Origin of the sequence: Methylomonas sp. EFPC1 (assembly GCF_016925515.1) — a bacterium.
GTDB lineage: Bacteria > Pseudomonadota > Gammaproteobacteria > Methylococcales > Methylomonadaceae > Methylomonas > Methylomonas defluvii.
Window position 1 is genome coordinate 1,489,414 of record NZ_CP070494.1, and the last position, 115,343, is coordinate 1,604,756.

The 115,343-nt window shown below is 51.2% G+C and carries 101 protein-coding genes and 2 tRNA genes (2 of these 103 only partly in view); 70 read left to right on the forward strand and 33 right to left on the reverse strand.

Annotation, left to right across the window (positions count from 1 at the left end; all coding sequences use genetic code 11):
* Both JWZ98_RS07065 and putA read right to left on the reverse strand, forming a co-directional pair.
* On the reverse strand, window positions 1–72 hold the 5' end (the start) of the coding sequence (locus JWZ98_RS07065) for a hypothetical protein (protein ID WP_205453776.1). Its footprint begins 3,009 nt before the window's first position; only the first 72 of its 3,081 coding nucleotides appear in the window; it begins with the start codon at window positions 70–72; the stop codon falls past the left edge of the window.
* Between the two features lie 177 nt (window positions 73–249).
* Window positions 250–3,330, reverse strand: coding sequence for a bifunctional proline dehydrogenase/L-glutamate gamma-semialdehyde dehydrogenase PutA (putA, locus tag JWZ98_RS07070; RefSeq protein ID WP_205453777.1), 3,081 nt, complete (start codon window positions 3,328–3,330; stop codon window positions 250–252).
* 123 nt (window positions 3,331–3,453) lie between these two features.
* Here putA and JWZ98_RS07075 point away from each other — a divergent pair, with 123 nt between their 5' ends.
* Entirely contained in the window at window positions 3,454–4,809 is a 1,356-nt protein-coding gene (locus tag JWZ98_RS07075; protein WP_205453778.1) for a type VI secretion system contractile sheath large subunit, read from the forward strand.
* Here JWZ98_RS07075 and dctA read toward each other — a convergent pair.
* From dctA to JWZ98_RS07090, 3 genes are all read right to left on the reverse strand, one after another.
* Entirely contained in the window at window positions 4,792–6,102 is a 1,311-nt protein-coding gene (dctA, locus tag JWZ98_RS07080; RefSeq protein WP_205453779.1) for a C4-dicarboxylate transporter DctA, read from the reverse strand. The two genes, JWZ98_RS07075 and dctA, sit on opposite strands and share 18 nt — an antisense overlap.
* 226 nt (window positions 6,103–6,328) lie before the next feature.
* Window positions 6,329–6,910, reverse strand: coding sequence for a hypothetical protein (locus JWZ98_RS07085; protein WP_205453780.1), 582 nt, complete (start codon window positions 6,908–6,910; stop codon window positions 6,329–6,331).
* 187 nt (window positions 6,911–7,097) lie between these two features.
* Window positions 7,098–8,195 (reverse strand): IS5 family transposase, encoded by a 1,098-nt coding sequence (locus JWZ98_RS07090; protein WP_205453486.1) that lies wholly within the window; start codon window positions 8,193–8,195, stop codon window positions 7,098–7,100.
* 454 nt (window positions 8,196–8,649) lie between these two features.
* Here JWZ98_RS07090 and JWZ98_RS07095 point away from each other — a divergent pair, with 454 nt between their 5' ends.
* From JWZ98_RS07095 to JWZ98_RS07140, 10 genes are all read left to right on the forward strand, one after another.
* Entirely contained in the window at window positions 8,650–9,933 is a 1,284-nt protein-coding gene (locus tag JWZ98_RS07095; protein WP_205453781.1) for an ankyrin repeat domain-containing protein, read from the forward strand.
* 181 nt (window positions 9,934–10,114) lie between these two features.
* Window positions 10,115–11,479 carry a S8 family serine peptidase gene (locus tag JWZ98_RS07100; RefSeq protein WP_205453782.1) on the forward strand — a complete coding sequence of 455 codons (1,365 nt, stop codon included), beginning with the start codon at window positions 10,115–10,117 and terminating at the stop codon, window positions 11,477–11,479.
* 51 nt (window positions 11,480–11,530) lie between these two features.
* Complete coding sequence (locus JWZ98_RS07105) at window positions 11,531–12,583, forward strand: hypothetical protein (protein WP_205453783.1); 1,053 nt, start codon at window positions 11,531–11,533, stop codon at window positions 12,581–12,583.
* A gap of 238 nt (window positions 12,584–12,821) precedes the next feature.
* Window positions 12,822–14,285: an NAD(P)H-hydrate dehydratase gene (locus tag JWZ98_RS07110; protein ID WP_205453784.1), complete on the forward strand. Its 1,464-nt coding sequence runs from the start codon at window positions 12,822–12,824 to the stop codon at window positions 14,283–14,285.
* The gene (gene tsaE / locus JWZ98_RS07115) at window positions 14,285–14,755 is read left to right on the forward strand and encodes a tRNA (adenosine(37)-N6)-threonylcarbamoyltransferase complex ATPase subunit type 1 TsaE (protein ID WP_205453785.1); all 471 of its coding nucleotides are present in this window, start codon (window positions 14,285–14,287) and stop codon (window positions 14,753–14,755) included. The genes JWZ98_RS07110 and tsaE overlap by 1 nt, the downstream gene beginning before the upstream one ends.
* Window positions 14,756–14,799: 44 nt before the next feature.
* A complete protein-coding gene (locus tag JWZ98_RS07120; RefSeq protein ID WP_240348249.1) occupies window positions 14,800–16,350 on the forward strand; it encodes an N-acetylmuramoyl-L-alanine amidase in 1,551 nt (516 codons plus the stop codon).
* Window positions 16,351–16,435: 85 nt separating this feature from the next.
* Window positions 16,436–18,316, forward strand: coding sequence for a DNA mismatch repair endonuclease MutL (gene mutL / locus JWZ98_RS07125; RefSeq protein WP_205453787.1), 1,881 nt, complete (start codon window positions 16,436–16,438; stop codon window positions 18,314–18,316).
* Entirely contained in the window at window positions 18,317–19,255 is a 939-nt protein-coding gene (gene miaA / locus JWZ98_RS07130) for a tRNA (adenosine(37)-N6)-dimethylallyltransferase MiaA (RefSeq protein WP_205453788.1), read from the forward strand.
* Window positions 19,248–19,847, forward strand: a complete 600-nt coding sequence (locus tag JWZ98_RS07135) for a 5-formyltetrahydrofolate cyclo-ligase (RefSeq protein ID WP_205453789.1) — start codon at window positions 19,248–19,250, stop codon at window positions 19,845–19,847. The genes miaA and JWZ98_RS07135 overlap by 8 nt, the downstream gene beginning before the upstream one ends.
* Entirely contained in the window at window positions 19,844–20,983 is a 1,140-nt protein-coding gene (locus JWZ98_RS07140; RefSeq protein ID WP_205453790.1) for a carboxynorspermidine decarboxylase, read from the forward strand. The genes JWZ98_RS07135 and JWZ98_RS07140 overlap by 4 nt, the downstream gene beginning before the upstream one ends.
* Window positions 20,984–21,005: 22 nt before the next feature.
* Here JWZ98_RS07140 and JWZ98_RS07145 read toward each other — a convergent pair whose 3' ends face one another.
* Genes JWZ98_RS07145 through JWZ98_RS07165 form a run of 5 tightly spaced genes read right to left on the reverse strand, consistent with a single transcriptional unit; the run spans window position 21,006 to window position 24,239 of the window.
* Window positions 21,006–21,416, reverse strand: a complete 411-nt coding sequence (locus JWZ98_RS07145) for a hypothetical protein (protein WP_205453791.1) — start codon at window positions 21,414–21,416, stop codon at window positions 21,006–21,008.
* A gap of 5 nt (window positions 21,417–21,421) precedes the next feature.
* Window positions 21,422–22,339: a methyltransferase domain-containing protein gene (locus tag JWZ98_RS07150; protein WP_205453792.1), complete on the reverse strand. Its 918-nt coding sequence runs from the start codon at window positions 22,337–22,339 to the stop codon at window positions 21,422–21,424.
* Between the two features lie 56 nt (window positions 22,340–22,395).
* Window positions 22,396–22,797, reverse strand: coding sequence for a hypothetical protein (locus JWZ98_RS07155; protein ID WP_205453793.1), 402 nt, complete (start codon window positions 22,795–22,797; stop codon window positions 22,396–22,398).
* A complete protein-coding gene (locus JWZ98_RS07160) occupies window positions 22,790–23,545 on the reverse strand; it encodes a tRNA threonylcarbamoyladenosine dehydratase (RefSeq protein ID WP_205453794.1) in 756 nt (251 codons plus the stop codon). The genes JWZ98_RS07155 and JWZ98_RS07160 overlap by 8 nt, the downstream gene beginning before the upstream one ends.
* Window positions 23,538–24,239, reverse strand: coding sequence for a TatD family hydrolase (locus tag JWZ98_RS07165; RefSeq protein ID WP_205453795.1), 702 nt, complete (start codon window positions 24,237–24,239; stop codon window positions 23,538–23,540). Before JWZ98_RS07165 ends, JWZ98_RS07160 begins: the two co-directional genes overlap by 8 nt.
* A 93-nt stretch (window positions 24,240–24,332) precedes the next feature.
* On the opposite strand from JWZ98_RS07165, the gene ettA reads away from it, so the two are divergent.
* From ettA to JWZ98_RS07200, 7 genes are all read left to right on the forward strand, one after another.
* Window positions 24,333–25,997 (forward strand): energy-dependent translational throttle protein EttA, encoded by a 1,665-nt coding sequence (gene ettA, locus JWZ98_RS07170; RefSeq protein WP_205453796.1) that lies wholly within the window; start codon window positions 24,333–24,335, stop codon window positions 25,995–25,997.
* Between the two features lie 191 nt (window positions 25,998–26,188).
* Window positions 26,189–26,431, forward strand: a complete 243-nt coding sequence (hfq, locus tag JWZ98_RS07175; protein WP_020482487.1) for an RNA chaperone Hfq — start codon at window positions 26,189–26,191, stop codon at window positions 26,429–26,431.
* A gap of 11 nt (window positions 26,432–26,442) precedes the next feature.
* Window positions 26,443–27,720, forward strand: coding sequence for a ribosome rescue GTPase HflX (hflX, locus tag JWZ98_RS07180; RefSeq protein WP_205453797.1), 1,278 nt, complete (start codon window positions 26,443–26,445; stop codon window positions 27,718–27,720).
* 153 nt (window positions 27,721–27,873) lie between these two features.
* Window positions 27,874–29,067: an FtsH protease activity modulator HflK gene (gene hflK, locus JWZ98_RS07185; RefSeq protein ID WP_033157324.1), complete on the forward strand. Its 1,194-nt coding sequence runs from the start codon at window positions 27,874–27,876 to the stop codon at window positions 29,065–29,067.
* 1 nt (window position 29,068) lies between these two features.
* Window positions 29,069–29,923, forward strand: a complete 855-nt coding sequence (hflC, locus tag JWZ98_RS07190) for a protease modulator HflC (protein WP_033157325.1) — start codon at window positions 29,069–29,071, stop codon at window positions 29,921–29,923.
* Window positions 29,924–29,993: 70 nt separating this feature from the next.
* Window positions 29,994–31,190 (forward strand): ATP phosphoribosyltransferase regulatory subunit, encoded by a 1,197-nt coding sequence (locus JWZ98_RS07195; RefSeq protein WP_205453798.1) that lies wholly within the window; start codon window positions 29,994–29,996, stop codon window positions 31,188–31,190.
* 42 nt (window positions 31,191–31,232) lie between these two features.
* Window positions 31,233–32,528, forward strand: a complete 1,296-nt coding sequence (locus JWZ98_RS07200; protein ID WP_205453799.1) for an adenylosuccinate synthase — start codon at window positions 31,233–31,235, stop codon at window positions 32,526–32,528.
* 104 nt (window positions 32,529–32,632) lie between these two features.
* Here the strand turns inward: JWZ98_RS07200 and JWZ98_RS07205 are convergent, their stop codons facing one another.
* Together JWZ98_RS07205 and JWZ98_RS07210 are read right to left on the reverse strand one after the other, a co-directional pair.
* The gene (locus JWZ98_RS07205) at window positions 32,633–33,478 is read right to left on the reverse strand and encodes a sulfurtransferase (RefSeq protein WP_205453800.1); all 846 of its coding nucleotides are present in this window, start codon (window positions 33,476–33,478) and stop codon (window positions 32,633–32,635) included.
* A 2-nt stretch (window positions 33,479–33,480) separates the two neighbouring features.
* A complete protein-coding gene (locus tag JWZ98_RS07210) occupies window positions 33,481–34,458 on the reverse strand; it encodes an NAD(P)H-quinone oxidoreductase (RefSeq protein WP_205453801.1) in 978 nt (325 codons plus the stop codon).
* A gap of 78 nt (window positions 34,459–34,536) precedes the next feature.
* Between JWZ98_RS07210 and argC the strand changes: the two genes are divergently transcribed.
* A complete protein-coding gene (gene argC / locus JWZ98_RS07215) occupies window positions 34,537–35,565 on the forward strand; it encodes an N-acetyl-gamma-glutamyl-phosphate reductase (protein ID WP_205453802.1) in 1,029 nt (342 codons plus the stop codon).
* 57 nt (window positions 35,566–35,622) lie between these two features.
* Here argC and JWZ98_RS07220 read toward each other — a convergent pair whose 3' ends face one another.
* The 3 genes from JWZ98_RS07220 to prsT all read right to left on the reverse strand — a co-directional run bounded on the left by JWZ98_RS07220 (window position 35,623) and on the right by prsT (window position 40,725).
* Window positions 35,623–36,663 (reverse strand): IS481 family transposase, encoded by a 1,041-nt coding sequence (locus JWZ98_RS07220; protein WP_205450216.1) that lies wholly within the window; start codon window positions 36,661–36,663, stop codon window positions 35,623–35,625.
* Window positions 36,664–36,855: 192 nt separating this feature from the next.
* A complete protein-coding gene (gene xdp1, locus JWZ98_RS07225) occupies window positions 36,856–37,704 on the reverse strand; it encodes an exosortase-dependent surface protein XDP1 (RefSeq protein WP_205453803.1) in 849 nt (282 codons plus the stop codon).
* 219 nt (window positions 37,705–37,923) lie between these two features.
* On the reverse strand, window positions 37,924–40,725 hold the full coding sequence (prsT, locus tag JWZ98_RS07230) for an XrtA/PEP-CTERM system TPR-repeat protein PrsT (protein ID WP_205453804.1): 2,802 nt from the start codon (window positions 40,723–40,725) through the stop codon (window positions 37,924–37,926).
* A gap of 208 nt (window positions 40,726–40,933) precedes the next feature.
* Here prsT and JWZ98_RS07235 point away from each other — a divergent pair, with 208 nt between their 5' ends.
* The 25 genes from JWZ98_RS07235 to JWZ98_RS07355 all read left to right on the forward strand — a co-directional run bounded on the left by JWZ98_RS07235 (window position 40,934) and on the right by JWZ98_RS07355 (window position 69,112).
* Window positions 40,934–42,139 (forward strand): ATP-binding protein, encoded by a 1,206-nt coding sequence (locus JWZ98_RS07235; RefSeq protein WP_205453805.1) that lies wholly within the window; start codon window positions 40,934–40,936, stop codon window positions 42,137–42,139.
* A complete protein-coding gene (locus JWZ98_RS07240) occupies window positions 42,123–43,508 on the forward strand; it encodes a sigma-54 dependent transcriptional regulator (RefSeq protein WP_275899192.1) in 1,386 nt (461 codons plus the stop codon). Before JWZ98_RS07235 ends, JWZ98_RS07240 begins: the two co-directional genes overlap by 17 nt.
* A 55-nt stretch (window positions 43,509–43,563) precedes the next feature.
* Window positions 43,564–43,875 (forward strand): flagellar hook-basal body complex protein FliE, encoded by a 312-nt coding sequence (fliE, locus tag JWZ98_RS07245; protein WP_033157335.1) that lies wholly within the window; start codon window positions 43,564–43,566, stop codon window positions 43,873–43,875.
* Between the two features lie 17 nt (window positions 43,876–43,892).
* Complete coding sequence (gene fliF, locus JWZ98_RS07250; RefSeq protein WP_205453806.1) at window positions 43,893–45,644, forward strand: flagellar basal-body MS-ring/collar protein FliF; 1,752 nt, start codon at window positions 43,893–43,895, stop codon at window positions 45,642–45,644.
* Window positions 45,637–46,647, forward strand: coding sequence for a flagellar motor switch protein FliG (gene fliG, locus JWZ98_RS07255; RefSeq protein ID WP_033157336.1), 1,011 nt, complete (start codon window positions 45,637–45,639; stop codon window positions 46,645–46,647). The genes fliF and fliG overlap by 8 nt, the downstream gene beginning before the upstream one ends.
* A complete protein-coding gene (locus JWZ98_RS07260) occupies window positions 46,634–47,338 on the forward strand; it encodes a flagellar assembly protein FliH (protein ID WP_205453807.1) in 705 nt (234 codons plus the stop codon). Before fliG ends, JWZ98_RS07260 begins: the two co-directional genes overlap by 14 nt.
* On the forward strand, window positions 47,335–48,684 hold the full coding sequence (fliI, locus tag JWZ98_RS07265) for a flagellar protein export ATPase FliI (protein WP_033157338.1): 1,350 nt from the start codon (window positions 47,335–47,337) through the stop codon (window positions 48,682–48,684). Before JWZ98_RS07260 ends, fliI begins: the two co-directional genes overlap by 4 nt.
* The gene (gene fliJ / locus JWZ98_RS07270; protein ID WP_101051562.1) at window positions 48,684–49,136 is read left to right on the forward strand and encodes a flagellar export protein FliJ; all 453 of its coding nucleotides are present in this window, start codon (window positions 48,684–48,686) and stop codon (window positions 49,134–49,136) included. The genes fliI and fliJ overlap by 1 nt, the downstream gene beginning before the upstream one ends.
* 27 nt (window positions 49,137–49,163) lie before the next feature.
* Complete coding sequence (locus JWZ98_RS07275) at window positions 49,164–50,534, forward strand: flagellar hook-length control protein FliK (RefSeq protein WP_205453808.1); 1,371 nt, start codon at window positions 49,164–49,166, stop codon at window positions 50,532–50,534.
* A gap of 141 nt (window positions 50,535–50,675) precedes the next feature.
* Window positions 50,676–51,101: a 30S ribosomal protein S6 gene (rpsF, locus tag JWZ98_RS07280; RefSeq protein ID WP_033157341.1), complete on the forward strand. Its 426-nt coding sequence runs from the start codon at window positions 50,676–50,678 to the stop codon at window positions 51,099–51,101.
* 25 nt (window positions 51,102–51,126) lie between these two features.
* A complete protein-coding gene (gene rpsR / locus JWZ98_RS07285; protein WP_020482464.1) occupies window positions 51,127–51,357 on the forward strand; it encodes a 30S ribosomal protein S18 in 231 nt (76 codons plus the stop codon).
* A gap of 67 nt (window positions 51,358–51,424) precedes the next feature.
* Window positions 51,425–52,288 carry a hypothetical protein gene (locus JWZ98_RS07290; protein ID WP_240348250.1) on the forward strand — a complete coding sequence of 288 codons (864 nt, stop codon included), beginning with the start codon at window positions 51,425–51,427 and terminating at the stop codon, window positions 52,286–52,288.
* A 46-nt stretch (window positions 52,289–52,334) separates the two neighbouring features.
* The gene (rplI, locus tag JWZ98_RS07295) at window positions 52,335–52,781 is read left to right on the forward strand and encodes a 50S ribosomal protein L9 (RefSeq protein WP_033157343.1); all 447 of its coding nucleotides are present in this window, start codon (window positions 52,335–52,337) and stop codon (window positions 52,779–52,781) included.
* A gap of 4 nt (window positions 52,782–52,785) precedes the next feature.
* Window positions 52,786–53,727 carry an ADP-glyceromanno-heptose 6-epimerase gene (gene rfaD, locus JWZ98_RS07300; RefSeq protein ID WP_101051564.1) on the forward strand — a complete coding sequence of 314 codons (942 nt, stop codon included), beginning with the start codon at window positions 52,786–52,788 and terminating at the stop codon, window positions 53,725–53,727.
* 137 nt (window positions 53,728–53,864) lie between these two features.
* Entirely contained in the window at window positions 53,865–55,025 is a 1,161-nt protein-coding gene (gene nosP, locus JWZ98_RS07305) for a nitric oxide-sensing protein NosP (protein ID WP_101051565.1), read from the forward strand.
* Entirely contained in the window at window positions 55,018–56,154 is a 1,137-nt protein-coding gene (locus JWZ98_RS07310) for a sensor domain-containing diguanylate cyclase (RefSeq protein WP_205453810.1), read from the forward strand. Before nosP ends, JWZ98_RS07310 begins: the two co-directional genes overlap by 8 nt.
* Before the next feature lie 436 nt (window positions 56,155–56,590).
* Complete coding sequence (locus JWZ98_RS07315; RefSeq protein ID WP_205453811.1) at window positions 56,591–57,145, forward strand: sigma-70 family RNA polymerase sigma factor; 555 nt, start codon at window positions 56,591–56,593, stop codon at window positions 57,143–57,145.
* Window positions 57,146–57,230: 85 nt separating this feature from the next.
* On the forward strand, window positions 57,231–58,196 hold the full coding sequence (locus JWZ98_RS07320) for a FecR family protein (protein WP_240348252.1): 966 nt from the start codon (window positions 57,231–57,233) through the stop codon (window positions 58,194–58,196).
* Between the two features lie 95 nt (window positions 58,197–58,291).
* Window positions 58,292–60,733 carry a TonB-dependent receptor gene (locus JWZ98_RS07325; protein WP_205453812.1) on the forward strand — a complete coding sequence of 814 codons (2,442 nt, stop codon included), beginning with the start codon at window positions 58,292–58,294 and terminating at the stop codon, window positions 60,731–60,733.
* A gap of 448 nt (window positions 60,734–61,181) precedes the next feature.
* The gene (locus JWZ98_RS07330) at window positions 61,182–61,391 is read left to right on the forward strand and encodes a CopG family transcriptional regulator (RefSeq protein ID WP_205453813.1); all 210 of its coding nucleotides are present in this window, start codon (window positions 61,182–61,184) and stop codon (window positions 61,389–61,391) included.
* A gap of 447 nt (window positions 61,392–61,838) precedes the next feature.
* On the forward strand, window positions 61,839–64,232 hold the full coding sequence (gene ppsA, locus JWZ98_RS07335) for a phosphoenolpyruvate synthase (RefSeq protein ID WP_205453814.1): 2,394 nt from the start codon (window positions 61,839–61,841) through the stop codon (window positions 64,230–64,232).
* 342 nt (window positions 64,233–64,574) lie between these two features.
* The gene (locus tag JWZ98_RS07340) at window positions 64,575–65,483 is read left to right on the forward strand and encodes a hypothetical protein (protein ID WP_205453815.1); all 909 of its coding nucleotides are present in this window, start codon (window positions 64,575–64,577) and stop codon (window positions 65,481–65,483) included.
* A 303-nt stretch (window positions 65,484–65,786) separates the two neighbouring features.
* Window positions 65,787–67,046 (forward strand): lipid IV(A) 3-deoxy-D-manno-octulosonic acid transferase, encoded by a 1,260-nt coding sequence (gene waaA / locus JWZ98_RS07345; protein ID WP_101051571.1) that lies wholly within the window; start codon window positions 65,787–65,789, stop codon window positions 67,044–67,046.
* A 97-nt stretch (window positions 67,047–67,143) separates the two neighbouring features.
* Window positions 67,144–68,355 (forward strand): argininosuccinate synthase, encoded by a 1,212-nt coding sequence (locus JWZ98_RS07350; protein WP_033157351.1) that lies wholly within the window; start codon window positions 67,144–67,146, stop codon window positions 68,353–68,355.
* A gap of 142 nt (window positions 68,356–68,497) precedes the next feature.
* A complete protein-coding gene (locus JWZ98_RS07355; RefSeq protein ID WP_205453816.1) occupies window positions 68,498–69,112 on the forward strand; it encodes a hypothetical protein in 615 nt (204 codons plus the stop codon).
* Window positions 69,113–69,188: 76 nt separating this feature from the next.
* Here the strand turns inward: JWZ98_RS07355 and JWZ98_RS07360 are convergent, their stop codons facing one another.
* Together JWZ98_RS07360 and cysG are read right to left on the reverse strand one after the other, a co-directional pair.
* Complete coding sequence (locus tag JWZ98_RS07360; RefSeq protein ID WP_033157353.1) at window positions 69,189–69,524, reverse strand: c-type cytochrome; 336 nt, start codon at window positions 69,522–69,524, stop codon at window positions 69,189–69,191.
* Between the two features lie 207 nt (window positions 69,525–69,731).
* Window positions 69,732–71,123, reverse strand: a complete 1,392-nt coding sequence (cysG, locus tag JWZ98_RS07365) for a siroheme synthase CysG (protein ID WP_033157354.1) — start codon at window positions 71,121–71,123, stop codon at window positions 69,732–69,734.
* Window positions 71,124–71,197: 74 nt separating this feature from the next.
* Between cysG and JWZ98_RS07370 the strand changes: the two genes are divergently transcribed.
* A complete protein-coding gene (locus tag JWZ98_RS07370) occupies window positions 71,198–71,428 on the forward strand; it encodes a sulfurtransferase TusA family protein (RefSeq protein ID WP_020482444.1) in 231 nt (76 codons plus the stop codon).
* Window positions 71,429–71,488: 60 nt separating this feature from the next.
* Here the strand turns inward: JWZ98_RS07370 and JWZ98_RS07375 are convergent, their stop codons facing one another.
* A complete protein-coding gene (locus JWZ98_RS07375) occupies window positions 71,489–72,145 on the reverse strand; it encodes an HAD family hydrolase (protein WP_033157355.1) in 657 nt (218 codons plus the stop codon).
* Window positions 72,146–72,298: 153 nt separating this feature from the next.
* Here JWZ98_RS07375 and JWZ98_RS07380 point away from each other — a divergent pair, with 153 nt between their 5' ends.
* On the forward strand, window positions 72,299–72,826 hold the full coding sequence (locus JWZ98_RS07380; RefSeq protein WP_033157356.1) for an RNA pyrophosphohydrolase: 528 nt from the start codon (window positions 72,299–72,301) through the stop codon (window positions 72,824–72,826).
* Here JWZ98_RS07380 and cpdA read toward each other — a convergent pair.
* The 8 genes from cpdA to JWZ98_RS07420 form a co-directional block, all read right to left on the reverse strand.
* Window positions 72,823–73,611, reverse strand: coding sequence for a 3',5'-cyclic-AMP phosphodiesterase (gene cpdA / locus JWZ98_RS07385; protein ID WP_205453817.1), 789 nt, complete (start codon window positions 73,609–73,611; stop codon window positions 72,823–72,825). The genes JWZ98_RS07380 and cpdA overlap by 4 nt on opposite strands.
* Before the next feature lie 3 nt (window positions 73,612–73,614).
* Window positions 73,615–74,067 carry a GDP-mannose mannosyl hydrolase gene (locus JWZ98_RS07390; protein WP_033157358.1) on the reverse strand — a complete coding sequence of 151 codons (453 nt, stop codon included), beginning with the start codon at window positions 74,065–74,067 and terminating at the stop codon, window positions 73,615–73,617.
* A 36-nt stretch (window positions 74,068–74,103) separates the two neighbouring features.
* Entirely contained in the window at window positions 74,104–75,417 is a 1,314-nt protein-coding gene (gene argA, locus JWZ98_RS07395) for an amino-acid N-acetyltransferase (protein ID WP_101051573.1), read from the reverse strand.
* Between the two features lie 78 nt (window positions 75,418–75,495).
* Window positions 75,496–76,323 (reverse strand): ATP-binding protein, encoded by an 828-nt coding sequence (locus JWZ98_RS07400; protein WP_165786251.1) that lies wholly within the window; start codon window positions 76,321–76,323, stop codon window positions 75,496–75,498.
* A gap of 288 nt (window positions 76,324–76,611) precedes the next feature.
* Window positions 76,612–78,462: a dihydroxy-acid dehydratase gene (gene ilvD / locus JWZ98_RS07405; RefSeq protein WP_205453818.1), complete on the reverse strand. Its 1,851-nt coding sequence runs from the start codon at window positions 78,460–78,462 to the stop codon at window positions 76,612–76,614.
* A 94-nt stretch (window positions 78,463–78,556) separates the two neighbouring features.
* Window positions 78,557–79,195, reverse strand: a complete 639-nt coding sequence (locus JWZ98_RS07410) for a TIGR04211 family SH3 domain-containing protein (RefSeq protein ID WP_084153328.1) — start codon at window positions 79,193–79,195, stop codon at window positions 78,557–78,559.
* 47 nt (window positions 79,196–79,242) lie between these two features.
* Window positions 79,243–80,142 (reverse strand): ornithine carbamoyltransferase, encoded by a 900-nt coding sequence (argF, locus tag JWZ98_RS07415; RefSeq protein ID WP_033157364.1) that lies wholly within the window; start codon window positions 80,140–80,142, stop codon window positions 79,243–79,245.
* A 2-nt stretch (window positions 80,143–80,144) separates the two neighbouring features.
* Window positions 80,145–81,320, reverse strand: a complete 1,176-nt coding sequence (locus JWZ98_RS07420) for an acetylornithine transaminase (protein WP_033157365.1) — start codon at window positions 81,318–81,320, stop codon at window positions 80,145–80,147.
* Window positions 81,321–81,592: 272 nt separating this feature from the next.
* Here JWZ98_RS07420 and JWZ98_RS07425 point away from each other — a divergent pair, with 272 nt between their 5' ends.
* Together JWZ98_RS07425 and dhaL are read left to right on the forward strand one after the other, a co-directional pair.
* Window positions 81,593–82,105, forward strand: a complete 513-nt coding sequence (locus tag JWZ98_RS07425; RefSeq protein WP_225893059.1) for a hypothetical protein — start codon at window positions 81,593–81,595, stop codon at window positions 82,103–82,105.
* A gap of 163 nt (window positions 82,106–82,268) precedes the next feature.
* A complete protein-coding gene (dhaL, locus tag JWZ98_RS07430; protein WP_033157470.1) occupies window positions 82,269–82,916 on the forward strand; it encodes a dihydroxyacetone kinase subunit DhaL in 648 nt (215 codons plus the stop codon).
* 13 nt (window positions 82,917–82,929) lie between these two features.
* Here dhaL and dhaK read toward each other — a convergent pair whose 3' ends face one another.
* Both dhaK and JWZ98_RS07440 read right to left on the reverse strand, forming a co-directional pair.
* Window positions 82,930–83,916, reverse strand: a complete 987-nt coding sequence (dhaK, locus tag JWZ98_RS07435; protein ID WP_033157367.1) for a dihydroxyacetone kinase subunit DhaK — start codon at window positions 83,914–83,916, stop codon at window positions 82,930–82,932.
* A gap of 33 nt (window positions 83,917–83,949) precedes the next feature.
* Complete coding sequence (locus JWZ98_RS07440) at window positions 83,950–84,771, reverse strand: HAD-IIA family hydrolase (RefSeq protein WP_033157368.1); 822 nt, start codon at window positions 84,769–84,771, stop codon at window positions 83,950–83,952.
* Between the two features lie 192 nt (window positions 84,772–84,963).
* On the opposite strand from JWZ98_RS07440, the gene JWZ98_RS07445 reads away from it, so the two are divergent.
* The 11 genes from JWZ98_RS07445 to JWZ98_RS07495 all read left to right on the forward strand — a co-directional run bounded on the left by JWZ98_RS07445 (window position 84,964) and on the right by JWZ98_RS07495 (window position 97,249).
* Window positions 84,964–85,039 (forward strand) — tRNA-Phe (locus JWZ98_RS07445).
* Between the two features lie 23 nt (window positions 85,040–85,062).
* Window positions 85,063–85,138: transfer RNA gene (locus JWZ98_RS07450), tRNA-Phe, on the forward strand.
* Between the two features lie 542 nt (window positions 85,139–85,680).
* Window positions 85,681–86,166, forward strand: coding sequence for a ribosome maturation factor RimP (gene rimP, locus JWZ98_RS07455; protein WP_033157369.1), 486 nt, complete (start codon window positions 85,681–85,683; stop codon window positions 86,164–86,166).
* Window positions 86,156–87,667, forward strand: coding sequence for a transcription termination factor NusA (gene nusA, locus JWZ98_RS07460; RefSeq protein ID WP_033157370.1), 1,512 nt, complete (start codon window positions 86,156–86,158; stop codon window positions 87,665–87,667). The genes rimP and nusA overlap by 11 nt, the downstream gene beginning before the upstream one ends.
* A gap of 14 nt (window positions 87,668–87,681) precedes the next feature.
* The gene (gene infB, locus JWZ98_RS07465; RefSeq protein ID WP_205453819.1) at window positions 87,682–90,393 is read left to right on the forward strand and encodes a translation initiation factor IF-2; all 2,712 of its coding nucleotides are present in this window, start codon (window positions 87,682–87,684) and stop codon (window positions 90,391–90,393) included.
* The gene (gene rbfA / locus JWZ98_RS07470) at window positions 90,393–90,809 is read left to right on the forward strand and encodes a 30S ribosome-binding factor RbfA (RefSeq protein WP_101051576.1); all 417 of its coding nucleotides are present in this window, start codon (window positions 90,393–90,395) and stop codon (window positions 90,807–90,809) included. The genes infB and rbfA overlap by 1 nt, the downstream gene beginning before the upstream one ends.
* Window positions 90,809–91,726: a tRNA pseudouridine(55) synthase TruB gene (gene truB / locus JWZ98_RS07475; protein ID WP_101051577.1), complete on the forward strand. Its 918-nt coding sequence runs from the start codon at window positions 90,809–90,811 to the stop codon at window positions 91,724–91,726. Before rbfA ends, truB begins: the two co-directional genes overlap by 1 nt.
* A 109-nt stretch (window positions 91,727–91,835) precedes the next feature.
* A complete protein-coding gene (gene rpsO / locus JWZ98_RS07480; protein ID WP_033157374.1) occupies window positions 91,836–92,105 on the forward strand; it encodes a 30S ribosomal protein S15 in 270 nt (89 codons plus the stop codon).
* 80 nt (window positions 92,106–92,185) lie between these two features.
* Window positions 92,186–94,267, forward strand: coding sequence for a polyribonucleotide nucleotidyltransferase (pnp, locus tag JWZ98_RS07485; protein ID WP_205454405.1), 2,082 nt, complete (start codon window positions 92,186–92,188; stop codon window positions 94,265–94,267).
* A 247-nt stretch (window positions 94,268–94,514) separates the two neighbouring features.
* Window positions 94,515–96,167 (forward strand): thiamine pyrophosphate-binding protein, encoded by a 1,653-nt coding sequence (locus JWZ98_RS07490; protein WP_205453820.1) that lies wholly within the window; start codon window positions 94,515–94,517, stop codon window positions 96,165–96,167.
* Window positions 96,168–96,355: 188 nt separating this feature from the next.
* A complete protein-coding gene (locus tag JWZ98_RS07495; RefSeq protein ID WP_240348254.1) occupies window positions 96,356–97,249 on the forward strand; it encodes a GNAT family N-acetyltransferase in 894 nt (297 codons plus the stop codon).
* A gap of 86 nt (window positions 97,250–97,335) precedes the next feature.
* On the opposite strand, the gene JWZ98_RS07500 is transcribed toward JWZ98_RS07495, so the two are convergent.
* The gene (locus JWZ98_RS07500) at window positions 97,336–98,403 is read right to left on the reverse strand and encodes an OmpA family protein (protein ID WP_101051579.1); all 1,068 of its coding nucleotides are present in this window, start codon (window positions 98,401–98,403) and stop codon (window positions 97,336–97,338) included.
* 408 nt (window positions 98,404–98,811) lie between these two features.
* Here JWZ98_RS07500 and JWZ98_RS07505 point away from each other — a divergent pair, with 408 nt between their 5' ends.
* The 6 genes from JWZ98_RS07505 to JWZ98_RS07530 all read left to right on the forward strand — a co-directional run bounded on the left by JWZ98_RS07505 (window position 98,812) and on the right by JWZ98_RS07530 (window position 104,833).
* On the forward strand, window positions 98,812–99,459 hold the full coding sequence (locus JWZ98_RS07505) for a uracil-DNA glycosylase (RefSeq protein ID WP_205453822.1): 648 nt from the start codon (window positions 98,812–98,814) through the stop codon (window positions 99,457–99,459).
* Window positions 99,452–101,290, forward strand: coding sequence for an excinuclease ABC subunit UvrC (gene uvrC, locus JWZ98_RS07510; protein WP_205453823.1), 1,839 nt, complete (start codon window positions 99,452–99,454; stop codon window positions 101,288–101,290). Before JWZ98_RS07505 ends, uvrC begins: the two co-directional genes overlap by 8 nt.
* Window positions 101,280–101,840: a CDP-diacylglycerol--glycerol-3-phosphate 3-phosphatidyltransferase gene (gene pgsA, locus JWZ98_RS07515; RefSeq protein WP_033157381.1), complete on the forward strand. Its 561-nt coding sequence runs from the start codon at window positions 101,280–101,282 to the stop codon at window positions 101,838–101,840. Before uvrC ends, pgsA begins: the two co-directional genes overlap by 11 nt.
* Window positions 101,841–101,903: 63 nt before the next feature.
* Entirely contained in the window at window positions 101,904–102,509 is a 606-nt protein-coding gene (locus JWZ98_RS07520; protein WP_101051582.1) for a TetR/AcrR family transcriptional regulator, read from the forward strand.
* Between the two features lie 45 nt (window positions 102,510–102,554).
* Window positions 102,555–103,826 carry a Vi polysaccharide biosynthesis UDP-N-acetylglucosamine C-6 dehydrogenase TviB gene (gene tviB, locus JWZ98_RS07525; protein ID WP_033157383.1) on the forward strand — a complete coding sequence of 424 codons (1,272 nt, stop codon included), beginning with the start codon at window positions 102,555–102,557 and terminating at the stop codon, window positions 103,824–103,826.
* Window positions 103,827–103,828: 2 nt separating this feature from the next.
* Window positions 103,829–104,833 carry an NAD-dependent epimerase gene (locus JWZ98_RS07530; protein ID WP_205453824.1) on the forward strand — a complete coding sequence of 335 codons (1,005 nt, stop codon included), beginning with the start codon at window positions 103,829–103,831 and terminating at the stop codon, window positions 104,831–104,833.
* 54 nt (window positions 104,834–104,887) lie between these two features.
* Here the strand turns inward: JWZ98_RS07530 and JWZ98_RS07535 are convergent, their stop codons facing one another.
* The 4 genes from JWZ98_RS07535 to JWZ98_RS07550 all read right to left on the reverse strand — a co-directional run bounded on the left by JWZ98_RS07535 (window position 104,888) and on the right by JWZ98_RS07550 (window position 110,133).
* Window positions 104,888–106,963 carry a sulfatase-like hydrolase/transferase gene (locus JWZ98_RS07535; RefSeq protein WP_205453825.1) on the reverse strand — a complete coding sequence of 692 codons (2,076 nt, stop codon included), beginning with the start codon at window positions 106,961–106,963 and terminating at the stop codon, window positions 104,888–104,890.
* A 36-nt stretch (window positions 106,964–106,999) separates the two neighbouring features.
* On the reverse strand, window positions 107,000–108,262 hold the full coding sequence (locus tag JWZ98_RS07540) for a putative O-glycosylation ligase, exosortase A system-associated (protein WP_205453826.1): 1,263 nt from the start codon (window positions 108,260–108,262) through the stop codon (window positions 107,000–107,002).
* Window positions 108,263–108,320: 58 nt separating this feature from the next.
* Window positions 108,321–109,280, reverse strand: coding sequence for a glycosyltransferase (locus tag JWZ98_RS07545; RefSeq protein WP_205453827.1), 960 nt, complete (start codon window positions 109,278–109,280; stop codon window positions 108,321–108,323).
* 172 nt (window positions 109,281–109,452) lie between these two features.
* A complete protein-coding gene (locus JWZ98_RS07550) occupies window positions 109,453–110,133 on the reverse strand; it encodes a polysaccharide deacetylase family protein (protein WP_240348256.1) in 681 nt (226 codons plus the stop codon).
* A 320-nt stretch (window positions 110,134–110,453) separates the two neighbouring features.
* Between JWZ98_RS07550 and JWZ98_RS07555 the strand changes: the two genes are divergently transcribed.
* The 5 genes from JWZ98_RS07555 to sufD form a co-directional block, all read left to right on the forward strand.
* Window positions 110,454–110,903, forward strand: a complete 450-nt coding sequence (locus JWZ98_RS07555) for an SUF system Fe-S cluster assembly regulator (protein ID WP_205453828.1) — start codon at window positions 110,454–110,456, stop codon at window positions 110,901–110,903.
* Between the two features lie 15 nt (window positions 110,904–110,918).
* Window positions 110,919–112,367: a Fe-S cluster assembly protein SufB gene (sufB, locus tag JWZ98_RS07560; RefSeq protein ID WP_205453829.1), complete on the forward strand. Its 1,449-nt coding sequence runs from the start codon at window positions 110,919–110,921 to the stop codon at window positions 112,365–112,367.
* Between the two features lie 481 nt (window positions 112,368–112,848).
* The gene (locus tag JWZ98_RS07565; RefSeq protein WP_205453830.1) at window positions 112,849–113,628 is read left to right on the forward strand and encodes a hypothetical protein; all 780 of its coding nucleotides are present in this window, start codon (window positions 112,849–112,851) and stop codon (window positions 113,626–113,628) included.
* Window positions 113,629–114,236: 608 nt separating this feature from the next.
* Window positions 114,237–114,986, forward strand: coding sequence for a Fe-S cluster assembly ATPase SufC (gene sufC, locus JWZ98_RS07570; protein ID WP_205453831.1), 750 nt, complete (start codon window positions 114,237–114,239; stop codon window positions 114,984–114,986).
* Window positions 114,983–115,343: the beginning of a Fe-S cluster assembly protein SufD gene (gene sufD / locus JWZ98_RS07575; RefSeq protein ID WP_205453832.1), read on the forward strand. Its footprint extends 929 nt past the window's final position; 361 of the gene's 1,290 nt are visible here — the first part of the coding sequence; the start codon lies at window positions 114,983–114,985; its stop codon lies off the right edge, out of view. The genes sufC and sufD overlap by 4 nt, the downstream gene beginning before the upstream one ends.

The window sequence follows — 115,343 nt, forward strand, 5'->3', positions numbered from 1 at the left end:
GCCACCCAGAATAATCAAGAGCAAACTTAATACGTTTGGAGAAATCAGCGAGGATTTGTTTTCTTTGGACATAAGCGCCAAGCTCTGATTGATATGGAGAGATAGTGGGACATACCCGGTTGTGCTACTAGACTAACACTAGAAGTTTTCGGCTTCAAAGGCAGAAACTAACAACGATTTTTGTAAAATTACACTATCTAGCAGGGTGCGGAATCCAAATTTCGCGAACCGAGGCCATAAAATCCACGTTTATTTCCGTAACAACCAAGGATTGCCGCCGATGGCGGTGAGGTTGGTGGTGACGGTTTGTTCGTTGGCGAAGCGTTGCAAGTAGTGGGGGCCGCCGGCTTTCGGGCCGGTGCCGGATAAACCCATACCGCCGAAAGGCTGCACGCCGACTACCGCGCCTATCATGTTGCGGTTGATGTAAATGTTGCCGACCCGCGCGTGTTGCTGGATGTAACGCATATTGGCGTTGATGCGGCTGTGAATACCCAGCGTCAAGCCGTAGCCGCTGGCATTGATGGCTTCGACCACTTTTGCCAGCTCGTTGGCTTGGTAACGGACAATATGCAGGATGGGGCCGAACACTTCGTGGTCAAGGAAGGATAGTGCCGGTATTTCCGCCAACGTGGGTGGAAAAAAGCAGCCGTCTGCCAGATTGGGAGGGATGGGCAATTGATATAACAGCTTGGCTTCGCGTTTAAACTTTTCGATGTGGTTCAGTAGTTTGGCTAAGGCGTGTCTATCAATGATAGGGCCGACGTCTGTGGCTATAGCCATTGGCGAGCCAAGCCGCAGCAAGCGCATCGCACCAATCAAACGAGCGACGACGCTGTCGGCGATAGCCTCCGGCAGAAACAACACCCGCAACGCCGAGCAACGTTGGCCGGCGCTGTTAAACGCCGATAGCAAGGCGTCCGCGACCAGTTGTTCCTGATGCGCGGAGCTATCGGCGATCATCACGTTTTGCCCACCGGTTTCGGCAATCAGAGTGGCGATGGCGCCGTGTCGATCAGCCAGTCGCCGGTTGATCAGCTGTGCGGTAGCGCCAGAGCCGGTAAACGCGACGCCGGAGACGCGTTCGTCACTCAGTAAATGTCGGCCAATCTCGGCGCCGTCGCCGGGTAAAAACTGCAATACCTGTTCCGGGACCCCGGCGCTATGTAACAGGCGGACGCAAGCCATGCCTGTTAACGAAGTCTGCAAAGCCGGTTTGGCGATCACGGTATTGCCGGTCGCCAGCGCAGCAGCGATTTGACCGATGAAAATCGCAATCGGAAAATTCCATGGGCTGATGCAGACAAACACGCCGCGCCCAAAATGAAACAACTGATTATCTTCGCCGGTGGGACCGGGCAATCGCACTGGTTGAGCGAATTGCTCGACCGCGCAGGCCGCGTAATACCGGCATAGATCGACCGCTTCCCGTACTTCCGACAACGCGTCTCGCAAGGTTCTGCCGCCTTCACGGATGCACAGCGCCGTCATTTCCAGGCGCTGCTGTTCCAATAAATCCGCTGCGTTACGCAGATACCCAGCGCGGGTTTCGACTGGGCATAAGCGCCAGGCATTGAACGCGCTGGCGGCCTGTTGCAAGGCTTGTTCTATATCGCTTGGGGAGCTGAATACTACCTCACCAACCAAGCTATGTCGGTCATACGGACTATAAACCGGATGCCGTTCGCCCCAAACTTGCCGTCCGGCGACCAGTGGTGCGGCTTGCCAATTGTGGTCGGACATTGCGGCCAAGTCCCGTTGCAACTGCTCCAATACCTCAGGATTACTTAAACTCAGCCCCTGCGAATTTCGGCGTTGCGCGCCAAATAACTTGCTGGGTACAGTCAGCGGTTCAGAATCGACTTGATTTAACTGAGCCGACGGATCGCCGGACAGCATAGCCGCGCTAAGTGCCGGATTTTCGATCTGATTGATGAACGAGGTATTCGCGCCGTTCTCTAGTAAGCGTCTGACCAGGTAAGGCAACAAATCCCGGTAATTACCGACCGGTGCGTACACTCGGCAATTGATGGGCCGCTGGTTCAACAATTTATCATACAAAGCGCTACCCATGCCGTGCAGGCGCTGGAATTCAAATCCCGGATGGCCTTTGCCAAACTCGCAAATCGCCGCTACGCTGTAGGCGTTATGCGTGGCAAATTGCGGATAAAAAGCCTGCGGCTTTGACAGGATCAGTCTGGCGCAAGCCAGATAAGACAAGTCGGTGGCGGCCTTGCGACTAAATACCGGGTAGTCGTCCCAGCCGTTCTCCTGAGCGCGTTTGATCTCGCTATCCCAGTACGCGCCTTTCACCAAACGGATGGGAATGAGGCGTTGCTGCAATTCGGCCACAGTCGCCAGCCATTCGATCACTGCCACAGCGCGTTTTTGGTAAGCCTGTACCGCTAGACCGAAACTCGGCCATCCGGCCAGTGCAGTATCGTTAAGCACTGCCGCAAAAATATCCAAGGACATGTCCAGCCGTTCGGCTTCTTCCGCATCCACGGTCACGGAAATATTCGCGGCGCGGGCCAGCTTGACCAAGGCTAACAGCTTGCTGCTGATTGCCGGCACCGCGTAGCGATGCTGCGAGGGTTCATACCGCGGATAAAGTGCCGAGAGCTTGATGGAAATGCCGGGGTTGGCAAATAAATCCGCGTTAGCAGATTCGGCAAGCGTTTCAATGGCATGGCGATAGGCCGCGAAATAGCGCTCCGCATCCTCTTCAGTCAAGGCCGCTTCGCCGAGCATATCGAAGGAATAGCGGTAGGCAGGGTTGCGACCAGCTTGTGCTATAGCGCTTGTTATATCTTCTGCGATCACGAAATGCTCGGCCATTTGCTGCATGGCTTGCTTGATGGCTGTGCGGATCAGCGGCTCGCCCAGCCGGCTTAACAAGCCGGCGAAAACCTGCTGCCGAATCAGACCTTCCATTTTGCCGCTCACCCACAAGCCGCCGCTAGCTAGATTAACAGCCGCAGAATCGCTATGCAGCCAGTGGCTATGCCAGTCGGCATCTGCCAATTTGTCGCGCAAGAACAGGTTTTGCGTGTCGCTATCCGGTATCCGCAGCAAGGCCTCGGCGATGCTCATCAACACGATGCCTTCATCGCTGTTCAGGCTGTATTCGTGCAAGAAGGCTTCGAAAATGCCCGGCTGTTTGTGCTTGGCGCGCACCGCTTCTATCAATGCCTGCGAACACGCGCCGATGGCCTGACTATCGTAATCTCCCAGCGTAGCGATTAGGCCGGAGATGGCTTGCGGTTCTGCTTGCGTAAAGACTTGATTGATATGCTGGCGCAGTTCGGCTAAACGGTTGGCGTGGCTCATGGTTATCACCTGTTGGGCGGACACTGATAAGCATACCGCTATCCGGAAAAACCGGTTGGCTTGTTGGACGGGGCTTGCTCTGCTACTGTTGATGGTAAAGCGTTGAACGCGCGAGGAGAAAACATGTCAGGCAGAATTGATTTTACGATGGGTTTTAACGCGGGAAAAACCGCCAAGGCCGGCGGCGACAGTAGCTATCGGGTTTATGTGTTCGGAAATTTTTCCGGTGCCTCCGCGCCCTGGGAGCAAAGTAAAATCCGCAAAATCGATGTCGATAACTTCGAGCAAGTGATGGCGCAAATCCTGCCAGCGCTGGAAGTCAGCCCCGGTATCAGCTTGCAATTTGCGACGTTGGAGGATTTTAACCCCGATGCCTGGTTAGGAAAAATAAAACTGTTGGCCGATTTGCGGACTTTAAAATCCGAACTGGGCAATCCCAATACCGCCGCACAGGCAGCTGCAAAAATTCAGGCCTTTTTCCCAGCGGTAGCCGCCAGCGAGCCAGTAACGCCTGCACTGGAAACGGAAAGTCAGGACGATATGCTGGAACGTCTGCTAGGGAAAAAGCCGGAAGGTACCGTCACAGCGTCCGATTCTTTGGATAGTTTGTTGAAACAGATTGTGGAACCGCATGTCGCCAGGGACGCCAACCCGCAACACCAGGCTTTAATCGATTTGATCGATGCCGCGACGGCGCAGTTTGTGAAAGCCTTATTACACCGCCAGGACTTCCAAGCACTGGAAGCCTTGTGGCTCGCGACCGATGGCTTGGTGCATGAAGAAGCCGCCGACGCGCAACAGCTTTATTTGCTGGATATTAGCCAAGCCCAGTTGCTGGCAGAGTTGGAAAAAGGCGGCGAGAGCGTGGTCCAGCGTTTGCAACAGCATATGCAAACCGGCGACGGCGAGCAGGATGTGTTGTTCGTGGCTGATTATCTGTTTTCCGATAATGCGGAGGACAAGACCTTATTGGGTTTTTGTGCCGATTTAGCTGCAAAATGCGGGGCGGGTTTTCTGGCGGGCGCGGGGAACGGTTTGGTGGTCGAGGCGTTGCAGAATGCCGCGGATTGGTTGGCATATCGCCAACAGATCCAGGCCGACAGCGTGATCTTAACCTATCCGCGTGTGCTGATGCGTTTGCCTTACGGCAGCAAACGCGAGCCTCTGGAAACCTTTGCGTTTGAAGAATGCGACGCTGTTCCGCAGACCGATGAATTGCTATGGGGGAACCCGGCCTTTTTGGCCGCGCGCGTGTTGCTGAGGGCTGCTCAAGATAATGCCGTAGCGGAGCAATTCTTTTTTGCCGATGCGCCGGCGTTTAGCTACGAACTGGACGGCGAACAGCTAATGCAGCCGGCTACCGAAGTGGTGTTGAACGAAGCGCAAGCCAACAATTTATTAGCGCAAAACATCATGCCGGTGATTGGCTATCGGCAGCGTCAAGGGCTACGCCTGCTGGGTTTAGACACGCTGAGTTGACCGGTCCGGCCGCAATTGCGCCTGCATCTTTTCCCGGTCCAGTTCGCCTTCGGAATGCGATACCACTATCGTCGCCACTGCATTGCCGACGATGTTGGTTAAGGCCCGTGCTTCGGACATAAAGCGGTCTATCCCCAGGATGAGCGAAAGAGCCGCGACCGGTACCGCAGGCACTACCGCCAGCGTGGCTGCCAAAGTGATAAAGCCCGCGCCGGTGACGCCTGACGCGCCTTTGCTGGTCAGCATCGCCACCAACAACAGCGTCAATTGCTGGGTCAAGCTTAAGTCGACATTCAAGGCCTGAGCGACGAACAGCGCAGCCATGGTCAGATAGATATTGGTGCCGTCCAGATTGAAGGAGTAGCCGGACGGTATCACCAAACCCACCACCGATCGCGAACAGCCCAGTTTTTCCAGCTTATTCATTAACGGCACCAACGCCGATTCCGACGACGAGGTGCCGAGCACCAGCAGCATTTCTTCCTTGATATAGCGCAGCAAGCGAAAAATATTAAAGCCGGTCAGCGCGGCTATGCTGCCCAGTATCAAGACGATGAACAAAGCGCAGGTCAGATAAAAACTGCCCATCAGCGCAGCCAGCGGTTTTAATGCGGCGACGCCGTATTTGCCGATGGTAAACGCCATCGCCGCGCCGGCGCCGAACGGCGCCAGTTTCATGATCACATTCATCATTGCAAAAAAGATATGTGAGCATTCCTCTATAAACGCGTATACCGATCTGCCGGCGCTACCCATTTGTTGCGAGGCAAAGCCGAAAAGTACCGCTACCAGCAATACTTGCAGCAAATCGCCGGAACCAGTGAAGGCGTCGGTGAAGGTTTTGGGGATGATATGCAGCAGAAAATCGGCGGTACTTTGCTGGTTGGCTTGTTTCACGTAGCCGGACACCGCCTGCGCATCCAGCGTGGCAGGATCGACGTTAAAGCCTTGGCCAGGCTTGAGCAGATTGGCGACCAGCACGCCCAGCGCCAGCGCGAAAGTCGAGACAATTTCGAAATACAGTAGGGCTTTTGCGCCGACGCGTCCGGCTTTTTTCATATCATCGGCGCCGGCGATGCCCAACACGATTGTACAAAACACCACTGGGCCAATCAGCATCTTTATCAGGCTGATAAAGCCGTCGCCGATGGGTTTTAGCGTCACGGCATGTTCGGCGTCCAGATAACCGAACAAGCCGCCGGCAACAATAGCCAACAATACCCACAGATAAAGCCGGGCGGAGGGACTCGCAGGTTTTGGCGATAGCGGGGTACTGAGATTTTCCGGGTTCATGGTTTAGCGCGTGGCTCTTAGAATGTAGCGCGGGTGTTGAGCGCACTATCGGTTAAAAGCTGCGCGTATGGCAAGGATAAGTTACGAGGCCAACAGCCCGTCTTACGATGGCAGCGAATCGTTCGTCGCCAACTTAAACCACAAGGCTATGGTGGATTCAATTAATGCAGTAAAAGGCTGCTGGAATCTTTTTGACTTAGACAAAGCGGCTGTTAGCGCCTTCCAGTTATTTGTCTTCCTTCTTGTCAAACACGCCGCTGAAGCTAAAGCCAATATCGATTTTGCCGATTTCCTCGATCACTTTCTGGTTCAATTCATCTACCGGCTTATCGGAAAACACCGCGTAGCGCATCAGATTTTCCGTGTAGGTTTGCTTGTCTTTGTATTGGCTGTAAAACGCGAACATCAATGCGGCGATGCCTGTCACCGTGGTTTGCACTATCGCCGACTTATACCATTCGCGCTCGCCCAGCCGGTCTTTCAACAACACCCCCAGCGAAGGCCACAAAAATACCGCCACCGCCGAAATCAGCGACAGCCAGAAAAACACTTTATTTAAAATCGCATAACTCCTGGCTTTGACATACAAATCGTAAATCAACACCAGCTTGCGCTCTTCGTCTACAGTTGTAGGGTTTGCCGTGCTCGTTGAATCTGTCTTACAGACGGCGGTTTTGGCGTAATCCATCAGCAACTTCGCGCTGGTTTGATTGGGGTTGAGGATGCCGACGACATTTTTCTCGCAGGATTCCGACGCGCAGCCGCTCAGCGCAAGCAGTGTCATGATGATTAACAGAAATTGGTGCATGGTTTTGCTCCGTATCGATTTAGCAGGCTGGTGAAAAACCCGCCGATATTTCCCCTTACCCACGATGTAAGTGATTTTTTCGAGTTGAAATCGGTCATGACATCGAGTTTCAAGCGTTTTGCCCCGGTTTCAAGGGCTTTTTATTCGCCTGAAGCCGTCTGTGGACGGTTTTCAGGCGAACTTCGCCCTAGGTGGGCGCACTCCACGCCGGTTTCGGCGTGAACACCAATAGGTTGAGCATGCGCGTCAGGTTGTAGGCGGCAAAGCAAAACAAGGCCTGACCCGCGACTTTGGCTAAGCCGATGTGACGGGTTTTGCGCAGGCCGCCGACCGTTTTGACCCAGCCAAAGGCTTCTTCGACGATTTTGCGGCGCTTGAGACTTTGGGCGTAACCTTTGCCGCGAGCGGTCCGGCCATCGACGACACTGCCGGTCTTTTTGCGGGCCACATGGGCTTTGATGTCACGGGACTCGAGTCCGTTGACGAACGCCGCTTGGTCGTAGCCTTTGTCGGCACCGACGCTGCCGCCTTTGGGCACGCGGCGTTTGATCATGTTTTGCGCGGCTTCGATTTCGGCGGTGCCGGTGGCTTGAGTGGTTTCGACATCGACAATCAGGCCGTTGCGATTCTCGGACAAGGCATGGGTGATGTAACGCAGTTTGGCCTCGGTGTATTCGCCTTTCTTGTAAAGCCGGGCTTCGGGATCGGTCGTACTGTGGTGGGTGGCGTTGCTGCGCTTTTCGCCGCTGAAGTCGACCTCGGGATTGCGGCCGGCGGGTTTGTCCGGGCCGCTGCCGTCTTTTTTAACGAAGCTTTTATGCGAGGCCCAGGCTTCAATGAGGCTACCGTCGACGCTGAAGTGTTCGTCGGACACCAGATTTTGCCATTCGGCTATGGCCAGTACCCGCTCAAAAAATTCGCGACTCAGGGCTTCGGACAGCAGGCGTTCGCGGTTGGCACTGAACACTGTGCGTTCCCACACGGCGTCGTCGATGCCCAGACCGACAAACCAGCGAAACAACAGGTTGTAGTCCAGTTGTTCCATCAACTGACGCTCGCTACGGACCGTATACAGGACTTGTAACAGCAAGGCGCGCAGCAGTTTTTCAGGGGCAATCGAGGGACGGCCTGTGTGCGAGTAACGCTCGGCAAAGACGGCATCCATAGAGGCCAATACGCCATCAACCAGTAGCCGTAAACGACGCAACGGATGCTGTTTGGGAATACGGTCTTCCAGGCTAACATAGCTGAACCAGCTGTTTTGAATGGCATCGTGTCCGCGCATTGAAAGGCTCCAAATTTAGGTAGCCTATTTTAACAGTTGGCGGCTCATCTATGCCTTAGCTTACTTGGCTTTTCGAGTTTTTCACCAGCCTGTTAGTGGGGCAATTGTGACATAAGCGGCGTGATGGATTGTCCGTAAAATAATGCCCGGCGAGATTTGGCAGAGTGTTTTTCGGTAGTGTTTTTCTGCGATGGGATGTCTCGAACTTTTGGGGATCGACAAACATTTGCCCTTTACAGTCTGTGGCATTATCTGGTTGATTGACTAAAATTTATCGTTACCAATTATTGTAACTCGAAGACATTATAAATGCGGCGAGAAATGTTGAATATTTTCTAGAAACTGCCTCATCTCTGACTAATTTCTGGAAAGTATAGGGACATCATGCAACCGCTTGTTATGCTACTCGTGATATTTCGTAATTAAATGAATTTTGGATTTAGCGGTGCAAAAGATGCGTAGCAAACACAAGGAAATAAAAAAATTTATAAAATCTAATATTTGTTTTCTATTTTTATTGTTTAGTTGCATCGCTGAAGCAAATAAGCCAGGTTATGTTGGCCCTGTAATAAAAGAAATAAAATTTTCGTTAGAAGATAAAAATGTTATTTATGCGGTTATCGGAAATTCAGATAAATTCATAAGTTTCGATAAAGGCTTATCGTGGGCTTATCAGAATCGAAGGACTAAGCTATCTTTTGACATAAAAACTAGAAATACGAGCAAGAATAATATTGGCGAACTTTGTGTTGATGGAGTAGAGGCGCCTTCGTCGCCTAATATTATTTATGCAATTTGTTATAGAGACTCCAATTCAGGAGGCCATAGCAACTTCAAGAAAAGCATTGACTATGGCGAAACATGGGAAATACTAGGTGATGGTTTACCAGGCAGTTGGTTTGCCACCATTTTGGCTGTTGACCCGCGCGATCCTAACCTATTGTTCGCAGGATGGCTTGGCGGCGGACTCTTCCGTTCGCTGGATGGCGGCAAAACTTGGAAGCCGTCCGACAAGGGTTTGATAGACACTCATGAATCGTTTCGCCGTTATTTGATGCAACCTGATTTACACAAGGCGGTGCTCGATAACGATTTAAAACAGGCTGCGAAAGCATTAATAAAAGGTGCTGATATTGAAGAAGTATCTGAAGGGATGACGCCTTTACTGTTAGCAATAGATTTAAATCTAGTAAAGTTAGCTCAATTTTTGCTAGATCATGGAGCTAATGCTCATGCCAAAGATTCTTACGGTAACACTGCACTCTATCTTGCTATTCGCAAAAAAAATCCGGAATTGGTGAAACTTGTTCTTAATGCGGGAGTTGATGTTAATGAATCAATTTCAGATCGTTATACCACTGCGATGATGTTTAGTATTGATGCGCCGATAAACATGGATATAATCAAATTATTGGTAAATAGAGGAGCCAATTTAGATGATCCGGGATTAATGGCTCGAGCCATTGATTATAACTTAAACTACCTTGATTTAGAAGAGAGTCAGTTAGAGCTGGTGGAATACTTTTATGAAAAAGGTGTGCCGTTGACGTACGAAAATAATGGTAATAACTTAGTCCTTTATGCCGCTTGGTTATGCAAGCCGAAAATAGTACGATTTTTTCTGCAAAAAGGCTTTTTATCAAACTTAGATCAAAAGTCAATCCCAGGTCGCCCGCAAAATGCGAATCTTGCTTGTTTTGATGGTTCAAAGGAACTATTTAATCATTTGATAAAATAGTATGCGTGTCAGACTAAATATTAGGGAGCTTAGTTTGCCCTGCGCGGTTTTAACAAGGATTTTTTGTACGCCCTCTGTGATCGTTTTAATTGGGTTTTTAGCCCATCCAATTAATGATGTACAGGCCGAAATAACGAACAAAGTAGTTACTCAAGGTGACACCCTCGTACGAACCAATCTGGTGAGAAGCATTTACAACTTGAGCGGTGAGGGTATTACCGTCGCCGTTATCAGCGACAGTTTCAATTGCTTGGGCGGTGCGGATATTGGGCAAGCCAGCGGCGAATTGCCACCAACAGTGACGGTAGTGAAAGAAGCCGATTGTAAAGGCGAAAAGACGCTCGACGAAGGCCGGGCGATGCTGGAAGTGATACATGATCTGGCGCCCGGCGCCAATTTGCTGTTTCACGCGATGGGCGACAATCCCGACGATTTGAGGCAAGCCTTGAATCGAGTGGCCGATCACGATGCGCAAATTATCGTTGATGATGCCGTGTATTTTAGCGAGCCGATGTTTCAGGATGGGTCTGCATCGCAAACGATTGATCGGCTGGTAGCCGAACGCGGCATTGCTGTTTTCTCGTCGGCAGGCAACGCCGGCCTTAACAGCTATCAATCGGCATTTGCCGATAGCGGTCGCTATCCTTTGGGCGAAAAACATGGCGTCGCCCACGACTTCAATCCCGATCCTAACAAAATTGACATCTGCCAAACGATTACTGTTGGCGCCGATGCGTTTACTGTATTGAGTTTGCAGTGGGACCAACCGGCCAAGTCGATTAGCGGCGGTATTGGCTCGGCTAGTGATCTGGACGTTGTGGTTTACGACGATCCGGCCTGCAAGCGCGCCAGTCAAGCCTGGGTCATCGGTGGTTCAACCGATAATTTGGGTGGGGACCCCGTCGAAGTGGTCGGATTCGATAATAAAGGCAACCGCCGTCGAAAAACCGTCGGTTTGAGCATTTTGAAAGTGGCCGGTCCCTCGCCTAGCTTACTGAAATACATCCTGAGCGGCAGCTCGCTACCTAGCGAACACCCAAGTATCGACGAGTACCGCAACAATCCGAAAACCATCTCTTCAGTGTTCGGTCATGCTAATGCTGCGAACGTTTTCAGCGTCGGCGCCATAGAAGCCGGCCAGGGCAAAATGCCGTCAGCGCCAAGCTATTATTCCTCGCCCGGCGGCTTGCCGGTCTTATTCGATAATCAAGGCAAGCGTTTAGCTGAGCCTGTCGTCCGGCAACATGTCGATGCCGTGGCGCCCACAAACGTCAATACCAGTTTCTTTTCCAAAACCCGTCCGGACCTGGAAAAAGACGGCAAGCCAAACTTCACCGGCACTTCTGCGGCTGCTCCCCATGCCGCCGCAGTGGCTGCTTTAGTGCTGCAGGCTGCGTCGAAAAAAGGTCTGAGTTTGCAGCCTCTCGAACTTTACGACGTGTTACGGCGTAGCAGTTTGGATTTGGGAGACATCGGTTATGACTCGTCAACGGGATATGGGTTGCTCGCCGCCGACAAAGCTCTGAAGGCTTTGTCCAATGAGTAATAATTCCCGCATATCGGGGCGATAAGCTTTATTAGGCAACTAGGGATCACCATGCGTAAATTACTGAGTTCTGCCGCGTTACTGTTGATACAGGCATGTACAACAGAAAAGCCTTTAGACAATTCTAATTCGACCAATGACACCCTCATTCCATTTACTGTCGAGCAACCACTGAGTTGTAGTTTCGGAAATCTGGAGTTGAATGACAATGTTGTTGTCTTGGCGGCTGGCGGTGGGGAGGGTAAAGAGCTTGATTTTGTCATAGAGCAAAAAAGCGGTAATGCTGCTAAAAAAATAGATGTTGCAGTCAACTCAATCGATAAACCGGTTGTATTGATGCTGGGTACTTATAACCCCACGATTTGGAATATAGGCTGGACGCCTGGCACCAAAATTTTAGCCGTTTCCGTTTTTGGTTATCACAAACAACGTGTTTCAGGATTACCGGCCGGTACGCTGGTATTGGCAAGTAGCCATGATGAAGGTGGCCCGTGCGAATTAACGGCGCTAACAAACAATAAAACGGGTTCGAATGAAGACAAACAAGCCCAGCAACTTTTTAATCGGCCGATAGCGAGTTTTAGTCGAGTGGCGAGAGGTAAAGTGACGATTGGTGACCCTATAGCTTATGGTGTGAGTTTGGTGACTTCAAACGCAACCCCACTCGAATCATTTCGTGAGCCGAATACACCGCTAGCCGGGAGTGCCGGCTTGGAACAGGCCTTGAAGGAAAACATATTAAGAAAGGCAACATTAAACGATGTCGCGGAATGGACCAGATTGCTTACACAAAAGTATGCTCAAATGCATAAAAAGCCACCTGATATTCCTCCGTATCTGGATAATGCATTTATGGTCTTGAAAGAATTTGTCTGTCCTGCCGGATTATATGGTAGCCATTCTGCAAATTTCTATGTCGCCAAAGGAGTTCCTTACCCGAAGGGCGATTGCGGCCATTCGAGTATTTACGATTTCAATTCCATGATGCTCGAATGTAGCGCGGGTAGTGCTTGTGGGGAAGATATCCTTAACGGAAGAATCGGCGCAGGCGCGATGCGGCGCATGACGACTATTAACTCGGGTCCTAGTAAGCCCGGCGATTAAATAGAGGAAGCGTGTCGGAAAACTATTGGACTACAATCGTCGAATGCAGATAAACATTCGGCATTGGATATTTGCGTTCGGTTTGTTTCGTAAACGCTGATTGCATGCTGGTCTACTTACGCTATCTGCACGTAAGCAGACGCTGAAGAACCGGAGTTAAACGGCAACTCTTGGCTGATTTTTCAGTAGTCCCGGCAAGATCAGCGAAACCCCCTTCGATTTCCCCAAGGCATAAGCTATGCAAACACCCGCAAACAAACTCTACTGCACCGCCCAAATCCGCGAAGCCGAGCGTTATGTGATCGACGAACAGGGGATTCCTGGTAGGGAATTGATGCGGCGGGCCGGATACGCGCTGTTCGAACAAATACAGCGGCGTTGGCCGGAACACGCCGCGATCACGGTGTTTTGCGGCGGCGGCAATAATGGCGGCGATGGTTATGAGGTGGCGACGCTGGCCTTGCAGGCTAATTATCAGGTAACCGTTTACGCCTTGACCGATCCGCATGGATTGCCGGGCGATGCGCTTGCTGCGTATCAAGATTTTTTAAATGCTGGAGGTTGTGTCAGCGACTTCGAAGCCGGGCAATCCAGGCTGCAAGGCGTGATCGTCGATGCTTTATTCGGAATTGGTTTGAGTCGGGAAGTCGGGCAAGGTTATGCGTTAGCTATCACCGCGATTAACGATTCAGCCTGTCCGGTAGTTGCCGTGGATGTACCGTCGGGCTTACACGCCTACACCGGTTCGGTGTTGGGCTGCGCGGTTAAGGCCGATGTGACGGTGACTTTTATCGGTTTGAAGTGCGGCTTGTTTACCGGCGCAGCACCGGAATATTGCGGTGAGATTATTTGCAATAATTTGGATATCGACGCGGCAGTGTTGGCGGCAATGCCCCCGTTCGCGGAATTGCTGGAAAAGTTAGCGTTACCGCGCCGTCCGCGGACGGCGCACAAAGGCCATTTCGGTCACGTACTGTTGATCGGCGGCAACCTGGGTTATACCGGGGCCATACGCTTGGCGGGTGAGGCGGCCTTGCGTTCCGGGGCCGGTCTGGTTAGTATCGCCACCCGCGCCGCGCATAGCGGGCTGATCAATATCGGCCGGCCGGAGTTGATGTGCCACGGCGTGGAATGCGGCGAAACGCTGCACGCCTTACTGGATAAAGCCAGCGTCATCGTGATCGGGCCCGGCCTTGGGCAGGACGATTGGGCCAGGGAAATGTTTGGCACCGTCATCGGTCGCGATAAGCCTTGCGTGCTTGATGCCGACGCGCTGAATTTGCTGGCGGAGCAACCGAAGTGCCACGAAAACTGGGTTGTAACACCGCACCCCGGCGAAGCCGCTCGCTTGTTGGCATGTAATACCCGGCAAATCTCGGCAGACCGCTTTGCAGCCTTATCGGATATTCAGAGTCAGTACGGTGGTATCTGTTTGTTAAAAGGCGCCGGTACCTTGATTAGCAACGGTGAAACGGTATATGTCGGCACCACCGGTAATCCCGGCATGGCCAGCGGCGGCATGGGCGATGTGTTGTCCGGCTTGATCGGCGGGTTGCTGGCGCAAGGCTTGAGTTTGGAGCAGGCGACTAGGCTGGGTGTTTATGTGCATGGCGAAGCGGCTGACAGTCTGGCTGCGGAATTTGGCGAGCGCGGCTTGTTGGCCGGTGATTTGCCGGAACGAATCAGGAAATTATTGAATTAATGAACATCACGCTGGAAACCCCCGAAGATACCGAAGCGCTGGGTGCCGCGCTTTGGCAAGCCTTGCCGGCAAAATGTCTGCTGTTTTTGTACGGCGATTTGGGTGCCGGCAAGACGACGCTGGTGCGCGGCTTATTGCGCGCTGCCGGCCATTCAGGCGCGGTGAAAAGCCCTACTTATACCTTGGTCGAGGAATACGAAGTCGATGGCCGGCGCTTGTTTCATTTTGATTTGTATCGGTTGAAGGACCCCGAGGAATTGGAGTGGATGGGCATGGACGATTATCTCAACCAAAACGCATTGTGCTGCATCGAATGGCCGCAGATGGGTGCCGGCTTTCTGCCCAATGCCGATGTGGAGGTTAGCTTGAATTATTTTCAGCAGCAACGTACCGCTGAAATCAATGTGTTAGCAAAAAATCGGCTTGGCGACATAAAACTAAACTGGAAAAACAATAACCTACTGCTATAATTTCAACGAAGTTGTCACTAGTGGAAATGTGGGGTATGCAGCAGATGTCTAAAATTTTCTGGATATGGGGTTTGTTATTACCCACGTTTTCGGTGCTCGCGGCTCAGACTGAACTGGGTCCGATCAGTTATTCATCCACCAATCAACTGCTGGTCAATTTACCGAGCACGGTCAAGCATCATGCGTTTGTGTTGAAAAGTCCTAATCGTCTGGTTATGGATTTTAGCGATGCCAAAATGGCGCAGGATTTGAATCAACCGGTTGCGGATCATCCCTTGTTTGGTTTTGCCCGCAGCGCAATGCGTAACAACAAGGATTTGCGTATCGTCGTCGAATTGAAATCTGATGCGGACGCCAAAGTCGCGATGGTCGGTAAGAATTTACAAATCGATTTGGCGGCAAAAGATCAGCCAGCGCAGCCGCAATTGACAGCCAAGCCGGCGGAAAGAGCATTTACTCCGGTTGCGGCGGTTAAAACGGAAAAGCAGACAGCTACCCCGGAGGTTGCTGCTGCCGAAAAAGCCGATAAATCCACTAAAAAATCCGAGACCACTGCCAAACCTGTCGCGGTTAAATCCGTCGCCAAAGCCAAGGGTCGTCACATCATTGTGGCCATCGACGCTGGTCATGGCGGCAAAGATGTCGGTGCGCAGGGCGCGAACGGCACGCAAGAAAAAGACGTGGTGTTTGCGATTGCCAAGAGTCTACAAGGCATGGTTAACAGCCAGCCCGGCATGAAAGCGGTGATGATTCGCGATGGTGACTATTTTGTGAAATTAAACGAACGCCGCCGTATTGCCCGCGCGGCCAAGGCAGATTTGTTTGTGTCGATACATGCCGATGCGTTTAGCGACAGCCAGGCGCACGGTGCCTCGGTATATACGTTGGCCAATAAAGGCGCGTCCAGTGCCGGCGCCACGTGGCTGGCTAACAGCGAAAACGCGGTGGATGGCGGTGCTGGCGAGGACAGAGATGACACCTTGACCTCGGTGTTGATGGATTTATCCAATAAGGCGGCGAAGGAAGCCAGTCAAAACATCGGTAATAAGGTGTTGAGAAGCGTGAAGGGTGTTGGTCATTTGCATCGCAATACCGTGCAAAAAGCCGGATTCGTCGTGTTAAAGTCGGCGGAAATTCCGTCGATTCTGGTGGAAACCGCTTTCATTTCCAATCCGGAAGAAGAGCGCCGTTTAAACACCAAGGCTTATCAAAACAAAATGGCCTCGGCGGTATTTAGCGGCATTGTCGGCCACTTTAAACAATATGCTCCGGCCGATACGATGATGGCGCAGCTGAATCGTTCCGGCAAATCCAAAGCTGTGCAATTGGCGGCAGTGGATGTGGATGACAATGAACCGGTGGCTAAAGCAAAACCGGAACAAAAACCGGTGTTGGCGGCTAGAGAGCTGGATGCCGCTCCTGCAACAATCGCGAGCAATAGTACCGGCACGCATCATGTGATCAATCGCGGTGAAACCCTGTCCGGTATCGCCCAGCAATACGGCATAAGCATGCGAGCCTTGCGGATGGCCAATGCGATGAATGACGGCAATGTTCGGGTTGGTCAGGTGTTGCAAATTCCGCATGACAGCTGATTAAACTATCTTAAAGCGGGGCGAATCATTTCGCCCCGTTTCATTTCCATCCGCTAAAATACGCGCTTTTGTTTGAGCGCGGCCAATGCGGATTCATGCTTTACCTACCCAATTAGTCAATCAAATCGCCGCCGGCGAGGTGGTCGAGCGGCCGGCGTCCGTGGTCAAAGAACTGGTGGAAAATTGTTTCGATGCCGGCGCGACGAAGATACAAATTGATGTGGAGCAGGGTGGCACCCGGCAAATTCGGATCCGCGACAACGGTTGCGGCATCGTCAAAGACGATTTGGCGTTGGCTTTATCCCGGCATGCCACCAGCAAGATTGCCTCGTTGGATGACTTGGAGCATGTGATTAGTATGGGGTTTCGCGGTGAGGCCTTGCCTAGCATCAGTTCGGTGGCGCGTTTGACTCTGATTTCCCGTACTGCCGATGCCGAATGCGCCTGGCAGGTCAGCGCCGATGGCACCGAGCAAAACTTCGATCCGCAACCCGACCCGCATCCGCCCGGTACCACGGTGGATGTGCGCGACCTGTTTTATAACACCCCGGCCCGGCGTAAGTTTTTAAAAGCCGAGAAGACCGAGTTTTCTCACATAGAAAGCCTGATTCAAAAATTGGCTTTGGCGCGTTTTGATGTCGGTTTTGTGTTGAATCACAATCAGCGCGAAGTGCTGAATCTGAAACCGGCTGACACCCAAGCCGCCCAGGAAAAACGCATCGCGGCAATTTGCGGCTCGGCTTTTGTCGAGAATTGCGTGAAGATAGATTTTGCGGCGTCGGGCTTGCATTTACACGGCTGGGTGGGTTTGCCGACTTTTTCCCGCAGTCAGCAGGATATGCAGTTTTTCTACGTGAATGGGCGCTTGATCAAAGACCGCTTGGTAGCCCATGCGGTGAAGCAGGCCTATCAGGATGTGCTGTATCACGGTCGGCATCCGGTGTTTGTGTTGTACCTGGAACTCGACCCAGCGCTGGTTGACGTCAATGCGCATCCGACTAAATTGGAGGTGCGGTTTAGGGAAGGACGGATGGTGCACGATTTTCTGTTTCAGGCTTTGCACCGCAGCTTGGCCGATCAACGGCCCGGCGCTACCGCGTTGGCGCAGCACATTGAAACCGTATCGGAAGTTTCGGCGGCGCAAACGCCGCTAGCGCAATTGCGGACGCCTTTGAATCAGCAAACCTCTTTACCGCTGACGATGCCGGAGTCGAGTGTGGATAGCATGTCGCAACGGCCTACACCTGAAGCATTCGGCGCTTATCGCTACCCGTCCGAACGAGCCAATATGTCGGATGTAGCCGAGCAAATTAAAGCCTATGGCAAGCTGTATCCGCAGCCTGAGCGCGCCAGTCCAATCTTGCCAACCGGCGAGTCAGAGATACCGCCGCTGGGTTTTGCCTTGGCGCACATCCACAATATTTACATTCTGGCGGAAACGGCCAACGGTATTATTTTGGTGGATGCCCACGCTGCCCATGAGCGGGTGACGTATGAACGGTTGAAACAGCATTACCACCAACGGGCGATAGTCTCCCAGCCCTTGCTGTTGCCGATCAAATTGCAAGTCACCGCCGCCGAGGCCGATCTGGCGGAGCAAGAGCACGAATTTTTTATGAATCTGGGTTTCGAAATCAACCGTTCCGGCCCCGAAACGGTGGTGCTGAGAGCCACGCCGGCCCTGCTGGCAAAAGCCGACGTCGATCAGTTGGTGCGCGACATCCTCGCCGATCTGGGTACCCACGGCGTCAGTCACAAAGCCCAGGAAAGTATTAACGCGATTTTGGCGACCATGGCTTGTCACAGCTCGGTGCGGGCCAAGCGCAAACTGAGCATCGAAGAAATGAATGCCTTGCTGCGCGACATGGAACAAACCGAGCGCATCGGCCAATGCAACCACGGCAGACCGACCTGGGTGGCGCTGAGCCATCAGGACTTGGACCGGTTTTTCATGCGTGGGCAATAAATGAGCGAGTTGCAAAAACCGTCGGCCATTCTGTTGATGGGGCCGACCGCATCCGGCAAGACCGCGCTGGGCGTGGCGCTGGCGCAAGCCTTGGACACGGAAATCATTAGCGTCGATTCGGCCTTGGTTTATAAAGGCATGGACATCGGCACCGCAAAACCTACCGTCGCCGAGCGCGGCGGCGTGCCGCATCATTTAATCGACATTCTCGACCCTAGCGAAAGTTTTTCCACCGGCCAATTCCGCGACCGCGCTTTGGCCCTGATGGCGGATATGACTGAACGTGGCAAGTTGCCGATTTTGGTGGGAGGGACGATGCTGTACTTCAGCGCACTGACCCAAGGTTTGGCGCAATTGCCGGCAGCCGATCCGGAAATTCGCCAGCGATTGGACGACGAATTGCAAACCTTGGGGAAAGACGCCTTGCATGCCCGCCTGGCGCAAGTCGATCCGCAAGCGGCGGCGCGGATCCACGTCAACGACCCGCAACGTATTCAACGGGCGCTGGAGGTCTTTGAAATCAGCGGTCGGCCGTTATCCAGTTTTTTCGACACGGATCAGCAAGCCGAGCATCCGTACCGGTTTATCAAATTGATTATTGCGCCTGAGCAGCGTAGTACCTTGCATGACAAGATTGCCGAGCGCTTCGATCTGATGTTGAAACACGGTTTTCTCGACGAAGTGCAGGCTTTATGGCGACGCGGCGATCTGGACGAGAGCATGCCGTCGATACGCTGTGTTGGGTATTGGCAGGCTTGGTCCTATCTAAGCGGCGAATACGACCTGGCAACCATGCGGGATAAAGCCATCATCGCCACTCGTCAGTTGGCCAAACGGCAATTTACCTGGCTACGTAAGGAACAGGATGCCCATCATTTGGTTACTGGTTCTAAAGAGCTAGTCGGACAAGCCTTAACCTATTGCCGCGCCTATGAATAAAGCCGAACAACGCCAAATCGCCTACGTAGCGCGCCATGCTCAGGCAGATAAAGATGCGATCAGCACCGACATTTGCCGGCGTGTCGTCGAGCAAGCCTGGTATCAAGCAGCCAAGACGGTGATGTGGTATTTGCATTGCCGCTCAGAGGTGCAGACACTGCCTAGCGTAGCCGCAGAACTAAATGCGGGTAAGCGCATTGTCGTGCCTTATTGTACGGTCGATACGGCGGGTCATAAGCAATTGGGTTTGTGGCAGTTGGAATCACTCGACGAATTACAAGCGGGCATGTGGAATATTCTCGAACCGCCGCGGGCACGTTGGCTGGAGCCGGCAAAACAAGTGGCCGCCGATGAGCTGGATGTGGTCATTGTGCCCGGCGTGGCTTTTGACAAGCAAGGCGGGCGCTTGGGCAACGGTGCCGGTTATTACGACCGGCTACTGCAAAAAGTGCGGCCCGACGCGGTGTTGGCGGCGATTTGCTATGAAGCCCAACTATTGCCGCAGGTGGCAATGGATGCACATGATGTGTTCATGGACTATGTGCTTACCGAGCACGCGATTTATTCAGGCAACAGGCATGCTCAACGATGACTTGGAGCGAGCTAAAGCAACAAATTCCCACCAGCCCCGCCTTGGTGCTGGACGAAGCGCAAATTCTCGCCAATCTAACACCGCTGCAAGCGCTAAAGCAGGCAAGCGGCTGCAAGATTTTGTATTCGATGAAGGCGTTGCCTCTGGCGGCATTACTTTCCTTGATAAAAGATCAAGTCGACGGCTTTTCGGTCAGTTCGCTGTTCGAGGCGCGCTTGGCGAACGAAGTGTTGGCAGATAAGGGCGGTAGCATCCATTTAACGACGCCGGGCTTACGCCCCGACGAGTTCGCTGAGTTGGGCCGGCTATGCAGTCATATCAGTTTCAATTCCTTGCCGCAGCATCAGCGGCTACAGGGGATGGTCGGCGATTATTCGCCAGGTTTGCGAGTTAATCCCAAGCTGTCTTTTGCTGACGATCAACGCTATGACCCGTGCCGGCCGCATTCCAAACTGGGCGTCGATATCGAGCTGTTGCGGGATGGTTTGCCGGCTGGTGTTGAAGGACTGCATTTTCACTCGGTATTTGCCTGCCGGGATTTTAGGCCCTTGCAACACACGCTGGAAAAGCTGCGGCCCATTCTAAAATGCAATCGGCTTAAATGGCTGAATCTGGGCGGCGGCTATTTGTATCACGCCATCGCCGATCACCAGGATGTTGCCGAATTGATCAGGGATGTGCGCGCCGAATTTGGCGTCGATGTGTATCTGGAGCCGGGTAAGGGGCTGGTCGGTAATGCCGGTTATTTGTTGACCACGGTGCTGGATCGGTTTGACAGTGACGGCAAGCAGGTGTTGATTTTGGACACCTCGGTGAATCATCATCCGGAAGTGTTCGAATATCAGATGAAACCGCGCTTGCTGGAAGAAGAGGGTGCCGGTGAACAATCGGCAATTTTGGCGGGCTCGACCTGCCTGGCTGGTGATGTGTTCGGCGAATATCGGTTTGGGCGGATTCCCGAGGTTGGCGAGCGTTTAGTGTTTGCCGACGTGGGGGCGTATTCGCTGATCAAGGCTAACCGGTTTAACGGTTATCAATTGCCGGATGTTTACAGTGTCAATCGGGCCGGCTGGGTGCTGCAAAAACGTGATAGCTATGCCGATTATCGCCGGCAATGGGCGAATAGCGGCGATTAGCGTTTCGCCGCCGGTTTTACGTTTAAGGGTGGGCGTGCTGCGGCGCTTGCTCTTGGTCCAGGCCGCTCATTAGCGCTTCCATCTTCTGAATACTGGCATCGCAGCCTTCGATGCTGGCTTGTACCTTGGCTTTAAAGCGCAGGCCCATGTGTTCGCCATCGCTTTCCCGTTCAGCATATTCGTTCAACAGATGACAGGCATCGTGCATGGTTTGTTCGGCATTTTCGAAGGCCTCATTATCCGGCAATTGCTCGGCTTCACTGAGCATCATCAGTCGGCTTAATATCGTACTCTGGTGGCGGAATACCGATTCGGCGTAGTCGGCGAAGCTGTCGTGTTGGCTATTGGCCGGTACGCTGGCGCAACCGATTGCGCCGCAGCCCATCAGTGTCAACAGAGTCAGAAACTTCAAACGCGGTAAAACCATCGGCATCGTGTTTAAGCCTTTTGCGCAGTAAAAATGCAATATTCGGTGAGTTTTTCGGTAAACAACTGATGTTGGGCCAGACCGACCAAATAGTTGGCGGTTTGTGCCTTGGAACGCAGCCCCAGCCATTGGCTGATGGTTTGTACCGGTTTCAGGCGTTTGGCGACTTTGTACATGTGCTCGACTGAAGCGTGGGTTTGCGCGGTGATGTCGTGACAAACAATCGTTTGAAAACCTTGCTGTTCCAACAAGTCAGTAAATTCGTCGCGCGCACACAGATTCGGTACGGCCCAGCCGTTCAAACAGGTCACGACCGCCTGCCATTGCTGTTCGTTAAATTGCCGCTGCAACACAAAGCCGTCGCAAACCACAATCCGGCCGCCAGGCTTTAATACCCGCCAGGCTTCGCGCAAAAAGTCGCCTTTTTTTAACGCATGACAAGAGCTTTCCAAAGCCCAGACGACATCAAAAGAGGCGTCGGGGAAGGGCGTGGCGCAAAAATCCGCGACTTCGAAATCGACTAATTCTGCAACGCCGTGGCGCTTGGCGTGCTGACGAGCATAGTCGGCTTGCTTGGCGCTGATGGTGATGCCGGTTACCCGATTGCCGTGTTGTTTAGCCATCCAGATCGTGCTGCCGCCGATGCCGCAACCGGCGTCCAGGACTTTGTCGCTGGCCTGAATCCCGGCCTTTTCATAAAGTACCTGATTTTTGTTCAGCAAGGCTTGATGTTGATCGTAAGGCTTGGCCTCGTCCCAATAACCGTAATGCAAGGCCAGATTGTCGCGGTTGCACCAAGCTACCAGATAATCGTTGTAACAGTCATCGTAGTGCTTGGCGGCGTCGGCCTGTAGTTCGCTGCTGGATAATTCGGTGTCATCGCGCAGGCTTTGGTCGCGGTAATCTTGGTTGGGTTCTAGGGTGTACATCGTAGCGGGAATCGAGGAACGGGACGGCTGAGCGTAAGGCAAGGTAAACGGCCGAATTAGTTGGGTTGCCGGCCATTATAATTCAGATCGGCGATTCGCTTCATGTTAGCCGACAGATTGTTGAATTGCGGGTGATTGATTTCCAGCAATGCAAATATCTGTTTTATGGTTAAGTCTTTGATTTGTTCCGGTTCCATGCCAAAGCGAATCTTGAACAAACGCCGCTGTTTGCCTACTGGTAGGGCTGACAGAATTTCGCTTAAACGCTGATCGATCAATTGTCTAGCCAAGGCCATTTCCGGACTCATGTTTTCGTCTTTCGCTTGAAAACTGGGTTGAGCAGGCGCGGGAGCCGGCTGATTTGCCGTGGCCGCGCGCTGCCGCATCTCCTGCAAACGCGAACTTTTGCCTGGATTGACCAGTAAGGAATCCGCTGGACGGCTGGGTAATTTATCCATGATGTTTATTGTGGTGCGAATGTACGGGATCGTGAATCAAGTTGCGGATGACTACCGAAGCGCAGACGCCGCCGAACGCCGCCGGCAAATAGGAAATCGTGCCGTAAGCGGACTTTTTATAATTGCTGCCATCGGTAAACATCAACGAATCTTTATTCACCACTTCCGGCGAAAACACCACCTTCACGCCGCGGCTGATGCCGTGTTTGCGCAAACGTGTGCGAATGAATTGCGCAAACGGGCAGTTGTAGGTTTTGGAAATGTCCACCACTTTCAGGTGGGTCGGATCCATCTTGCCGCCGGCGCCCATCGAGCTAACGATTTTCATGTTGCGGGCCTTGGCGGCGCGAATCAGGTGGATTTTTGGGGTCAAACTGTCGATAGCGTCGACGATGTAATCGTAATGGGTGGTCAGCAAATCGGCGGCGGTGTCCGGGGTGATGAATTCGTGGCGGATATGCAATTTCAAATCCGGATTGATCGCCAACAAACGCTCGCCCATGATGTCGGCCTTGGATTGGCCGTGCGTGGTCGATAATGCAGGCAGTTGGCGGTTACGATTGCTCGGGTCTACCACATCGCCATCGACGATGGTCATTTCGCCGACGCCGGCCCGACAGATAAATTCGGCGGCAAACGAGCCCACGCCGCCCATGCCCACCACCAACACATGGGATTGTTGCAGCTTGTCCAGTTTGGGCTTGCCGATCAGTAGTTCGGTGCGGGAAAGCCAGCTTAAATCAGTCATGCAGAAATACTCGTTTGAAATTGCTCAGGATTTGTTGGCGCAAGGTTGCGATGTCCAAATCAAGCATTTTAGCCGCTGCGGCATATATCGCGTCAATGGATACGTTTGCGGTGTCGGTTTCCAGGAATAGGCGATCAGTTGGCGTGCATCTTAGTGCTTCGCCGGCATGGCTGCGAGGATTTAGCAAGGCGGCGCCAAAGGATAGATAAACCCCGTGTCTCAGTAATTGTTCAGCCAAGGCAGGGTTGCCGTTAAAGCCGTGAATGACCCACGGCGTCTGGATGTTTGGAGTGGATTTTTTAATCTGGATCAGCTCGTTGAAGGCGCGTACGCAATGAATGATCAACGGTTTGCCAAGTTGGTTGGCGAGCTTGATCTGGCCTATGAATGCGGGGATTTGCATAGCCAACGGCGTGGCAATAGCTTTGTCCAGTCCGCATTCGCCAATTGCCAATAGCTGTGGATCAAGGCTTGCTGCGCTGATTTTCCATAAAGCGGTTTCGGCGTCTTCTTTATCGAGATGCCAGGGATGTAGACCCAAGCTGTAAAAACCGTGGCGTCTTGCCGTGACGTCGAAATCCTGGGTGGCGATGCTGAGCATTTCAACAGTCTGCTGGGTGCCGGTTTGGTGGCAATGGATGTCAATGTAGGCATCGGCCAAGCTCAGCGGCTCCGTAGCTGTTTCAATTTTCACTGAATTACCACCTGATACTCGATAAAAATTAACACCCTTAAAAAACCGTTATCGCACGGTATAATGCTATTTTATTTCTTCAGCAGAAAAACAATGGCGCAATATATTTTCTCGATGAACCGGGTCGGCAAGATCGTACCGCCCAAGAAGTACATCCTTAAAGACATTTCCTTATCGTTTTTTCCTGGCGCCAAAATCGGTGTGCTCGGTTTAAACGGCTCCGGTAAATCCACGCTGCTGCGCATCATGGCTGGCATCGACAAGGAAATCGAAGGCGAAGCGATTCCGCTGAAAGGCACAAAGATCGGCTATCTGCCGCAAGAACCGCAACTGGATCCGAACAAAACCGTGCGCGGCAATATCGAGGAAGCGGTTGCGGAAATCAAAGATGTATTGGCCAGATTGGATGCTGTTTACGCCGCTTACGCGGAGCCGGATGCCGATTTCGACGCTCTGGCCGCCGAACAAGCCAAGCTGGAGGACATTATCAATGCGTGTGACGGCCACAACCTGGATCGCACGCTGGAAGTAGCGGCCGATGCCTTGCGTTTACCGGATTGGGATGCCGATGTCACCAAATTGTCCGGCGGCGAAAAGCGCCGGGTGGCACTGTGTCGCTTGTTGCTGTCCAAGCCCGACATGTTATTGCTCGACGAGCCGACCAATCATTTGGATGCCGAGTCGGTGGCGTGGCTGGAGCGCTTTCTGCATGACTATCCCGGCACCGTGGTGGCTGTAACCCATGATAGATACTTCCTCGACAATGTGGCCGGCTGGATTTTGGAGCTGGATCGCGGCATGGGTATTCCTTGGGAAGGTAATTATTCGTCTTGGCTGGAACAAAAGGAAAAACGCCTGGAGTTGGAGGAGAAGCAGGAATCCTCTCGGCAAAAAGCCATGAAAGCCGAGTTGGAATGGGTGCGTTCAAACCAAAAAGGCCGGCACGCGAAGAGCAAAGCGCGTCTGGCGCGCTTTGAAGAATTGTCGTCAGTCGAAACGCAAAAACGTAACGAGACCCAGGAAATTTATATTCCACCTGGCCCGCGTTTAGGCGATGTAGTGATTGACGTCGAGAACGTTAGCAAGGGGTTTGGCGATAGATTGTTGATCAACAATCTCAGTTTCAAACTGCCACCAGGCGGGATTGTCGGCATCATCGGTCCTAACGGGGCTGGTAAAACCACATTGTTTCGGATGATGGCTGGTTTTGAAAAACCGGATGCCGGCGACATCGAATTTGGTCAAACCGTGCAGATGGCCTATGTCGATCAGTTGCGCGACGACATGGACAACAACAAAACGGTTTGGGAAGAAATCTCCGACGGTCTGGATATGATCACCGTCGGCAAATACGAGACGCCATCGCGGGCTTATATCGGCCGGTTTAACTTTAAAGGTGGGGATCAACAAAAACGCATCGGCGAATTATCGGGCGGCGAACGCAATCGTGTGCATTTGGCCAAGCTGTTGAAAAGCGGCGGCAACGTGTTATTACTTGACGAGCCGACTAACGATTTGGATGTGGAAACCTTGCGGGCACTGGAAGAGGCTTTATTGGCTTTCCCCGGTTGTGCAGTAGTGATCTCGCATGATCGCTGGTTCCTGGATCGTATCGCCACGCACATGCTGGCATTCGAAGGCGATAGCGAAGTGGTCTGGTTTGAAGGCAATTATGCCGACTACGAAGCCGATAGGCATCGCCGCTTGGGTACCGATGCCGACAATCCGCGTCGTATCAAATATAAAAAAATCGGCTAAGCTGAACTTAAGCAGTTGTTGTTATTTTCGCAACGGCTTTGCTAATAAAGATTCGATTGAACTTGAAATAGCGGCGAGCAGTCCCAAAGTCACTAACAGTTTTTTATTGATCCGTAGCCCGCGTGTTGAAATTGGTGGGTCTAGCGGGTAATGTATTAATAGCGCACCGAACAATAATAAGGAGAAATAGGATGTCGAAAGCACAAAACTTGCAGGACAACTTTTTGAATGCCCTCAGAAAAGAACACACCCCCGTGTCGATTTTTTTGGTTAACGGTATCAAACTGCAAGGCCGCGTCGATTCTTTCGACCAATACGTGGTGATGCTGAAAAACACTGTGAATCAGATGGTTTACAAGCATGCCATATCCACTATCGTTCCCGGCAAAAATGTCACGATGCACCGTGACCCCGACGTTAGCGACGAAAGCTAAGAGGTTATTTTTTGTTTGAACGTCCCGATGCGGGTGAACGAGCTATTCTCGTTCACCTCAATTTGCAAGTTGGTCAAGAAGACCTCGACGAGCTGAAAGAACTAACCAAATCCGCAGGCGCCCAACCCACTCATGTAGTCACCGGTAGCCGGTATCGGCCTGATCCGAAATATTTTGTCGGCACGGGCAAGGTTGAAGAAATCAGGTCGGCGATCATCGAGCACGAAGCCAATATCGTTATCGTCAATCATCCACTCACACCCAGCCAAGAGCGTAATTTGGAGAAAGCCCTGGAAGTCAGGGTGGTGGATCGCAACGGCCTGATCCTGGATATTTTTGCGCAGCGGGCGCAGACCTTCGAAGGTAAATTACAGGTCGAACTGGCGCAACTTAAACATTTGTCGACTCGATTGATTCGCGGCTGGACGCACTTGGAACGGCAAAAAGGCGGTATCGGTTTGCGTGGGCCTGGCGAAACCCAGTTGGAAACCGATAGACGATTGTTGGCGGTGCGTATCAAGCAGATTCAACAGCGCCTGGGTAAGGTTGAAAAGCAGCGCCATCAAGGCCGAAGTAAGCGTAAAAAGGCCGAAACTCCTACCGTATCTTTAGTTGGCTATACCAACGCCGGTAAGTCCACCTTGTTTAACACCTTAACCGGTGCCGACATTTATGCGGCCGATCAATTGTTTGCCACATTGGATCCCACCTTGCGGCAATTGTCGCTGAGTAATGGCGGCGAAATTATTTTGGCCGATACCGTGGGCTTTATTCGGCATTTACCTCATGAATTGGTGGCGGCGTTCAGATCTACGTTGCAAGAAGCCAGCGAGGCGGATTTGCTGTTGCACGTGATTGATGCGGCGGCGGAAGATCGCGAAGATACGATCTATCAGGTTAACCAAGTCTTGAGCGACATCGACGCCGCTAAAATCCCCCAGTTGATGGTATTCAACAAAATCGATTTGCTTGAGGATGTGGCGCCGCATATTGATTACGATGCTGACGGTAAGCCTGTCAGCGTCTGGATTTCCGCGCAAAACGGGGTAGGCTGTGATTTGTTGCAGCAGGCTCTGTCCGAATTATTCGCGAGCAGTAAGGTGATTCGAAAGTGCTTTTTGCCAGCCAGCCAAGCCGGATTAAAAGCAAAGTTATTCACTTTTGTGAAAATAATCGACGAGGTCAATAACGATAGCGGCGATTGCGAATTGACTATAGAAATCGACAAAAAGCATTTGGGCTTGTTGAAGGGTATTGACGTTCATGAGCAGGCTCAGCCGGGGGATTGACGTAAGAATCCCCCAGTTATTTGCTCGGAAATGGTTAAGTTACGATAGAATGGCGACTTTTCGGATAGACCAGCCAGTGCTTCGAATCATCGAACAGGCGGTCATTACGAAATAGCTTTAGAGTTTTCAAATCCAATCTTTGGAGTGTTTGGTATGTCTTGGAATGAACCCGGCGGTGGTAAAAAAGACCCCTGGAGTGGTCGTAATGATAAGAATGATCCACCCGATTTGGACGAGGTAATTCGTTCGCTACAGGACAAGCTGGGCGGTATTTTCGGTGGCGGTTCTAAAGGTGGTATCGGTAATGGCCCGTCGATGAAAGGTGTCGGTTTGCTGGCTGCCGGTGCAATCGTTCTATGGGGTTTGAGCGGATTCTATACCGTCGACGAAGGTACGCGCGGCGTGGTGACTCGCTTCGGTGCCTATGTCAATACCACACAGCCCGGTCTGAATTGGCATATCCCGTCGCCTATAGAGCAAGTGGCGGTCATCAATGTCGAGCAGCAACGCTTTATTGAAGTGGGTTACCGTTCCGGTGGCGGGCAGGGTATGGGTTCAGTGCCTAAGGAAGCGATGATGCTGACTAAAGACGAAAATATCGTCGACGTCCGTTTGGCTGTCCAATACCAAGTCAAAGATGCCAAGGACTATGCGTTCAACGTACTCGACCCTGCCTCAACGCTGAAACAAGTCACCGAAAGCGTGCAGCGCGGTGTGATTGGCCGTAGCGATATGGATTTTGTGCTGACCGAAGGCCGTAGCGACATTGTTTTGGCGGTTAAGTCAGAAATTCAAGCGGTCATGGATGCCTACAAAACCGGTATTTTGATCACCAGCGTCAACTTGCAGGACGCGCAGCCACCTGAACAAGTACAAGGTTCTTTCGAAGATGCCATCAAGGCGCGGGAAGACAAGCAGCGCTTGATCAACGAAGCTGAAGCCTATTCTAACGACGTAGTGCCCAAAGCCCGTGGTGCCGCTTCACGTATCGTGCAGGAATCTGAAGCCTACAAAGAAAAAGTGATTGCCCGCGCAAACGGTGATGTCAGCCGCTTCTCGCAATTGCTGGCCGAATACAAAAAAGCACCGGCGGTAACCAAGCAGCGGATGTATATCGAAGCAATGGAATTGGTCCTGGGCCGTTCCAACAACGTGCTGGTGGATGTGAAAGGCGGTAATAACATTATGTATCTGCCGTTGGAAAAGTTGGCGAATAAGGCTGCTGAAGATGCCGCCCCGGCCCCCGTAGTCAGCCACGAGCCGGTTTCTTTAAGCCCCCAACCTGTGAAAGAAATTAAAACCGATGTGCGCACGTCAAGCCGTGAACGCGATGTGAGAGGACGCTAAGATGGGAAATAAGATTTTAGTCGCCGTTGGCGCAGTAGTCATCTTGCTCTCGATGTCGGTATTTACCGTGGCAGAAACCGAGCGGGTAATTAAGTTTCAATTAGGCGAGATTGTCGGTGCCGATTTCCAACCGGGCATGCACTTTAAACTGCCGTTTATCAATAATGTTAAAAAGTTCGAAGCGCGCATTCTGACCATGGATTCCACGCCGGAGCGCTTTTTAACGGCGGAAAAGAAAAATGTTATCGTTGATTCGTTTGTCAAATGGCGGATAGGTGATGTCAAGACCTTTTACACCACCGTTGCCGGTGATGTGAACCAGGCTAATATTCGTCTCGATCAAATCATCAAAGATTCTGCACGCAGCGAGTTTAGCAAACGCGAGATCAAACAACTGGTATCTACGGATCGCAGTGCCATTCGCGATGCTTTGATTACCAATGTCTCGCCGCATGCAGCAAAATTAGGCATCACGATCGTTGACGTTCAAGTAAAACGCATTGATTTGCCAGCGGAAGTCAGCACCTCGGTTTATCAAAGAATGGAAGCCGAACGGGCGCGGGTTGCTCGCGAGTTTCGTTCGCAAGGCTCCGAAGCCGCCGAGCGGATTCGCGCTGATGCAGACAAGCAGCGCGAGATCATTTTGGCGAATGCTTACCGTGACTCTGAAGTAATGCGAGGCGAAGGGGATGCCAAAGCCGCTGATATTTTCGCTAAAGCATACAGTGAAGACAGCGATTTCTTTGCGTTTTATCGTAGCCTGATAGCATATAAAGAAAGCTTGGGCAAATCCGGCAACATCATGGTGCTGGAACCGAATTCCGACTTCTTCAAATATTTCAAGAATCAGAAATAACCTCCATTTGAATGACTAGTAGTCAAACGCCCCGCTATGCGGGGCGTTTGCTGTGTTTGAGACAGACAAAATGCAAAAAAAAGACACCTGGCTATTGCCGGAAGGAATTAGCGAAGTATTGCCGGAACAAGCCGCGCATCTGGAGAAGTTGCGCAGAAAGCTTTTGGATACTTTCGCCTGCTGGGGTTACCAGTTGGTCATTCCGCCGTTTGTGGACTTTCTCCACTCCTTGCTGATCGGTTCAGGACATGACCTGGATTTACAGACGTTTAAGCTGACCGATCAATTGAGCGGCGAAATGTTGGGGGTGCGCGCGGATATGACGCCGCAAGTGGCGAGAATCGATGCTCATCACTTCCAGCACGACGGTCCAACTCGCTTGTGCTATGCCGGTACTGTGCTTCACACTTTGGGCGATCCCCTGGAAAAAAGCCGTAGCCCGATGCAAATTGGTGCTGAACTATACGGGCATGCTGGTCTGGAAAGTGATTACGAAGTCATCCAGTTAATGCTGGAAATGTTGGCGATTAGCGGTTTGCAAAACGTGCATCTGGATTTAGGGCATGTGGCTATCTACCGAGCTTTGGCTGAACATGCCGGTCTTGATCCGCAACAGGAAGCTGAATTGTTCGATGTTCTGCAGCGTAAGGCCAGAACTGAGCTAGCGGAAATGCTTGCCGAGTTTAATATAGACGCGCGCTATAAAGACGTCTTCAATGCTTTGCCTAAACTGAATGGCGGCCGGGATGTACTTGATAAAGCTAAAGCCTTATTGACCGGTTTTGCCGGTGCTGATGAAATTGCCGGCGCCTTGGCGGATTTGCAGGGTATAGCCGATAAATTACGCCGAGATTTTCCGGCGTTGACGGTGAGTTTCGATTTGGCCGAGTTGCGGGGGTATCACTATCATACCGGCATGGTATTCGCCGCTTTCGTGCCTGCTTTGGGCAAGGAAATTGCCCGCGGCGGCCGCTACGATAATATCGGCGAAGTATTCGGCCGAGCGCGAGCCGCTACCGGTTTTAGTGCAGATTTAAAAGTATTGGCGGGCATGTATAAAGTCGATGACGAAGCAGCGCAGTTAGTGTTTGCCCCTTTTGCGGAAGATGCTGATTTGCGGGAAGCTATTAGAGATTTACGTGCGCAAGGCGTGGCAGTGATTCAACATCTGCCGGAACAACAAGGCGGCGCTGAACAGCAGGGCTGCAATGCTATTTTAGAAAAACACAATCAACGCTGGGTTGTTAAATCAATAAGCTGTCGTTAGATCAATAAGCTGTCGTTAAACCACTAGTTTAAGGTTAGAAATATGGGAAAGAATGTTGTTGTTATCGGCACGCAATGGGGCGATGAAGGTAAAGGTAAGCTGGTCGATCTTTTAACCGAACAAGCTGCTGCGGTGGTGCGCTTTCAAGGCGGCCACAATGCCGGTCACACCTTGGTGATTAACGGCGAAAAAACCGTATTGCATCTGATTCCGTCCGGTGTATTGCGGGAAGGCGTGCAATGCATGATAGGCAATGGCGTCGTGCTGTGCCCGGAAGCGTTATTGAAGGAAATCGAGATTTTGGAAAAATCCGGCGTACCGGTCCGGCATAGGTTGCAGATCAGCGAAGCTTGCGCATTGATTTTACCGATACACGTCGCTATCGATCAGGCTCGTGAGAAGGCTAGAGGCAGCAAGGCCATCGGCACGACTGGCCGCGGTATTGGGCCTGCCTATGAAGACAAGGTGGCCAGACGCGGCTTGCGAGCCGGCGATTTGCGCAATACCGAAGAATTCGCCGCTCGCTTAAAAGAGCTGGTCGAATATCACAACTTCATGCTGATTAATTATTACCATGCCGAGCCGGTTAATTATGACGAGGTACTGGCAAATACCTTGCGTTTGGGTGAGATCATCAAGCCGATGCTGACCGACGTTGGCGAGGCTATCTACAGCTATCAAAACCAAGGCGAAAACGTGCTGTTCGAAGGCGCGCAGGGCGCGCTGCTCGATATAGACCACGGTACTTATCCCTACGTCACTTCATCCAATACTACGGCGGGCGGTGCGGCTACCGGTACTGGGTTAGGGCCTTTGGCGCTGGATTATGTTTTGGGTATTACTAAAGCCTATTCCACTCGCGTCGGTAACGGCCCGTTCCCCACCGAATTGCTGGATCATTACGGCGAGCATCTGGGCGTGAAAGGCCACGAGTTTGGCGCTACTACGGGTCGTAAACGCCGTTGCGGCTGGTTCGACGCGGTGTCGATGCGTAAATCGGCACAATTAAATAGCTTGAGCGGTATCTGCCTGACCAAGCTTGACGTGCTGGATGGTCTGGATAAAATTGGTATCTGCACCGCTTACAAGATTAACGGCGAAATGACTGAAACTGCCCCGCTGGGCGCTGATCAATATGCCGCATGTGAAGCCGTGATCGAGGAAATGCCGGGTTGGACAGGTACGACTGCTGGCGTTACTGATTTTGCACAATTGCCGGAAAATGCCAAAGCCTATATTGCTAGGCTGGAACAACTGGTCGGTGTAAAAGTCACGATCTTGTCTACGGGCCCGGACAGGAACGAAACCATAGTCTTGGAAAATCCGTTCCAGGCTTAACGCTTAAGCAATAAACCTGCCTTTAAGACGCTGAATATATTCAGCGTCTTTACAGTTTTAGTCGTTCAGAAAATACAGCACAGCTGTTTATGTTTATGCTGGGGTCAATCTCTAGCGACAGCTCTATTCCGGTTAGTAATCCAGTCGCTCCATGAGCCGGCGTAAAGTTTAGAACCCTTTAGTCCTGCAATTTCCATCGCTAACAGGTTGTGACAGGCGGTCACTCCCGATCCGCACATGTGTACTACTTGCTCGGCTGGATAAGGAGCTACTAGCGCGCTAAATTGCTGGTGTAACTGATCGGTGGGTAAAAATAATCCCGATTTGTCCAGATTGGTTTGCAAGGGCCTATTTCGCGCTTTGGGTACATGGCCGGCTACTGGGTCTATAGGCTCTTGTCGACCATGAAAGCGTTCAGGTGCCCTGGCATCTATCAAGGTGAATTTTCGTGTCGCCAAACCGTTTGCCACTTGATCGGCATCCAGCCATTGTTTGTTGTCCAGATAGACGCGGAATTGACTGGCGGTAATGTTTGGAAGCACGGTAGTGACCGGAAAATCTTGCTTTTGCCAGCGCGTAAATCCGCCATCCAGCACCGCGACTTGAGTATGGCCCATCGTGCGTAGCAGCCACCACATCCGCCCGGCAAACGCGCCACCGGCATCGTCGTACACCACGATTTGACTGCGGTTGTTGACGCCCCAATCGCCCAACTTTGTACCTAATACGTTAAAGTCAGGCAATGGATGGCGGCCGGTATACGATCGCACCGGTGAAGACAAATCCTGGTTTAAATCAGCATAGCGCGCACCGGGAATATGGCCTTGTCGATAGGATTTATGACCGGCTGTCACATCGGCAAGCGAGAAACGGCAGTCGAATATTCGCCAATCCGGATTGTTCAAATTAGCAGCCAGAGTGTCTGCGGAAACCAGTGTGGTGTAGGGCATGCTTATATCTCCAAAATAATTTTACCGATATGTTGGCTGCTTTCCATGCGCTCGTGGGCTTGCGCGGCCCTAGCTAGTGGAAAAACCGAATCGATGATGGGTTTGATTTGGCCGGATTCCAGTAGCGGCCAAACCTTTGCAAAAAGTTGTTGGGCTATTTTAGCTTTGAAATCATCGTTGCGGGGGCGCAAGGTAGTGCCGGCAATGGTCAGGCGCTTCATTAGCACGGATGCCAGATTAATTTCGCTTTTACCGCCGTTTTGGATGGCAATTTGTTGGAGTCGGCCATCGATAGCCAGACATTTCAAGTTGCGCGGCAAGTAGTCGCCGCCGATCATGTCTAAAATTACATCAACGCCTTTGCCATCTGTCTGATGCATAACGGCTTCGACAAAGTCCTGCTGCCGATAATTTATGCTCAGGTCCGCGCCGAGCTCTCGACAAAACTGGCATTTATCATCGCTGCCAGCCGTCACTATCACTTGGCTACCGAAGGCTTTGCCGAGTTGAATCGCGCTGGTGCCGATACCGCTGGTACCGCCATGAACTAATAAACTTTCGCCGGCTTGCAGTTTCGCGCGATCAAATAGGTTGCTCCACACTGTAAAAAAAGTTTCCGGCAGCGCGGCGGCCTGAATAAAACTGAAGCCTTGCGGTATCGGCAGGCAGCAACAGGCGCTTGCCAGGGAATATTCCGCATAACCGCCGCCGGTCAGTAGGGCGCAAACGGGATCGCCAATCTTAAGGTCTTTTACTTCGCTGCCGAGCTCGGTGATAGTTCCCGCTACTTCCAGGCCTAGAACTGGGGATGCGCCGGGTGGCGGAGGGTACAGGCCTTTGCGTTGCATCAGGTCCGGGCGGTTTACTCCGGCTGCGGCCACTTTGATCAATACTTGATGTGGGGCGGGTGAGGGTAGAGCTTGATCGGCGACGATTAAATCGGTCAACTCAGAGGAGCGATAAATCTCGATGGCGCGCATGGTGTTAAGCTTTGCGGGGAGAGTGGCGTATTATATGCGCCGCATTAGATTAACAGTATTTTTTCAACGAGAGCATTCATGATACGTGCAGGCATTGTCGGCGGCACCGGGTATACCGGCGTCGAATTATTAAGAATTTTGGTATTGCATCCTCAGGTCGAAGTGAGTGTGGTGACTTCGCGCGCAGATGCCGGAATGCGAGTGGATCAGTTGTATCCGAGTCTACGGGGTTGCTGTGATGTGACATTTAGCCTGCCGGAGCTGGATAATTTAAAAGACTGCGATGTGGTGTTTTTCGCAACGCCAAACGGTACCGCCATGTTGATGGCTGAGGCACTGTTGGAACTTGGTGTCAAAGTTATCGATTTGTCTGCCGATTTTCGAATTAAAGATCGGCAGGAATGGGAAAAGTGGTACGGTATGCCGCATGCCAGCCCGGATCTCATTGCCGAAGCGGTCTACGGTTTGCCGGAAGTCAATCGGGAGCAGATCAAGCAGGCGCGCTTGATCGCATGCCCTGGGTGCTATCCGACTGCCGTGCAATTGGGATTTTTGCCGTTATTGGAGGTCGGGGCGATTGATGAGCAGTATTTGATTGCTGATGTGAAATCCGGCGTCAGCGGTGCGGGACGCAAGGCGGAAATCTCGTCGTTGATGAGTGAGGCAGGTGAGAGTTTTAAGGCTTACGCAGTCGCCGGGCACAGACATTTGCCGGAAATCAGGCAGGGTTTGCAAAATGTCGCCAGGCAGGCGGTTGGTTTAACTTTCGTGCCGCATCTGACGCCGATGATACGCGGTATTCACGCCACGCTGTATGGGCGTTTAAATCGGAAGCTGGATTTGCAGAGAGTGTTTGAAGAGAAGTATCGGGAAGAAAGATTTGTCGATGTGTTGCCAAGCGGCAGTCATGCCGACACTCGCAATGTGCGCGGTAGTAATCGCTGTCAAATTGCCGTGCATCAACCGCAATGCGGTGATACGGTAGTGATTTTGTCTGTGATTGATAACTTGGTGAAAGGCGCTTCGGGGCAGGCGGTGCAAAATATGAATCTGATGTTCGGGCTGCCCGAGTATCTGTCTTTAGAGACGGTTGCTTTATATCCTTAATATGTATTAGCTCAGACCTGATCTGACAGTTACCGTTTTTGCGGGGTGTCTGTCAGATTAGATTTGGTTCAGATTTTTTTGAGCCCAAATCTGTTTTCCATCCAGCAAGGTATCCATCGGCGTTCTGCCGTTGCACATTCTGCCCTGATGAGTTCGGTCATTGTTGTAATAAACCAGCCATTCGTCCAGATCTTTTTGGAGTTCATCCAGGTCGCTATAGAGCTTTTTGCGGAACGTGACCTGATAGAACTCCTGCAAGATGGTCTTGTGGAAGCGTTCGCAAATCCCATTGGTTTGCGGCGACATGGCCTTGGTTTTGGTATGGTCGATGTCGTTGATCGCCAGGTATAGCTGATAATCATGCTGTTCGACCTTGCCACAATATTCTGTGCCGCGATCCGTCAGAATGCGTAGAACGGGTAATGCGTTGGCTTCATAGAACGGCAATACTTTGTCATTCAGGATGTCCGCGGCAGTAATCGGCGTTTTGGTGGTGTACAGTTTGCAGTGAGCGACTTTGCTGTAGGTGTCCACGTAAGTCTGCTGGTAAATCCGCCCAACCCCTTTGAGGTTGCCAACGTAAAAGGTATCCTGCGAACCCAGGTAACCGGGATGGGCTGTTTCGATTTCGCCGCAGGCTTGATCATCCTGCTGCTTTTTCTCCAACGCCGCAATCTGCGCATCGCTCAGCATTAACCCTTCGGCGGCTACCTTGGCTTCCAGTGCTTTAAGCCTCTTTTTAAAGTTCTCCAGGTCATGCCGTAACCAGATGGAGCGAACGCCGCTGCCGGATACGAATACCCCTTGTTTACGCAGTTCATTACTGGTTCGATGCTGTCCATGCGCTGGCCACTCAACCGCATAGGCTTTCACTGCCAGCTCAATGCTTTCATCGACGCGATTCTTCAGATTCGGAGACCGGCGGTTTTTGTCGATTAAGGCATCAATGCCACCTTCGGCTACCAGCTCTTGATAACGATAAAACGTATCGCGCGAGACACCCATCACCTTGCAGGCTCTGGAGACGTTATTCAGTTCTTGGGCTAAATTTAACAGCCCCGCTTTGTGTTTAATGATCGGATTGTTTGTATGGATCATGAGAGTTACCTTTTGTGTTTTGTGTAAGGATTCGACACCCCTATCAAAACCGGTAACTCTCATCTTTTCAAGTCGATGTGTCAGATCAAGTCGTGACTAATACACTTAATATGTATTAAAAACGTGGTGCATAAAAAAACCGTCTTCCGGTTTTATTCGGAAGACGGTTTCTTATTTAGAGCTTCTGTGCGCTTATGCGGCCAAGGCTTGAGTTTTGCGATTCATTCTCCAGCCCAGCATGCCGCCAGCCAGCAACAACAGGCTGGTTGGCTCCGGCACGCTGCCGGCACCGCCGCCACCGCCACTATTGCCGCAGATGCCGCCTGTTGCGGTGCCGGCGCAGGCGGTGCCTTCGATTTTTGAGAGTTTGAAATAGTCATTCCCAAAATCAAGGCCAGTGGTATCGCCTTTGTTGAGACCGGCCGATATGCTAGTGTAAGCACTCACTAACCAATAGCTGGAATAAACATTGCTGGCGTTGATGGCTTTAGAGGTGTTGACAGATCCCATATTGTAGTTGCCTATAAATGACCAGCCGTTGCTGAGCAGGGTTGCAAAGCTGTCTCCGGCGATGTTTGCGGCGGCAGGGAGTGCGCCGCTAATTAGCGATCCGGTGTACGCGAGCACGGAAACGTCGGCATCACCGCTTATATAGCCTACCCGCAGACTGTTTAGAGATACGCTTGCGTTAAAGTTGAAAAGCGCGGCATCAACGGCACCATCTGGGCCGAAGTCTTCGCTGTAATTAACTCCGCTTGACCAGCCTGATCCACCTCTGCCGTCGTTATCGAATGCATGGTCAGGTTCTCTAATATCGTTAGGGTTGCCTAGATATCCATCTATTCCTGAGTAAACGCCAAATCCCGCCGAACCGTTGTTCCCAAGTGTCGCCGCTTCGAATGCGGAGCCTGCGGCTTGCCCTGTTCTATATGCGCTAACGGTTATCCCTGCTGATGGAGTCGAACCGCTCAAATATACAGTTGCATCTGCCGACAGTGGCGCCAACAGTAGTGCTGAAATGGCTAAGTAATGTTTGGTCATTGTTGTGTCCTCGATCTCATATGAATTTCTTTTCTTGCCATTGTCAACTTTGGGCCGCCTAAAGCCATTGTACTTCCGGGCAGCATAACAATGCTATGCGTATAATTCAGCAATAATGGGGCCAACTATTAAATTTCAATTAAAGTCATTGACATAGAGGTTCGAGGAGTAACTAAAAAACATATGTTGTAAAAAAAGCCGACAGGCTTTCAAAACAAATTATTGGCTAAGTTTTTGTAGGAGGGTTTTAGCCTGTCCCACGCCATTGAAAGGGGCGTCGGATTTTAAAATATCCTTTAATTCTTGTTTGGCTTCTTCCTTACGCTGTAATTTTTCCAATGCGACGGCAATGTGGTAGCGGATTTCGGGGTCTTGTGATGATCGTGAGTGGGCATTGCGCAGATAATGCAGGCCTTGCTCGGCTTGGCCCTTCTTAACAAGAATCCAGCCCAGTGTGTCGTTAGTAGATGCCTGATCCGGTGCCAGTTTTTGGGCTTGCTCGGCATAAGACAAGGCTTTTTCGTTGCCAGTATTTAAGTAGATATAGGCTAAGTTGTTGAGGAACCGCGGTTCTTCGGGGAATTGTTTTAACAGGATTTCATAGTATTTCTCTGCGTCGTTAAATTTTCCGACGTTCAATAGCTCATCGGCTAGCGCCGCCATCGGCGCGCTGTCCTTAGGGTGCTTTTTAACCCATTGATCCAGAAGACTAAACGCTTTATCTTCTTGAGAAGTCTTCTTCAGGCTGTCGTACAATTTCATAAGTGAATTTACATTCGGTTCCAGATCAAAAGCGGCTTGATAATGACTGTTTGCTGAGCTGATATTTTGTTCATGAGCGGCAATATCGCCCAATAACTGATGCGGAAATGCGCGCTTGGGATATTGCTTAAGCAAGTTTTCGGCGCGACTCAACGCAAAAACCGGTTTACCATAATTCAACTCCATTTCCACCAACGCTATTTGCGACGGTATATGGTTTTCGTCGGCCAATACCGCTTTTTTCAGGGTTTTGATTGCTTCGAAGTTATCGCCGAATTCAATTTGGTAGCGTGCAGCCTTGTAAAGTTGTTTGACATTGAAGCGTGCTTGCTCAGTCATGCGGATGAAAACCCCTAATGCTTTCTCCCGGCTGTTGGTAGCCAAATAGCTTTTTGCTAAAGCGTCCATCACTTCGATATCGTTCTTGTCGATCAATTCAGCAGCTTGAGCCACAGCCAACGCTTCGGATGGTCTACCCATTTTCAATTTCAGATTCACCAGCGACAACAGGACCTGCAGGGATTTTTGATCGAGTTTCCTGGCGTTTTCTAGCCAGGTATTCGCAGTGTCGTAGCGACCGGCCGCCTGCTCGACGGTGGCCAATTCCAGCAATATCGGAACGTTGTTCGGTATTTTTTGATTGAGGGCTTCCAGGCGCTTTCGGGCTTGATCGAGTTTCTTTTCAGCGACATCCAGTTTACTGAGGTTGAGATGAGCGGTGATGAAATCGGGGTCGATTTCTACGGCATTTTCGAAGCTGCGCCGCGCCTGCTGCAATTGCTGAGCGCTCACTTGGGCCGTACCTAATAAATTGAGGAGTGTAAGATTTTTTGACGATTTGTCATGCATGGCTTTAGCAACCCGCAACGCTTTCTCGGATTCGCCGCGCGAAATGTAGAGAGCGACTAACGGGATACCAGCTTGGGTATTGCCGGGGTTGTCTTTAAAGCCGGCTTCCAGTTCGGTAATCGCAGGCTGCTCTTGTCCCATGGAAAGGCGATTTAAACCAATTTCCGAATGAATGTTCTCACCGCCGGTGTTTATAGCCGATGCTTTATCCAAAAGGCTATTAGCCATATCGTGTTTGCCGACTTGCATATATGCGCTGCCTAGCAGAAACAACAAGCGGTGATCGTTAGGGTTGCGCAATTGAACTGGTCGGAGCAAGTCGATGACTTGCTCTGGTTCGTGTTTGGATAACAATATCGCTGCCAGCAACTTATATGGACCTGATTGCTCAGGATACTGCTTGACGTACTGCCGCAAATAATCAGCGGCGATGTCCAGGCGCTGTAAGCCGTAATTGACCAAGCCTGACAACATTAGCGTGGGGCCATGCGCGCTTAGATACTCTGGTTTGACGCTGGCTAGGATGTCGGCTGCCGCTTCCAACTCTTTGACCGCTGCTTCGGTTTGGCCCATGCGTTGCAGCAGTACCGAGTGCAGATAAGCAGCTTTGGGTTCGAACTGATATGTTTTGCGTAAAAACTCAAGATCTTGTTTCGCGCGTTCATCCTGCTTTAAATCCATCAGGATGCCAGCGCGAGCGACCAGGGCGTCAAGATGGTCCGACTGTAATTCCAAAGCTTTGTCATAGTCTTTAAGTGCCTCATCCATTTCAAACTTGGCGTGTTTGATGGAGCCTTTTACGAACCAGGCACCGGCATTTTCCGGTTGCATTTGCATGGCTTTTTCCGCCGCTTGGCTGGCGCCTTCCATATCGCCGCGCCGCAATAGCGTATTGGCTTTACCGATTACTGCGTCTATCTGATTCGCATCGATCTGCGCAGCTATCTCGTATTCGTTGAGCGCTTCGCTCAATAAATTGAGTTGCAAATATGCGTGTCCCCGGAAAATATGCAGTGCCGGCCGCAACTCTCTGCCGAAGTTGCTCGGCTCGATTTCTTTTATCAGCTGGTTGTATTTAATTTGGTACAGATAGAGTTGGGCCAGGGGCTTGACCGTCAGAGAGCGGTCCGCGCCCAGTTGATTTGCCAAATTGATTTGCACTTCCGCTTCGGAAAGCGATTTTTGTTTTAGATAAATTTCCCCCAACAGGATATGCGCGGCCACGTAGTTTTGATTTTGCTGCAGCGCATTCTTTAACTGGATGATCGCTTCGGCGTTGTTCTGATTTCTGTAGGACTGTAACGCCTCTTCGTAAAACTTGCCGGCTTGGATGTCATCGGCAAAGCTTATCTGTACGGGGCTGAGCGCGAGAATCAGCAGTAATTTATTGAGTGGGAGATGGGATTTCATCGGATGTTTGCGCATAGCGAAATTGGGAGTTGCTCAAGTGTGCACATAGCATAGTCGCAAAGCCAACTCGCCACCAGTCCGGAGCTAACAGCCGGCTTCTTGTCGTCAAAAACTTGACTGGTCGCATTTAAGAATATGATTTTAAATGTAAATTTAAATGGTCTAAATTTTGCTTTTAGCGTCTAGACAATCAATTAGGCGACTAAATATGGGTACTTTAGAGCTGCATCAACAACAAAAAACCGAGCGCTTGACCGATGCATTCCGGATATTTAACGAACTTTCAGAAAATCTGGCGCATTCTTACCAAGGTTTGGAAGAGCAAGTAGCTAAGCTGAATCGCGAGTTACAGGCTGCCCGTAGCGAGCGACTAAACACGCTGATTGAGAAGGAAAAGCTCGCCAGCCGCTTGCAACAAATTCTGGCAGCCTTGCCGGCGGCAGTGGTTGTGCTTAATTCGCACGGTTTAATCATCGATTGCAATGTTCATTCCGTGGACTTTTTGGGTGAACCTTTGTTGGGCCAATTGTGGTCGAGTGTGGCGGCGCGCAGTTTGCAACCGGTGTTCGAATCGCCGCATGAGCGTCAGCTCCAAGACGGACGTAAAGTCAATATCACTCATAGTTCATTGGGTAACGATAACGAGCAAATTATTTTGTTATCGGATGTCAGCGAATTGCGTTCCTTACAAGACACGCTGGCTCAGCATAAGCAGCTAAGCGCCATGGGCGAAATGGTGGCCGGTCTGGCGCATCAGGTACGCACACCGCTGGCAACCGCGATTTTGTATGCGTCGCAAATGAGCAAACCCGCGATAAGCGACGAAAAACGCCAACAGTTCTCCGAGAAAATTTTAGAACGCCTGCATCACCTGGAGCGCCAAGTGAACGACATGCTGATTTTTGCTAAACAGGGTCGAATGGCCATGCAAAGCTTTTCATTGCGGCGGCTACTGGCGCATCTTGCCGAAGCGGCCGATAGTTTTGCCGGCGAATTTAGCATCGAAAACCGCATCAGCACCGATCAGTTACTTGGCAATGAGGATGCGCTGCGAGGGGCGCTAATGAATTTAATCAATAACGCGGCCGAGGCGGGGGCGCGCAACATTGCATTAACGGTTCGGCGTAGCGATTTAGGCTGCATCGACATCACGGTGACGGATGATGGTCCCGGTATAACTCTAGCCCAGCAAACTAAACTATTCGAACCGTTCTACACCACCAAATCCAATGGCACCGGCCTGGGGTTGGCGGTGGTGGACAGTGTCGCACGCGCCCATGGCGGCAGTGTCATATGCCGTTCGACGCCGGGGCTGGGGACGAGTTTTAGTTTGAGTCTGCCCTGTGTCAGTCAATACACCCTCGGCTTATCCGTCGGTCATGCCAAAATGGAGCAAAATGATGAAACAGTATGATGTACTTATCGTCGAAGACGACGTGGCTTTATGCGAGGCCCTATGCGATACCTTGGAAATCGAAGGCTATCGGGTCATCTCCGCTAAACACGGTATCGAGGCGTTGAGCCAATTAGCCAAGCATCCGGTCCGGCTAGTAGTCAGCGACGTACAAATGCCGGTGATGGACGGTTTTCAGCTGTTACAGAATATTCAGCAAAAGTTCGAACAGTTACCGGTGTTGCTGATGACGGCTTACGGCACCATTCCCAAAGCGGTGGAAGCTATGCAGTCCGGTGCGGCTGATTATTTGATCAAACCGTTCGAAGCGGGGATGTTGGTCGATAAGGTGGCGTCGTTGATTACGCTGCAAGCTCCAGTCGTTAACGAGCGGATGGTGGCTGACGAGAGCATGAAAAAGCTTTATGCCTTGGCCAGCAAAGTTGCCAAAACCGATGTGACGATGTTACTGGAAGGCGAGAGCGGTACCGGTAAGGAAGTGCTGGCCCGTTATGTTCATCGCAACTCGCATTATCATGCCGGCCCGTTCGAGGCTATTAATTGCGCGGCGATTCCGGAAAACATGCTGGAAGCGATGTTGTTCGGTTATGAAAAAGGCGCATTTACCGGCGCTATTCAATCGGCGCCCGGCAAGTTCGAGCTGGCGCAAGGCGGCACCTTATTACTGGACGAGATTTCCGAGATGGATATTTCGCTGCAAGCCAAATTGCTGCGGGTGTTGCAGGAAAAAGAGGTTGAACGCCTGGGTAGCCATCGCAAAATTGCGCTGAACGTCAGAATTTTGGCGACTACCAATCGCAAATTAAAAGAGTATGTGCAGGATGGCCGGTTTCGCGAAGATCTTTATTTCCGCTTGAGCGTATTTCCACTCAAAATTCCGCCACTCCGGGAACGAGCGGGCGATATTTTGCCGCTGGCGCTGGAGTTGTTGCACAAGCATAGTCCGGCTGGGAAAGCGGTCGGCGGCTTTGACGAGGCGGCCATGATCAAGTTGTCTGAATACAGTTGGCCGGGTAATGTCAGAGAGTTGGAAAACGTGGTGCAGCGGGCCTTGATCCTGCAAAGCCGGCATCAAATTGGCGCCGACGACCTGATTTTTGAGGAAGATATGTTGGTTTTGCCGAGTTTGCCCGCTGCTGTGCAAAGTCTTGCCGTAGAATCGCGGCAAACCGACGGCGAGAATAGCCCTTTCGAGCTCGGCAGCTTGGGCGACGGCGTGCGTTCGGCTGAGGAAAAAATCATTTTGCAAATGTTACGCGACGTCAGCGGCAGCCGGAAAACCACAGCCGCCAAGCTGGGTATCAGTCCGCGCACCTTGCGTTATAAAATTGCGCGGATGAAAGAGGCGGGAGTGATGGTACCAGGTTAAATCTTGGCTTGAAAAATGCTTATGCTAAGCAAGGCAACCTAAAAGAGTCATTATCATGTCAGATATGAATGTTAACCAAGTGCTCGCCCAGATGCGGGCCATGTCCATAGAGGCCGGTGCCAAGCCACAGCCTAGCGACACCTCCGGCGATTTTGCCGCCATGTTGAAACAATCCATCGACGCAGTGAATAACACTCAGCAAACCGCCAGCGGTTTGGCTAAATCCTTTGAGATGGGTCAGAGCGACGTCAGCTTGGCGGAAGTGATGATTGCCTCGCAAAAAGCCAGCGTTTCTTTTCAGGCCATGCTCCAGGTGCGTAATAAACTGGTGGATGCTTATAAGGACGTGATGGGCATGTCAATGTAGGCAGCGGAAGATAAGCCATGAGCGAACTAGACAGAAATCTACCGATGGAGGCCCATACCCAATCAAGTATGGCAAACGCCGACAAAATGCACCCTGCTTTGAAAGGCCTGAGCAAAATGCCGATGGTGCGCCAGCTGGGTCTGATGCTGGGTTTGGCGCTTAGCGTGGCAATAGGCGTAGCGGTGGTGTTGTGGTCGCAGGCCCCGTCTTACGATTTACTGTTTTCCGGCGTGGCGGAAAAAGATTCTGCGGAAATTCTCGATGCATTGACCAAGCTAAATGTCGATTACAAGGTCGAAACCGGCTCCGGCGCGATCATGGTGCCAGCCGACAATATCCGGGAGCTGAAATTAAAATTGGCCGCACAAGGCTTGCCGCGCAGCGCCAGTTTGGGCTATGAATTGCTGGATAAAGATAACGGCTTCGGCGCCAGCAAAAATGTCGAGCAAATGCGTTTTCAACGCGCATTGGAAGGCGAAATTGCCCTGACGATTCAAACCATTCAAAACGTCAAATCCGCAAAAGTGCTGCTGGCTATTCCGGTGCAATCGGTATTTGTCCGGGAACGCAAAAAGCCCAGCGCCTCGGTGGTCGTAGAGCTCTACCAAGGCCGCACCCTGGAAAAGGAGCAAATCGAATCCATTGTGCATTTGGTCGCTTCCAGCGTGCCATTGATGGAAGCCAGCCAGGTGACGGTCGTGGATCAGAAAGGCCGCTTGTTGAACAGCAAGGAAGGCGGCGAAGACATGTCCTTGTCCAGCAAGCAGTTCGAATACAAGAAAAATATAGAAGAGCATCTGCGTGGCCGGATCGAAAATATCCTGACGCCACTGGTAGGCGGCGACGGTATGCGGGCGCAAATTTCTGCGGACGTCGATTTCACCGTCACCGAAAAAACCCAGGAAATGTTTAACCCGGATTTGCCTGCTCTGCGTAGCGAGCAAACTCAGGAAGAAAATAACTCCTTATCCAAAGTGCAAGGTGTGCCCGGCGCATTATCCAATCAACCCCCACCCACGGGTACCGCGCCGGAAGTAGCTAGCGGCCAGGAAAAACAAGCGGCCGTAGAATCCGGTTCCGGCTCGTCCAACAAAACCGCGACCCGTAATTACGAACTGGATAAAACCATTACTCATACTAGACTGGCCACAGGTGCATTAAGACGCTTGTCGGTGGCGGTAGTGGTGGACGATAAAAAAGTGGTGCAAGCCGACGGTAAAGCGACCTTAGTGGCTTACTCGCAAGAAGATCTGAATCAACTTCGCGACTTGGTCAAACAGGCAGTGGGTTATGATAACAGCCGCGGCGATCAGGTAACGGTCACCAATGTCGCGTTTAGATTGCCCGATGCGCTGGAAGAAGTCCCTTCCGAACCCATCTGGCAACAACCCTGGTTTGCCAGCGCGTTGAAACAGTTGGCTGCCGTTGCAGTGGTGTTGTTGCTGATCATGGGCGTATTGCGTCCCGGTCTGCGCACTTTGGTGGCGAAGGAAGAACAGCTGGAAGCGCTTGAGCAAGCCAAAGCGATCGCGGAAGCGACGGGTGGTGTGGTGCGTTTCGACGAGACCGGCAAGCCGGTGGCTGTGGCGGTGTCGGTGGATGAAGAAACCGGCGAGGTGCGCACCATCACCACTGGCGTGGAGGATTTATTGTTACTCGAAGCGCCGCAAAGTTACGAAAAACGTTTGGAATATGTGCAAAAACTGATAGACGAAGATCCTAAATTGGTCGCGCAAGTGATCAAAACCTGGTTGAAAGACGATGGCTGAGCAAGAGAAATTAACGCATGCGCAACGGGCTTCGCTGCTGTTATTGGCGGTGGGACAGGATAGAGCGGCCTCGGTATTGCGGCATATGGGACCGAAAGAAGTGCAATTGATCGGTTCGAACATGGCGCAGCTCGGGCCGATTAGCTCGGGCATGGTTGATGAAGTGCTGGAAGAATTCATCATCGAAATCAAAAACGAAACGGGTCTGGGGCTGGATTCCGACGAATACATCCGCAACATGCTGACCAACGCGCTGGGCGCGGATAAAGCCGGCAGCATCATCGACCGGATTTTGTTGGGAGCCAACAGCAAGGGTATCGAACAGCTGAAATGGATGGATACTCGGTCCATCGCCGACTTGATTCGTCTGGAACATCCGCAAATCATTTCCATAATTTTGTCCTTGCTGGATGCCGATCAGGCCGCCGACGTACTGACCTTATTGCCGCAAAACATGCGCTCGGATATTTTGATGCGCATCGCCACGCTGGAAGGCGTGCAACCCGCCGCTTTGCGCGAGTTGGACGACATCATGGAGAAACAGTTGACCGGCAGCGATGGTGTCAAATCCTCGCAAATCGGCGGTATCGACGCGGCGGCCAATATCCTCAACTTTATCGAAAGCGGTATCAGCGATCCGATGATGCAAGACATCAACGAAGCCAACGCCGATTTGGGCCAACGCATCCAGGATAAAATGTTTGTGTTCGGCGATTTGATCAATGTCGATGATCGTGGTATTCAAACCCTGTTGCGCGAAGTGTCCACCGATCAGCTGCTATTGGCTCTGCGCGGCGTGGAAACCGGTTTACGCGACAAAGTGTTTGCCAATATGTCCAGACGCGCCGCGGAAATGTTGCGAGACGACTTGGAAGCTGCACCGCCTGCGCGTTTAAGCGAAGTGGAGGCCGCGCAAAAAGATATTCTGGCGATAGCCAAACGCTTGTCCGATGCGGGTGAAATAGCTTTGGGTGGCGGTGGCGGTGGCGATGAGTTCGTCTAAGGGCAATAAGTTTTCCGAGTCTGAATTACAGGCTCTGGATCGCTGGACCAATCTGCAGGATTTCAGCAACCCGCGTTCCGAGGCGGTCGAGTTGGAGGATGTGACCGAGGTTCTGACCGCCGAGCAGATTGAAGAAATTCAAAAGCAGGCTTACGCAGAAGCCTTCGAACAAGGCCGGCAGCAAGGTTACGCGGACGGGCAAAAGGAAGGTTTTGAAGCAGGGCGCAAACAAGGCTATGAAGAAAGCGTGCATTTGCTGCAAAAGCAGGCGGCCGAGTTCGCGAATTTACTGGAGGCGCTCAGCGAGCCCTTCAAACAACTCGACGAGTCGGTAGAGCAGGAGTTGGTGAAATTAACCATTGCCATTGCCAGTCAATTGATTCGCCGGGAATTGAAGTTAGAACCCGGCGAGATCGTCGGCGTAGTCAGGGAGGCGATCAATGCCTTGCCGCTGGCATCTCAGAAGGTCACCGTCAACTTACATCCTGAAGACGCGGCCTTGGTCCGCACCGCGTTAAAACTCGATGAAAACATGCCGCCTTGGCGCTTACAGGAAAATCCCTTGTTGAGTCGTGGCGGTTGTACCGTTGAAACTGAAATGTCCAGAATCGATGCCAGCGTCGAAAGCCGGGTAGCCGCCGTGATCGCCACCGTATTAGGCGGGGAGCGCCGCGAGGATTTTGGGCGATGATTCCCAGTGCCGACCGTTCCGACTTGTGGTTGGCGCGCTTGCAGCCGTATCGGGAAAGATTGGCTGCGGACCCGCTGGAATTGGTGGTCGAAGGCAAATTGTCGCGGATGGTGGGCTTAACCCTGGAAGCGGAAGGTTGCCGGGCGGCAATCGGTTCATTGTGTCAAGTGATTACCAAATCCGGCAAGATCATCACGGCTGAGGTCGTCGGTTTTGGCGGATCCCGCTTATTTTTGATGCCGACCGGCGATACGCACGGCCTGGAACCGGGCTGCCGTGTCATTCCCATGGGCAAGAACAGTCTGGCCAGCGTCGGTTTTGGTTTATTGGGCCGGGTGCTAGACGGTGCCGGCAAGCCCTTGGATAGTAAGGGGCCGCTGGATACCGATGCCAAGGTCTCTTTATCCGGCGTTACCATCAATCCGCTCAGCCGCAAACCGATCCGCGAGGCGTTGGATGTCGGTGTGCGGGCGATCAACGCCATTCTCAGCGTCGGCCGTGGACAGCGCATGGGCTTGTTTGCCGGCACCGGCGTGGGTAAAAGCGTGTTGTTGGGGATGATGACCAAGTTTACCAATGCCGATGTGGTCGTGGTGGGATTGGTTGGCGAGCGGGGCAGGGAGGTCAACGAATTTGTGTTGAAAATTCTTGGCGAAGAAGGTTTGCGCAGAGCCGTGGTGGTCGCCTCGCCGGCTGACGACTCGCCGTTGATGCGGGTGCACGGCGCCTTGCTGGCGACCAGTATTGCCGAGTATTTTCGCGACCAGGGCCTGGACGTGCTGTTGCTGATGGATTCCTTGACCCGATACGCTCAGGCGTACCGGGAAATCGCCTTGGCGATAGATGAACCGCCGGCGACCAAGGGCTATCCGCCCTCGGTGTTTGCGAAATTACCGCAATTGGTAGAACGTGCCGGAAACGGCGATGAAGGCGGCGGTTCGATTACTGCGTTTTATACGGTATTGGCGGAAGGCGACGATACCAACGATCCGATTGCCGATGCGGCGCGGGGTGTGCTGGACGGCCATGTGGTGCTGTCGCGCTCGTTGGCGGAGTCAGGGCACTATCCGGCAATCGATATTGAAGCCTCGATCAGCCGGGTGATGCCGGACATCATAGAACCGGAACATCTGCAAATGGCGCGCGATTTGCGGCGTTTGTATTCCATCTATCAACAGAACAAGGATTTGATTAGCGTCGGTGCTTATCGGCCGGGAGCCGATCCGCGCATCGATAAAGCGATAGAAAAAAATCCGGCGATCATGGATTTTCTACAACAAAGCATGGACGAATCGGTGGACTTGAGCCGGAGTCTGAGCGAGTTGGCGCAATTGCTGGCGAGTTGATGAAAAAGTCGCAACGACTGAAAGTCATTATCGACTTACATGCGCGTCAGGAACATGACGCTTTGCAGGCTTTGGGTATCTGTCAGCAAAAACTGCAAGAGCAGCAGGCCCAGCTGGAAAATTTACAAAGTTACCGTTTGGATTATTTAGGTAAGTTCGCCGTCAGACAGCAGGCGGGGATCAACATCAGTCAGTTGATGGAATTCAGGGCTTTTGCCGATAAGCTCGATCAGGCTATTGAAAGCCAGCAGCAGACGGTAAGCAACCATGAGCGCGAGGTGCAGCGGGCCCGTAAGCGCTGGGAAGAGGCGCATCAACGTACCAAAAGTTTGCAAAAAGTCAGTGAGCTGGCTTTGATTGAAGAAATGAAAGTCGAACAAAAGCGCGAGCAGGCCGAGCAAGACGACCGGGCGGCGCGATCAGGACGCAAGGATGGCACGGGAAGTGCTTGATTAAATAAAAATGTCAGGAGAAATGCCATGAATATCCAAGGTTTAAATCCGCTGTCTCTATTAGCCTCTGCCGATAGCGCCGGTGCTGCGACGACAGCTCTATTGGGCGAAGGTGGTGGTGCTGGCGTGTTTTCGGCGACGCTGCTTGAGCAGCTGGCACAATTGCAAAACAGTTTATTGAGTAAAGGGGCGGCCGGTGACGCCGGCTTGGCGAATTTACAGCAGCTGGGCGGATTGGGGACGGATGCTCTGAACAGTCAAAGCTTGCAGGATTTTACCGCTCTATTCGGCAAGAGTTTGCCGACGGCAACCAAACTTGATCAGGATATTAATCTCGACGATACCATGCAAGCCTTGGCGGATGTTTTGCAATACTTGCAAGGCTTGGAGGCCACCGGTGCCGCGCCGCAAGTTCCGGTTTTACCGGTTGCATCGGCCGATCAAGAGAATCTTGCCGATATAGTGACGGAAAATACCGAGGCTGCACATGATGAGCAGGCGGTGAATGCTGCGATCTACGTAAGCACGCAAGCTCAGCCCTTGCCGGTGGCGGATGGCGTGAGTGTTGTTAACGACGCGCTGAAATCAGCGGTAGCAACCAGCGAGGCGATGTCTGCCATCAAAAACAGTCCGGAGCTGTTGGGTATGGATGCCAAAAAAGAGGCGTTGACGGCATTGAGTGGCGCTGATGAAGGGCGGAAGACGATGGTAGCGGAGAGCGGTTTTGCCAAAACCCTGGCCGCCGAAGACGGCGCGTCCCCGCAATTTGCGCAAGACAGCGCGGCTGATACTTTTCAAACCGAGCAGCGCGATGTGCCGAAGCAGCAAATTGGCGGTAGCGAGGCTGATGTGGGGTTGTCGAGAATGACGGCCGACATCAACCAGCTGAATAAATCGGTAAATAGCGTCGGGCAAACGTCAGCGCCGACGATGGAAAAACATTTGACTCATCCTGAATGGAACACCGAGCTGGGCGAAAAATTGTTGTGGATGCATAAACAAGCGGTGCCTTCCGCTGAAATTCGGCTGAATCCTGAGCATCTCGGCCCTATTTCCATCAAGATCGATGTCAATCAAGATCAAGCCAATGTGGTCTTCACCGCCCAGCACGCGGCGGTCAGGGACGCCATCGAAGCGGCAATCCCCAAGTTGCGGGAAATGTTGGGTGGGCAAAACTTGAATTTGGCGGATGTTAATGTTTCCCAGCAACAATCAGAACAACGGTCTGGACGCGAGTCCTTCCAAATGGCCGGCGAGCAAAATCGCGGTGGCAATAGTCAAAGCCAAGGCCAAGGCCATGCCGATAGTGCGGCAACCGAGCCCTCCAACACTATGCTCGAAGAAATTGAAGCAGGTCGTGCTATCGCCAGTAATGGCTTATTGAGTCTGTTTGCCTAGTCAACTTTAGGCGCTGTTGAAAAATTGCTTTGCAAAAACAGCGCCTATTTCTATAATGCCCAGCTTTTTGGGGAATTTATCCCCACCCCTTGCCTCACTGTTCAAACGGATGGGAGGCTTTTAAACCCGTAAGGAGAAATCATGCGACATTATGAAATTGTCTTCTTAGTCCACCCTGATCAAAGTGCTCAGGTGCCGGCTATGATAGAGCGTTATAAATCCACCGTTGAAGAAGCCGCAGGCAAAATTCACCGTTTGGAAGATTGGGGCCGTAGACATTTGGCTTACCCTATCAAAAAAATTCATAAAGCACATTACGTGTTGATGAACATCGAATGCGATCAAGCCACTCTTGAAGAACTGGAAAGCGGTTTTCGTTTCAACGACGCCATTTTGCGTAGCCAAACTCTGGCGCAAAAAGCGGCCGTAACCGAGCCTTCTGCGATTGCTGTCAGCGGTAACGACGGTCAAAAAGCCGGTAGCCGCGTTAAGGAAGAAGTCGAAGAAGAAACCGAAGAAGCTGAAGTAGAAGTCGTCGAGACTGAAGTCGCAGCGGATTCCGAATAATCAACATTGAACCAAGAGAATTGTGATGGCACGTAACAACATTAGACGCAAAAAAGGTTGCCGTTTTAGCGGCGAAGACGCGATCAAAATCGATTATAAAGATCTGGATTTATTGAGCGAGTACGTTACCGAAACCGGCAAAATCATTCCTAGCCGCATTACCGGTACCAGTGCGAAATATCAAAGACAGCTGACTTCCGCTATTAAACAAGCGCGTTTCCTGGCTTTGTTGCCGTTCTGCGACGCACACAAGTGATTTAGCACGGGGGGCGTAGCGCGTGCAATTTCTGGCCACTTTCATTATGAAAGGACGGATGCAGGCCATGACGGTCGCATCCAGCCTGGCCTTGCTATCGCTGCTGTTTCCTCCTGTCAGTATCGTAAGTTCAGCCGCTGTCTCATTGGTAACATTGAGGCGTGGGGCTAGCGAGGGCTTGTATGTGCTCATGTGCTCATGTCTGGCTGCCGCCGTATTAAGCACCTTATTGATCGGTAATTACCAGTACGCATTGCTTTACGGTCTGGCCTTTTGGCTACCGGTTTGGCTGATTTCGATAGTACTGCGCGAAGGCCGTTATCTGACACTGGCAATTGAAATTGCCGTGTTGCTGGGTGTGGCGGTGGTGTTGGGGATTTATACGATTCAGGACCAGCCGGTACAGCTTTGGCGCGAAGTGTTGAGCTTTATGCTGCAGCCCATGCTTGAAGGCAAAACCGATGTGCCGCTTGAGCAAATTAGGCAGTCTGCAGAATTGTTGGCGCATTTCATGTCCGGAGTTGCCGCGGCAGGCAGCGTTTACGGCTTGCTGTTCGGTTTGTTTTTGGCCAGATGGTGGCAAGCAGCGCTATACAACCCGGGCGGTTTCAGAGCCGAGTTTTTGGCGTTGAAAGGGCATGTGCATTTGACATTAGGCACCTTGTTGGTGGCCGGAGTAGCCATGCTGACTTCCGGCAAAACCGCGGAACTTTGTTGGAACGTGCTATTGGTGCTGCTGGTGACCTACACAATGATAGGCACCGCAGTGTTGCACGCGGCGTTCTCGGTGATGAAGGGTAGTCGTTTCATGGTGCCTTTTTTATATGTCACATTGATGTTGATCCCGCATGTGATGGTGGTGATCGTGTTGTGCGGACTGACTGACACCTGGCTGGACTTACGAAATAAACTAAAACCAAATGGAGCGTAAGCTCCCGATTTTTCGACAATCAAGTCGATCTAAGAGGTAGAAAACGATGGAAGTCATTCTTCTGGAAAAAACCGCCAATCTGGGTAACCTGGGCGATAAAGTAACCATCAAAGCGGGTTACGGCAGAAACTATTTGATCCCGCAAGGCAAAGCAGTGCCTGCTACGCCCAAGAAAATCAGAGAGTTTGAAGAGCGTCGCGCCGAGCTGGAAAAACAAGCGGCTGAAAAATTGGCTGCTGCGACTGCTCGCGGCGAAGCAATCAGCAAATTGAACGTATCCATTGCCCACAAAACCGGCGACGAAGGCCGTTTGTTCGGTTCTGTTGGTACACAAAACGTTGCTGATGCCATTACCGCTGCCGGCGTAAAAGTTGAGAAGCACGAAATCCGTATGCCAAACGGCGTCATCCGTAACATCGGCGAATACGACATTGCTATCAATCTGCATACCGACGTCGTTATTACGCTGCCGGTAAAAGTGGTAGCCGAGTAAAACCGTGATCATCGTAACCGGTGGCGCCGGCTTTATTGGCAGCAATCTGTTATTGGGCCTGAATGCCCGCGGTTATGATGATATTTTGGTAGTCGACCATTTGACTAACGGTATCAAATACCGGAATTTGGTCGAGTGCAAGATAGCGGATTATCTGGACAGAAGCACCTTTTTGGAACGACTGCAACAAGGTGCTTTCCAAGCAGAATCGATAGAAGCCATATTTCATCAGGGCGCCTGTTCCAGCACGACAGAGTGGGACGGCCGCTACATGATGGACAACAATTATGAATACAGCAAAACGCTGTTTCATTATTGCCAAAGCCATAAAATCCCGTTCATTTACGCCTCCAGCGCCGCTACTTACGGTGCCGATTTAACCTTCAAGGAAGAATTGGCTTATGAAGGTCCGCTGAATGTCTACGGTTATTCCAAGTTTCAGTTCGACCAATATTTGCGCAGACAGCAAAAATTGACCGCGCAAGTGGTGGGTTTACGCTACTTCAATGTCTACGGTCCGCGCGAAGCCCACAAAGGTAGCATGGCCAGCGTAGCCTTTCATTTGAATAATCAGATCAAAGATTCCGACGAATTACGCTTATTCGAAGGTTGCGACGGTTACGGCAACGGCGAGCAGCGCCGCGATTTTGTTTATGTCGGCGATGTGGTGGCTATTAACCTTTGGTTTCTGGATAACCCCCAAGCATCCGGCATCTACAACTGTGGCACGGGTCGTAGCCAGACCTTTAATGATGTGGCGAATGCGGTGATCAAATTTCACCAGCGCGGCCATATCAAATATATTCCCTTCCCCGAGCACCTGAAAGGCTGCTACCAAAGCTTCACCGAAGCCAATCTGGATAAATTACGCGCCGCTGGTTGTAAACATTCGTTCCAAACCGTCGAGCAAGGCGTACAACTTTATATGGAATGGTTGAACGGCTAGTCAGGTCAATTTCTATCATCGATCCAGATGATTTTTGTAAGCAAATAACGACAAATCTCGATTTTTCTACAGCATGGTCTGGAGCCCGGTTGTAGAATATTTCCCTAATTCGTCAACAGTAACTGCCGAGAACGTAGATGAGTCCCCGCACGGCAATTCGCATTGCCCATTCCTGTTTAGCTGACCCCCAGCGGGCGGTCGAAGAGCTTGCTTTAGGTTTGCAGCACACCGACACCACCTTGGTCCTTTTCTTTTGTTCGAATAGTTATGACCGAACTGTGCTGGCTTCCGAAATAAGACGTCGATTTCAAGGTATCCAAGTGCTTGGCTGTACGACTTCCGGCGAAATTGGCGGTGCAGGATTACGTCAACAAAGCCTGGTAGGTGTCGGCTTTTCCGCACCGGATTTTATGGCAACCAGTGGCCTAATCCCTAATTTGCAACAGTTTCGCATCGCCGAAGGGCACGCGCTTGCCAACGAGCTTTTGTATGGCTTGCAAGATAGAGTGACGCATCTTAACGCCGAAAATTGCTTCGGTTTTTTATTGATCGACGGCTTATCGGTGCGCGAAGAGCAGGTTACCCATGCGATACAAGACGCATTAGGCAATATTGCCATGATTGGCGGCTCGGCGGCCGACGACTTGCAGTTCCGTAAAACATACGTTTATTGCGAGGGCGACTTTCATACCGACAGTGCCGTGTTGTTGCTGGTGCATACCTCGTTACCGTTCAAAATATTCAAAGCCCAGCATTTTGAGCCGACCGCGGAAAGATTGGTGGTCACTCTCGCCGATGCCAGACGCCGCGTCGTATATGAAATCAACGGTCTACCAGCCGCGCCGGAATACGCCAGACTCATTGGGGTTTCGACAGACGCTTTAAGCCATGCGCACTTTGCCGCGGCGCCGGTCGTGGTATCTATCGACGGAAACTATTATGTGCGGGCGATTCGTAGCGCCAACCAAGATCAAAGCCTGACTTTTTACTGCGCGATTGAGGAAGGCTTGGTATTGAGAGTGGCGCTGGGCGTCGATCCTATCGAAAGTCTGCAACAGGTTTTTGCCGAAGTTCGGGCCGAGATAGGCCAACCTCAGGTCGTTGTCGCTTGCGATTGCATCCTTAGAAAGCTCGAGCTGGTGCAGCGCGGGTTGACGGCGCAGGCTGAACAAATCCTGAGTGATAATAAGGTGATAGGTTTCAATACTTATGGCGAACAGTTTCGCGGCGTGCATGTGAATCAGACCTTCGCCGCGGTTGCCATCGGGGCAGTAGATAGGTGTGACGAGTATGATTGATACAGATGCACTCGATATAGAGAGCGAATTAAGGGCGGAAATCGTTCGCCTGAATAAGGTGGTGGAAGCCTTAATGAATCGAGTAGAGCATAGTTCCACTCAACACTATTCGGATTTTGATCAGTTTCAAACCACCATCATGCTGGAGAATTTGGTGAGGGCGCGGACAAAGGAACTGGATGCGGCGTTGCGGGAAAACGAGAAAATCAATCGGGCCCTGCAGGAAGCCGAGGAGAAATTTCATCGGGTGCTGGATCAATCCTTGGTTGGTATCACCATGATTATCGATGACCGTTTCCATTATGTGAATCCCAAGTTCGCGGCAATCTTTGATTACCCGGTCGATGAACTCATGACGATGGACATCATGGAACTCGTCAGCGATGCCGATGAACCTACCGTGCGCGCAGCGATGCAGAAAGCGCTGAACCAAGAGCTTGCCAAAATTAATTTTGTCGCCAACGCCGTGCGTAGGAATGGCCAAATGATCACGGTGGAGGTATCGGTGAGTCCGGCCATAGATATTGGTGGCAAGCCTGCATTGATAGCGGTCTTGGCGGATATTAGCGAGCGATTGCGCTCCGAGCGGCAAGTCCAAGCGCTACACGAGCAACTCCAATATCAGGCGATTCATGATCCGTTGACCGGACTGTATAACCGCCTGTTCCTTAACGAGAATTTGGAACGTGAATTGCTGTTGGCAGAGCGACAAGGCTACGAGGTGAGCGTGGTGATGAGCGATCTGGATCATTTTAAAATGATCAATGATTGTTATGGACACCAGGCCGGTGATGCAGTTTTGAAAGCATTTGCCGACATCCTGAAGCGTCATGCCCGCGCCAGCGATTTGGATTGCCGTTATGGCGGCGAAGAGTTTTTTCTGGTGTTGCCGGATACTTCGCTGCAAACCGCTAATGAACGCGCCGAATCGATACGTTTGGCCCTGATTGCGCAGCCCATTGCCGTTGCCGACATCAGTATCCATGTCACCGCATCATTTGGTGTAGCCACCTACCCGGCAAACGGCCTATCCCCGGTGGCCTTGATCGGGGCGGCGGACAAAGCGCTCTATCTAGCCAAGGACGCTGGTCGCAATCAGGTCGTCGCAGCTGCCCAGCCATTGCAATAGGCGTTTTTAGTCCACTTTCCGGATAGCCCGATTCGGTTTGTTTCTGCTGCGAAGTGCTTGCCGATTGCTCGCCGCTGCTGAGGTTGACCGCTTCTAGCTGCAGCCTGGCCGCGCTTTACTCGATACGGTAGATGCCGATGTTCTGGCGGATTCGGCTCAACGCGCTCAGCATGCGTGCGTTTTGGTGCGCCCGGCACCATTGCCCGCTGATTTACAAAAACACATTCTCGATACTTTCGCACGGGGCGTAACCCAACCTAGAATGTCGCTGCCAATCAGGGATTCACCGCAAACCGCTGTGGCATATCACGTATTTTCTCCGTCTGTCATTCCGGTATGCGCCGGCAAAAAAGCTTAATAGCCTGATTTCTATTTGCTTGTACGATTGGGCGCGTATTGTGCTTGTAACATCCGGACAATAACGCAGCGATGGCACATGTCCGACCAACTATTTTCCGCAAAACCTTCCGACAGCGGCGAGCAAGCCGAACTCAGCGCCGAACAGTTTGCGGCATTCATCGATAAACATCGCGATGAACTCAGTCGTTTTATCGTGCGTAAACTGGGTTCGGAAGACCTGTCCGCAGACATACTGCAAGATGCTTATTTGCGGCTAAGCCGCCAGCAAACCCAGGACACTATCGAGAATCCGCGCGCATTCGTGTTTCGGGTTGTCGGTAATCTGGTGATCGACTATCAACGGCTTAGCGTCAATCGGCTCAAGCAGGATGTTGACGACGACACCTACAACGCCGTTCCCGAACAGTCGCCCGGCCCCGAGCAGCGTTATCAGCAGACCCAGCGCTTGCAAGCCATTCATCAGGCCTTGGCCGAATTACCCGAAGACTGCCGTCTGGCTTTTTACTGGAACCGGGTCGAAGGCCTTAGCCATACCGAAGTCGCGGCCCGCCTGCGCATTTCGGACAGCATGGTCGCCAAGCATCTGGCAAGAGCCATGCGGCATTGCCGGGACAGACTCAAGCAACATTGAGTCCCATGCCGACCGCCCGGAAAATATCAGCAAGAACCGCCTCGTCATCCGTCATAATAGTTTCAACCGTCACAACCTTATGCCGATGAGTAACGCACCCGTTTCCGAAATCACCACTTTGTCCGATCAGGCCATTGATTGGGTGATACGGCTGCGCGCCGGAAACGCCGGCGAGCAGGAGCGGCGTGCGGTCGCCGAATGGCAAAATCGCAGCCCCTCGCACCGTCGCGCCTTTGCCGAGGCCGAACAACTGTGGCTGGACATGGGCGAGGGCTGGTCGGTAACGGATCTGCCGATACCGGCGCAAGCCATGGGCCGCCGATTTAGCCGGCCCGTCTGGCGCGGTTTGGCAGCGGCCGCGGTTGCCTTGGCGTTGGTTTTGCCGTTTTCCGGCCTTGGCGACCGCTGGTTCAGTGACTATTACACCGCTGTCGGCGAACAAAAAACCGTGACGTTGGCCGACGGCAGCCAGGTGCTGTTGAATACCGATACCGCATTGACGGTTGCCTATTCGGATACCGGCCGCAAACTGACATTGAAACACGGCCAGGCCTTGTTCAAGGTCGCCGCCGACCGTAAACGGCCGTTTGAGGTAGCCACCGATACTGTAGTGGTCAAAGCCTTAGGCACGGTCTTTGAAGTGCTGCAGCAAGACCACGCCGCCCGCATCACTGTGCAGGAACACGCCGTGGGCGTCAAAGGTCTGCAGGCCCCGGATTACCCGCCCGACGCCCGCATTCAAGAAGGGCAACAAGCGGTTTACAGTGCCGCCAACGGCTTGCAAGCTGCAGTGTCGGCCGATCCGCAGCAAAGCGCCGCCTGGCAACGCGGTAAACTGGTCTTTAAAAATCAAGCCCTGGCCAATGTGGTTGCGGAATTGGACCGCTATTTCCCCGGAACGATCATCATCAGTGACGCCAAACTGGCGGCGCTAAGGGTCAGCGGCGTTTTTCCGCTGGCGGACCGCGCCGCCACGCTGGCGATGCTGCAACAAATCCTCTCGGTAAAAATCAGTCAAATCACGCCTTGGTTAACCATATTGCACGGCTAGCGCAAAAAAAATCCCGCCGCCATTACAAGATTTTTCCAGCCGTCCGTCTTAACCGGTACGCGGCAATGGTGCCGCCGCCACGTTAAGGATTACAGATGAAAAAATCACTCGATACCGGCAGCGTCCATCCCGGCCAGGCCCGTATGTTTAAACCCAAGCCTATAGCCGCATTATTACTGCTCGGCACTGTCAGCCTGGCCGCGATGGCCGGCGACGCTGCGCAAGCCTTCAACATCCCGGCGCAAGCCCTGGACAGCGCCCTGACCGAACTTGCCTACCAGACCAACCTGCGCCTGCTCTATCCGGCGGACCTGGTCGGCAAACTTCGCTCCAGCCCGGTGTCCGGCCAATACACCCCGGAGCAAGCCATGCAGCGGATGTTGCAGGATTCGGGGTTGACGGTGCGGAAAACGGCGGATGACACGTTTACGGTGGAACCAGCCGCGAATGCCGAGCCGCGCACGGCGGCGACGATGCCGGCTGTGACGGTGATGGGGAAGGCGGTTTATGATTCGACTGATCCTTATAACCCCGACTATAACCTGCCTAATGCTTCCACTGCAGCCAAGACCGACACGCCAATCATGGAAACGCCGTTCTCGGTGCAGGTCGTGCCAAAACAGGTTTTGGAAGACACGCAAGCTGTCCGTCCGGGCGACGCGCTGAATTATGTCAGCGGTATCTATCAAGGTACTGCAAATTCGGGTGATTGGCTGGACTGGTCAAGACGACGAGGTTTTGATAATTATCCCGCAGGCGATTATCGCAATGGTGCGCCATTCCCGTTGGGAGGGGCTTGGGGCGGCCGGGATTTGGCGAATGTTGAACGTGTAGAAGCTTTGAAAGGCCCAGCTTCTCTACTCTATGGACTGACTGCGCCCGGCGGTGTGGTCAATTACGTCACCAAACAACCGTTGGCAACGCCGTATTATTCCTTACAACAACAATTCGGTTCTTACGACTTCTATCGCACCACTGTGGACGCCACCGGGCCGATTACCGACGACAAATCGTTACTGTACCGTATTAATCTGGCTTATAAGGATGCCAACTCGTTTCGTGGCATGGTAAGCAGCGACCGTATTTTTATCGCACCGACGGTTACTTGGAACATTAGCCCTAAAACCCAGGTGAATTTTGAATTGGAATACGATTACGGTCATGTGGTATTTGACCGAGGCATACCTGCAATTGGCAATCGACCAGCCGATGTACCACGCAGTCGATTTTTAGGTGAAGCAGACCCGCAAAGTACTTTCGAACGGGTTCTGGTTGGCATGAATTGGTCTCATGCCTTTAATGACAATTGGACGCTCAGCCATCGTTTCACCGCGGTCTACAATGGTATAGAGACTTACGCAGCTAATCCGACAGGGTTAAATACTGACAACAGAATGTTAAATATATTTGGCGTGGTCGGACATCGCCCGCCGGAAGATGATGCCAGCTATTTTAATGCGATCAATTTGACGGGGCATTTCGATACATGGGGATTACAGCATACGTTACTATTAGGGGGGGACTATTTTCGTACCTTTAGGCAAGGTACTGAGCAATATTATTTCAATGCCGTCGATATTTATAATCCTACTTATCTCGGAGCTAATGCCATCCAAAATCAAATAGCTAATGCACCCGTTGTTAATAGCTCAGCATTGGAGCAATGGTTCGGGCTTTATCTACAAGATCAAATCAAATTGCCATTTAACTTTTCTATGCTGGCGGGTTTTCGTTATGACGGTGCGGAAAATGAATATGTCGATCTTGTCAGTGGGACGGTTACTGAAAATCCCATGCAGGATAGCTTGACACCTCGCGGCGGTTTGATCTGGCAACCTATTCCGGAATTTAGTGTGTACGGCAGTTACACTGAAAACTTTGTTGGTGTCCAATCTGGTAGATCAATTGGTGGTTCGTTATTAAGTCCTGAAACTGCACAGCAGTGGGAGTTTGGAGCCAAGACAGAACTCTTCGACAAAAAATTGATGGCTACGTTGGCTTGGTTCGATCTGACCAAGCAAAATATGGCAATTTATCAGCCACCGACTTTTATCGACGCAAGAGCGATAGGAGAGGCTAAAACAGCTGGCCTGGAATTCGATGTAAAAGGAGAAATCCTACCCGGATGGAACATAATCGGTGCTTATGCTTATACACCCGATGCGAAAGTTATTAAAGGTTATCCGGGTGAAAATGGTCAACGCTTGCCAGGAGTTCCCAAACATGGTGGCAGTTTGTTTACCACTTACGAGCTACAAGCTGGTACGTTGCGAGGCTTGAAGTTCGGTGGTGGGGTACTGGTTCGCGGCTCGCAAACTACCGAAACAAGTAACACTGACGTCGTACTGCCCGGCTATGCGACGGTAAATCTATTGACCAGTTATTCTTGGAAAGTTGGCGGCAGCAAATTGACTACTCAGTTGAATGTCAACAACCTGCTCGACAAAGAGTATTTTCCCAGCGCGGCTTTCAGCCGTAATGCTATCGAAGTCGGCACTCCGAGGACATTTATGGGATCAGTAAGAGTGGAGTATTAGTCTTTCTGGTTCCCAACCTCTAGGTTGGGAACCTCGGCCTTGGAAGCTCCAGCTTTCTAACTCTACAGGAAGCAAGAGCTCCCAAGTGTTTGGTTCCCAAGCGGGAGCTTGGGAACCAGGGGGCTGTTCTCGTTCCCACGCGCTGCGGCACGAAATTACCGTACCCGCACGATTGAGTTTTAATCCCTAAACGCAAGGGATCGGCTTCCGGCCCGATGGTTTAAAACCCGTTCCAAACCCCGTCCGAAACCTTATGGGCGGGGTTTAGGTCAGTGAGATTGACGCTTGGCTCATACTGCCCGGAACCGGCTCGGCGTGGCTAAATGTGCGACAGCCAAGCAGGTTTCGAATTGATTAAACTCGACAGGCTGGAGCCCAAGCATTCTGCTTGCCTGATGTGTAAAATATCTGTACAAAAAACACATCATTTAACCAAGAGGAACTGCCCATGTCTGTACGTTTCAATGTTGTGTTGTCCGATGATCTGAATCGCGAACTGGACAAGGCCGCTGAGGAAGGCGATACCAATAAAAGCGAAATTTTGCGCAAAGCGATTACCCTGTATCTGGCGGCCAGGGACGGACGTCGGCGCGGGCTGAAAATCGGTTTGGTCGAATCTGAAACTCAAAAGCTGGAAACCGAAATTATCGGCTTATGAGCCTATCGATCTCAATAATCCGCTGCTCAATCATACGTTCAGCGTTTCGGTTGACCGGTAGGAAACCGGCGCCGAACGGCATGTCCGCTTATTCAAGGATTTAGCGCTATTCATTGTTGCGCTCGGTTTTGTGGTTTTAATCGTCTGGTTGTGCTACGCCACCTTGGTGGCAATTACCACCAGCGCGGAAGAGAAAAAGTGGGCGATGTCGGTCTTATCCGCGGCGACAGGCGGGATAATCGCTTATCTGTTGCGTAAATAATTCACCGTTTCTTGGCGGGTCGGGGAGCTAACCCCGACCTTAACAATTAACCCGCTTTAAAATTCCGCTAAAACCTTGCGTGCCGTGATTACAACCGCCCCAGGCGACAGCTCCAGCCCCTTGCCGATTGCTCCCAACGGCGTATGCTTATCAGGACAAGCATAACAACAGCCAAGGAGCGCAACATGTCCACGCACAATCAATACATCCGCTGGTTTGCAGAACTTACCATTAACGATATTCCGCTGGTCGGCGGTAAAAATGCCTCGCTCGGCGAGATGTATCGCGAATTGGCCACCGAGGGCGTGATGGTCCCCAATGGCTTTGCGATTACCGCCGAAGCTTACCGTTATATGCTGGATCAGGCCGATGCTTGGCCGCATTTGCACGCCTTACTCGACGACGTCGATGCCGACGATGTTGCAGACTTGGCGCACCGTGCGCAACAGGCGCGCGATTTGGTGTATGCGGCTCCGTTGCCGGCCGATTTGCAGCAGCAAATTCTGGATGCTTTCGGGCAATTACAACAACAATATCAAGACGATTTAACCGTCGCGGTGCGCAGTTCCGCGACCGCGGAGGATTTGCCGACCGCCAGCTTTGCCGGCCAGCAAGATACCTATCTGAATATTCGCGGCGGCCAAGCTTTACTGGATGCCTGCAAGCGTTGTTTTGCCAGTCTGTTTACCGACCGGGCGATTCATTATCGGCTGGATCAAGGTTTCGACCATTTCAAAATCGGTTTGTCGATAGGCGTGATGAAAATGGTGCGCTCCGACTTGGCGGCCAGCGGTGTGATGTTTTCGCTGGATACCGAATCCGGATTCAATGACGCAGTTTTCATCACGGGTGCCTACGGTCTGGGTGAAAACGTGGTGCAGGGCGCTGTCGATCCGGACGAGTTTTACGTGCATAAACCCACGTTCGGGCAAGGCTATCGGGCGGTATTGCGGCGCACGCTGGGTGCGAAAAAAATCAAAATGATCTATAGCGACGGCCGCACTCGCGAACCGATTCGCAACGTCGCCACCTCAAATCAGGAGCGCCGGCAATTTTGTATCGACGATGCGGAAGTGCTGCAATTGGCCGATTACGCGCTGAAAATTGAACGGCATTACGGCCGGCCTATGGATATGGAATGGGCCAAGGATGGGTTGGACGGCAAGCTGTATATCGTGCAGGCCCGCCCGGAAACCGTGGCCTCCCAAAAGTTGGGTAACGTGTTGGAACAATACCAGCTCAAACAAGCAGGCGAAGCCATCGTCAAAGGCCATGCCGTGGGCAGTAAGATCGCGGTGGGTCAGGCGCGGGTGATAGACAACGTCGCCAAACTCGGCAGTTTCAAACCAGGCGAAGTGTTGGTGGCCGATATGACGACGCCGGATTGGGAGCCGGTGATGAAAACCGCTGCGGCCATCGTGACCAATCGTGGCGGGCGCACTTGCCACGCCGCTATCATTGCTCGCGAGCTGGGTGTGCCGGCGGTGATCGGTTGTGAGAACGCGACGGCCGCGATAGCGAGCGGCAGCGTGGTGACGGTGTCGTGCGCGGAAGGCGATGTCGGCAAAGTCTATGCCGGCCGGCTGGATTTTGACGTGACGCAGACGGACTTGTCGCAACTCCAGCGGCCAAAAACCAAGATCATGCTCAATCTGGGAAATCCTGAATTGGCGTTTAAACTCAGTTTTCTGCCCAACGACGGCGTCGGTCTGGCGCGGATGGAATTCATCATCACCGAATATATCAAGGCCCATCCGATGGCTTTGATTCATCCCGAAAAAGTCGCGGATGCCGGTGAACTGGAACAACTGCAGCAGTTGACCGAAGGCTATGCCCGACCGGAAGAGTTCTTTATTCAACGTCTGGCGGAAGGTGTCGGTACGATCGGCGCGGCGTTTTATCCCAAACCGGTCGTCGTGCGGATGTCGGACTTTAAAACCAACGAATACGCCACCTTGTTGGGCGGGCGTTGGTTCGAGCGCGACGAGGCCAATCCGATGATCGGTTTTCGCGGCGCCTCGCGCTATGTGCACCCGGCTTATGCCGAGGGGTTTGCGCTGGAATGCGCGGCCATGAAGCGGGTGCGCGAGCAAATGGGCCTGAAAAATGTGGTGTTGATGATCCCATTCTGTCGGCGCATAGACGAGGCCGAGAGAGTATTGGCTTACATGGCAGAGCTGGGTTTAAAGCGCGGGGATGACGGCCTGGAAATTTACGTGATGTGCGAGATACCGAATAACGTCATCTTGATCGATGAATTCGCCAAATTATTCGATGGCTTTTCGATCGGCTCCAACGACTTAACCCAATTGACTTTGGGTGTGGATCGGGATTCGGAAATCGTCGCGAATGACTTCGACGAGAGGGATGCCGGTGTCAAGACCATGATTCGGCTGGCGGTGGAAGGTGCGCGCCGCAACGGCCGCCATTCCGGTCTTTGTGGTCAAGCGCCGTCGGATTACCCGGAAATGGCCGAATATTTGGTCGAAATCGGCATTGATTCGATGAGTTTGAATCCGGATACGGTGTTGCAGACTACCCAGCGTCTGCTGGATTTGGAACGTAGGTTGAGACGATAGCTACTCTGCGCGTTTGATGGCTCTATGACTTGCCGCTGATGTTTTCAATATAGTGTTACACCTAAATTTGTGTTGCTCTCGAACTTTGGTCGGAAACGGTTGCTCGAGTAAGGGGAAAATCTAAATTATGTTATTTCACCTGTTTTTTGTGAGCTAAATCACGGAATTTGATTAGGGGTTGAGAATAAGTAAATTCTAATTGTTTGTAATTAATACGTTTTATAGGTGGCATAAGGATTGCGTTAGGGAGACAGGCGCCTGTCAGTGATGGCTTACAAGATTGTTAAGTCCTGGGCTCAAGGTGCTTTCTCCCCAAAACTTAAGATTTAAGGTAAAAAACGTATGATCAAAACAAAATTGGCTAAAGCTGTTTCGATGGCGGTCGCGGGTGTTGCGCTTTCAGCGGGTGCATCTACCGCATCGGCGCACGTCATGTACAACACCTTCACGACAACGGCGGCCAGTGCAACCGATGGTTGGAATTACACTTATGACGGTCCTGATGTCGATACCATTGCTACCGGCCCTGAAAGCGGCGGCTATCAAGGTACCCAAGTGCCTTGGCTTGGTACAGCAGGCGGTGCATTGCCGTTTGGATATACCGGTCGCGCGCATTTGAACTGGGCTGCGGCGATTCACGGACCAGGAACCTTGGAGGTGTCTGCCGCCGACGCACTGGCTGATTATGGCGTGGCAGCGGAAATTGATACCGGCGCCGGTGCTTGGAAAGATAATGGCCTGGGTAACGACGGTTTACCCACTGCAACAGGTCCAACCGGTTGGAAACACCAAATTGACATGGGTTTGATTAAATCCGACATCTCTACTGTACTGAGGCTGAACCTGACCTCGCTGGGCACCATTAACGGTAATTTTGGCGTTACCGTATTTAAAGGTATGGATACTACCAACTCGGTAGCTTATAGCCACCACGGTAGTTGGAATAACACCGGCAAGCCGGAAAATACCAGCAACCCTTTCTACAATGTGGGCGTTGGTTCCGGTATGGAGTACCTGACTCATGACGCTACCGTCGATGCCGTGAATTATCTTGAGTTTTTCGCAGAGGCAGGCCAAGTTTATACGATTGCGCTGGGTGGTAACGGCGTCGGCAGATGGAATGCAAACGTCTCCGGCTATGAATTGTCCATCGCCGCAGTACCGGTCCCTGGCGCCGTTTGGTTATTCGGCAGCGCGATGGCCGGTATGATCGGTTTTGGCGGTCGCCGTAAAGCTGCCGTTGCGGCGTAAGGATGAAAGCATGCTGCAAGTCTGACGGTTTGTAGCGCAAGGAAATGTGGTTTTAGGAATAATCAGGAAGATTCGCCAGGGATGGCGTCTTTGTTACGGGGCTGCTAAGGATGTGGTCGACCGTTCCTCCCAATAGATTCGTCGCTACCTTGTACCGAGTTCTAATCATAAGTTAGCAGTTAAATTTTAGATTTACCCTTTGATATACTCCCTGGTATTTTTGAGGGTGTGCTAATGTCCAATGACGCAACGCTAGCTTTAAAACGCTTTGTTTCGCAGCTGGCTTACAGGTTTTAAAAGCCGATGCGTCGTCTCTATACATTGGTTTTCGGTTTAATTTTACCCGCCGTTTTGTTTAGGCTTTACTGGCGCGGCATCAAAGCGCCGGCCTACCGGCAGCGTTGGCGCGAACGCTTAGGCATCTATTCCACCCCATCAAAGCGCGATGTCATTTGGTTGCACGCGGTTTCGGTGGGCGAAGCGGAAGCGGCTTTTCCATTGCTTAAGCTATTGCAGGCTGAATATCCGGAAATACCGGTGTTGGTCACCACCACCACGCCGACAGGGTCGGCGCGTGTTCAAGCTGTACTGGCTGACCAAGTCGAACACGTCTATCTGCCTTACGATTTACCTTTTATAGTCGCGCGCTTTCTTAAGCATTTTCGGCCAAGGCTGGCGGTGATCATGGAAAAGGAGATCTGGCCGAATTTGTTTGCCGCCTGTGCGATGCAGGCGATTCCACTATTTGTGATTAACGCGCGATTGTCCGAGCGATCTGCGCGTTCTTATCAAAAAATCCCGCGGTTGGTTAAACCGGCTTTAGCTTGCGTGCACACGATTGCAGCGCAAACCGAGGAAGATCGCTCGCGGTTTATCGAGATTGGCGCCGAATCGACGCAAGTACAGGTGCTGGGGAATATCAAGTTTGATGTAACGATAGATGCGGCTACGGTCGCGGCTGGGCAGTTGTTGAAACAACAATTGTTTGCCCGGCGCTGGGTCTGGATCATAGCCAGCACTCATCAGGGCGAAGAAGAGATATTTCTGGCGCTTTACCCGCTCCTTAAAGCATCGATACCCGAATTACTGTTGTTGATAGTGCCGCGCCATCCTGAGCGCTTTCAAACGGTTAAGAAGCTTTGCGAACAGCAGGGTTTGGCGGTGGCGATGCGTAGCGAGCAAAAGCAGCATCATGAGCAGACCGATGTTTATATCGCTGACAGTATGGGCGAATTAAAAATGTTGTACGCCGCTGCCGATCTGGCTTTTGTCGGCGGTAGTCTGGTGCCGGTCGGTGGTCACAACGTATTGGAACCGGCTGCCATTGGCGTACCCGTGTTATTTGGCCCGGAAATGTTTAATTTTCAGGAAATTGCCGAGCGGATTTTAGCCTTGGAAGGGGCAATACAGTGTCGTGATCGCCAAGGCCTAACTGATGCCGTGTTACGCCTCTATCGAGATATAGCGTTTAGAAACAGATTGATCGATAACGGCAGGTTATTTGTAGAAAATAACCAGGGCGCTACAAAACGGGTGGCGGGATTGTTGGCGGAGTACCTGTAAGTTTTACGCTCGGGCTAGGGTGGATAGCGGGCAATTTATTGAGGTTTTCCGTTATAATTCGCCAGTTTTTTAATTTGTAAAAGGTGTGAAGCGCATTATGTCGGATATTAAAAAAGTGGTGTTGGCCTATTCCGGTGGTTTGGATACCTCGGTTATTTTGAAATGGCTGCAAGATGTCTACGACTGCGAAGTCGTGACATTTACCGCCGACATCGGTCAGGGTGAAGAACTGGAACCGGCTCGCGCTAAAGCAACTGCTGCCGGCATCAAGGAAATTTATATCGACGATTTGCGCGAAGAATTTGCTCGCGATTTCGTATTTCCGATGTTCCGTGCCAATACCATTTACGAAGGCGAGTATCTGCTCGGCACTTCGATTGCCCGTCCCTTGATTGCCAAACGCTTGATCGAAATCGCCAACGAAACCGGCGCCGACGCCGTCTCTCACGGCGCTACAGGCAAGGGCAACGATCAAGTGCGCTTTGAATTGGGTGCTTATGCCTTGCGTCCGGATATCAAAATCATCGCCCCTTGGCGCGAATGGGATTTGAACTCCCGGCAGAAGCTGCTGGATTATGCCGAACAGCATGGCATTTCCGTGGAAATGAAAAAAGGTAAAACCTCGCCTTATTCCATGGATGCCAACTCGTTGCATATTTCGTACGAAGGCCGGATTTTGGAAAATCCCTGGACGGAACCGGAAGAAGATATGTGGCGCTGGACCGTATCGCCCGAGAACGCCCCTGATCAAGCGACCTACGTCGAGCTGACTTATCAAAATGGTGACATCGTTGCTATCGACGATGTGCCGCATACGCCGCATCAGGTGATGGAAAAATTGAACAAAGTTGCCGGTGCTAACGGAGTTGGCCGTCTGGACATCGTCGAGAATCGCTATGTCGGTATGAAGTCCAGAGGCTGCTACGAAACGCCTGCCGGCACTGTGATGTTGAAAGCGCATCGCGCCATCGAATCGCTGACCCTGGACCGCGAAGTGGCGCACTTAAAAGACGAGTTGATGCCGCGTTATGCGTCCTTGATTTACAACGGTTACTGGTGGAGTCCGGAGCGGGCGCTGTTACAAACCATGATCGATGCCTCACAGGTCAACGTCAACGGCAAGGTCCGGGTGAAGTTGTATAAAGGCAATGTGGTTGTGGTCGGTCGCGCCTCGGAAACCAATAGTCTGTTCGATGAAAATATCGCCACTTTTGAAGAAGATGGTGGTGCTTACAACCAAAAAGACGCCGAAGGCTTTATTAAACTGAATGCCCTGAGAATGCGGATTGCCGCCAAAAAAGGTCGTTGAGCGCGGTTTGTATAAAACAGGACATTTTTGATTTAGCTTGTATAATGCGCCGATGTATTTCCGGCGGGCATAGGGTGCCGTTTAGGCGCCGCGTGCTCTAGGAAATCAATAGAGCTTCCCGATTAGCAACACTAAAAGAATAATGAGCGATATGCCTGAGATTAATCTGGATGATGTCAATACCGATAAGCATGAGATAGTCTATCTGCGCGCCCATCAGCATCAGGCGCTGATGAAGGCTAATCGCTTTTTGTTAGTGCTGGTTCTGGCGTTGATGGCGGCGGTTTTTTTGTTGGGTTTTGTCTTACTGCCTAAACAAAATCTGTTGACCGAAATACAAAAGCATCAGGCTATCTCGGCAGTGTATGCCACGCAGAATCCGGCGCTATCCGCCGAAATCAGCGCCTTGAAAGGCCAGTTGTTCGGCTTGTTAAGCGGGTCTATCGACAGCAAGCTAAGAGCCCTGGAAGAGAATATCAAAAAGGGTAGCGTGGCTGATTCCCTGCAGACCATTCAGGATCTGAAAGGCGATGTCAAAATACTCACTACCTATTCCGTTGATTCGCCGGCAAAAGTGGAAGGTGCGGCTGCCAATCAGGCCCTGATCAAGGAATTGAACGACATTAAGGATTTGGTTTATCTGACCTTTGTGTCTTGCGGATTGATGATTGCGGCGGTTGCCGGAGTTTGGCTACGCAACCGCTACCGCTTAACCCATCAACGCAGCCAACAGGCGTATCTCGGTCGTCAAGACTAACTTGTAGTATAACGACCACAAAAAAGCCGCTGTCCCGTGAGGGGCAGCGGCTTTTTGTTTGCCTGTAAGGCTACGATTATTTTTTCAGATATTCGTAAACTGCATCGATAGCTTGGTCTTCGGTATAACCTGCTTTTTTCACAGGACCGACTTCCATGATAGCCGCAACAGCTTTAGGCATACCGTTTTTGCCTTCTTTCAGAACTTTAGCGAACTGGTCTTTAGGCAGTTTGCCGGCGCTGATCAAGGCCGATAATTGTGGATTGGAAGCGATGTCATGGCAAGCGCCGCAGCCACGACCGAAAGCACGCTCATAAATTTTCGCGCCGATTTCTTCCGCTTCGTTAGCTGCAACTTGTCCGCTGATAGCGATCAAAGTTGCGCCTACTAATAAACCGAATGATTTTTTCATATGATTCTCTCGTTGTGTTTAAAAAAAGAACTGCATATTGTTATTTGCATAGGCAGTTCATTGGGAAATTAAGCGGGTAAAGGATAGGGAACTTTAGCGAAAAATTCAATCGATTTTCTCTGTCGTTCGCGCCTTTACCGGGTTTGCGGGCTGATTTTTCCAAGTAAAACTTAACATCGTCTGAAATAAGGAAAAATTCACACTTGCTTAGTTTTGGCCGGGTTGAAACCATTCCAACTGTTTGCGCAGGCGCACTACGGTGCCCACTATGATCAAGGTCGGTGGTTTAATGTCCGCGTTTTCGACACGTTTAGGCATATCGCCCAGGGTGCCGGTAATGACTCGCTGATGGCGGGTAGTGCCTTGTTGAATCAATGCAATCGGTTGATCGACCGGGCAGCCGTGATCGATCAACGATTGGCAGATAGTCTCCAGACCGACCAGACCCATATAAATCACGACGGTCTGGTTGGGAGAGGCTAACTGGCTCCAGTTCAGGTTGATATTGCCGTCCTTCAAATGCCCGGTAACGAAGGTGCACGACTGTGCATGGTCGCGATGGGTCAGCGGAATTCCCGCATAGCTGGCGCAGCCGGCGGCAGCGGTAATGCCTGGTACGACTTGAAACTGAATGCCTTGCTGCATCAGGGTTTCGATTTCCTCGCCACCTCGGCCGAAAATAAACGGATCGCCGCCTTTCAGGCGTGCGACGCGCTTGCCCGACAAAGCCAGATTCGCCAGCAACTCGTTGATCGATTCCTGCGGTAGACTGTGATTGCTGCGTTGCTTGCCCACGTAGATTTTCTCCGCGTCGCGGCGAGCCATTTCTAATATTTCCTGGGAGACGAGCCTGTCGTAGACGATCACATCCGCTTGCTGCATCAAGCGCAGGGCTCGAAAAGTCAATAAATCCGGATCGCCGGGGCCGGCACCGATCAAATACACCTCGCCGCGATTTTGTGTCTGCTCAGCCGCATCAAGTTTGGCTTGTAATTCTATTGCAGCTTGCTCGCGGCGGCCGGAAAACACCAATTCGGCGATGTGGCCTTGCAAGGCGTCTTCCCAGAATACCCGGCGGCGGTTGGGTTCTTTGAGTCGTTCCTTAACCAATGCTCGAAAATCCTCGGCAAACTGCGCCAGCAGCCCGAACGCACCGGGAATGGCGCTTTCCACCTTGGAACGCAGTAAGCGCGCGAGAACCGGTGACACGCCGCCGGAAGACACCGCTACGATTAATGGCGAGCGATCAACAATCGCCGGAAAGATAAAACTGCATAAATCGGGATTATCCACCACGTTCACCGGAATATTCTGAGCCGTCGCAGCTTGCGCAACCGTTTCGTTGACCGTGCGCTGGTTGGTGGCCGATATGACCACGCGCATGCCTTTCACATCGTCCGCAGCAAAGGCCTTTTGTTGGATTACTACTTGATTATTGCGCCCCATTTCCGCGACGCTGGCGCCAATTTCCAGCGCCACCACGGTAATACGCGCGCCGGTTTTTGCCAGGAGCTCGATTTTACGCGAGGCGATTTCGCCGGCGCCGACAACCAGGCATGGCTGGTCTTTTAGTTTTAAGAAAAGCGGGAAGTAATCCATGGTGCTTGATTTTCGTGGTCTGGGGTTGGTGTTATTATAAGCGTTGTCTAAAGAACAGTTGAGTGAACACCACTATGATCGAATTTGATTTGGAAGTCGATGCCAGCGGATTGCAATGTCCGTTACCGTTGCTGCGTTTGAAAAAGGCGATTATGGAAGTGGAAAGCGGCAGGGTAGTCAAAGTGATTGCTACCGATCCGGCGGCCCATTTGGACTTTGGCGTCTATATCGATCAGGCGGGACATATTCCGCTGAAGATATTCAAGGAAGCCGATAAACAAGTATTCTTTATACAGAAAAAATAGAAGCGATTCAATATTATAAAGGGTCAAAAGGGCGCTTCTTTTGACCCTTGTCCTCAGCTTTTATTTCCTCAAGCTAATAATCGGCCAGTTTGCTTGCCGAGCAACTTCCCGTAGTTTTTCGTCGGGATCGACAGCAACCGGTTGATCGACCAAGCTCAATAGCGGCAAATCGTTATGCGAATCGCTGTAGAACCAACTGCCTGCCAGCGTTTCCGTGGAATTGGCCAGCCAGTTGTTCAGCTGCACTACTTTTCCTTGCTGAAAGCAGGGTGTGCCGTTGAATTTACCGGTGTAGCGACCATCGACAAATTCCGGTGTGGTAGCCAGCAGGTTGTCGATACCGTATAGCTTGACGATAGGCTCGGTGACGAAGCGATTGGTGGCGGTAATCACCAGCAAGGTGTCGCCGGCCGCGCGATGCTTTTCCACCAAAGCCTGGGCAGCCTCCAGCATGATCGGCTCGATCAGCGTTTCGACGAATTCAGCGCGCCAGCGATACAGTTGCTCTGCGTCGTGTTGGGCTAGTGGCGCCAGTGAGAAATGCAAAAACTCAACAATATCCAGCGTGCCGTGTTTGTAATCCTCGTAGAATTTTTTATTAGCCTGTTCATACTGGTCTTTGTCGACAATGCCACGGTCGACTAAAAATTGGCCCCATAAAAAATCGCTGTCATCGGCGATCAGCGTGTTATCCAGATCAAAAATCGCTAAGCTCACGGCAAATCCGTCGTCATAAAGAAAAAAGTAGCGGCCTGTGGCGTCCGCCGGTTATTTGTGGAACAATTGCGCCATTCATTTTAATGGCCGTGCCGTTGTTAATTTTAACATCCAGGCATTAGCAACAGGGCGGCAAATAATACAGGTTTTTACATGATAGACTCGAAAGGATACCGGCCTAATGTCGGCATTATCCTTTGCAATGACGAGGGTCGTGTGTTTTGGGCAAAGCGCAAAGGCGCTAACTCGTGGCAGTTTCCGCAGGGCGGGATCGATGGCGACGAGGACCCGGAAACCGCGATGTATCGGGAGTTGTGGGAGGAAACCGGCTTGTGTGCAGAGCATGTGCAGTTGCTGGGGCGCACCCGTTATTGGTTGCGCTATAAACTGCCGGATCGGTATATCCGCAAAAATTCCACGCCCTTGTGCATCGGGCAGAAACAGATTTGGTTTATTTTGCGCTTGATGACAGATGAATCGAATGTCAGGTTCGATTGCGGGCACAAGCAGGAGTTCGATAACTGGAAGTGGGTGGAGTACTGGTATCCGCTGAAAGATGTGGTTTACTTCAAACGCCGGGTGTACCGCAAAGCGATGGACGAATTAGGAGCTTTTTTGATTGCCAATGACGTGGGAGTCAACGCCGAGAGTTATTTATCCGGAAGATTGGCGTTTGGTTAGTAACTGTGCTGGTTGGTTTGTAAGCCGCTCATGCTGATGGGCAGGTGATAGCATCTGGATCGAAAGTCGCCGTCATCCCCCAATTCGAAGATCCTGTAGCCGGGTGCTAGCGTGTCCAGTTCAAACTCGGTGGCAAACGGTTTGAACTGAAAACAGCTGGCCGGCGTGGCGTATATCGCTATTTGTCTATGACTAGTTTGCATTTCCTGATGTAAATGACCGCAGGTGATGGCTTTAACTTGTGGGAAGTGTTCCGCTATTGCTAGCAATTCCTCACCGTTCTCAATTTGCATCGTATCCATCCAGCTACTTTGGCTCGCAACGCAATGATGGTGTATCGCCAGCAGGGCGGGCGCGTCATTTGTGCTTAGTGTTTGCTGCAAAAATGCCAGTTCTTCCTGTGATACAAGCCCGCCAGGGCACCCGGTTTTTTGGCTGTTTAAGGCAATAATCTGCCAATTATTCAGCAGCAGGTGTTTGCGACAACTGACGAAGTCGGCGTTCAGTTCTGTCGTCATCAGTTCCCAGTCGTCGTGATTTCCTGGCAAACACAGGCAAGGTGTTTGATAAGTTTGCAGATGCCGGCAAATTCGCCGGTAGCTATCGGCGCAAGGGTCTTGGCCTAAATCGCCGGTCAATAAAATCAAATCGAACGGGCCGAGAGTAGCATGCGCGTGGGCCAGGGTTTGCTGGAAATACTGTTCGGTATCGATACCTAGCATACTGTCGCCGACATGGGGCAATATATGCAGGTCGGTTAGCTGCAAGACTTTTAAAGCGGGCATTGTTCAACGCAGATAGGGATAGTAGGCTTGGCTATTAGGGTGAACCTCGCTCAAGTCTTCGTTTTTGCCAATCCAGCGGTAAGTAGCGTGTTGTTGCGCCGGTAGCTGATTAATATCGATATCCAGCTGCAATTGATAACCTAAAACTACGTAATGAGTGCTTATATCCGGCTCTTTGGCAAAATTAGTCTCGTAGAGATGAGTGAAAGCCCCGAGTAGTTGGGCGCTGTCAATTTCGAAAGCTGTGCCCAGTTCAGTTGCGGTGATTCTGCGAAACGCTGCTTCCAAAGTTTCTGATTTGTAGATTCTGCCGCCGGGCACGAACCAATAGCCGGCCGCCGGTTCATTCACGCGCAAGCCCATCAATATTTCATCCCTGCTGGAGCGCACAATTAAGTCAATAGCGACTAGGGGGGTGTTTTTTACGACTGTCAGAAAATCCTGTTTATCGAGCATCCTATATTCCGTGAGCTGAGTGGGTGGAAGGTGATGTTAAACGTCTTTATACAATACCTTGGCATTGCGCTGATAGTTGTAAGCGCTTTTCATAGGTTCGGGCAAATCGTCGATTTCGCACGGCGCAAAACCGCGCTCGACAAACCAATGCACGGTTTGCGTGGAACGTACGAACAAGCGGCGAATAGTTTCGGATTTGGCTTTGTTGCTTAGATAGTCCAACAAGCTGTTGCCGCGCGCGCCTTTTTGATAATCGGCATGCACTGCCAGACAAGCAATCTCCGCACTGTTGCCGTCGGCCATCACATGAAACGCCGTGCAACCGATGATCAAGCCATCACGCTCGATGACTATATAGTCGCCAATTTCCATCTCCAGCTTTTCCCGCGAACGCTTGACCAGGATGCCTTGCTGCTCCAAGGGTTTGATCAACTCCATAATGCCGCCGATGTCGTCCAATGTCGCTGCCCGTATGGTTTCGAAGGCGTTAGAGCTAATCAGTGTACCGATACCGTCGCGGGTAAACAGTTCCAGGAGTAAGGCGCCGTCCACATGCCTATTGATCAAGTGCGCGCGCTGTACGCCTTTTTCGCAACTTTGCATCGCGGCGCGTAATGAACGGGCGACTTCATCCGGGACCGTTGGTATCTCTTGCAATAATGCTGAAACTTGAGCGGTAGTGAGCTGTTGTATGGGGTGATTATCGCCAGGCGATACGCAATTTTGTTCGGTTAACAAAATCAACTTTTCGGCTTGCAAGGCGATGGCGACTTCGGTTGCCACTTCCTCGGCCGACAGATTAAAGATTTCGCCGCTGGGCGAATAACCGATAGGCGAAATCAGTACTACGTTTTGTTGATCCAATTGATTATGGATAGCTTGGGCGTCTATGCGCCGCACCTTGCCGGTGTGGCAATAGTCGATGCCATCCAGTACGCCCAAGGGTTTGGCCGTAACGAAATTGCCGGACGCGACACGTATTTTGGCGCCGGCCATCGGCGAGCCGGACACACCCATCGATAACAGGGCTTCAATTTCCACCCGTACCAGACCTGCGGCCTGCTTGACGTATTGCAAGGTCGTGGCGTCGGTGATCCGTAAATGGTGGTGAAACTGCGGCGTGTTGCCATGCCCGGTGACTTGTTCGTCGATCTGCGGGCGAATGCCGTGCACTAGTACCAGCCGGACGCCCAGACTCCTCAGCAACGCGAAGTCGTGAATCAGATTGTCGAACTCCGGCTCCGTCACCGCGTTCCCGCCGAAAAAGATCACAAAGGTGCGGTTGCGATGAGCATGGATGTAGGGCGAAGAATTTCTGAACCAATTAACGAAAGTTGATTGATGTTCCATGGAGTGTTTACGAATCGGTTGCGGGGTTGCTGGCTGCTTAGTGTAACTTTGCCAGCGTTAAAACCCAATCAGGGCTGGTTATTTGGTTTTTTTCCAACGGCTGGCCACATAATCCAGCGCTTCTTGAATGTTCAGGTCCCGAGTACCGCCGCCGGTTCGCACGAAGAATTTGGGGATGTTGCTCTGCGTCAGAAACACGGGCCGATGCGAGGGGGAAACAATAACCCGGCAGACATCACGGTCGGCCAATTTATGAAAAAGCACGTGGATCAGCGGGCACAAATCGGCCCCCAGATTGCTGGAGATCGCAGTCATCAAGGTTTGCTCGAAACCGTCTTGGTCGGGTTTTTTTAGGGTTTGGAAATCTGAGTTCAGGCCGAGGACTTCGCCATTGTCGGCCACGCCGATCAGCAAGGTCCCGCCAACCGGACTGTTAAAGAAACCGGCCAGCGTTTTCATAATCACGCCTTCCAGGGCCTTATTGACGCGCTGCTCCTGAATATCCCAGCGCAGCGATGATTTAAACTCCAGCAACGGTCCTTCGCCTTGGCGGATGATGGTTGGTAAATCTTTTTCCAGCTCGACTTTCAACGCATCCAAAGCGACCAACCGCTTGTGCAGTATCTGATAAAAACCCAGCGACAGCAGACCCAGTATCGCGCCGATTTCGGCATAGAATAGAATCAGGTTGTTCTGATTGATTTGACCGGTCATTACTTCGGTGAACTGGCCTAGCACGAATTCGATAGAGGACAACGGGTCAGAGTTGCGCTCGCGCGAACTGATGTAGTCGTAACTGGGTGCCAATAAAAATATTCCCATGCCGGCGCCTATCCAGCCTGCTATGAAATAGATTTTTAGCTTTTGTTTCCAGATGTACAGCAGTTGGAGGAGGAAGCGTTTCATCAGCGATTTCAATTAAGGCCAAGTTGCGGCGGTAATGGATCAATTACTCGGTTGAGCCGATTTGATCGCTTCAGTCGCAATCTGTACCAGAAATGATGCACTGGCCTTTTCTGGGGGTACGGCGCTGAAAATTTTGACGAGGGTTATCAGGCGTTAACCGGAATAGTGAGGCTGCTTCCAGGTATTTTGGAAGCAGCAGATGACCACGTGTTGGTTGATATGCAAAGTTGAAGACTTGATGGTGTTTTAGTGGCTAAAATCATCAAGCCTTTATGCGGCATCGTCAACTTACTGATCTTCGAGTCTGGACAAATCCCGCACCGCACCCTTGTCGGCGGATGTGGCAAAAAAAGCATAGGCTTTCAGCGCCACTGACACTTTGCGTGGGCGCGGCTTGGCGGGTTTCCAGCCCAATTTGTCCTGTTCGGCGCGGCGTTGAGCCAGTTCCTCGTCACTAAGCAAGACGTTGATGGTGCGATTAGGAATGTCGATGCGGATACGGTCGCCATTTTTCACCAAGCCAATCGCGCCGCCTGCCGCCGCTTCCGGTGAGCAGTGGCCAATCGACAAACCGGAGGTGCCGCCGGAAAAACGGCCGTCGGTCAATAGCGCGCAGGCTTTGCCCAAACCCTTGGATTTGATGTAGCTGGTCGGATACAGCATTTCCTGCATGCCGGGTCCGCCTTTGGGGCCTTCGTAACGCACCACTACCACATCGCCGGCTTTGACTTTGTTATTGAGGATGTTTTCTACGGCTTCGTCTTGCGATTCGACCACATGGGCGTTGCCTTCAAAGACCAGCAGGCTGTCATCGACACCTGCTGTTTTGATCACGCAACCATCCACTGCGATATTGCCGTGCAATACCGCCAACCCGCCTTCCTGGCTGAAGGCATGGTCAATGGAGCGGATACAGCCTTCGGCGCGATCAGTGTCCAGGCTGGGCCAACGGGTGTTCTGACTAAACGCTACCTGAGTCGGAATACCGGCGGGGCCAGCCATATAAAAAGTTTTTACGGCATCGTCGGGGTTGGCGGTAATGTCCCATTGTGTCAGGGCATCGCCGAGAGTTTTGGCGTGCACGGTGGGTACATCGGTGTGCAAGCGGCCAGCTCGGTTCAGTTCGGCCAGAATTGCCATGATGCCGCCGGCGCGATGCACGTCTTCGATATGATATTTGTCGGTGTTAGGCGCGACCTTGCACAATTGCGGCACAACGCGCGACATGCGATCAATATCCGCCATGGTGAAATCGATGCCGGCTTCTTGAGCAATAGCCAGCAGATGCAAGATGGTGTTAGTGGAGCCGCCCATCGCGATGTCCAGCGCAATCGCATTTTCAAAGGCTTTAAAACCCACCGCACGCGGTAGTACCGATGAGTCATTTTGCTCGTAATATTGTTTGGCCAGTTCGACGATACGGCGGCCGGCTTGTTTGAACAATTGTTCGCGATCGGCATGGGTGGCTAACATGGTACCGTTGCCCGGCAACGACAAGCCCAGCGCTTCGGTCAGGCAGTTCATCGAATTGGCGGTGAACATGCCGGAGCACGAGCCGCAAGTCGGGCAGGCAGAGCGTTCGACAGCCGCTAGATCGGTGTCGGATACTTTGCTGTCTGCCGCCATGACCATGGCGTCCACCAAATCCAGCCTCTTGATGTCCGCGCTTTCCGCCAACCGTACTTTACCGGCTTCCATCGGGCCGCCGGAGACAAAGATCACCGGAATATTGATGCGCATAGCCGCCATCAACATGCCTGGGGTGATTTTGTCGCAGTTGGATATACAGACAATCGCATCGGCGCAATGCGCATTGACCATGTACTCGACGCTGTCGGCAATCAAATCGCGGCTGGGCAGGCTATACAACATGCCGTCGTGACCCATGGCAATGCCGTCGTCAACCGCGATGGTGTTGAATTCCTTGGCGACGCCGCCGGCCAGTTCAATCTCGCGCGCCACCAATTGGCCAAGATCTTTTAAATGTACGTGGCCCGGCACGAACTGAGTGAAAGAATTGGCTACTGCGATAATCGGTTTATTGAAATCGCCGTCTTTCATGCCGGTGGCGCGCCACAATGCGCGCGCGCCAGCCATATTGCGGCCTTGAGTGGTGGTATGAGAACGGTATGCAGGCATGGTGATTCCAGATGAAAGCAAAAGCGGCGCTTAAACTGCCGCGGGAAAGGGCGTCATTTGAAGCAGGGCGGTCCTGCGGCTAATTCGTTTAAAACTAAAAACTATCCCAGCCGCTGGAACGGCGGCGCCAGCTGAGTTTGGGCAGAATAAAGCCCAGCAATACGCCGAATAAAGCCAAGCCGCCGCCGTACAAAAACCAGTCCTGGTTACTGCTGTCGGTCAATGCCTGATTTTCGCGTTTTAATTGTTGTAGTTCGCGCTCGACGGAGATGACGCGCTCCTGCAATTGGTCGCGCTGTTGTTTGAGTTGTATCGCATTGGCGGCGGTTTGCTGAAGTTCGCTAAGGTCGGCGCTGAGCTTATCGCGTTCTTTGCCAATTTCCTGGCTGTTGGCTTGTCCGGCTTTAAGTTGTTTGTTTTCTTCCTGCAGCGCTTCGAGTTTTTTGCTGACGGCTTCCAGTTGATTGCGGGCGCTGGGTTCGCCGGTCAGGTAGCGGCTGAGAATGAATCCCTCCGCGCCGCTGCTGGTTTGTATATAGGTATAGCCGTTTTCGGTACTTTCTTGCAATACGCTGACTGGGATGCCGTTTTCCAACATTTTGACTATCTTGGTGCGCTCGCTTTCGCCGCTACGTAATGGCACCTCGACTTTGTCGGTGACGTAGGCGGTTCTTGCCATGGCAAGCGGGCTAATCAGCAGACAGGCAAACAGGTAGGCAAAAGTTTTTTTCACAGTATCACTCTTCGTTCGGCGTAAAGAAAGCGGCGATTCTAGCGAAATTATCGGCAGATGAGAAATTCCAGTAGCGCTTTCTGAGCGTGCAGGCGATTCTCGGCTTCCGGAAATATCACGCTTTGTGGGCCGTCGATGACCTCGGCTGTCACTTCTTCGCCGCGATGTGCCGGCAGGCAGTGCATGAACAGCGCATCGGTTTTGGCGGCAGCCATGGTTTTGCTGTTGACCTGAAAATCCTTAAATACGAATTCGCGTTTTTTTTGTTCCTCTTCCTGTCCCATGCTGGCCCAGACGTCCGTCACCACTAAATCGGCTTGCTGTGCCGCTTGCTCCGGCGTATTGAAAAACGCCACTCTATGTCCGGCGGCATCGACGATACTTTGCTGCGGTCGGTAATCGACAGGGCAGGCGATGTTCAATTTAAAGTCGAATTGGCGAGCCGCATTGATATAGGAATGGCACATATTATTGCCGTCGCCGATCCAGGCTACGGTTTTGCCGGCGATGTCGCCGCGCAGTTCGAAATAGGTTTGCATATCGGCCAGCAATTGACACGGGTGCAGCAAATCGGTCAGGCCGTTGATGACGGGTACTCGCGAGTGCTTGGCAAAGGTGGTGACCGTTTCGTGATTGTTGGTGCGCAGCATAATACAGTCCACCATGCTGGAGATCACCTTGGCGCTATCTTCCAGGGGTTCGCCGCGGCCGAGTTGCGTGTCTCTGGGTGATAGAAACAGGGCGCTGCCGCCGAATTGGGCCATGCCTGCTTCGAAGGAGATACGGGTGCGGGTCGAGGATTTTTCGAAAATCATCGCCAGCACTTTACCTTTGAAGGGCTGATAGTCCGGGGTGCGATGCAATTTGAGCTGAATGGCCCGTTGAATCAGGTTGTGTAGTTCGGCGCTGGACAAATCCAGCAGACTGATGAAGTGTCTGGGTTGCATGGTTATTGTCTGCAAAATGCCTGAATGAGCGCTGTCAGGGTGTCTGTCAGCGTTGATATTTGCGCGTCGTCGATGATTAGCGGCGGCAGCAAACGGATAGTGTTGTCGGCAGTGACGTTGATCAATAAGCCTTCCGCCAAGGCTTTTCCGACCAATTCGCCGCAAGGCCGATCCAGTTCAATGCCTATCATCAAACCTTTATGGCGAATATCGACGATATGCGGGGTGTCTGCCAGTGCGTTTTTGAAGCGCTGGCAAATTTGTTCTCCTTTTGATTGCGCATCGGCGATCAAGGTGCTGGTTGATAAAGTTTCCAGTACCGCTAAGGCCGCGCTGCACGCCAGTGGATTGCCGCCAAACGTCGAGCCGTGATTGCCGGCTTGTAACACGTCTGCTGCTTTGCCGCGCGCCAGGCAAGCGCCAATCGGCACGCCGTTACCCAAGGCTTTAGCCATCGTACATACATCCGGCAGGATGCCGTTATGTTGATAAGCCAGAAAGCGCCCGGTACGGCCGGCGCCGGTTTGAATTTCATCCAGCATCATCAGCAGATTGTGCCGATCACATAGTGCGCGAATTTGGTTTAAGTAATCCGCCGCCGGAATATTCACCCCGCCTTCGCCTTGCACCGGTTCAACCAGGATCGCGACGATGTTTTTATCGGCGGCGAGAGCTGCTTCGATAGCCGGCATGTCGTTGTACGGCACATGGGTAAACCCGGCCAACAGCGGCGCGAAGCCTTGCTTGATCTTGGTGTTGCCGGTGGCGCTCAGCGTGCCCATAGTCCGGCCATGGAAGCTTTTTTCCATGGTCAACACTACTGGGCTTTCAACGCCTTGCTGGTGGCCGTATTTGCGGGCGATTTTTATCGCCGCTTCGTTGGCTTCGGCGCCGGAATTGCTGAAAAACACATTATCCATGCCGCTTAGCCCGATCAGTCTATCCGCCAGTTGCGACTGCAACTCTACGCCGTAAAGATTGGAGGTATGCAGCAAGGTTTTGCTTTGCCGGCAGAGCGCTTCATGCACGGCCGGATGGGCGTGGCCGAGGTTGCACACGGCAATGCCGGCCACCGAGTCGAGATAGCGGCGTCCATCGGTATCCCACAACCACGCGCCTTCGCCGCGTGTAAAAGTGACCGACTGGCGGGCATAGGTAGGCATGATGTGACTGGTCATTGTGCTAAGACTCTGAAAGTGTTTTGAAAAACGCTATTCGCTCGAAAAAAGCGCGCGATTATATTTTTTTCATCCCGCGTACGCAATAAATACTTTTCCTCAAAATCCAGTGTTTTGCCGGATGTCCGTAGCAATAGTGGAGCGATTTGCCCGAAATTTTCGCGTGTCTGGGCGTTTGTTATAAATCTGTAACATTGATGCTTTAAATTCTCGCAAATTAAGTTGTTTCGACCGGTTTGAGTTTGCCGGCGATTACTCACAAAGGACTTGCGTTGAACGACAACGAACATCTTTTAGACGATAAAAAGCACATCGTTTCGATTCGGTTGAACAATTCCGACCGGATTGCCGTGCGTGCCATGGCCGCTCGGCTGTTTGTGCGTGAGTCGGAATTGTACCGGTTTGCGGTCTACCATTTGCTGAATCGGTTACACAAGCTGCATGAAGACTCGTGTGTCGGTAGCGATTTGTTACCGTTATTCATCGAGTTTAAGGACGAGCTCAACACGCATTTGGGCTTAAAAAAGCATCAGCTATTCAAGATTTTTAACGGCAAGAACCCCGATCCGGAAAAATTCGTATCAATGGCCGATATTGAGCTGTTGTTATTGCCGCAACACGCGGTGCGTCAGCGCTTGCAACAAATGAACGAGGCTGCCGGGCAGCGCAGAGCCGACACCAACGCTTGGCTTTTGGAATATTTGAAGGATAAATATCACTTCAGCGTGTATGACGCGGATACGGAGTTGCCGTTTCTGGATGCGTTGGCGCTGGAAAATAGATAAATCGTCAGTCATTCAGCTATCTCGGCCGTCATTGGTTCGGCGGAAGCTGAGAATTTGCCAAATGTTCTCTAGCACAGTGTGTCTGCGAATGTGTATGGCTGGACAGTAATAGGGCGTTTTAGCTATGCTCAGCAAACTTATTGTTTTGTTGCGCGGAGGCGGCATGTCATTGACCCCATCTTTGTTTCCGGAATTGATTCAAGCGTTGATTGAGACCATTGATGCGCATGCCGAAGAAGTAACCGAACTGGATCAAGCGATAGGCGACGGCGACCATGTGTTTAATTTACAGCGTGGTTTGCAGGCCTTACGCGAGCATGCCGGCGAGATAGCGACACTCGACTGGGTTGCTGCGTGGCAGAAAATTGGTATGACGGTGATGGCTGCTGTCGGTGGTGCGTCCGGATCTTTGTACGCGACTTTGTTTATCGCGCTGGCAAAGAATGCTAAGGACAAGCTTATCGATCTTGCTGGGTTTTCTGATGCATTTTTGCAGGCAGTCGAGGCTGTGAAGCAACGCGGCAAGTCTGATGTTGGTGAGAAGACTATGCTGGATGTGCTAGGGCCGGTCGCCAAGGAGTTGCGGGAGCATGCGGCTGCGGGTAAGCCGCTGGCCGAGATTCTGGATAGCCTAAGCCTGGTGGCGGCAGAAGGCGTGGAAGCGACTCGGGACATGCTGGCCACCAAGGGCCGAGCCTCGTTTCTGGGCGAGCGCAGCAAGGGCCATATCGATGCCGGTGCCAAGACTGCGCAGTTGATGATCGCGGCGATTGCCGAGGTGTTGAAAAACGCCCAGGCGCAAGCCGCTTAGATTGTTGCTTGCTTCAACAACCCCAGCGCAACGCAGCGGTATTCACCGGCGCATCCCAAAAACCCAGCATTTCTTCGTCCAGCAGCGTCAGCGTTAGCGAACAACCTGCCATATCCAGTGACGTAGTAAAGTTGCCTACCAGAGAGCGCTGGACGATCACGCCGCGTTCGCTGAAATATTGCCAGGCCAATTCGTAAATCAAATGTAGCTCTATCAATGGTGTGGCGCCGAAGCCGTTCACATGCAGCAACACGGCTTGACCGGCGGCCGGTTGCAATTCGTCGAAAATATGTCCGGCTAATTGGTCGACAATTTCGCTGGCGCTCACCAGCTTCTTTGTCTCGCGGCCGCGTTCGCCGTGGATGCCGACACCTAACTCGATTTCGTCGTCGGCAATAGCAAAAGTTGGATGGCCCAAGGCCGGCACCGTACAACTGGTCAAGGCGACACCCATCGAAGCGGTTGCTTGATTGACCCGTTCGCCCAGTGCCTTGCAGGTGGCTAAGTCAGCGCCGGATTCGGCGGCGGCGCCGACGATTTTCTCGACGATGGTGGTGCCGGCCACACCTCTACGGCCTATGCTGTGGGTTTTGGGTAAGGAAATATCGTCGTCAATCAAAATGCTGGCGTTGGGCAGGTCCAGCATCTCGGCGGCCATTTCAAAATTCATGACATCGCCAGCGTAATTTTTAACGATGAATAACGCGCCAGCGCCGCCGTCCATGGCTTGCGCCGCGGCCAGCATCTGGTCCGGGGTTGGCGAGGTGAACACTTGGCCAGGGCAGGCGGCATCCAGCATGCCGACACCTACGAAGCCGCTGTGCAGCGGTTCATGGCCTGAGCCGCCGCCGGAAATCAGCGCGACTTTGCCGGTTTTACGCACGTTGCGATATACAAATCGCGGCTCAGGATTGAATTGCACGATGTCGGCATGGGCTTTGGCAAAGCCCTGCAGGCTGGTTTGCAGTAAGGTGTCCGGGCTGTCGATAAATTTTTTCATGATTCGCCTCCGCTGTTAGGGTGTGGAATGAGCTTAGAGTTTGCTGTGGCGCAAGCTTTCGGTGATGTCGCGTATGTCCGGCATAATCCAGGTTGGACCGAAATCCGCTGCAGCGACGTCTTGTTCGGTGGATACGCCGCTGAGTACCATCAGGCTGCGGATACCGGTGCGCACTGCGCCGAGAATGTCGGTATCCAGCCGGTCGCCGATGGCGACAGTATAGGCTGGGTCGACATTTAGCAGGCTCAATGCTTGTCGGTAAATGATAGGCTCCGGCTTGCCGATAATCATTGGTTTGATGCCGGTGGAAGCTGTCAAGCCTGCCAGAATGGCGCCGTTGCCGTGGGTTTCGCCGCGTTCGGTCGGTAGCGAAAGGTCGCCGTTGGTGCCGATGAAGTGCGCGCCGGCTCGTAGATTCAGAGTGGCGGTGGCCAGTTTGTCCCAGCTTAATTCTCTGTCCATGCCGCAAACAACCAGATGCGCGCGCTGTTCGGGCTCGGTCTCGTAAATTCCGGTAAGTTTAAATCCCAAATCCAATAGAGGCTGGCGGGCACCAATGCCGCCGATTACAAATACGCGAGTAGTCTGAGGATCGTAGCGTTCGGACAAATATAGCGCTGTGGCCATGCCCGAAGTCAGAATCTCATTCAACGTTACCGTTACACCCATTTTTGCCAGCTTATCGACATACTGTTCCGCTGTCAGGCTGGCGTTATTGGTAGCCAGGATGAAAGGCAACTCTAGGTCGCGTAAGGTCTGAAAAAACTCAACAAGTCCTGCTTGAGCTCGGTCGCCGTGCCAAAGTACGCCATCCATGTCTATGATTAGGGCGCGGATGTCGGTGAAAGCTTGCATAAACGGTCTCGGTTGCTTGGGTTGTTTAAATGGGGTTTGTGTCTGCAAAGTCTGATATTTGGCGCTAAAAATGTCAGGAATTTGCGGTGCGGAAGAATTGCATACATCACCGCCTGCTGTCCAGTTAGCCGGGATTGGTGGTATTTTCCTTGACTAATTGTTTGTAACCTAGTTTAATGCGCGGCTCTTGACGCCCAGGTAGCTCAGTCGGTAGAGCAGAGGACTGAAAATCCTCGTGTCGACAGTTCGATTCTGTCCCTGGGCACCATTCTGGTTTTAGGTTAAGTCGCTGCCCAGGTAGCTCAGTCGGTAGAGCAGAGGACTGAAAATCCTCGTGTCGACAGTTCGATTCTGTCCCTGGGCACCACCTGAACAAATATTCCCCTCGCAATAGCGTTTGATCGGCTAGAGTCTCTCAAATCCAAGATTTTCTTTGTTTCAGTCGGTAAGTAGCTGACGAATAGCGGCTCGGTTCAATGCCATACCTTTGGGCGATTTCGATGGTGAGCGAGCCTGTGGGCTCTGTCTCCTGTGTCATCCTTGTAAATTTCGGTGTGAATACAATTCTGTCGAGAGTGCAGGTTTCAGGATTTAGCCAAGTACTTGTAGGGTGGCGTGGAATGTCGATTTACATCCTTGAAAGATATGGTTATAATTCGGTTTTTAATTTTTCGCCGCAGTTTTCGAGGCGGTAAATTGTTTCCTGATAAGCGTGGTTTTTTGAGATTATTGTCTCGATAAACGAGTGAGTTCTCCTCAATGCTGTTTCAGGCGTGGTTTTGCTAAGAAAGCCCCTTTCAGGGGTTTTTTCTTTTGTGGGCTTTCGAAAAACGCGAAGCCCACGGGTTTTGGTTGTTTATGGAAGAGCCTGAGGCTCTTTTTTTTTGGGTTTGAAAAGGTGAGGCGTTAATGAAACAGGCTCCTGAACATTTGGTGGAATTGATCGAGCCAATTGTGGAAGGTCTTGGCTATGAGTGTGTGGGGATAGAGTACAACCCGCATCCAACACACGGCATGTTGCGCATTTATATCGACAGCGACAATGGGATATTGCTGGACGATTGCACCAAGGTTAGCCACCAGATTAGCGGGGTGCTGGATGTCGAAGATCCGATTCAAGGTGAATACCATCTGGAAGTATCCTCGCCGGGTGCGGATCGGCCGTTTTTCAAACTCAGCCAGTTTCAACGTTTTTTGGGGAGCACTGTGCTGGTGAGCTTATTCAAGCCCATCGATAAACGCCGCAAAATTACCGGCCAGATCAAGATGGTCGAAGACGATGCCATTCTGCTACAGGATGGTGAGCAGTTGTTAAAAATCCCGTTTCAGGCAATGAGCAAGGCACGCTTGGTGCCGGATTACATAATCAATAAAGGAGGTCGCAGTGGCAAATAAAGAAATTTTATTGGTGGCAGATGTTTTTGCTAACGAAAAAGAAATAGACAAGGAAATTATCTTTCAGGCCATTGAATCCGCTTTGGAAGCGGCGACTGTCAAGCGTTACGAAAATCCGATCAAAGCCCGGGTGGCCATTGATCGTCATACCGGCGACTATCTGACTTATCGGCGTTGGCTGGTGGTCGATGCTAATCCGGAAATCAATGGTGACGTCGAGCATCCGGGCTGGCAGGTGTTGCTGGAAGTTGCGCAATTCGATAATCCCAATATTCAAGTTGGCGACTATGTGGAAGAAGAGATCGAATCGGTCGATTTTTGCCGGATTGCCGCGCAAACTGCCAAGCAAGTTATTATTCAGAAAGTGCGCGAAGCCGAGCGTAAGAAAATTGTCGAAGCCTATCAGGATCGGGTTGGCGAGTTGGTCACCGGCGTCGTCAAACGCTTGGAGAAAGGCAGTGTTTACCTGGATTTGGGTGGCCACGTGGAAGCGTACATCGCTCGCGAAGATATGATCCCGAAAGAGCCGGTCAGAATGGGTGACCGGGTGCGCGGCTATTTGAAAGCCGTCCGGTCCGAACCACGCGGTCCGCAATTGTTTGTTAGCCGCACCGCGCCGGAATTGTTGATTGCGCTGTTTCGATTGGAAGTGCCGGAAGTCGGTGAAGGTTTGATTGATATTTTGGCAGCGGCTCGGGATCCCGGGTCCCGCGCAAAAATCGCCGTCAGAGCTAACGATCCGCGCCTGGACCCCGTTGGTGCTTGTGTCGGTATGCGTGGCTCCAGGGTACAAGCTATCTCTAATGAATTGGCGGGCGAGCGGGTCGATATTATTTTATGGAACAGCAACGACGCGCAATTCGTGATTAATGCCATGTCGCCGGCCGAAATTCAATCGATCGTGGTCGATGAAGATAAGCACAGCATGGACGTGGCGGTGGCTACCGACAGTTTGTCGCAAGCCATCGGTCGTGGCGGCCAAAACGTGCGTCTGGCTACCGAATTGACCGGTTGGGAATTAAACATTCAAGATGCTGCGCAAGTAGATAAAAACCACGACGAAGCTGCAGCCAAATCCAAACAGCAGTTCATGGAGTTGTTGGATGTCGATGAAGAAATCGCCAGCATTTTGGTTGATGTAGGATTGAATAACATCGAGGAAATTGCGTACATCCCCGTCGACGAAATGCTGGAAATAGAGGGTTTCGACGAAGAGTTGGTGGAAGCTTTGCGTACTCGCGCCAAGGATGCTTTGTTAATCAGTGCTATCGCATCCGAAGAAAAAATTGAAACCGCCGTGCCTAGCGAGGAATTGATGGCGATGGAAGGCATGGACGAAGAGTTGGCGCACCAAATGGCGGCCAAGGGCATTGTGACCTTGGACGATTTGGCGGAGCAGGCGATAGACGACATTATCGAATTTACCGGCATGACCGAGGAGCGTGCTGGTAAACTAATCATGAAAGCCCGCGAATCTTGGTTCGCAGAGGATAAGGGCTGAGGCAGGAGGATACTATGAGCGATAAAACAGTACAGGAATTGGCAGAGGTTGTTGGCATCCCTTTGGAGCGTTTTATAGAACAATTGAAGGAAGCCGGCTTGACCGCCAGCGCGCCCGACGATGTGATAAACGATGAAGAGAAAGTCAAATTACTCGCGCACTTGCGCAAGCGCCACGGCAAGTCGGACGCCGATCAGGAAGCCGCCGCCCCCAAACGCATTACTTTGAAACGCAGTACCAAAACCGAATTAAGGCAATCCTCACCGCCGGGTACCGCGGTGAAAACCGTCAGTGTCGAGGTGCGCAAGCAAAAGACTTATATCAAGCGTAGCGATGCCTCCTCTGTAAACGACGAACTAAGACAGGCCGAATTAGCCAAACAAGCTTTGGAAGAACAGAGACGGCAACAAGCTATCGAAGAAGAAAAGCGTAAGCAATTGCACGAACAGATGGCTGTTCAGTCTGCCTCAGAAGAGCAAGTGGTGCTTAGCGCGGAAATTGCTCAGTCGGTTGATGCGTCCGCGCCAGCTGTGATGGTGAGTGCGGAACCGGTTGCTGCAGAGCAGCAGGTGACCGAGGCGTTGACGGTTGTTGCCGAAGCCCAGCCTGAGCTGGTTCCTAAGGCTGAAGCACCCGCGCCGATTGCGGCGCCGGAGCTGACCGAAGAGCAGCGTCTGGAAAAAGAAAAGAAAGAAAGGCTGGAAGCTGCGGTGCAAAGAACCGCAGAAAAAGTCAAACAAAAAGCCGAAGCCAAGCAGCAACAAACCACGCTGCATAAGAAAAAAGCCGAATTCAAGCCCACCCGCGGCCCGTCTACCGATGGTGATATTGGCGGCGGCGGTGATGCCGCGCGTCGCGGCGGCAAAGGCAAAAAAGGCAAGGCGCCATCGCGTCGGGAAAAACCTGAATTCGAGATCGATGTCAATCAGGCTCGACATAAGTTTGAGAAGCCGGTGGCGCCGACTGTGTATGACGTCACCATTCCGGAAACCATCGTGGTTTCGGATTTGGCTGCAAAAATGAACATCAAGGCTGCCGAAGTTATCAAGCATTTGATGAAGCTGGGCATCATGTCCACGATCAATCAAACCATCGACCAAGAAACGGCGGTGATTTTGGTTGAGGAAATGGGCCACAAAGCCATCATGCAGAGCGAGGATGACTTTGAACAGGAAATGCTGGCCGAGGTGCAAGGTGACAGCGACGAACGTAAAGTTCAGCTGAGAGCGCCTATTGTCACCATTATGGGTCACGTTGATCACGGTAAAACCTCTTTGCTGGATTACATCCGCAAAACCCGGGTTGCTGCCGGCGAAGCGGGCGGGATTACCCAACACATCGGTGCTTACCAGGTTAAAACCGACCACGGTGCGGTCACCTTTCTGGATACGCCAGGCCATGCCGCGTTTACCGCGATGCGGGCACGTGGTGCGGAAGTAACCGACATCGTGATCGTAGTGGTGGCTGCTGACGACGGTGTGATGCCGCAAACCAGAGAGGCCATCGATCATGCGCGCGCCGCGAATGTGCCCATCATCGTGGCCTTGAACAAAATCGATAAACCGGAAGCGAATCCGGACCGTGTCATGCAAGAACTGGCCAACTTGAATGTGGTGCCGGAAGAGTGGGGCGGCGATGTGCAATTCCTGAGGGTATCGGCGAAAGTGGGTACCGGTATTGATGAATTGATCGAAGCGCTGATCGTTCAGGCGGAAGTGCTGGAATTGAAAGCGCCGGTCGATGGCATCGCCTCCGGTATTTGTATCGAATCGCGTCTGGATAGAGGGCGCGGCGCGGTGGCGACGATATTGATTCAAAAAGGTACGTTGAGCAAAGGCGAGTTCGTCCTCTGCGGTCACGAATATGGCCGGATAAGAGCAATGTTCGACGAAAACGCCCACGCTATTAAGTCGGCTGGGCCTAGTATGCCTGTGGAGATTCTTGGCTTGTCCGGTACCCCGGATGCGGGTGATGAATTCCTGGTGGTTCAGAATGAACGGGTTGCTAGAGAGCTTGCCGCTCACCGGGAAGATCGCAAACGCTCCACCCGTCACGCTGCGCAACATGCGTCAAAATTGGACGACGTGTTCTCGCGGATGTCCGCCGGCGAAACGTCCACGCTTAACGTCGTTATCAAAACCGACGTGCAAGGTAGTTTGGAAGCCTTGCGTGAGTCTTTGGTAGGCTTGTCCACCGAAGAGGTGCAAGTCAAATGCATCTATGGTGGTGTTGGTGGCATCAACGAAGGCGATGCTAACCTGGCATTGGCTTCCAGCGCGATCTTGATCGGTTTCAATGTGCGTGCCGATGCGGTGGCTCGTAAATTGATCGAAGAAAAAGACATCGATCTGCATTACTACAGCATCATCTACGAAGCGATCGACGAGGTGAAACGGGCGATCAGCGGTATGTTGGCACCGGAGATCCAGGAAAAAATCGTCGGTCTGGCCGAAGTGAGGGACGTATTCCGTTCGCCGAAATTCGGCGCGGTGGCCGGTTGTATGGTTATCGACGGCTTCGTCAAACGCAACCTGCCGATTCGCGTATTGCGCAACAATGTGGTGATTTACGAAGGTCAGCTGGAATCCCTGCGCCGCTTCAAAGACGATGTCAATGAAGTGAAAATGGGTATGGAATGCGGTATCGGCGTGAAAAACTACAACGATGTGCAAAACGGCGATCAGATCGAAGTGTTTGAACGTATCGAAGTCAGACGGGAAATCTAATGGCAAGAGAGTTCGGCCGCAGTCAGCGGGTTGCATCGGAAATGCAGAAAGAGTTGGCGTCGATATTACAACGTGATGTCGATGACAGCCGCTTAGGTTTTGTCACGATTAACGACGTCGAATTGTCCAAGGATTTGGCGGTCGCCAAGATATTCGTGACGGTGTTGGATGCCCAGGATGATGCCGCTAAGCGCGCGAATGTGAAGGTGTTGAACGAAATTTCGCCGTTTATTCGGCATGAGCTGGCTAGGCGCATGCGTTTGCGGCATATCTCGGAGCTGCATTTTTACTACGATCACTCATTCGACACCGGGATGCGCGTCGCCGAGTTACTGGGCGATTTGCATCACGACGAAGTTAAGGATGCTGTTGCTGCGCCGGAAGCTGGGGCCGATAAACCGCAGCAGGATGATTGATGGCAAAACGTAAGTCCGGGCGCGATGTGCACGGCATCGTGCTGCTCGACAAACGTTTAGGCGTATCGTCCAATCAGGCCTTGCAGGAAGTCAGGCGATTATTTAATGCCAACAAGGCCGGGCATACCGGGGCGCTGGATCCTCTTGCTACCGGTTTGTTACCCTTGTGCTTCGGTGAGGCGACCAAGGTCTCGGCATTGATGCTGGATGACGATAAGCGTTATCAGGTAACGATACAACTGGGCGTGATGACCGATACCGGCGATAGCGAAGGTAAAATCGTCGCCGAAATGCCGGTGCCAGCCCTGGATGGCGTGCAGTTGCAAGCTTGTTTGCAGCATTTCACCGGGCCGATCGAGCAGGTGCCGCCTATGTATTCGGCGCTCAAGCATCAAGGCAAGAAGTTGTACGAGTTGGCTAGGGAAGGCAAAACCGTGGACCGTCAGCCCAGGGCCATCACTATTTATGAATTGCAGCTGTTAAATTTCGATGCCGAATTGGGGCAATTGACGCTGGATGTATTTTGCTCTAAGGGTACTTATATTCGTTCGCTGGCGGAAGATATTGGTCACAGGTTAGGGACCTGCGGCACGGTAACTGCGTTACGCAGAACCAAGGCGGGTATGTTCGATCTGGAGCAAGCTTATACTTTGCAGCAGTTGCAGGCTATGGGCTTTGCAGAATTGCAGAATACCTTAATCGAACTGGATGTACCCCTGAAGGCGATCCCGGAGGTATCTTTGTCTACTGAGCAGGCCGAAAAAATCAAGCTTGGTCAGCGCATAGCCTTTAACGGCGGTATGGCCGGCCAGGTCAGAATATACTCGCCGCAGGCCTTTTTGGGGTTGGGAGAAATTCTATTGGATGGTAAACTAGCGCCGAAAAAACTATTTCATTTGGAAGATCAAACAACTTGATTTTCCGGGAAAAACCGCAAAATTTCTACACCCTATTGTGGAGATAGCGGCTACACGGTCATCGAACGATGGCCTTTATTCAATCAAAATTAATCGATAGGGATTAAGAATGTCATTAACCGCAGAACAAAAAAAAACCATTGTTGAAGAATACCGTTTGTCGGATACCGATACAGGTTCAACCGAAGTCCAAGTTGCTTTGTTGACCGCCAACATTAACCAACTGACTCCGCATTTTGCGACCCATAAAAAAGACAACCACTCGCGCCGCGGCTTGCTGCGCATGGTAAACCAACGCCGTAAATTGCTGGATTACCTGAAAGACACAGATGTGGCTCGTTATCGTTCGTTGATCGAACGTTTGGGCATTCGTAAGTAGCACAAACTGGAAACGGCGCATCGGGCGCCGTTTCTGCTTTAAGGCAAATTTTTAGCATAACCTTTAAACAAAGGAACCTTATAGTGAATCCTATCAGGAAACAATTTCAGTACGGCGATCGTCTCGTCACCTTAGAAACCGGCGAAATTGCCCGCCAAGCCAACGGCGCGGTAATCATTGATGTCGAAGGTACCACTCTGTTGGTGACCGTGGTCGGCAAAAAAGAAAGCAGCGGTGGCGACTTTTTCCCGCTGACGGTGGATTATCAGGAAAAAGCCTTTGCCGCGGGTAAAATTCCTGGCGGCTTTTTCAAACGCGAAGGCCGCCCAAGCGAAAACGAAACGCTGATCTCGCGCCTGATCGACCGTCCGATCCGTCCGTTGTTTCCCGAAGGCTTCACTAACGAAGTCCAAATCATTGCCACCGTGCTGTCCTTGAATCCGGAAATCGATACCGAAGCGCCGGCCATCATTGGTGCGTCCGCTGCGTTGGCGGTGTCCGGTTTGCCGTTTAATGGCCCGCTGGGCGCCGCAACCATCGGCTATATCGATGGCCAATATGTGCTGAACCCCACGTTGCCGCAACTGAAGGAGTCGCGTTTGCGCCTGATGGTTGCCGGTACCTCCAAAGCCGTATTGATGGTAGAGTCCGAGGCCGATGTGCTACCGGAAGACGTGATGCTGGGCGCGGTATTGTTCGGCCACGAGCAAATGCAGGTTGCGATCAATGCGATCAATGAATTTGCTGCGGAAGCAGCTGCACCGGCAATAACCTGGACAGCACCTGCGGATAACGAAGCCTTGAAAGCCGCTGTTGCCGATGAAGCCGAAGCGCAAATCAAATCGGCCTATCAAATTCCGGAAAAACTGGCCAGACAGGACACCCTGAGTGCAATCCGTAGCGCCGTCGTCGAAAAATTGACCGCCGAAGATCTTTACGGCGAAAAAGACATCCGCAACGTTATCGAAACCTTGGAATACAATGTTGTGCGCGGTGCGATTCTGAACGACCGCAAACGTATCGACGGCCGCGACCTGACCACTGTTCGGCCAATCACGATCCGTACCGGCGTGCTACCCAGAACCCACGGTTCGGCGCTGTTCACTCGCGGCGAAACCCAAGCCTTGGTTGTTGCGACCTTGGGCACCGAGCGCGACGCGCAAATCATCGATGCCCTGGCCGGCGAATATAAAGATACTTTCCTGTTCCATTACAACTTCCCACCGTTCAGCGTTGGCGAAACCGGCCGCACAGGCTCGCCGAAGCGCCGTGAAATCGGCCACGGCCGTTTGGCCAAGCGCGGCGTGCAATCGGTGTTGCCGAACATGGGCGAGTTCCCTTACGTCCTGCGCGTCGTATCGGAAATCACCGAATCCAACGGTTCCAGCTCCATGGCGTCTGTCTGCGGTAGCAGCTTGGCCTTGATGGACGCCGGCGTGCCGATCAAAGCCCCAGTAGCCGGTATCGCGATGGGTCTGATCAAGGAAGGCGATCAATTTGCAGTATTGTCCGACATCCTGGGCGACGAAGACCACTTGGGCGATATGGACTTTAAAGTGGCCGGTTCCGAGAACGGCGTCACCGCGTTGCAAATGGACATCAAGATCGACGGTATCACCGCCGAAATCATGAAAGTTGCGCTGGAACAAGCCAAACAAGGCCGTCTGCACATTTTGGGTGAGATGAACAAAGCCTTGTCCAGCACACGTTCCGAAATGTCAGACTTTGCTCCGCGCATTATCACCTTCAAAATCGATCCGGCTAAAATCCGCGAAGTCATCGGTAAAGGTGGCGTGACTATTCGCGCCATTACCGAAGCCACTGGCGCCAGCATTGATTTGACCGACGACGGCGTGGTCAATGTAGCGTCTGTCGATAGAGCGGCGGGCGAAGAAGCCAGACGCATGATCGAGGAAATCACCGCCGAAGTCGAAGTGGGTAAAACCTACGAAGGCAAAGTGGTGCGTTTGATGGACTTCGGTGCGTTTGTGACCATTCTGCCGGGCAAGGACGGTTTGGTGCATATTTCACAAATCTCCGACGAACGTGTGGAAAAAGTCAGCGACAAACTGTCGGAAGGCGATGTCGTTAAAGTCAAAGTACTGGAAATCGACCGTCAAGGCCGCGTACGCTTGAGCATGAAAGAAGTCGATAGCGAATAAGTTCGGTTCGACTCTGCAACGAAAAGGGCCGCAAGGCCCTTTTTTTTGGCTGAAACTCAGAATCTTATGTCGCCGCGATTGTGATGCTTTTGAATCGTAATTACCGGGGACTATGAATGTCTGTTGACTTTTTAGGCGGGGCTCAGCAGTATTGACTCTTAATCGTCCTGTTAAAACGGTTGAGCAATATGGGTCTTTTACGAATCAGTGCTCAAAGTTTAATTCTATTCGGAGGTCACAAAGCGCTATGAGCACTGCCAAATTCGATACGATTGGACAATACCTCCTCAAGCGCCTATATCAAGCCGGTGTAAAAGACATCTTTGGCGTGCCTGGCGACTATGTGTTGGGGTTTTACGATCTGATGATAAAAAGTCAGGTTCGGCATATCGGCACCACCCGAGAAGATTCCGCAGCCTTCGCGGCCGACGGTTATGCGCGTTGCGCGGGCATGGGCGCGTTGGCGGTCACCTACGGCGTTGGGGCCTTAAACACAGTGAATGCGATTGCCGGCGCTTATGCAGAATCCTCGCCGGTGGTACTGATCAGTGGCGCGCCCGGCGTTGGCGAGCAGAAAGACGATCCGTTGATTCACCATCGATTTGGGCCGTTTACTTTTCAGCGGGAAATTTTCGAACGGATTAGCTGCGCGTCGGTGGTGCTAAACGACCCGGTGATCGCCTTTCGGCAAATCGACCATGCTATCGAAGCCGCGCGCCGTTTTTGCAAGCCGGTATACATCGAGCTTCCCCGCGACTTGGTAATGGCGGAAGGCTATCCCATGCCGACTGAGTCAGTAGAACAGTTTACCAGTGACCAAGCTGCTCTATCCGAAGCGCTTGCCGAAACCATGGCGTTATTATCCAAAGCGAAGTCGCCGATGATCGTGGCGGGTGTTGAATTGCATCGACGCGGGCTGCAAAGCGCTTTGGCGGATTTCGTGGAGCGTACCGGTTTGCCCGTGGTCGCCACGCTAACCGGTAAATCGGTGATGTCCGAACGGCATCCGGCTTATCTGGGGATTTACGAAGGCGCGATGAGTTCGGAGGCCGTGCGTGATAGAGTCGAAAAATCTGATTTGCTGTTGATGTTGGGTGTAACCTTGAACGAGATAGATACCGGCATCTACACGGCAAAACTCAATTCCCATTCAACCATTCGCGCGGCATTGAACGAGGTGGTAATCAGCGCGCATCGTTATCCAGGCATTGCCTTGGAAGATTTTCTCGGGGCTTTAGCCGGCTCGGTTAATACCTCCGGAACCAGTTGCGTATCCATTCCGGAACCGTTAAAAAACCATGCTTTTCCGGAATCGGACCGGCCAATCACCACTGCCAGACTCGTCGAGCGGCTGAATAGTGCGTTAAGTAACGACATGATCGTGGTGTGTGATGTCGGCGATTGCCTGTTCGCAGCTATTGATTTGCGCGTCCACGAGCAAAGCGAATTTTTGGCGTCGGCTTTTTACACCACGATGGGTTTTGCTGTGCCGGCTGCGTTAGGGGCGCAAATCGCGCGTCCGGATCGGCGGGCATTGATTTTAGTCGGCGATGGGGCGTTTCAAATGACCGGCACCGAGCTGTCGACTCATGCCCGCTTGGGATTGAATCCTATCGTAGTGGTATTTAACAACGACGGTTACAGTACGGAGCGTTGTATTCTTGAAGGTCCATTCAACGATATTAATCCATGGCGTTTTGATCGTTTGGGAGAGCTATTTGGGCCTTTAGCCGGCTACGATGCGCGAACGGAAGCTGAATTTGAAGAGGCTCTGTTCAATGCCCTGAATAACCAAAGCATGCCCAGTATCATTAATGTCCATCTGGCAGCCAACGATTCGTCGGAAGCGATGAAGCGTCTTGCCGAGCATTTGCAATCGAAGATCAAAAGAGAGGTTTGAAGCGAGGCTTGTGTTCTCTGCCATCCGATCCGCCGGTAGGTAATACAATCGGCTTGCCGCGTCGAATTTTCAGCAGAGTGCATCTAAACTGATTCACTCACTTACTACTCATCCGTCGCGCTATGCAAATTGCCAACTGTTATCTCGAGCCAGCCAGCTACGCCGTTGATTTTGAGGACATATGTTATGTGCGAAATTTGGTGTTCGTTGTCGAACAGCAAATACCGTTAGAAGTGGAGTTCGACAAACTTGATGCGGACTGCCATCATTTTTTAGTGCGGGATGCGGATTATCGGCCAATCGCTACGTGTCGACTTTCGCCGGAGGGCAAGCTTGGACGAATGGCGGTTCTACTCGAATGGCGCGGACAAGGTGTTGGTGAATCTTTGTTGCGTGCAGCAATCGACAAAGCGCGTAACTTGGGGCTGACTACTATTACCGCCAACGCGCAACTTAGCGCATTGAGGTTCTACCAAAAATTCGGTTTTGTCGCGGAAGGCGAAGGGTTTGCTGAAGCCGGCATTCCGCATCAGGCTATCAGGCTTATATTGCAGCCGCTTGAACAAACGTTGCGATCCGTGCTCCAGACCCGAGAAGTTTCTGTTGACGCTGTCCGCCTGGAGACTGTCGAATCGACCTTAACCGCTACCCGGCAATTGGTGATGACGGCTCGTCGGCAGATTTGTATCTACAGCCGGGATCTGGACTTTGTTTTATATGGACAAAAAGACCTTGTCGAGGCTCTGAAACAATTTACTCTCGGCAATCGTAACGCCAGTGTGCAGATTATCGTTCAGGAACCAGCCAGCCTGCGTCATCAGGTTCATCCTATCGTGGAATTAGCTCAGCGCTTACCGTCATATTTTTTGATTCGTGTGCCCGATGAAGCTGAAGATTTGCAATATCCTTCTGCTTTTATCATCAACGATAGCGACGGCTATTTATTTCGCTTGCTGGGTAATCGCTACGATGGGCATTGGAGTCCTAATTTGCCGGCACGTCATCGGCCATTGCGTGAAGAGTTTGAGCGGGTCTGGCAGCGTTCAAGTGCTTGTGCGGAATTTAGGGCATTGAGTTTGTAATTTTTGATCTTCTTCGTGCGCATATAAAAAACCCGCCTAACGGCGGGTTTTTGTGCTGAATCAATTGACTTAACCAGGTTCGCTGACTATTTCAATGTCTGTTGGGCTTTACCATCCACTTCCAACTGTACTCGGCGGTTATTGGCGCGGCCTTCTTCGGTTTCGTTGGTATCGATTGGCCTATCCCAGCTATAACCGTGTGAAGTGATATTGGGAGAGTGGCTGCCTTTGGTTAGGTATTTCTTAACCGCCAATGCCCGGCGCTCCGACAAGTCCAGGTTGTGTTTGTACGAACCTGTATTGCTGGTATGGCCTTGAACTTCAAACGCCATGTCAGGATACTGTTTGATGCGGTCAACGACTTTATCCAGTTTTGGGAAATACTGCGGTTTGATCACGTCTTTGTCGTTATCGAACTTAACATCAACGATCCAGCAGCCGTAAATGCTGACTTCAACGCCCGGTAATGTAGTCGGACATTTATCAACGCAGTTATTTACTCCGTCTTTGTCGTCATCCATTTTTGAGCAATCCAGTTTTGCGGGAGCCGGTACTGGGGTGGGCGGCGGGGTTGGTTCGGCTTTTGCGACAACTGCTTTAGGTTTTTCGCCGAACGGGACCACGAAACCCAGATTAACCGTCATGTCATGAAATTCTTCGGTGCCGGGTTGTAGTTTGGCGTTGAAGTTGTTGTTGTAACGGTAGCGGACGTCGCTGCGAATCAGGAAATTATCGTGCAGTTCATAGGTAAAACCCGCACCCGCTTCGCCGATGAAGCCCGCGCCGCTGTCGCCATTGTGGGTGCTATTGATGCCACCCACGCCGATTACTGCATAAGGCGAGAATTTATCTCTAAACAAATAATACTGCGCGTCGACAGTACCGCCGGTCAAATCCCAGTTGCCATTGCTTTTAGCGCCTTCCAGGTTTTGGTACAAACCTCTGATCTCAATATTCAGATGTTCGTTGATGATCTTACCCAGGCCCAAACCGCCGCCCCAACCGCTATGCGCATTACGATCACCGCCCGGTTGCACGAAAGTGCCGAAGGGCGCCGCGTACCATCTGTCGTCAAGGAACTCGTCGGCTTGTGCCGTCGACACGGAACCGAGCGCCGCCATCATGGCGATTGCCAGTAAACTTTTCTTCAACATAAAGACTCCTTTTGTTATTTGTAAAAAATAGATAATTCGTTGCTTTTGAGAGGGAGTAATAAAGCCATGGTTAGAAAAATAGGCTTTAAAAATCAAAGGGAATTGCAGATTCTGCTAAGCATGTTGTAAAAATACCACAATTTTGGCTATTAGCAAACGTTTAGGTTTATCCGGTGCCAGTATTTGCGGTATTCCAGTCGGCTGTTTCCGGGCTTGGGTTATGGTAATTTGGAAAGTCCGGGCTAGGACCGCTTGCGGTCAAGCAGTCGCTTATTCTCTCCGGATAAGGTTATTCCGGCGAAGACGGAAGTAAGGATGTTGTAGATACACAAGTTAATAAGCAAAGCGAGCGACGCAAGAAATCTGGGGCTCAGGTAAAATTCCGCCAATTTGAGTGTTTATCGTTTTATGACTTATTCATCCTATTTCAAGCAAGACTGCCGAGCATGCCCGCGGTTAAGCGAATTTCTCTGTGAAGTGAAGGCGAAATATCCTGCTTATCACGCCTTGCCGGTGTCACCGTTCGGCGATCCGCAAGCGCACTTGCTAGTCGTTGGTCTGGCGCCTGGCATGCACGGCGCGAATGCCACCGGCAGACCGTTTACCGGCGACTATGCCGGTCTGTTGTTATATCAGGCTTTGTATGATTTTGGTTATAGCAATCAATTGGCATCGACGAGTTTGGCCGATGGTTTGCAGCTGAGCAATTGTCGGATTACCAACGCCGTGAAATGTTTGCCGCCACAAAACAAGCCCACTGGTGACGAAATTAAGCGATGCAACCCTTATCTGGCGGCCGAAATTAAAACCCTACCGAAACATTCGGTGATTTTGGCTTTGGGTAATATTGCCCATCAGGCGGTATTGCGAGCATATGGGTTGAAGACTAGTGCGGCTAAGTTTGCTCATCACGTCAGTTTTGAATTGCCGGACGGCAACACGCTGGTCAGTTCTTGCCATTGCAGTCGTTATAACGTGCAGACCAAACGCCTGAGCATGGAGATGCTGGCGGCGGTGTTTGTAACCATTCAGAATTTGCTATCCGCCCGTGACTGAAACGCAACCGGGCGAATTTAACGCCAAAGCCTTTTTGAAGACGCTAACGCAGCGTCCTGGCATTTACAAGATGTTGGACGAGAAAGGCGAGATCATTTATATCGGCAAAGCCAAGAATCTGAAAAATCGGGTTTCCAGCTATTTCAGAACTCAAAATGCTTCGACCAAACAGCAGGCCATGGTAGCCAAGGTCGCCGGTATAGAGGTAACCGTGACCCACACGGAGGGTGAAGCCTTACTGCTGGAAAGCCAGCAGATTAAACGCCACAAGCCGCGCTACAACATCAGCTTGCGCGATGATAAGTCCTACCCTTATGTGTTTATATCCAGTTTTCACGATTTTCCGCAGCTAACTTTTCATCGCGGCGCCAAGAAGCGGCGGGGCAGGTATTTCGGGCCGTATCCCAGCGCCAGTGCGGTAAAGGAAACCTTGAAGTTATTGCAAAAAATTTTCCCGGTGCGGCAATGCGAAGATTCCTATTACAGTGCTCGCTCTCGACCTTGCCTTCAGCATCAGATTGAGCGCTGTACCGCGCCTTGCGTGGGCTTGGTCAGCAAGGAGCAATATGCCAACGATGTCGAAAATACCATTTTGTTTTTGGAGGGGCAGGGCGGCTTACTAATTGATCGGTTGGTAGTGAAGATGGAAGCCGCGGCCGCGCAATTGGAGTTCGAGCAAGCCGCCGCCTATCGTGATCAAATCGCCCGCTTGCGCGCTGTATTGGAAAAACATTGTGTGGAAGGGGAAAAAGGCGATGTGGATATTTTGGCGTGCGCGGCTAAAAACGGTGCGGCCTGTGTGCAGGTATTTTTTATCCGCAACGGTCAGCATTTGGGCAACCGGCAGTTTTTTCCGAAAGTCGACGATGAAAATCAGCCCGAGGAAATCTTGCAGGCTTTCATCGCCCAATATTATTTGGACAAAACCGTACCTCACGAATTGATCGTCAGTCATGCCTTGCCCGAAGCGGCTTTGGTGGCCGAAGTATTGGCCGAACAGGCCAAACATGCGGTAGCGATTGCCAATAATGTGCGCGGCGAACGGATGAAGTGGTTGCAAATGGCTATCACCAATGCCGACAGTGCGCTTAACGCTAGGCTGGCTGATCGACAGGGTTTGCAAGGGCGCTTTATCAGTTTGCAGCAGGAATTGGGCTGCGATATCACCCCCACTCGTCTGGAGTGTTTTGATATTAGTCATACCCAAGGGGAACAGACCGTGGCGTCTTGCGTGGTGTTTGACAGAGAAGGGCCAGTGAAATCCGACTATCGACGCTTTAATATCGATGGTATTACTGCCGGCGATGACTATGCGGCGATTCATCAGGCGGTTTTTAGACGCTTCAGCCGCTTGAAGAATGGCGAGCATCCGGCGCCGGACATCCTTTTAATAGACGGCGGCAAAGGCCAGGTCGCTGAGGCGGAAAAGGCTTTGGCTGAATTGGAGATAAACGATGTTATGATAGTCGGTGTTGCTAAAGGTCCTGATCGCAAAGCCGGCATGGAGAAAATCATTCTGGTCGGTAATCGGCAGCCCTTGGATGTGACGCCGGGGGCTTCCGCCTTGCTATTGATTCAACAGATTCGCGATGAAGCTCATCGTTTCGCGATTACGGGACACAGGCAGCGACGCGGTAAGGTTAACAAACAATCGGTACTGGAAGATATTGCCGGACTGGGGCCTAAAAGACGACAGGTTTTGCTGAAACAGTTTGGCGGGTTACAGGGTGTGTCCAGCGCGGGTGTGGATGCTTTAGCCAGTATAGATGGCATTAGCCGACAATTAGCGCAGCGAATTTACGATACATTTCACCATCAAGATGGCCATTAGATTTACCATTCCGACCTATTTAACCCTGTTGCGGATCGCCCTGATTCCCTTATTGGCCATCGTGTTTTATTTGCCGTGGCAATATTCCAATCTGGCCTGTACCGCAATTTTTCTGGTTGCCGGTTTCACCGATTGGCTTGACGGTTATCTGGCCAGAAAAATGAATATGCAAACCGCTTTTGGTGCATTCCTGGATCCGGTGGCCGATAAATTGATGGTGGCGTTTGTTCTGGTATTGGTGGTGCAGGCTCAAGGCAATCCTTATCTCGCGGTGCCGGCGGCTATCATTATCGGTAGGGAAATTGCGATTGCGTCGCTGAGAGAATGGATGGCTGAGATTGGTCAGCGTGCCAAGGTCAAGGTTTCGCAATTGGGAAAATGGAAAACCACTGCGCAAATGACGGCAGTGAGTTTGTTGCTTTATAGGGATGATTTATTAGGCCTGCCTATCAATACCATGGGTTACTGGTTGTTATACTTGTCTGCGATTTTAACCTTATGGTCTATGGTTAATTACCTTGTCGCGGCGTTCTCCACCATCAACGAATAATAAAAGCAGTATCGATACTGCCACAACAGAGAGTAAACAGCAGGTAAAGCTGTATATAAGAGCATGGAACAAGAATTAGAATTAGAAAATAAACCGAATAAAACCATCAGTCAGGACGAAGTGTTGCAGGCTGCTTTAAAGCTGTTTGCCAAGAAGGGATATTTCAATACCTCATTAACCGATATTAAAGATGCGGCGGGTATAACAACCAGTACCGGCATTAGTCAGTATTTCAAAACCAAGCAAGCCATCGCGCAAACCTTGTACGAAAATATTCTGGATAGCCTGAGCATATCGATTGATGATATTCGCCGCCGTAATCGCAAAGCTGCCGAACAATTGCGGGAAATAGTCGATTTACTCTTCAAATTAACCGATGACGCTCCGGAAATCGTTGAGTTCTTATTATTTGTTAAAAGCGAAGAATTTTTGGCGGAGCCTAAGCCCCTGCTGGAAACGCCCGCGTTTATTAAAATAAAACGGATTTTTCAGAATGGCGTCAAAGACGGCGAGATGAAGGCGCTGGATCCCTTATTGGCCTACACTTATTTCTTCGGCATTATCAATCATACCTTGGCGATGGTGTTGAGCGGCAACTTGCCGAAAACGGCGGAAAGCTATCAGGCACAAGCTTGGCTGACGGCATGGGGCTGTATAGTTAAAAAGTAATTCAAGTCATTAAAACTCAGAGCGGGGCGGAGGAGGATTTACTAGATGTTAGATAACATTAAAATCGGTATGATTGGGCTTGGTTACGTGGGGTTGCCGCTAGCTGTCGAGTTTGGACGAAAATATCAAACCGTAGGTTTCGATATTAACCAGCATCGAATTCAGGAATTACGCGCAGGTCGCGACCATACTCTGGAGGTTAGTGAAGAAGAACTCGCCGACGCCAAGTTACTGACTTACAGCGCAGATTTACAAGATATAGCCGATTGTTCGGTTTATATAGTCACAGTCCCCACGCCAATCAACGAACATAAACAACCTGATTTGACGCCGCTGCAAAAAGCCAGCGATTTGTTGGGTAAGGTAATAAAGTCCGGCGATATCGTCATTTACGAATCCACTGTTTACCCCGGCGCAACCGAAGAGGTGTGCGTACCGATTCTGGAGAAAGTGTCGGGTTTAACGTTTAACCGGGATTTTTATGTCGGTTATAGCCCTGAGCGCATTAATCCCGGCGATAAACAACACCGCGTAACCAATATTCTGAAGGTTACTTCGGGCTCTACGCCCGAAATAGCCGAAAAAGTAGATGCTTTATATAAAAGCATCATTACTGCGGGCACGCACAAAGCCAGCAGCATCAAAGTCGCCGAGGCTGCTAAAGTCATTGAAAACACTCAGCGCGACGTCAACATCGCTTTAATCAACGAATTGGCTTTGATCTTTAACAAACTCGGAATAGATACTGAAGAAGTATTGCTGGCTGCGGGGACTAAATGGAATTTCCTGCCGTTTCGCCCAGGTTTGGTGGGTGGACACTGTATCGGTGTGGATCCCTATTACTTGACCCATAAAGCTCAAGCTATAGGCTACAACCCGGAAGTGATACTTTCCGGCCGTCGAATCAACGATGGCATGGGGGTATACGTCGTGTCGCAATTAGTAAAGCTGATGCTGAAAAAGCGTGTGCATGTCCAGGAAGCTAATGTGTTGATCATGGGCTTGACCTTTAAAGAAAACTGTCCGGACATTCGTAACACTCGGGTGGTAGACATCATTGCCGAATTGAAGACTTATGGCGTCAATGTCGAGGTCTACGACCCCTGGGTTAATGCTGAGGAAGCGAAACACGAATATGGTATAACGCCGGTCGCTAAACCGGTAGCAGGAAAATACGACGCGATTATTCTGGCTGTGGCCCATGACGAGTTCAGAAAAATGGCGATTTCAGACGTCAGAGCTTTAGGTACGCCGCAAGCCATTGTGTATGACCTGAAATACTTGTTTCCTACGGATCAAACAGACGCAAGGCTTTAAGAATGAAGATTATGGTGACCGGCACGGCCGGTTTTATAGGCAATCATTTGGCGCTCAGATTGTTGGAGCGTGGTGACGAAGTTATTGGTGTCGATAATCTCAACGACTATTACGATGTTAACCTGAAATTGAGTCGCTTGGATCGGATCAAGGATTTTGCCGGCTATACCGATGTCAGGATGGATATTGCCGATAGAGCCGGTATGGATGCACTATTCAAAAAGCACCAGCCGCAAAAAGTGGTTAATCTGGCGGCTCAGGCCGGTGTGCGCTATTCCATCGAGAATCCGCATGCCTATATCGATAGTAATATTGTCGGTTTCATCAATATCTTGGAGGGTTGCCGGCATAATCAGGTGGAGCACTTGGTATATGCCTCAAGCAGTTCGGTTTACGGTGCCAACGAATCCATGCCGTTCTCCGTGCATGACAATGTCGATCATCCCTTGAGCTTGTACGCCGCGTCAAAAAAAGCCAATGAGCTGATGGCGCACACCTACAGCAACTTGTATCAATTGCCTACCACAGGTTTGCGCTTTTTTACTGTGTATGGGCCGTGGGGTCGCCCAGACATGGCGTTGTTTTTATTTACCAAAGCGATTTTGAATGGCGAGAAAATCAATGTATTCAACTACGGTAAGCACCGCCGCGATTTCACTTATATAGACGACATCGTTGAGGGCGTGATTCGGACCATGGATCATAACGCTTCGCCGAATCCGGACTGGAGTGGCGAAAAACCCGATCCAGGCACCAGTAGAGCACCTTGGCGGGTTTATAACATTGGTAACCAGAATCCGGTAGAACTGCTGTCTTATATAGAAACCTTGGAACGTTTTCTCGGTAAAACTGCCGAGAAAAATTTATTGCCCTTGCAGCCTGGTGATGTCCCGGATACGTTCGCCGATGTAGAGGCCTTGGTAGCGGATGTTGGTTATAAACCAAACACGACTATCGAGCAGGGGATTGAACGGTTTGTTGCTTGGTATCTTCAGTATTATCAGTGAATAATTTTTGATACCCCGATTGCGCAGTTTTAAACTGTGCAACAGCTTTGTATTTTAATTAGCAGATTCAAACAAAGGGTCACTCTCGATGTGGCTATCCAATAGCTTTTTAAGCTCCGCAAATATATCGGGATGAGACTCTATTACATCCCGATATGGATCGTTTTCTAAGTCGTATAGCTGATACACAGGTTTTGTATAAGTCGCTATATATATTAGTTTCCACTTTTCATTCTGTACGGAACGGCTTTTCGCGCGGATAACCGTGGGATAATGTTTTTCGTTGACTACCAGTGTGCCGGATTTTTTATCAGGAATATCCAGTAATTCAACAATATTGGGATATAAAATTTGTTCAGGATGTAAGCCAGGTATCTTTCCTAGCCAAATCCCTGTTTCTTGAAAAGCAAAAAGCTCCGGCGATGTCTGTGCTTTCACATAAGGAATCAAATTAACACCGTCGAGCGTTGTTGGAATGGTTATATTCAACAAATCTAACAAAGTTGGCATGACGTCAATGGAGCGGGTGGTCGGCTTAAAGTTTACGCCACCAGGCACCCCTGGGCCTTTCATCACCAATGGAATTCTGCCGCTGGGGTCGTTTCCTACCAAGGTATTGCCCTGGCCCCAGCATCCCGTTTCAAAAAAATCCGCACCATGATCGCTATATATGATGACGATGGTATTATCGGATAAATCCGACTTTTCAATATAGTCTATTATTTTCCCCACTTCATCGTCGAATTGTTTGACGCAGCTGTCATATAAATTAATAATTTGCGGGATGTCGAAAAACTCCGAGGTTTTTTCCTGTTTTTTGATAATTTCTTCCGCCGAGGCGAGTCTGGTCATAATAAACCGTGACTCACCTTTATAGTCTTTTGGGGTAAATAAGTTGTAATAGGGGTACTCTGAATTGAAAGGGACGTGAGTGGCAGAAGTGAATAAATTAATAAAAAAAGGCTGCGAGTTTTTCGCCGAATGGGCAATTAATTGGCGGCATTCGCGGCTTAAACTTCGGATCAAGGGTACGCCGGCCAGATAATAGAACTCGGGTAAGAAGCGTTTTCCTAATGCGTTATTGGTGAAAAGCGATAATACGTTTCGGATTAAAGACGGCCCTTGTCTTAGTAGTAGTTTGATATTCCATTGATCTTCAGCGACCGAGATTTCCTTGAAGTTAAAACTTAATTTTGCGAAATCGGCTCCGCACCAATCGGAGATGCATGCAGTCAAGTAACCCTGTTCGTTTAATATGTCGATCAAAGACGGTTGCGGTAGTTTACAGTCTGCCAAGGATGGATAATTATCGCGAATTTTATGGTTATGCGGCCATAATCCGGTAAATAGGGACGCAATACTTGGTGCCGTTCTGGCGACAGGGGTTATGCATTTATCGAGTCGTAAGCCGTTCGCGCTTAATTTATCAATGTTGGGGGTGAGGTTTCTGTGATAGTTGCTGCCGCCTAGTCTGTCATGGCGCAATGTATCAGAACCTATCATAATCACATTGGGTTTTGTTTGAGACGATGCTTTAACGACAGCTGGTTCGTTAACTATCGTTGCGTAATAGATGTAAGCATATAAACCAGCCAAAGCTATTATATAGAGCACTAGCGGCGTATTATTTTCTTCGATAGCTAAAAATAGAGCGATTACCGATGTTACAGACAGTAATGAAATTAATGAAAACTTTATGCCACTTATTATTTTCGGAGATAATATCTTCCATATAACAAATAGTCTGGAAAATCTATACTGGAAAGATAATTGAATAGTGCCAGGTGTATACAGGAGTTGGTGTAAAAAAAAGTAGGTAGTAATTAGCGTGGTTGATATTAAGCAGCAGCTTAAGCCTGTGATGAAATTAAATTCTATCAATGTAGTAAGCTTTGATAGTGAATAAGCTGCAATAGAACCGGGTAAGGATGTCAGAAAAAATATGACAAATAACCAAGCGGCTAACCTGGTTAGCGCGAAAATCACATAATACCCAAATTTTTTTTCTATTTCTTTTTGGATGCCGGGTCCGGTACGGGAATAGTTGTGTAAGGTAAGTATTATTAATGTAATAGTAAAAAGCAGTGCGGAAGCAGATGAGCAGTAGAGGGACACCAGTATTTTTTCCATCTCTATTTTATTCGATTGGATGAGTATGATTGGTGGCTAAATTATTATATTTCGATTTTTTTTGTACTGCTGTTCATTTGTGCGTGCTTTTTCCGAAAACTCTTGTAATGCGAATTTTTTAATTAACATCGATATAAATACTAAATGATAAATCAAATCCCAGTAGGATAAACCGAGGAAAGCGGTGCCAACCATATAGCAAATGATCGAGGTTCTGACCATTAGGCTGTAATGGCGTACCCATTCCATGCCATCTACTCGTTTCGCTTGACTTGATAAACGGGTTAAGCCAAGAACGCTACCCAGTATCAGCGAAATCCATAATCCGAATGCAATAAAGCCATGCTCAGCAAGCATTTCTACGTAAGAACTGTGCCAATCACGCATCGTGACATGTATCCACCCATCGAATCCCGCCCCGGTAAACGGGTGGCTCAGTGCATGATTCCAGCCATCTGTCCATGCTTCGATACGTGACATGGCGGATGCGTCCTCCTCATAGGTTTCCAGAGTGTGCATGCGTCCGAACCATTCTTCAGGCAAATAGGGGATTACAAAAAATGTACCGCCGATTACCAGGGGTATCATCAAGTATTTACGTTTGCTGTTTGAGATCAGCGTAAACGTCAGAGCGATCATGGTAAGTAATGCCCCTCGCGACCATGATGATAATGAAGCGGCATAAATGATAGGAATGGATAGCAATATTCCTTTTTTAAGCCAGCTCTTCCGTACTTCTTTTTCCCATACTAGTAGCAATGGCACTGCAATCAACATCGCAACGGCAAATAAATTGTTGTCTTCGAATTGCGTATTGGGGGGGCCGTATACGCGGTGACCAAAGCCGGTTAGGATGGCAAATATACCACCTTTAACTGCAACAAGGCCGATAGAGGCGCCTATGGTTGAAATCAAATAATAGAGTTTTTCTCTGGTATTGATGAGTACCCATGTGAAATAGAATGGCACAAATACCTTAGAGACGAACAAAAATTTTTCCCAGGCAATATCCTGTAAAGGCGATTGGGTTGTGGTAAATATAAAATAGAACCAAAGTGTTATAAAAACTGAAATTCGCCAATCTTTAGGGATGGGCTGTTTATCTTTGGTGTTGAACGTGCTGACAACAACTACCAAAAATAACACATAGTATACCGGTAGCGAACGTACCGCTCCCCAGGCATAGGCGTGCGGATTCAAGTAGCTGAATATTGCTAATGATAGCACGCCCCACCATGGTTTTTTTAATGCGGCAACTATGCAGCATATCAGAAAAATAAGAACAACTATGTCGCGCACGGAGTTTAATTTAGTAGGTTTTAATGCATTTAACTAAGCTTTTAATGGACAGCTTAATTTAATTATTTATTAATAATTTGTTTTTCCAACGTGAAAAACAGCCACATATTTGTCCGAGAGAGTAGCTGACATTCATTGCCTGGCGCAGGCTATGTTTTGCGGTAAATGCCAATGCAAGCCATTGCCAAGTTTGGCGGACAATTTGCGAGATTAAGAATGGCGGTATGCCCAGGTAGGTGCGATGGTAGACCGGAAAGTCATTAATCGCTCCGCGATAGCCGGCCAGAAAATGAACATCTAAAAAGTAGCGCCGCCGGAGTCGCCAAGGTTCGACGGCGTGAAGTATTGCCATGTCCGGGCGGTAACGTATTCGGCGCTTTTGCTGGAGCAGCACATTAAACATCATCACATCTTCGCCTCCTCCTATGGTTTTACCTTTGCGGTCATACCTGCGATCAAAGCGCAATGCCGGATCGTTTCGGAATATCGCCATGTCGTATGCAATGTTGCCGGCCCAAACCGGTGTGGTGCTGTCTTCTATCCAGAAAGCTTGTTTGCCGTGATCTAGCGCACCTAGAAATCCCAACAATTCGTCGTCAAGCCATTCCGGACGCTTATGGTGCGTAAAGTCTATATCGATTCGTCCGCCAACACATTCGGCGCCTTCGCTTAAATATGCGTGTGTAACGGTTTCTAAAAGTCCGGTTAAAGGTAGTTCATCGTCGTCGATAAACACCAGAATGTCGGAATTGATTGCCTCTTGTATGGCTCTGTTGCGCGCTGCGACTATGCCTTGGTTGGGCTCGTGCACCCAGCGGAGCGTCGGGCCGGGTAGTTGCTGAAGTTGTTTCAATACCTCGCTTGTCGCGTCGCTACTGTTATTGTTGACAGCAAGAATTTCAAATGGAATCGGACAAGATTGTGCGCGCATGGCAAAGACCAGATTCTCTAGCCTTTCCGCTCGGTTGTAAGTGCAAAAAGCGAATGTGAGCTTTTTAGAGGCTTTTTCCAGGCTCATTTTCGATATCTAAATGCAGGGAGTGGTAAAGAGTTGCCGGGCAAAGTCATGTTCTTAGGGTTTTAGGTTTTCGGCTCGGCGTAAAAGTATTGAATTCTGGTGGGGACGAATTTATGCGCTGTTTATCGCTGTTGGTTCATAGCGACGCTAAACGCTGCATTGGTATTTGCCATCAACTCGAATGACGCAGTTTATCCCAAACACGGTTCGCATAGTAGCGAGTCATCTTTTTCCACGATACGTCGTTGTCCGCAAAGTTTAGTTTGCGGGCTAGTGTGCTGACGCTGTCGCCGGAGAATATGGCAATACGCCTAACTAGGTAAGGGTTTGGTTCGCTATCAAACCAGCCGGGGCGGGTGGTGCAAGCCATGCTATAGCCTGTCTGTTCGGCTATGGTGATTGAATCCGAGTTGAATCTGCCAAAGGGATAGGCCAGGCTGCTGACTTGGGTTGACAATAAATCTTCAAGAACGGTTTTGGCTTTTGAAAGTTCGAATTGTTGTTGGTCGGAGCTGAGTAAGGATAGGTCTGGATGCGAGCAGGTGTGCGAGGCAATTTCCATTCCGGCTGTATGCATTTCAAGCAAGCGTTCCGCCGTTAGCATCCGTGTCTGAGTAGATGGTTTGCCTAGCCAATGGGCATGACCGCCGATGCAATCGGTAGCGATAAACCATGTGGCCTTCATCCCAAGCGCCATCAGAGGCAAAAAAGCCCCCGAATAGTTGTCTTCGTAGCCATCATCAAAAGTAATGACCACACTTTTTTCAGGTAGCGATTTGGCACTTTGCAAGTCTTTGAACAAAACAGTTGTCCAACCTTCTTGCTGTAGATGCCGTAAATGCTTGGCAAACAAGTCTGCGCTTATCGAGTAATGCGACTCGGGTTGAGCGTCTGGCGTACCGTGATACATCAAAACAATAGGGCTGCGAGTTTGGGACATGGCTTTTATCAAATGGCTTATGTTTCGTTCCTTAAAAATAAGTGTATTGCAAAAAACCAAGATTTTCAGGGAAAAGTTATCTCAGGCTGTTTTTCCGGGATGCTAAGCCAGATAGCGCAGTGCGCGAAAACCCAAAAAAGCGGTGTCCATGCGAAAGTAAGATTTTTAATAACCAAGCTATTTACTCAGGATTTAAATAAGACTAAAATAGTACTAAATGAAAAGAGAGTGTAATGTTAAGGCTGAGTAAGTTGACGGACTATGCCACTGTTATCTTGAGCTATATGGCTAGAGACAGGAGTCGCGTGCACGGTGCCCTGGAGATCGCAGAAGCGACAGGCATCGCGCAGCCTACAGTCAGCAAAATATTAAAAATATTGCTCAAGGCTGGCGTGTTGAGTTCCATGCGGGGTGCCAAGGGCGGTTATGCGTTGGCTAGAGAGCCGAGCCGAATTACCGTGGCAACCGTGATTAGCGCTTTGGAAGGGCCGATTGCGTTGACTGAGTGCTCGGCATCGCACAAGGGTTGCGATCAAGCCAGCGGTTGCCGGATACAAGGCAACTGGCATTTGATCAACCAAAAAATTGCCAACGCGCTCGAGTCGGTCACTTTAGCCGATCTGATTATGCCGTTTAAACAGCCGGAGGAAGTCTCTATTCCGGTTAACCAGTTGTTTCGCTAATTATTGAAAACGATTATGTCTACTAGCGCCCAAGAAATTGAACATCTCATCAGCCAGGAATACAAACAAGGCTTTGTGACCGAACTGGAAGTCGATACCTTTCCGCCGGGCTTGGACGAAGACGTGATTCGCCGGCTGTCCCAGGTCAAAAACGAGCCGGAGTTCATGTTGGAATATCGGCTGAAAGCCTTTCGACATTGGCAGACCATGCCGTCGCCAGACTGGGCACAACTCAAGATCGATCCTATCGATTATCAAGCCATCAGCTATTACTCCGCGCCCAAATCAAAAAAAGCCGGTCCTAAAAGCTTGGACGAAGTCGATCCGGAATTGCTGGATACTTATAAAAAACTCGGCATCCCGCTCGACGAGCAAGAGCGACTGGCTGGGATTGCAGTGGATGCAGTATTCGACAGTGTGTCGGTAGCTACTACCTTCAAAGGCAAATTGAAAGACGCCGGCGTGATTTTCTGTCCGATTTCCGAAGCCCTGCACGAACATCCGGATTTGGTGAAGCAATATCTCGGTAGCGTAGTGCCTACCGGCGACAATTTTTTCGCCGCCTTGAATTCAGCGGTATTTACCGACGGTTCCTTCGTTTATATCCCCAAAGGCGTACGTTGCCCGATGGAATTGTCCACTTACTTCAGAATCAACGCCGCCAACACCGGCCAGTTCGAACGGACCTTGATCATCGCCGACGAAGGTTCGCACGTTTCTTATCTGGAAGGCTGCACCGCACCGATGCGCGACGAAAACCAGTTGCATGCGGCAGTGGTGGAGTTAGTGGCTTTGGAAAATGCGCAGATCAAATATTCCACCGTGCAAAACTGGTATCCGGGTGACAAGGACGGCAAAGGCGGTATCTACAATTTCGTGACCAAGCGCGCCGAATGCCGCGGGCATAACTCCAAAGTGTCCTGGACCCAAGTGGAAACCGGCTCGGCGATTACCTGGAAGTATCCAAGCTGCGTGTTGCTGGGCGACGATTCGGTTGGCGAGTTTTACTCGGTGGCCTTGACCAACAACCTGCAACAGGCCGACACCGGTACCAAGATGATTCACATCGGCAAAAACACCCGCAGCACCATCGTATCGAAAGGGATTTCCGCTGGTCGGGCGCAAAACACTTATCGGGGCTTGGTGAAGGTCGCTAAATCGGCCGAAAACGCGCGCAATCACACCCAGTGTGATTCGCTGTTAGTCGGTGATAAATGCGGCGCGCATACCTTTCCGTATGTGGAAGTGAAACAGCCGACCGCTCAGGTTGAGCATGAAGCGACCACGTCCAAAATCAGCGAAGACCAATTGTTCTTCTGCCAGCAGCGCGGTTTGTCCGCGGAAGATGCGGTGTCGATGATTGTGAATGGCTTTTGTAAAGAAGTGTTTAAGGAATTGCCGATGGAGTTTGCGGTGGAGGCGCAGGCGTTGTTGGGGATTAGTTTGGAAGGGGCGGTTGGTTAAAAGGGTTTTTGCGGTTTTGTAGGTTGGGTTAGGCGGTAGCCGTAACCCAACACGGCGGCTTTTGTTTTTATCGTTCCCACGCTCCGGCGTGGGAATGCGGGGGTTGGACGCTCCAGCGTCTTTAGGGGTTGTGTCGCTGTCGCGACTGGTTGTTTTGAAGTCGGGTCTCGGCCCGACAGCCGAGATACTTTCTTTTGCTTGGCCAAAAGAAAGTATCCAAAGAAAAGGCCACCCGGAATTCCGCCTTAATCCTGCGCTTCTCGCTTTTGGCGAGGGTTTTCGGAAGGGCCATCCCTGGCCCTCCGAAAACGAGCGGCATCCCTGCCGCTCCCCTGCGGGCTGATCTCGCCAAAAGCTGCGATGCTCGGGGCGGAATAACGGGAACAACCCCCGTAGCGGGATTGCTAGTGGTTAGATTATTTTGTTTGTGTCGGATGTGGGATGGAATTGTAGGATGCTTTCAACGATATAGGAGTTTATCGTGATTTTATTTTTAGAAAATAATTGGCTTTCAATTGTTTCTATTTTAATCGGTATTATTGTTTCCTATGTTTTTTATAGGTTTCAAAAGAATGATTCGATCTCTGCATCTGTTGAGAGAAAAAAACATGCTATTGATGAGTTAATTGATTTGGTTGAAAGTTACATCATCAATAAGCAAGAGATTTCTGAAGATATAATTGATAATTTTGTTGCGGCTTCAGAGAGAAGCTATTCGGTTAACTTGGGAACTAGTTGCTCTGCGATTTCTATTCTCCAAGATGTAGCTCTTAGGCTTCAACGGAGTCGACATTTGGATATAGAACAAAAGTCAGAGTATTCTGAAAAAATTAATCAGTCAATCCTGGAAATACGGGATAAATCCAAGCCAATTGATACAATAATGTTCGATTTTGAGATAAAGGATAAGTTTTTCGAGTTAGCTAGGCTTTTGGAGCCTGGAAGTGAAAAAGAATCAAATGAATTATTCGGGCAGATATATGAGCTTATTGATAAACACATAGATTCTTCTTTAGAAGATTATCAGGATAATGCAAGCTTTAGGCGTCTTCGGGCGATTACTTCGGTTTTGTTGGGGTTTGCTGCAACGTTTGTCGTTTTTATAGTTGGAAGCAAGTTTTTACCTGAACTAAATGCGTTAGAGATTACAAGAAAATTTGTGCCCGTTTTAGTTATTGCATTTCTGTTAGGTAGTGGGCTAACTTTAGTTTTTGAAGCGATCGATTTTTATAGAAGGAAAAGGAATGCATCGCATAAATGATTCATTTTTAAATCCTAAAGATAATTAAAGGTCCGTTTGGGTCCGATTAGTGAAGCGTAATCGAGCGAACGGTATTGAATATAGGGTCGATATTTCCGGGTGGCGGAGAGAAGATATTTTTGGTTGGATTTTATCGAGCCGGTTCAAATACTAAAAATTCGTCCGATTACGCTTTACTAATCGGACCTAAATTTTCAGAGTTTTTTTGAATTTGCGATGGTTTTTCTTCCCGTATGCCGCGCAGAGCACCGGAGCTTTTGAGCGGATCAGCCCGCAGGGGCGATGCAGGGATGCATCGCGTTGCCGAAGGGGCAGGAGCCCTTTTCGGCAACCCCGCTCAAAAGCTTTGGAGCGCAGGGAACAAGCGGCATCCGGGTCGCCTTTTCTTTGGATACTTTCTTTTGGCGATGCAAAGAAAAGTATCTCGGCTGTCGGGCCGAGACCCGACTTTAAAAAAACTGTCGCGTTAGCGACACATAATTTAAATGCTGGGTTATTCAACCTAGCCAGGCCAATGGTGACGCTGGAGCGTCGCAACTGCGTTCCCACGCCGGAGCGTGGGAACGATAAGGTTCGGAATTATTTAAAAAACTTAGGTGACTAAACGTATGCTCAGCATCAAAAATCTCCACGTAACCATCAACGACAAACCCATATTAAAAGGCCTAACCCTGGATATAAACCCAGGCGAAGTCCACGCCATCATGGGGCCGAATGGTGCCGGCAAAAGTACCTTGTCGCACGTATTGTCCGGTAAAGCCGGCTATACCGTTACCGAAGGCAGCGTGACTTATAACGGCAAGGACCTGTTGGAATTGGCCCCGGAAATCCGCGCCCGCGAAGGGGTGTTTCTGGCGTTTCAATACCCGGTGGAAATTCCCGGCGTCAGCAATATCTATCTGTTAAAAGCCGCGCTGAATGCCATGCGCAAGCATCACGGCTTGCCGGAAGTGGATGCGATGGATTTTCTGACCATCGTCAAAAGCAAGGTCAAATTGTTGCAGATGGACGAGAAGTTTTTGTACCGCGCGGTTAACGAAGGTTTTTCCGGTGGCGAGAAGAAGCGCAACGAGATTTTGCAGGCGGCGGTGCTGGAACCGAAACTGTGCATTCTCGACGAGACCGATTCCGGCCTGGACATCGACGCGCTGCGTATCGTCGCCGAGGGTGTTAACTCGCTACGTTCCGCCGAGCGTTCGTTCCTGATGATTACCCATTACCAACGCTTACTGGATTACATCAAGCCGGATGTGGTGCATGTGTTGGCCGACGGCAAGATCGTCAAGTCCGGTGGCCCGGAACTGGCGCTGGAATTGGAAGAGCGCGGTTACAGCTGGCTGGAAGGGCAAGCGGCATGAGCGGCGCGGCGTATTTGACAGCCTATCCGGCGTTTGCGGCTAGCTTGCCGGGCCTGGATTTGCCTTGGTTGCAAGGCTTTAGACAGCAAGGCTTGCAGACTTTCGCGGTCAGCGGTTTTCCCGGCAATCGCGAAGAAGAGTGGCGTTATACCAATCTGTCGGCGTTGAATAAAACCGTGTTTGCGCCCAGTGCCAGCCAGCTGGTCGATGAAGATTGGTTGAATCAATATCGCTTGGAGGATGCTGCGAGTGTGGTGTTAGTTAATGGCCAATTTTCCGCGTCCTTGTCTCGGCTGCAAGATTTGTCAGGCCAGGTGTCTGTTTCCAGTGTGAAACAGGCTTTGCAAGATAATCCCG

What these genes read in the sequence shown, in the direction of transcription:
- JWZ98_RS07095 (WP_205453781.1), top strand. Translation starts at nt 8,650, where the DNA reads ATGCGTAGCAAACACAAGGAAATAAAAAAATTTATAAAATCTAATATT.
- argF (WP_033157364.1), bottom strand. Translation starts at nt 80,142, where the DNA reads ATGCAACCCAGACACTTCATCAGTCTGCTGGATTTGTCCAGCGCCGAA.
- truB (WP_101051577.1), top strand. Translation starts at nt 90,809, where the DNA reads ATGGCAAAACGTAAGTCCGGGCGCGATGTGCACGGCATCGTGCTGCTC.
- JWZ98_RS07290 (WP_240348250.1), top strand. Translation starts at nt 51,425, where the DNA reads ATGACGGTCGCATCCAGCCTGGCCTTGCTATCGCTGCTGTTTCCTCCT.
- JWZ98_RS07355 (WP_205453816.1), top strand. Translation starts at nt 68,498, where the DNA reads ATGAGCGATATGCCTGAGATTAATCTGGATGATGTCAATACCGATAAG.
- JWZ98_RS07205 (WP_205453800.1), bottom strand. Translation starts at nt 33,478, where the DNA reads ATGCCCTACACCACACTGGTTTCCGCAGACACTCTGGCTGCTAATTTG.
- JWZ98_RS07110 (WP_205453784.1), top strand. Translation starts at nt 12,822, where the DNA reads ATGCAAACACCCGCAAACAAACTCTACTGCACCGCCCAAATCCGCGAA.
- JWZ98_RS07545 (WP_205453827.1), bottom strand. Translation starts at nt 109,280, where the DNA reads ATGAGCCTGGAAAAAGCCTCTAAAAAGCTCACATTCGCTTTTTGCACT.
- waaA (WP_101051571.1), top strand. Translation starts at nt 65,787, where the DNA reads ATGCGTCGTCTCTATACATTGGTTTTCGGTTTAATTTTACCCGCCGTT.
- JWZ98_RS07400 (WP_165786251.1), bottom strand. Translation starts at nt 76,323, where the DNA reads ATGAAACGCTTCCTCCTCCAACTGCTGTACATCTGGAAACAAAAGCTA.
- infB (WP_205453819.1), top strand. Translation starts at nt 87,682, where the DNA reads ATGAGCGATAAAACAGTACAGGAATTGGCAGAGGTTGTTGGCATCCCT.
- rbfA (WP_101051576.1), top strand. Translation starts at nt 90,393, where the DNA reads ATGGCAAGAGAGTTCGGCCGCAGTCAGCGGGTTGCATCGGAAATGCAG.
- JWZ98_RS07360 (WP_033157353.1), bottom strand. Translation starts at nt 69,524, where the DNA reads ATGAAAAAATCATTCGGTTTATTAGTAGGCGCAACTTTGATCGCTATC.
- nosP (WP_101051565.1), top strand. Translation starts at nt 53,865, where the DNA reads ATGAGTCCCCGCACGGCAATTCGCATTGCCCATTCCTGTTTAGCTGAC.
- JWZ98_RS07220 (WP_205450216.1), bottom strand. Translation starts at nt 36,663, where the DNA reads ATGATCCATACAAACAATCCGATCATTAAACACAAAGCGGGGCTGTTA.
- cpdA (WP_205453817.1), bottom strand. Translation starts at nt 73,611, where the DNA reads ATGCCCGCTTTAAAAGTCTTGCAGCTAACCGACCTGCATATATTGCCC.
- pgsA (WP_033157381.1), top strand. Translation starts at nt 101,280, where the DNA reads ATGGCCATTAGATTTACCATTCCGACCTATTTAACCCTGTTGCGGATC.
- JWZ98_RS07320 (WP_240348252.1), top strand. Translation starts at nt 57,231, where the DNA reads ATGAGTAACGCACCCGTTTCCGAAATCACCACTTTGTCCGATCAGGCC.
- JWZ98_RS07330 (WP_205453813.1), top strand. Translation starts at nt 61,182, where the DNA reads ATGTCTGTACGTTTCAATGTTGTGTTGTCCGATGATCTGAATCGCGAA.
- JWZ98_RS07340 (WP_205453815.1), top strand. Translation starts at nt 64,575, where the DNA reads ATGATCAAAACAAAATTGGCTAAAGCTGTTTCGATGGCGGTCGCGGGT.
- JWZ98_RS07390 (WP_033157358.1), bottom strand. Translation starts at nt 74,067, where the DNA reads ATGCTCGATAAACAGGATTTTCTGACAGTCGTAAAAAACACCCCCCTA.
- miaA (WP_205453788.1), top strand. Translation starts at nt 18,317, where the DNA reads ATGAGCGAGTTGCAAAAACCGTCGGCCATTCTGTTGATGGGGCCGACC.
- JWZ98_RS07520 (WP_101051582.1), top strand. Translation starts at nt 101,904, where the DNA reads ATGGAACAAGAATTAGAATTAGAAAATAAACCGAATAAAACCATCAGT.
- hfq (WP_020482487.1), top strand. Translation starts at nt 26,189, where the DNA reads ATGTCGAAAGCACAAAACTTGCAGGACAACTTTTTGAATGCCCTCAGA.
- JWZ98_RS07275 (WP_205453808.1), top strand. Translation starts at nt 49,164, where the DNA reads ATGAATATCCAAGGTTTAAATCCGCTGTCTCTATTAGCCTCTGCCGAT.
- mutL (WP_205453787.1), top strand. Translation starts at nt 16,436, where the DNA reads ATGCGGATTCATGCTTTACCTACCCAATTAGTCAATCAAATCGCCGCC.
- JWZ98_RS07155 (WP_205453793.1), bottom strand. Translation starts at nt 22,797, where the DNA reads ATGGATAAATTACCCAGCCGTCCAGCGGATTCCTTACTGGTCAATCCA.
- xdp1 (WP_205453803.1), bottom strand. Translation starts at nt 37,704, where the DNA reads ATGACCAAACATTACTTAGCCATTTCAGCACTACTGTTGGCGCCACTG.
- JWZ98_RS07380 (WP_033157356.1), top strand. Translation starts at nt 72,299, where the DNA reads ATGATAGACTCGAAAGGATACCGGCCTAATGTCGGCATTATCCTTTGC.
- dctA (WP_205453779.1), bottom strand. Translation starts at nt 6,102, where the DNA reads ATGAACCCGGAAAATCTCAGTACCCCGCTATCGCCAAAACCTGCGAGT.
- hflC (WP_033157325.1), top strand. Translation starts at nt 29,069, where the DNA reads ATGGGAAATAAGATTTTAGTCGCCGTTGGCGCAGTAGTCATCTTGCTC.
- rimP (WP_033157369.1), top strand. Translation starts at nt 85,681, where the DNA reads ATGAAACAGGCTCCTGAACATTTGGTGGAATTGATCGAGCCAATTGTG.
- ettA (WP_205453796.1), top strand. Translation starts at nt 24,333, where the DNA reads ATGGCGCAATATATTTTCTCGATGAACCGGGTCGGCAAGATCGTACCG.
- hflK (WP_033157324.1), top strand. Translation starts at nt 27,874, where the DNA reads ATGTCTTGGAATGAACCCGGCGGTGGTAAAAAAGACCCCTGGAGTGGT.
- fliJ (WP_101051562.1), top strand. Translation starts at nt 48,684, where the DNA reads ATGAAAAAGTCGCAACGACTGAAAGTCATTATCGACTTACATGCGCGT.
- rplI (WP_033157343.1), top strand. Translation starts at nt 52,335, where the DNA reads ATGGAAGTCATTCTTCTGGAAAAAACCGCCAATCTGGGTAACCTGGGC.
- ppsA (WP_205453814.1), top strand. Translation starts at nt 61,839, where the DNA reads ATGTCCACGCACAATCAATACATCCGCTGGTTTGCAGAACTTACCATT.
- JWZ98_RS07090 (WP_205453486.1), bottom strand. Translation starts at nt 8,195, where the DNA reads ATGCGCGGACACGATGCCATTCAAAACAGCTGGTTCAGCTATGTTAGC.
- JWZ98_RS07490 (WP_205453820.1), top strand. Translation starts at nt 94,515, where the DNA reads ATGAGCACTGCCAAATTCGATACGATTGGACAATACCTCCTCAAGCGC.
- ilvD (WP_205453818.1), bottom strand. Translation starts at nt 78,462, where the DNA reads ATGCCTGCATACCGTTCTCATACCACCACTCAAGGCCGCAATATGGCT.
- JWZ98_RS07535 (WP_205453825.1), bottom strand. Translation starts at nt 106,963, where the DNA reads ATGGAAAAAATACTGGTGTCCCTCTACTGCTCATCTGCTTCCGCACTG.
- JWZ98_RS07195 (WP_205453798.1), top strand. Translation starts at nt 29,994, where the DNA reads ATGCAAAAAAAAGACACCTGGCTATTGCCGGAAGGAATTAGCGAAGTA.
- sufB (WP_205453829.1), top strand. Translation starts at nt 110,919, where the DNA reads ATGTCTACTAGCGCCCAAGAAATTGAACATCTCATCAGCCAGGAATAC.
- JWZ98_RS07135 (WP_205453789.1), top strand. Translation starts at nt 19,248, where the DNA reads ATGAATAAAGCCGAACAACGCCAAATCGCCTACGTAGCGCGCCATGCT.
- JWZ98_RS07150 (WP_205453792.1), bottom strand. Translation starts at nt 22,339, where the DNA reads ATGTACACCCTAGAACCCAACCAAGATTACCGCGACCAAAGCCTGCGC.
- JWZ98_RS07085 (WP_205453780.1), bottom strand. Translation starts at nt 6,910, where the DNA reads ATGCACCAATTTCTGTTAATCATCATGACACTGCTTGCGCTGAGCGGC.
- JWZ98_RS07240 (WP_275899192.1), top strand. Translation starts at nt 42,123, where the DNA reads ATGATGAAACAGTATGATGTACTTATCGTCGAAGACGACGTGGCTTTA.
- fliG (WP_033157336.1), top strand. Translation starts at nt 45,637, where the DNA reads ATGGCTGAGCAAGAGAAATTAACGCATGCGCAACGGGCTTCGCTGCTG.
- JWZ98_RS07120 (WP_240348249.1), top strand. Translation starts at nt 14,800, where the DNA reads ATGTCTAAAATTTTCTGGATATGGGGTTTGTTATTACCCACGTTTTCG.
- fliI (WP_033157338.1), top strand. Translation starts at nt 47,335, where the DNA reads ATGATTCCCAGTGCCGACCGTTCCGACTTGTGGTTGGCGCGCTTGCAG.
- JWZ98_RS07200 (WP_205453799.1), top strand. Translation starts at nt 31,233, where the DNA reads ATGGGAAAGAATGTTGTTGTTATCGGCACGCAATGGGGCGATGAAGGT.
- JWZ98_RS07140 (WP_205453790.1), top strand. Translation starts at nt 19,844, where the DNA reads ATGACTTGGAGCGAGCTAAAGCAACAAATTCCCACCAGCCCCGCCTTG.
- cysG (WP_033157354.1), bottom strand. Translation starts at nt 71,123, where the DNA reads ATGGATTACTTCCCGCTTTTCTTAAAACTAAAAGACCAGCCATGCCTG.
- rpsO (WP_033157374.1), top strand. Translation starts at nt 91,836, where the DNA reads ATGTCATTAACCGCAGAACAAAAAAAAACCATTGTTGAAGAATACCGT.
- JWZ98_RS07325 (WP_205453812.1), top strand. Translation starts at nt 58,292, where the DNA reads ATGAAAAAATCACTCGATACCGGCAGCGTCCATCCCGGCCAGGCCCGT.
- JWZ98_RS07145 (WP_205453791.1), bottom strand. Translation starts at nt 21,416, where the DNA reads ATGCCGATGGTTTTACCGCGTTTGAAGTTTCTGACTCTGTTGACACTG.
- argA (WP_101051573.1), bottom strand. Translation starts at nt 75,417, where the DNA reads ATGGAACATCAATCAACTTTCGTTAATTGGTTCAGAAATTCTTCGCCC.
- tsaE (WP_205453785.1), top strand. Translation starts at nt 14,285, where the DNA reads ATGAACATCACGCTGGAAACCCCCGAAGATACCGAAGCGCTGGGTGCC.
- dhaL (WP_033157470.1), top strand. Translation starts at nt 82,269, where the DNA reads ATGTCATTGACCCCATCTTTGTTTCCGGAATTGATTCAAGCGTTGATT.
- JWZ98_RS07370 (WP_020482444.1), top strand. Translation starts at nt 71,198, where the DNA reads ATGATCGAATTTGATTTGGAAGTCGATGCCAGCGGATTGCAATGTCCG.
- fliF (WP_205453806.1), top strand. Translation starts at nt 43,893, where the DNA reads ATGAGCGAACTAGACAGAAATCTACCGATGGAGGCCCATACCCAATCA.
- JWZ98_RS07530 (WP_205453824.1), top strand. Translation starts at nt 103,829, where the DNA reads ATGAAGATTATGGTGACCGGCACGGCCGGTTTTATAGGCAATCATTTG.
- JWZ98_RS07310 (WP_205453810.1), top strand. Translation starts at nt 55,018, where the DNA reads ATGATTGATACAGATGCACTCGATATAGAGAGCGAATTAAGGGCGGAA.
- argC (WP_205453802.1), top strand. Translation starts at nt 34,537, where the DNA reads ATGATACGTGCAGGCATTGTCGGCGGCACCGGGTATACCGGCGTCGAA.
- rpsF (WP_033157341.1), top strand. Translation starts at nt 50,676, where the DNA reads ATGCGACATTATGAAATTGTCTTCTTAGTCCACCCTGATCAAAGTGCT.
- JWZ98_RS07500 (WP_101051579.1), bottom strand. Translation starts at nt 98,403, where the DNA reads ATGTTGAAGAAAAGTTTACTGGCAATCGCCATGATGGCGGCGCTCGGT.
- JWZ98_RS07420 (WP_033157365.1), bottom strand. Translation starts at nt 81,320, where the DNA reads ATGACCAGTCACATCATGCCTACCTATGCCCGCCAGTCGGTCACTTTT.
- JWZ98_RS07555 (WP_205453828.1), top strand. Translation starts at nt 110,454, where the DNA reads ATGTTAAGGCTGAGTAAGTTGACGGACTATGCCACTGTTATCTTGAGC.
- JWZ98_RS07440 (WP_033157368.1), bottom strand. Translation starts at nt 84,771, where the DNA reads ATGCAAGCTTTCACCGACATCCGCGCCCTAATCATAGACATGGATGGC.
- JWZ98_RS07160 (WP_205453794.1), bottom strand. Translation starts at nt 23,545, where the DNA reads ATGACTGATTTAAGCTGGCTTTCCCGCACCGAACTACTGATCGGCAAG.
- JWZ98_RS07210 (WP_205453801.1), bottom strand. Translation starts at nt 34,458, where the DNA reads ATGCGCGCCATCGAGATTTATCGCTCCTCTGAGTTGACCGATTTAATC.
- putA (WP_205453777.1), bottom strand. Translation starts at nt 3,330, where the DNA reads ATGAGCCACGCCAACCGTTTAGCCGAACTGCGCCAGCATATCAATCAA.
- tviB (WP_033157383.1), top strand. Translation starts at nt 102,555, where the DNA reads ATGTTAGATAACATTAAAATCGGTATGATTGGGCTTGGTTACGTGGGG.
- JWZ98_RS07075 (WP_205453778.1), top strand. Translation starts at nt 3,454, where the DNA reads ATGTCAGGCAGAATTGATTTTACGATGGGTTTTAACGCGGGAAAAACC.
- JWZ98_RS07505 (WP_205453822.1), top strand. Translation starts at nt 98,812, where the DNA reads ATGACTTATTCATCCTATTTCAAGCAAGACTGCCGAGCATGCCCGCGG.
- JWZ98_RS07105 (WP_205453783.1), top strand. Translation starts at nt 11,531, where the DNA reads ATGCGTAAATTACTGAGTTCTGCCGCGTTACTGTTGATACAGGCATGT.
- JWZ98_RS07350 (WP_033157351.1), top strand. Translation starts at nt 67,144, where the DNA reads ATGTCGGATATTAAAAAAGTGGTGTTGGCCTATTCCGGTGGTTTGGAT.
- JWZ98_RS07315 (WP_205453811.1), top strand. Translation starts at nt 56,591, where the DNA reads ATGTCCGACCAACTATTTTCCGCAAAACCTTCCGACAGCGGCGAGCAA.
- prsT (WP_205453804.1), bottom strand. Translation starts at nt 40,725, where the DNA reads ATGAAATCCCATCTCCCACTCAATAAATTACTGCTGATTCTCGCGCTC.
- rpsR (WP_020482464.1), top strand. Translation starts at nt 51,127, where the DNA reads ATGGCACGTAACAACATTAGACGCAAAAAAGGTTGCCGTTTTAGCGGC.
- dhaK (WP_033157367.1), bottom strand. Translation starts at nt 83,916, where the DNA reads ATGAAAAAATTTATCGACAGCCCGGACACCTTACTGCAAACCAGCCTG.
- sufC (WP_205453831.1), top strand. Translation starts at nt 114,237, where the DNA reads ATGCTCAGCATCAAAAATCTCCACGTAACCATCAACGACAAACCCATA.
- JWZ98_RS07260 (WP_205453807.1), top strand. Translation starts at nt 46,634, where the DNA reads ATGAGTTCGTCTAAGGGCAATAAGTTTTCCGAGTCTGAATTACAGGCT.
- JWZ98_RS07235 (WP_205453805.1), top strand. Translation starts at nt 40,934, where the DNA reads ATGGGTACTTTAGAGCTGCATCAACAACAAAAAACCGAGCGCTTGACC.
- fliE (WP_033157335.1), top strand. Translation starts at nt 43,564, where the DNA reads ATGTCAGATATGAATGTTAACCAAGTGCTCGCCCAGATGCGGGCCATG.